The 111,725-nt window shown below is 68.6% G+C and carries 107 protein-coding genes, 1 other RNA gene and 3 pseudogenes (2 of these 111 only partly in view); 56 read left to right on the plus strand and 55 right to left on the minus strand.

Going from position 1 to position 111,725, the window contains the following annotated elements; translation table 11 throughout:
- The 5 genes from ASC70_RS18600 to ASC70_RS18620 all read right to left on the minus strand — a co-directional run.
- Window positions 1-93, minus strand: the beginning of a protein-coding gene (locus ASC70_RS18600) for a TonB-dependent receptor (protein WP_056053049.1). Its footprint begins 2,151 nt before the window's first position; the window shows 93 of its 2,244 coding nt (coding positions 1-93); the start codon lies at window positions 91-93; its stop codon lies beyond the left edge, outside the window.
- Window positions 94-380: 287 nt separating this feature from the next.
- Window positions 381-1,085, minus strand: a complete 705-nt coding sequence (locus ASC70_RS18605; protein WP_162247243.1) for a TetR/AcrR family transcriptional regulator — start codon at window positions 1,083-1,085, stop codon at window positions 381-383.
- 77 nt (window positions 1,086-1,162) lie between these two features.
- A complete protein-coding gene (locus ASC70_RS18610; RefSeq protein ID WP_056053054.1) occupies window positions 1,163-2,614 on the minus strand; it encodes a carotenoid oxygenase family protein in 1,452 nt (483 codons plus the stop codon).
- A gap of 12 nt (window positions 2,615-2,626) precedes the next feature.
- Complete coding sequence (locus ASC70_RS18615; protein ID WP_056053057.1) at window positions 2,627-3,064, minus strand: DUF2141 domain-containing protein; 438 nt, start codon at window positions 3,062-3,064, stop codon at window positions 2,627-2,629.
- 34 nt (window positions 3,065-3,098) lie between these two features.
- The gene (locus ASC70_RS18620) at window positions 3,099-3,644 is read right to left on the minus strand and encodes a DUF2306 domain-containing protein (RefSeq protein WP_056053059.1); all 546 of its coding nucleotides are present in this window, start codon (window positions 3,642-3,644) and stop codon (window positions 3,099-3,101) included.
- Window positions 3,645-3,705: 61 nt separating this feature from the next.
- On the opposite strand from ASC70_RS18620, the gene ASC70_RS18625 reads away from it, so the two are divergent.
- A complete protein-coding gene (locus ASC70_RS18625) occupies window positions 3,706-4,533 on the plus strand; it encodes a LytTR family DNA-binding domain-containing protein (RefSeq protein WP_082539549.1) in 828 nt (275 codons plus the stop codon).
- Here the strand turns inward: ASC70_RS18625 and ASC70_RS18630 are convergent.
- From ASC70_RS18630 to ASC70_RS18640, 3 genes are all read right to left on the minus strand, one after another.
- Entirely contained in the window at window positions 4,530-5,939 is a 1,410-nt protein-coding gene (locus ASC70_RS18630) for an efflux transporter outer membrane subunit (RefSeq protein WP_056053062.1), read from the minus strand. The two genes, ASC70_RS18625 and ASC70_RS18630, sit on opposite strands and share 4 nt — an antisense overlap.
- Window positions 5,939-9,115 (minus strand): efflux RND transporter permease subunit, encoded by a 3,177-nt coding sequence (locus ASC70_RS18635; RefSeq protein ID WP_056053066.1) that lies wholly within the window; start codon window positions 9,113-9,115, stop codon window positions 5,939-5,941. The genes ASC70_RS18630 and ASC70_RS18635 overlap by 1 nt, the downstream gene beginning before the upstream one ends.
- Before the next feature lie 145 nt (window positions 9,116-9,260).
- Complete coding sequence (locus ASC70_RS18640; RefSeq protein ID WP_056053069.1) at window positions 9,261-10,442, minus strand: efflux RND transporter periplasmic adaptor subunit; 1,182 nt, start codon at window positions 10,440-10,442, stop codon at window positions 9,261-9,263.
- Between the two features lie 410 nt (window positions 10,443-10,852).
- Between ASC70_RS18640 and ASC70_RS18645 the strand changes: the two genes are divergently transcribed.
- Complete coding sequence (locus ASC70_RS18645; protein WP_056053073.1) at window positions 10,853-11,488, plus strand: TetR/AcrR family transcriptional regulator; 636 nt, start codon at window positions 10,853-10,855, stop codon at window positions 11,486-11,488.
- 147 nt (window positions 11,489-11,635) lie between these two features.
- On the opposite strand, the gene modB is transcribed toward ASC70_RS18645, so the two are convergent.
- Together modB and modA are read right to left on the minus strand one after the other, a co-directional pair.
- Window positions 11,636-12,307, minus strand: a complete 672-nt coding sequence (gene modB, locus ASC70_RS18650; RefSeq protein ID WP_056053076.1) for a molybdate ABC transporter permease subunit — start codon at window positions 12,305-12,307, stop codon at window positions 11,636-11,638.
- A 2-nt stretch (window positions 12,308-12,309) separates the two neighbouring features.
- Window positions 12,310-13,068, minus strand: a complete 759-nt coding sequence (modA, locus tag ASC70_RS18655; RefSeq protein ID WP_056053079.1) for a molybdate ABC transporter substrate-binding protein — start codon at window positions 13,066-13,068, stop codon at window positions 12,310-12,312.
- 69 nt (window positions 13,069-13,137) lie between these two features.
- Here modA and ASC70_RS18660 point away from each other — a divergent pair, with 69 nt between their 5' ends.
- The gene (locus tag ASC70_RS18660; RefSeq protein ID WP_056053082.1) at window positions 13,138-13,914 is read left to right on the plus strand and encodes a TOBE domain-containing protein; all 777 of its coding nucleotides are present in this window, start codon (window positions 13,138-13,140) and stop codon (window positions 13,912-13,914) included.
- Here ASC70_RS18660 and ASC70_RS18665 read toward each other — a convergent pair.
- A complete protein-coding gene (locus ASC70_RS18665) occupies window positions 13,895-14,356 on the minus strand; it encodes a MarR family winged helix-turn-helix transcriptional regulator (protein ID WP_052196711.1) in 462 nt (153 codons plus the stop codon). The genes ASC70_RS18660 and ASC70_RS18665 overlap by 20 nt on opposite strands.
- 99 nt (window positions 14,357-14,455) lie before the next feature.
- On the opposite strand from ASC70_RS18665, the gene ASC70_RS18670 reads away from it, so the two are divergent.
- Window positions 14,456-15,913 (plus strand): FAD-dependent oxidoreductase, encoded by a 1,458-nt coding sequence (locus ASC70_RS18670; RefSeq protein ID WP_056053085.1) that lies wholly within the window; start codon window positions 14,456-14,458, stop codon window positions 15,911-15,913.
- Window positions 15,914-15,967: 54 nt separating this feature from the next.
- On the opposite strand, the gene ASC70_RS18675 is transcribed toward ASC70_RS18670, so the two are convergent.
- Complete coding sequence (locus ASC70_RS18675) at window positions 15,968-16,411, minus strand: MarR family winged helix-turn-helix transcriptional regulator (RefSeq protein ID WP_056053088.1); 444 nt, start codon at window positions 16,409-16,411, stop codon at window positions 15,968-15,970.
- Between the two features lie 65 nt (window positions 16,412-16,476).
- Between ASC70_RS18675 and ASC70_RS18680 the strand changes: the two genes are divergently transcribed.
- A complete protein-coding gene (locus ASC70_RS18680) occupies window positions 16,477-17,214 on the plus strand; it encodes a thioredoxin family protein (protein WP_056053091.1) in 738 nt (245 codons plus the stop codon).
- Window positions 17,215-17,332: 118 nt separating this feature from the next.
- Window positions 17,333-18,094 (plus strand): VOC family protein, encoded by a 762-nt coding sequence (locus ASC70_RS18685; protein ID WP_056053095.1) that lies wholly within the window; start codon window positions 17,333-17,335, stop codon window positions 18,092-18,094.
- Here the strand turns inward: ASC70_RS18685 and ASC70_RS18690 are convergent.
- The 3 genes from ASC70_RS18690 to mtgA form a co-directional block, all read right to left on the minus strand.
- Window positions 18,091-18,513 (minus strand): MucR family transcriptional regulator, encoded by a 423-nt coding sequence (locus ASC70_RS18690; RefSeq protein ID WP_056053097.1) that lies wholly within the window; start codon window positions 18,511-18,513, stop codon window positions 18,091-18,093. The genes ASC70_RS18685 and ASC70_RS18690 overlap by 4 nt on opposite strands.
- A gap of 103 nt (window positions 18,514-18,616) precedes the next feature.
- Window positions 18,617-19,159 carry a GNAT family N-acetyltransferase gene (locus ASC70_RS18695; RefSeq protein WP_056053100.1) on the minus strand — a complete coding sequence of 181 codons (543 nt, stop codon included), beginning with the start codon at window positions 19,157-19,159 and terminating at the stop codon, window positions 18,617-18,619.
- A gap of 18 nt (window positions 19,160-19,177) precedes the next feature.
- Window positions 19,178-19,873, minus strand: coding sequence for a monofunctional biosynthetic peptidoglycan transglycosylase (mtgA, locus tag ASC70_RS18700; RefSeq protein ID WP_056053103.1), 696 nt, complete (start codon window positions 19,871-19,873; stop codon window positions 19,178-19,180).
- A 99-nt stretch (window positions 19,874-19,972) separates the two neighbouring features.
- On the opposite strand from mtgA, the gene ASC70_RS18705 reads away from it, so the two are divergent.
- Complete coding sequence (locus tag ASC70_RS18705) at window positions 19,973-20,635, plus strand: nitroreductase (protein WP_056053106.1); 663 nt, start codon at window positions 19,973-19,975, stop codon at window positions 20,633-20,635.
- Here the strand turns inward: ASC70_RS18705 and ASC70_RS18710 are convergent.
- The gene (locus ASC70_RS18710) at window positions 20,632-21,663 is read right to left on the minus strand and encodes a WD40 repeat domain-containing protein (RefSeq protein WP_056053108.1); all 1,032 of its coding nucleotides are present in this window, start codon (window positions 21,661-21,663) and stop codon (window positions 20,632-20,634) included. The two genes, ASC70_RS18705 and ASC70_RS18710, sit on opposite strands and share 4 nt — an antisense overlap.
- Before the next feature lie 262 nt (window positions 21,664-21,925).
- On the opposite strand from ASC70_RS18710, the gene ASC70_RS18715 reads away from it, so the two are divergent.
- Both ASC70_RS18715 and ASC70_RS26030 read left to right on the plus strand, forming a co-directional pair.
- Window positions 21,926-22,372, plus strand: a complete 447-nt coding sequence (locus ASC70_RS18715) for a biopolymer transporter ExbD (protein WP_047406490.1) — start codon at window positions 21,926-21,928, stop codon at window positions 22,370-22,372.
- A gap of 103 nt (window positions 22,373-22,475) precedes the next feature.
- Window positions 22,476-22,638, plus strand: a pseudogene (locus tag ASC70_RS26030) (hypothetical protein).
- Here the strand turns inward: ASC70_RS26030 and ASC70_RS18720 are convergent.
- Both ASC70_RS18720 and ASC70_RS18725 read right to left on the minus strand, forming a co-directional pair.
- Window positions 22,635-23,768, minus strand: a complete 1,134-nt coding sequence (locus tag ASC70_RS18720; protein ID WP_056053112.1) for a GTP-binding protein — start codon at window positions 23,766-23,768, stop codon at window positions 22,635-22,637. The pseudogene ASC70_RS26030 and the gene ASC70_RS18720 sit on opposite strands and share 4 nt — an antisense overlap.
- Window positions 23,769-23,808: 40 nt before the next feature.
- Window positions 23,809-24,438 (minus strand): hypothetical protein, encoded by a 630-nt coding sequence (locus ASC70_RS18725; RefSeq protein ID WP_056053115.1) that lies wholly within the window; start codon window positions 24,436-24,438, stop codon window positions 23,809-23,811.
- A 203-nt stretch (window positions 24,439-24,641) separates the two neighbouring features.
- On the opposite strand from ASC70_RS18725, the gene rplU reads away from it, so the two are divergent.
- From rplU to ASC70_RS18740, 3 genes are all read left to right on the plus strand, one after another.
- On the plus strand, window positions 24,642-25,196 hold the full coding sequence (rplU, locus tag ASC70_RS18730; protein WP_056053117.1) for a 50S ribosomal protein L21: 555 nt from the start codon (window positions 24,642-24,644) through the stop codon (window positions 25,194-25,196).
- Between the two features lie 31 nt (window positions 25,197-25,227).
- Window positions 25,228-25,497, plus strand: a complete 270-nt coding sequence (gene rpmA, locus ASC70_RS18735; RefSeq protein WP_047406501.1) for a 50S ribosomal protein L27 — start codon at window positions 25,228-25,230, stop codon at window positions 25,495-25,497.
- 191 nt (window positions 25,498-25,688) lie between these two features.
- Complete coding sequence (locus tag ASC70_RS18740; RefSeq protein WP_056053119.1) at window positions 25,689-26,222, plus strand: GNAT family N-acetyltransferase; 534 nt, start codon at window positions 25,689-25,691, stop codon at window positions 26,220-26,222.
- Window positions 26,223-26,338: 116 nt separating this feature from the next.
- Here ASC70_RS18740 and ASC70_RS18745 read toward each other — a convergent pair whose 3' ends face one another.
- On the minus strand, window positions 26,339-27,292 hold the full coding sequence (locus ASC70_RS18745) for a hypothetical protein (protein WP_162247247.1): 954 nt from the start codon (window positions 27,290-27,292) through the stop codon (window positions 26,339-26,341).
- Window positions 27,293-27,492: 200 nt separating this feature from the next.
- On the opposite strand from ASC70_RS18745, the gene obgE reads away from it, so the two are divergent.
- The 9 genes from obgE to ASC70_RS18790 all read left to right on the plus strand — a co-directional run bounded on the left by obgE (window position 27,493) and on the right by ASC70_RS18790 (window position 36,912).
- Window positions 27,493-28,557, plus strand: a complete 1,065-nt coding sequence (gene obgE / locus ASC70_RS18750; RefSeq protein ID WP_047406508.1) for a GTPase ObgE — start codon at window positions 27,493-27,495, stop codon at window positions 28,555-28,557.
- Complete coding sequence (gene proB, locus ASC70_RS18755) at window positions 28,554-29,687, plus strand: glutamate 5-kinase (protein ID WP_056053122.1); 1,134 nt, start codon at window positions 28,554-28,556, stop codon at window positions 29,685-29,687. Before obgE ends, proB begins: the two co-directional genes overlap by 4 nt.
- A 162-nt stretch (window positions 29,688-29,849) precedes the next feature.
- Window positions 29,850-31,379: a UbiD family decarboxylase gene (locus ASC70_RS18760; RefSeq protein WP_056053123.1), complete on the plus strand. Its 1,530-nt coding sequence runs from the start codon at window positions 29,850-29,852 to the stop codon at window positions 31,377-31,379.
- 26 nt (window positions 31,380-31,405) lie between these two features.
- Window positions 31,406-31,972, plus strand: a complete 567-nt coding sequence (locus tag ASC70_RS18765; RefSeq protein ID WP_056053127.1) for a hypothetical protein — start codon at window positions 31,406-31,408, stop codon at window positions 31,970-31,972.
- 45 nt (window positions 31,973-32,017) lie between these two features.
- Complete coding sequence (locus tag ASC70_RS18770) at window positions 32,018-33,862, plus strand: M14 family metallopeptidase (protein ID WP_056053130.1); 1,845 nt, start codon at window positions 32,018-32,020, stop codon at window positions 33,860-33,862.
- A 90-nt stretch (window positions 33,863-33,952) separates the two neighbouring features.
- The gene (locus ASC70_RS18775) at window positions 33,953-34,354 is read left to right on the plus strand and encodes an MAPEG family protein (RefSeq protein WP_056053133.1); all 402 of its coding nucleotides are present in this window, start codon (window positions 33,953-33,955) and stop codon (window positions 34,352-34,354) included.
- A gap of 196 nt (window positions 34,355-34,550) precedes the next feature.
- Window positions 34,551-35,882, plus strand: a complete 1,332-nt coding sequence (locus tag ASC70_RS18780; RefSeq protein WP_056053138.1) for a TldD/PmbA family protein — start codon at window positions 34,551-34,553, stop codon at window positions 35,880-35,882.
- A complete protein-coding gene (locus ASC70_RS18785) occupies window positions 35,879-36,658 on the plus strand; it encodes a 3'(2'),5'-bisphosphate nucleotidase CysQ (protein WP_056053141.1) in 780 nt (259 codons plus the stop codon). The genes ASC70_RS18780 and ASC70_RS18785 overlap by 4 nt, the downstream gene beginning before the upstream one ends.
- Before the next feature lie 20 nt (window positions 36,659-36,678).
- On the plus strand, window positions 36,679-36,912 hold the full coding sequence (locus tag ASC70_RS18790) for a DUF4170 domain-containing protein (protein ID WP_162247244.1): 234 nt from the start codon (window positions 36,679-36,681) through the stop codon (window positions 36,910-36,912).
- Window positions 36,913-37,043: 131 nt separating this feature from the next.
- Here the strand turns inward: ASC70_RS18790 and ASC70_RS18795 are convergent, their stop codons facing one another.
- Window positions 37,044-37,709, minus strand: coding sequence for a tyrosine-protein phosphatase (locus ASC70_RS18795; RefSeq protein ID WP_056053144.1), 666 nt, complete (start codon window positions 37,707-37,709; stop codon window positions 37,044-37,046).
- 166 nt (window positions 37,710-37,875) lie between these two features.
- Between ASC70_RS18795 and ASC70_RS18800 the strand changes: the two are divergent.
- The 5 genes and pseudogenes from ASC70_RS18800 to lpxK all read left to right on the plus strand — a co-directional run bounded on the left by ASC70_RS18800 (window position 37,876) and on the right by lpxK (window position 43,661).
- Window positions 37,876-39,664, plus strand: a pseudogene (locus ASC70_RS18800) (ABC transporter ATP-binding protein).
- Entirely contained in the window at window positions 39,661-40,374 is a 714-nt protein-coding gene (locus tag ASC70_RS18805; RefSeq protein WP_056748797.1) for a lysophospholipid acyltransferase family protein, read from the plus strand. The pseudogene ASC70_RS18800 and the gene ASC70_RS18805 overlap by 4 nt, the downstream one beginning before the upstream one ends.
- A 31-nt stretch (window positions 40,375-40,405) precedes the next feature.
- Entirely contained in the window at window positions 40,406-41,410 is a 1,005-nt protein-coding gene (locus ASC70_RS18810) for a cation diffusion facilitator family transporter (protein ID WP_056053150.1), read from the plus strand.
- Complete coding sequence (locus ASC70_RS18815; RefSeq protein ID WP_162247248.1) at window positions 41,380-42,657, plus strand: 3-deoxy-D-manno-octulosonic acid transferase; 1,278 nt, start codon at window positions 41,380-41,382, stop codon at window positions 42,655-42,657. Before ASC70_RS18810 ends, ASC70_RS18815 begins: the two co-directional genes overlap by 31 nt.
- Complete coding sequence (gene lpxK / locus ASC70_RS18820; protein WP_056053157.1) at window positions 42,654-43,661, plus strand: tetraacyldisaccharide 4'-kinase; 1,008 nt, start codon at window positions 42,654-42,656, stop codon at window positions 43,659-43,661. The genes ASC70_RS18815 and lpxK overlap by 4 nt, the downstream gene beginning before the upstream one ends.
- Window positions 43,662-43,787: 126 nt before the next feature.
- Here lpxK and ASC70_RS18825 read toward each other — a convergent pair whose 3' ends face one another.
- Window positions 43,788-45,074, minus strand: coding sequence for an amidohydrolase family protein (locus tag ASC70_RS18825; protein ID WP_056053159.1), 1,287 nt, complete (start codon window positions 45,072-45,074; stop codon window positions 43,788-43,790).
- An 8-nt stretch (window positions 45,075-45,082) separates the two neighbouring features.
- Window positions 45,083-46,165, minus strand: a complete 1,083-nt coding sequence (locus tag ASC70_RS18830; protein ID WP_056053162.1) for a phosphotransferase family protein — start codon at window positions 46,163-46,165, stop codon at window positions 45,083-45,085.
- 257 nt (window positions 46,166-46,422) lie between these two features.
- On the opposite strand from ASC70_RS18830, the pseudogene ASC70_RS24585 reads away from it, so the two are divergent.
- Window positions 46,423-46,832 (plus strand): annotated as a pseudogene (locus ASC70_RS24585) (VOC family protein).
- 15 nt (window positions 46,833-46,847) lie between these two features.
- On the opposite strand, the gene purD reads toward ASC70_RS24585, so the two are convergent.
- A complete protein-coding gene (gene purD / locus ASC70_RS18840; protein WP_056053165.1) occupies window positions 46,848-48,134 on the minus strand; it encodes a phosphoribosylamine--glycine ligase in 1,287 nt (428 codons plus the stop codon).
- Between the two features lie 200 nt (window positions 48,135-48,334).
- Between purD and ASC70_RS18845 the strand changes: the two genes are divergently transcribed.
- Complete coding sequence (locus ASC70_RS18845) at window positions 48,335-50,002, plus strand: ATP-binding protein (RefSeq protein WP_056053168.1); 1,668 nt, start codon at window positions 48,335-48,337, stop codon at window positions 50,000-50,002.
- Here the strand turns inward: ASC70_RS18845 and phoB are convergent.
- The 5 genes from phoB to pstC are packed head-to-tail and all read right to left on the minus strand — an operon-like array spanning window position 49,975 to window position 55,030.
- Complete coding sequence (gene phoB, locus ASC70_RS18850; protein WP_056053172.1) at window positions 49,975-50,667, minus strand: phosphate regulon transcriptional regulator PhoB; 693 nt, start codon at window positions 50,665-50,667, stop codon at window positions 49,975-49,977. The genes ASC70_RS18845 and phoB overlap by 28 nt on opposite strands.
- 18 nt (window positions 50,668-50,685) lie before the next feature.
- The gene (gene phoU, locus ASC70_RS18855) at window positions 50,686-51,378 is read right to left on the minus strand and encodes a phosphate signaling complex protein PhoU (RefSeq protein ID WP_047406559.1); all 693 of its coding nucleotides are present in this window, start codon (window positions 51,376-51,378) and stop codon (window positions 50,686-50,688) included.
- A gap of 19 nt (window positions 51,379-51,397) precedes the next feature.
- The gene (pstB, locus tag ASC70_RS18860; protein ID WP_082539573.1) at window positions 51,398-52,240 is read right to left on the minus strand and encodes a phosphate ABC transporter ATP-binding protein PstB; all 843 of its coding nucleotides are present in this window, start codon (window positions 52,238-52,240) and stop codon (window positions 51,398-51,400) included.
- 59 nt (window positions 52,241-52,299) lie between these two features.
- Window positions 52,300-53,598 (minus strand): phosphate ABC transporter permease PstA, encoded by a 1,299-nt coding sequence (pstA, locus tag ASC70_RS18865; RefSeq protein WP_056053177.1) that lies wholly within the window; start codon window positions 53,596-53,598, stop codon window positions 52,300-52,302.
- Entirely contained in the window at window positions 53,591-55,030 is a 1,440-nt protein-coding gene (gene pstC, locus ASC70_RS18870) for a phosphate ABC transporter permease subunit PstC (RefSeq protein WP_056053180.1), read from the minus strand. The genes pstA and pstC overlap by 8 nt, the downstream gene beginning before the upstream one ends.
- A gap of 404 nt (window positions 55,031-55,434) precedes the next feature.
- Between pstC and ASC70_RS18875 the strand changes: the two genes are divergently transcribed.
- Complete coding sequence (locus ASC70_RS18875; protein WP_082539547.1) at window positions 55,435-57,207, plus strand: PAS domain-containing methyl-accepting chemotaxis protein; 1,773 nt, start codon at window positions 55,435-55,437, stop codon at window positions 57,205-57,207.
- A gap of 3 nt (window positions 57,208-57,210) precedes the next feature.
- Here the strand turns inward: ASC70_RS18875 and ASC70_RS18880 are convergent, their stop codons facing one another.
- A complete protein-coding gene (locus ASC70_RS18880; protein ID WP_056053184.1) occupies window positions 57,211-58,629 on the minus strand; it encodes a cell wall metabolism sensor histidine kinase WalK in 1,419 nt (472 codons plus the stop codon).
- Window positions 58,630-58,793: 164 nt separating this feature from the next.
- Here ASC70_RS18880 and ASC70_RS18885 point away from each other — a divergent pair, with 164 nt between their 5' ends.
- The 9 genes from ASC70_RS18885 (at window position 58,794) to dapD (ending at window position 69,523) form a co-directional block, all read left to right on the plus strand.
- The gene (locus ASC70_RS18885; protein ID WP_082539546.1) at window positions 58,794-62,051 is read left to right on the plus strand and encodes an autotransporter outer membrane beta-barrel domain-containing protein; all 3,258 of its coding nucleotides are present in this window, start codon (window positions 58,794-58,796) and stop codon (window positions 62,049-62,051) included.
- Window positions 62,052-62,311: 260 nt separating this feature from the next.
- Window positions 62,312-63,772 carry an OprO/OprP family phosphate-selective porin gene (locus tag ASC70_RS18890; RefSeq protein ID WP_056053191.1) on the plus strand — a complete coding sequence of 487 codons (1,461 nt, stop codon included), beginning with the start codon at window positions 62,312-62,314 and terminating at the stop codon, window positions 63,770-63,772.
- Window positions 63,773-63,887: 115 nt separating this feature from the next.
- Window positions 63,888-64,937 (plus strand): sulfate ABC transporter substrate-binding protein, encoded by a 1,050-nt coding sequence (locus tag ASC70_RS18895; protein WP_056053194.1) that lies wholly within the window; start codon window positions 63,888-63,890, stop codon window positions 64,935-64,937.
- Window positions 64,938-65,122: 185 nt separating this feature from the next.
- Window positions 65,123-66,229: a PAS domain-containing protein gene (locus ASC70_RS18900; protein ID WP_056053197.1), complete on the plus strand. Its 1,107-nt coding sequence runs from the start codon at window positions 65,123-65,125 to the stop codon at window positions 66,227-66,229.
- A gap of 18 nt (window positions 66,230-66,247) precedes the next feature.
- Entirely contained in the window at window positions 66,248-66,715 is a 468-nt protein-coding gene (locus tag ASC70_RS18905) for a response regulator (RefSeq protein ID WP_056053199.1), read from the plus strand.
- A 13-nt stretch (window positions 66,716-66,728) separates the two neighbouring features.
- Window positions 66,729-67,001: a SemiSWEET family sugar transporter gene (locus ASC70_RS18910; protein WP_056053200.1), complete on the plus strand. Its 273-nt coding sequence runs from the start codon at window positions 66,729-66,731 to the stop codon at window positions 66,999-67,001.
- A gap of 100 nt (window positions 67,002-67,101) precedes the next feature.
- On the plus strand, window positions 67,102-68,016 hold the full coding sequence (gene argB, locus ASC70_RS18915; RefSeq protein ID WP_056053203.1) for an acetylglutamate kinase: 915 nt from the start codon (window positions 67,102-67,104) through the stop codon (window positions 68,014-68,016).
- Entirely contained in the window at window positions 68,013-68,678 is a 666-nt protein-coding gene (locus ASC70_RS18920) for a pyrimidine 5'-nucleotidase (protein WP_056053206.1), read from the plus strand. Before argB ends, ASC70_RS18920 begins: the two co-directional genes overlap by 4 nt.
- Window positions 68,675-69,523: a 2,3,4,5-tetrahydropyridine-2,6-dicarboxylate N-succinyltransferase gene (gene dapD, locus ASC70_RS18925; RefSeq protein WP_056053209.1), complete on the plus strand. Its 849-nt coding sequence runs from the start codon at window positions 68,675-68,677 to the stop codon at window positions 69,521-69,523. Before ASC70_RS18920 ends, dapD begins: the two co-directional genes overlap by 4 nt.
- Window positions 69,524-69,656: 133 nt before the next feature.
- On the opposite strand, the gene ASC70_RS18930 is transcribed toward dapD, so the two are convergent.
- Complete coding sequence (locus ASC70_RS18930; protein ID WP_082539545.1) at window positions 69,657-70,055, minus strand: cell surface protein; 399 nt, start codon at window positions 70,053-70,055, stop codon at window positions 69,657-69,659.
- 55 nt (window positions 70,056-70,110) lie between these two features.
- Between ASC70_RS18930 and fmt the strand changes: the two genes are divergently transcribed.
- Window positions 70,111-71,037, plus strand: a complete 927-nt coding sequence (gene fmt, locus ASC70_RS18935; protein WP_056053213.1) for a methionyl-tRNA formyltransferase — start codon at window positions 70,111-70,113, stop codon at window positions 71,035-71,037.
- A complete protein-coding gene (gene truA, locus ASC70_RS18940) occupies window positions 71,037-71,795 on the plus strand; it encodes a tRNA pseudouridine(38-40) synthase TruA (RefSeq protein WP_056053216.1) in 759 nt (252 codons plus the stop codon). Before fmt ends, truA begins: the two co-directional genes overlap by 1 nt.
- 103 nt (window positions 71,796-71,898) lie before the next feature.
- Here truA and ASC70_RS18945 read toward each other — a convergent pair whose 3' ends face one another.
- The gene (locus tag ASC70_RS18945) at window positions 71,899-72,819 is read right to left on the minus strand and encodes a glutaminase (RefSeq protein WP_056053219.1); all 921 of its coding nucleotides are present in this window, start codon (window positions 72,817-72,819) and stop codon (window positions 71,899-71,901) included.
- A gap of 15 nt (window positions 72,820-72,834) precedes the next feature.
- On the minus strand, window positions 72,835-73,980 hold the full coding sequence (gene dapE / locus ASC70_RS18950) for a succinyl-diaminopimelate desuccinylase (RefSeq protein ID WP_056053222.1): 1,146 nt from the start codon (window positions 73,978-73,980) through the stop codon (window positions 72,835-72,837).
- A gap of 108 nt (window positions 73,981-74,088) precedes the next feature.
- On the opposite strand from dapE, the gene ASC70_RS18955 reads away from it, so the two are divergent.
- The 3 genes from ASC70_RS18955 to ASC70_RS18965 all read left to right on the plus strand — a co-directional run bounded on the left by ASC70_RS18955 (window position 74,089) and on the right by ASC70_RS18965 (window position 76,862).
- A complete protein-coding gene (locus tag ASC70_RS18955; protein WP_056053225.1) occupies window positions 74,089-75,669 on the plus strand; it encodes a peroxidase family protein in 1,581 nt (526 codons plus the stop codon).
- Window positions 75,670-75,730: 61 nt separating this feature from the next.
- Window positions 75,731-76,210 carry a cupin domain-containing protein gene (locus ASC70_RS18960; protein WP_056053228.1) on the plus strand — a complete coding sequence of 160 codons (480 nt, stop codon included), beginning with the start codon at window positions 75,731-75,733 and terminating at the stop codon, window positions 76,208-76,210.
- A 40-nt stretch (window positions 76,211-76,250) separates the two neighbouring features.
- Window positions 76,251-76,862: a hypothetical protein gene (locus ASC70_RS18965; RefSeq protein ID WP_156400862.1), complete on the plus strand. Its 612-nt coding sequence runs from the start codon at window positions 76,251-76,253 to the stop codon at window positions 76,860-76,862.
- On the opposite strand, the gene ASC70_RS18970 is transcribed toward ASC70_RS18965, so the two are convergent.
- Window positions 76,856-77,755 carry a LysR substrate-binding domain-containing protein gene (locus ASC70_RS18970; protein WP_056053234.1) on the minus strand — a complete coding sequence of 300 codons (900 nt, stop codon included), beginning with the start codon at window positions 77,753-77,755 and terminating at the stop codon, window positions 76,856-76,858. The genes ASC70_RS18965 and ASC70_RS18970 overlap by 7 nt on opposite strands.
- 86 nt (window positions 77,756-77,841) lie before the next feature.
- On the opposite strand from ASC70_RS18970, the gene ASC70_RS18975 reads away from it, so the two are divergent.
- Entirely contained in the window at window positions 77,842-78,540 is a 699-nt protein-coding gene (locus tag ASC70_RS18975; RefSeq protein WP_056053702.1) for an FMN-dependent NADH-azoreductase, read from the plus strand.
- A 22-nt stretch (window positions 78,541-78,562) separates the two neighbouring features.
- Here ASC70_RS18975 and def read toward each other — a convergent pair whose 3' ends face one another.
- The 8 genes from def to ffs form a co-directional block, all read right to left on the minus strand.
- Window positions 78,563-79,084 (minus strand): peptide deformylase, encoded by a 522-nt coding sequence (def, locus tag ASC70_RS18980; RefSeq protein WP_047406625.1) that lies wholly within the window; start codon window positions 79,082-79,084, stop codon window positions 78,563-78,565.
- Window positions 79,085-79,092: 8 nt separating this feature from the next.
- Window positions 79,093-80,391, minus strand: a complete 1,299-nt coding sequence (rmuC, locus tag ASC70_RS18985) for a DNA recombination protein RmuC (protein WP_056053237.1) — start codon at window positions 80,389-80,391, stop codon at window positions 79,093-79,095.
- A gap of 67 nt (window positions 80,392-80,458) precedes the next feature.
- Window positions 80,459-80,611, minus strand: coding sequence for a hypothetical protein (locus tag ASC70_RS24590; RefSeq protein WP_082009170.1), 153 nt, complete (start codon window positions 80,609-80,611; stop codon window positions 80,459-80,461).
- A 111-nt stretch (window positions 80,612-80,722) separates the two neighbouring features.
- The gene (recR, locus tag ASC70_RS18990) at window positions 80,723-81,325 is read right to left on the minus strand and encodes a recombination mediator RecR (RefSeq protein ID WP_047406632.1); all 603 of its coding nucleotides are present in this window, start codon (window positions 81,323-81,325) and stop codon (window positions 80,723-80,725) included.
- Entirely contained in the window at window positions 81,325-81,762 is a 438-nt protein-coding gene (locus ASC70_RS18995) for a nuclear transport factor 2 family protein (RefSeq protein WP_056053239.1), read from the minus strand. Before ASC70_RS18995 ends, recR begins: the two co-directional genes overlap by 1 nt.
- A 24-nt stretch (window positions 81,763-81,786) precedes the next feature.
- Entirely contained in the window at window positions 81,787-82,116 is a 330-nt protein-coding gene (locus ASC70_RS19000; RefSeq protein ID WP_047406638.1) for a YbaB/EbfC family nucleoid-associated protein, read from the minus strand.
- A gap of 116 nt (window positions 82,117-82,232) precedes the next feature.
- Window positions 82,233-84,068 (minus strand): DNA polymerase III subunit gamma/tau, encoded by a 1,836-nt coding sequence (locus tag ASC70_RS19005; protein ID WP_056053242.1) that lies wholly within the window; start codon window positions 84,066-84,068, stop codon window positions 82,233-82,235.
- An 89-nt stretch (window positions 84,069-84,157) separates the two neighbouring features.
- Window positions 84,158-84,255, minus strand: an RNA gene (gene ffs / locus ASC70_RS24595) — signal recognition particle sRNA small type.
- 93 nt (window positions 84,256-84,348) lie between these two features.
- Between ffs and nudC the strand changes: the two genes are divergently transcribed.
- Window positions 84,349-85,287: an NAD(+) diphosphatase gene (gene nudC, locus ASC70_RS19010; RefSeq protein ID WP_056053247.1), complete on the plus strand. Its 939-nt coding sequence runs from the start codon at window positions 84,349-84,351 to the stop codon at window positions 85,285-85,287.
- Between the two features lie 129 nt (window positions 85,288-85,416).
- Here the strand turns inward: nudC and ASC70_RS19015 are convergent, their stop codons facing one another.
- Window positions 85,417-86,871: an AMP nucleosidase gene (locus ASC70_RS19015; RefSeq protein ID WP_056053249.1), complete on the minus strand. Its 1,455-nt coding sequence runs from the start codon at window positions 86,869-86,871 to the stop codon at window positions 85,417-85,419.
- 323 nt (window positions 86,872-87,194) lie between these two features.
- Here ASC70_RS19015 and ASC70_RS19020 point away from each other — a divergent pair, with 323 nt between their 5' ends.
- Both ASC70_RS19020 and ASC70_RS19025 read left to right on the plus strand, forming a co-directional pair.
- Window positions 87,195-88,445, plus strand: a complete 1,251-nt coding sequence (locus ASC70_RS19020) for a dicarboxylate/amino acid:cation symporter (RefSeq protein ID WP_056053252.1) — start codon at window positions 87,195-87,197, stop codon at window positions 88,443-88,445.
- A 152-nt stretch (window positions 88,446-88,597) separates the two neighbouring features.
- Complete coding sequence (locus tag ASC70_RS19025; RefSeq protein ID WP_056053255.1) at window positions 88,598-89,032, plus strand: DUF6491 family protein; 435 nt, start codon at window positions 88,598-88,600, stop codon at window positions 89,030-89,032.
- A 1-nt stretch (window position 89,033) separates the two neighbouring features.
- Here the strand turns inward: ASC70_RS19025 and ASC70_RS19030 are convergent, their stop codons facing one another.
- Both ASC70_RS19030 and ASC70_RS19035 read right to left on the minus strand, forming a co-directional pair.
- A complete protein-coding gene (locus tag ASC70_RS19030) occupies window positions 89,034-89,906 on the minus strand; it encodes a 2-dehydropantoate 2-reductase (protein ID WP_056053257.1) in 873 nt (290 codons plus the stop codon).
- 53 nt (window positions 89,907-89,959) lie between these two features.
- A complete protein-coding gene (locus ASC70_RS19035; RefSeq protein ID WP_056053259.1) occupies window positions 89,960-90,688 on the minus strand; it encodes a hypothetical protein in 729 nt (242 codons plus the stop codon).
- 147 nt (window positions 90,689-90,835) lie between these two features.
- On the opposite strand from ASC70_RS19035, the gene ASC70_RS19040 reads away from it, so the two are divergent.
- Entirely contained in the window at window positions 90,836-91,540 is a 705-nt protein-coding gene (locus ASC70_RS19040) for a hypothetical protein (RefSeq protein WP_156396264.1), read from the plus strand.
- Between the two features lie 74 nt (window positions 91,541-91,614).
- Here the strand turns inward: ASC70_RS19040 and ASC70_RS19045 are convergent, their stop codons facing one another.
- A complete protein-coding gene (locus ASC70_RS19045; RefSeq protein ID WP_056053263.1) occupies window positions 91,615-92,652 on the minus strand; it encodes a ribonucleotide-diphosphate reductase subunit beta in 1,038 nt (345 codons plus the stop codon).
- A gap of 142 nt (window positions 92,653-92,794) precedes the next feature.
- Between ASC70_RS19045 and ASC70_RS19050 the strand changes: the two genes are divergently transcribed.
- Window positions 92,795-93,463 (plus strand): glutathione S-transferase family protein, encoded by a 669-nt coding sequence (locus ASC70_RS19050; protein ID WP_056053266.1) that lies wholly within the window; start codon window positions 92,795-92,797, stop codon window positions 93,461-93,463.
- A 451-nt stretch (window positions 93,464-93,914) separates the two neighbouring features.
- Entirely contained in the window at window positions 93,915-94,961 is a 1,047-nt protein-coding gene (locus ASC70_RS19055) for an aspartate-semialdehyde dehydrogenase (RefSeq protein ID WP_056053269.1), read from the plus strand.
- 116 nt (window positions 94,962-95,077) lie between these two features.
- Here ASC70_RS19055 and ASC70_RS19060 read toward each other — a convergent pair whose 3' ends face one another.
- A complete protein-coding gene (locus tag ASC70_RS19060) occupies window positions 95,078-96,004 on the minus strand; it encodes a LysR family transcriptional regulator (protein WP_056053273.1) in 927 nt (308 codons plus the stop codon).
- A 97-nt stretch (window positions 96,005-96,101) separates the two neighbouring features.
- Here ASC70_RS19060 and ASC70_RS19065 point away from each other — a divergent pair, with 97 nt between their 5' ends.
- The 6 genes from ASC70_RS19065 (at window position 96,102) to ASC70_RS19090 (ending at window position 102,085) form a co-directional block, all read left to right on the plus strand.
- On the plus strand, window positions 96,102-97,268 hold the full coding sequence (locus tag ASC70_RS19065; RefSeq protein ID WP_056053276.1) for an MFS transporter: 1,167 nt from the start codon (window positions 96,102-96,104) through the stop codon (window positions 97,266-97,268).
- A gap of 23 nt (window positions 97,269-97,291) precedes the next feature.
- The gene (locus ASC70_RS19070) at window positions 97,292-98,326 is read left to right on the plus strand and encodes an aldo/keto reductase (protein ID WP_056053279.1); all 1,035 of its coding nucleotides are present in this window, start codon (window positions 97,292-97,294) and stop codon (window positions 98,324-98,326) included.
- 45 nt (window positions 98,327-98,371) lie between these two features.
- Entirely contained in the window at window positions 98,372-99,142 is a 771-nt protein-coding gene (locus ASC70_RS19075) for a sulfite exporter TauE/SafE family protein (RefSeq protein WP_047406669.1), read from the plus strand.
- Between the two features lie 135 nt (window positions 99,143-99,277).
- The gene (locus ASC70_RS19080; protein ID WP_056053281.1) at window positions 99,278-99,988 is read left to right on the plus strand and encodes a hemolysin III family protein; all 711 of its coding nucleotides are present in this window, start codon (window positions 99,278-99,280) and stop codon (window positions 99,986-99,988) included.
- 22 nt (window positions 99,989-100,010) lie between these two features.
- Entirely contained in the window at window positions 100,011-101,273 is a 1,263-nt protein-coding gene (locus ASC70_RS19085) for a patatin-like phospholipase family protein (RefSeq protein WP_056053283.1), read from the plus strand.
- Between the two features lie 134 nt (window positions 101,274-101,407).
- Entirely contained in the window at window positions 101,408-102,085 is a 678-nt protein-coding gene (locus tag ASC70_RS19090; RefSeq protein WP_056053286.1) for a hypothetical protein, read from the plus strand.
- 20 nt (window positions 102,086-102,105) lie between these two features.
- Here the strand turns inward: ASC70_RS19090 and ASC70_RS19095 are convergent, their stop codons facing one another.
- The 9 genes from ASC70_RS19095 to ASC70_RS19135 form a co-directional block, all read right to left on the minus strand.
- Window positions 102,106-102,444, minus strand: coding sequence for a hypothetical protein (locus tag ASC70_RS19095; protein WP_047406680.1), 339 nt, complete (start codon window positions 102,442-102,444; stop codon window positions 102,106-102,108).
- Window positions 102,445-102,526: 82 nt separating this feature from the next.
- The gene (locus ASC70_RS19100; RefSeq protein WP_082539544.1) at window positions 102,527-103,528 is read right to left on the minus strand and encodes a lipid A-modifier LpxR family protein; all 1,002 of its coding nucleotides are present in this window, start codon (window positions 103,526-103,528) and stop codon (window positions 102,527-102,529) included.
- Window positions 103,529-103,715: 187 nt separating this feature from the next.
- Window positions 103,716-105,596: a ribonucleoside-diphosphate reductase subunit alpha gene (locus ASC70_RS19105; RefSeq protein ID WP_056053289.1), complete on the minus strand. Its 1,881-nt coding sequence runs from the start codon at window positions 105,594-105,596 to the stop codon at window positions 103,716-103,718.
- A 494-nt stretch (window positions 105,597-106,090) separates the two neighbouring features.
- Window positions 106,091-107,296 carry an OmpA family protein gene (locus ASC70_RS19110; protein WP_056053292.1) on the minus strand — a complete coding sequence of 402 codons (1,206 nt, stop codon included), beginning with the start codon at window positions 107,294-107,296 and terminating at the stop codon, window positions 106,091-106,093.
- Between the two features lie 346 nt (window positions 107,297-107,642).
- Complete coding sequence (locus ASC70_RS19115) at window positions 107,643-108,782, minus strand: ABC transporter permease (protein ID WP_056053295.1); 1,140 nt, start codon at window positions 108,780-108,782, stop codon at window positions 107,643-107,645.
- Window positions 108,779-109,699, minus strand: coding sequence for an ABC transporter ATP-binding protein (locus ASC70_RS19120; RefSeq protein ID WP_056053299.1), 921 nt, complete (start codon window positions 109,697-109,699; stop codon window positions 108,779-108,781). The genes ASC70_RS19115 and ASC70_RS19120 overlap by 4 nt, the downstream gene beginning before the upstream one ends.
- Window positions 109,696-110,679: an HlyD family secretion protein gene (locus ASC70_RS19125; RefSeq protein ID WP_056053302.1), complete on the minus strand. Its 984-nt coding sequence runs from the start codon at window positions 110,677-110,679 to the stop codon at window positions 109,696-109,698. Before ASC70_RS19125 ends, ASC70_RS19120 begins: the two co-directional genes overlap by 4 nt.
- Window positions 110,676-111,317: a TetR/AcrR family transcriptional regulator gene (locus tag ASC70_RS19130; RefSeq protein ID WP_056053304.1), complete on the minus strand. Its 642-nt coding sequence runs from the start codon at window positions 111,315-111,317 to the stop codon at window positions 110,676-110,678. The genes ASC70_RS19125 and ASC70_RS19130 overlap by 4 nt, the downstream gene beginning before the upstream one ends.
- Window positions 111,318-111,403: 86 nt before the next feature.
- Window positions 111,404-111,725 carry the final stretch of a class I SAM-dependent methyltransferase gene (locus ASC70_RS19135; RefSeq protein ID WP_056053306.1) on the minus strand. The gene runs 512 nt beyond the window's last position, so 322 of the gene's 834 nt are visible here — the last part of the coding sequence; its start codon lies off the right edge, out of view; the stop codon is at window positions 111,404-111,406.

Genomic DNA, 111,725 nt, shown 5'->3' on the forward strand with positions numbered 1-111,725 from the left:
GTCGGCCACCGGAGCTTGCTGCGCCGAAGCCACGCCCGCGATCGAGCTCCACGCCGCGCCAGCCAATAGCGCGGCCTTCCACATCGAAGTCATGGGGTTTCCCCTCCCTTGCGTTCCGCCCTCCCCAGCCAAATCCGTCTTGCGCGGACGCGTGCTCGGGGCTCGCCAATTCATCGAACAGCGAATTGCGAGCACAATCACCCGAACCGGCGCCGGACGCCAGTCTTTTTTCATCAGGTGATGAAAATGGGTGTGTGCGGATGATGCTCCCCCGCTCGCGGGGGAGCTGTCGCGGAGCGACTGAGGGGGCTAATGCTGCACAAGCCCAGCTTGCCCCCTCCGGCCCTCTGGGCCACCTCCCCCGCAAGCGGGGGAGGAGCTTACCCAGCCCTGGCGATCACCGCCTCGAAACCCGCCGCGCAGTAGGCGAACAGCCGGGCCCGCACCGCCTCCAGATCGCTGGAATGGCACTCGCCCTCGGACAGCGAGTCGATCCGTCCGGTCTCGGACAGGGCCAGCATCATCGATCCGGTCAGGAACTGATAGCACCAGTAGAGGTCGCGATACTCGGCTTGGGGACGGACGGTCTTCAGGGTCTCGACCAGGCGATGAACCACCGGGTCGAAGAACCGGGTCATCGTCTCGCCGCCCCAGGCCGGGGTGTTGTTCACCTGGGCCACCAGGGCGAAATAGCTCTTCCAGCCGGCGCCGCCGTCCTGGGAGATGCGCAGCAGCGGATCGATGAAGGCCTCGATCACGCCCTCGACCGTCATGGCGCCGGCGTGGGCTCTCAGATAGGCGTCCATCGACGCCTCGCGGGCCTGGTTCAGGATCTCGGCCCGGCGCAGGAACACCGCGTCGAACAGCTCGCGCTTGGCGCCGAAATAGTAGTGGATCAGGGCGGTGTCGACGCCGGCCTCGGCCGCCACCTGGCGCGTCGTCACGCCGTAGAAGCCGTGGCGCGCGAACAGGCCCTCGGCCGCGTCGAGGATGGTTTCCTTCAGGTCCAGGCCCTTGGCCTTGGACGGACGGCCCCGCCCGCCGGAACGGGGTCCGGAGCGGGATGGGGGCTTGGCTGCGGTCATGAGGACGGGCCCGCCGTGGTTGCGCTCCGTCCTCGGATAGGCGCAACCACGACGTACTGGCAAGGATGACCGTTACGTCAGGCTTGCACGAACACCCCGTGGAAGGTCACCGGCAGGGCCACCGGGGCCCGCCACGCGGCGATCGGGCCTTGCTGGACATGGCGCGCGTCGAACACGTGCAGCTCGGTCGCCTTGGCGTCGAGATTGACCGTCGTGCCGACCAGCCAGCCGTCCAGCTCCTCGCTGGAGCCGGGACGCGGGACGAACACCGTCTCCTCGACCAGGTGGCGCGGACCGAAGTCGAACACCTGGTCCGTCTCGCGCTTCCAGTCGCGGACCGCCACGCCCTGGAACAGCGGCCGGTCGGGCCGTTCGTTGGTCACGTGGACTGAGTAGCGGCGGACCTGGCCGGCGAAGCGCGGGTCGGAACGCGGAAACTCGGCGGTGATCGCCTCCTCGGCGAACACGCCCTTGCCGTCAGCGCCCAGGGTGATCAGCGCCCGGCGCGGGGGAGCGGCGCGCAGCCGTTCGCCGCGCAGGATGGCCCCGCCGTTGGCGGCCGTGCCCGATGCGTCCTTGTCGACACAGGCGTCGAAGCGGATGGTTCCGTCCGCCTCCTCCCAGGCGTCGCCCAGGTGGAAGAAGAAGAACGGCGGCAGTTCGAAGATCCGCTGCTTGCTGAGGTCGTCCTTGTCCAGCACCAGCACCTGGGTTCCCAGCTCCGGCTTCCATTGCATCGAGGTCGCGAACGGCATGACGAACCGCTCCTGGATCCAGGGCTGGAGCACCAGCACCAGATGGCGCGCGGTGGCGGTGAAGTCGTGCATGTAGCTGCCGCGCGGCAGCTTGATCATCTCGACCTTCAGCAGGGCGCCGTCTGGCGCCAGCTTCCAGACCACCGCCTGCTTGCCGCCCAGGCCGATGTTCCAGATCGTCCCGTCCGGCTGGACGCGAGGATGGGCCAGGAACGGCATGCCCTTCAGGTCTGGGCGCAGGGTTTTGACGCCCCGCGTCTCCAGGGTGGCCGGATCCAGGGCGGTTGGCGAGCCGCCTTCCCACAGCGCCCACAGCTCGCCGCCGGCCATCAGCACCGAGGTGTTGGCGGCGTTGGCGTCGTCGGGGCCGGTGATCACCGCGCCCGGACCGGCGGCGGTGCCGAAGCCGGGGGTGATCACGGCGTTGGCGGCCGTGTCGTGGCGGCGCTTCACGGTGTCGACGAAGCGGGCGCTCATCCGCGCCTGGCCGTCAGCGATCTGGAACTTGCGGACCATGCCGTCGCCGTCGAACCAGTGGCCGACCGAACCACCCGGGCGGCGGAACTTGGCCGGACCATTGCGGAACAGCGTGCCAGTCAGCTCGGCCGGCGCACGGCCGTGCAGCCGGGTCAGGCTAGTCGGCGCGATGTCGGCCTCGACGTCGGCCAGGCCCAGGGTCCAGTCGGCCGTGGCGGCGGCCCAGACGGTTTCGGGAGTCAGCAGGGAGGCTCCGCCCAGCAGGGCCGCCCCGCGCAGGATGTCGCGCCGGTTCATGGGTGCTCTCGCCTATTTCAGGTGGATGGCTTGGGTGTTGGCGCCGGCCTTCACCTCGAAGGCGGCGGCGTCGAAGGTCGGCGGCCCCATGTTCGGCTGAGCGTCGCGCGAGAAGCCGTAGGGCTCGACCGGCAGGCCGAAGGGATTGGTCCCCATCTTGCCGTCGCCATCCACGTCCTGGAAGGCGCGGACCGCGTAGGTTCCCGGCGGCAGGCTGACGACCTTGGCGGCGGCCGGCGTGTCGGCGGCCGAGGCGATGGCGACACGGGCCGGCTTGCCCGAGCTCCAGCCCTGGGCGCTGTCATAGACCGCGATCATCACCTTGCCCTGGTTCGAGGCCAGCGCGGGAAAGGTCAGGGTCAGGTCGCCGAGCGCGTCCTGGGCGTGGGCCGTCGAGGCGATGGCGGCGGTGGCGATCAGGGCCAGGCCGAAGGCGCGGATTGAGGTCATGGCGAAATCCTTTGTCGAAGAGGTTTGAGACGGGTCAGCCCAGGAACACGGTCCAGAGCAGGCGGCCGGGGATGAAGGCGAACAGGCCGGCCAGCAGCAGGCCGCCGACGAACATGCCGGTCATGGCCCGACGGTGGATGGCGACCTTGCCGCGCTTGATCGCGTAGACCGCGCCCGGCAGGCCGACGATCGTCCAGCCCGACAGCAGGTGGATGAAGCTGAAGGCGCCGTTGTTGATCTCGCGGATGAACAGCGAGCTGACCGCCGTCGAACCCATGGCCAGCACCCAGGTCCAGCCCAGCAGCTTGTGCAGGCTCGTGCCCTTCACCCGCATCATCAGCACGACGCCGATGGACAGAGCGGTCAGGGCCGAGGCCAGGTGCAGCTGGATGACCGGCGCGGCCTCGGCGATCTTGGCGAGGTCCGGCGCGTGCGGCTGGAAATGGACCTGCGCGGCATAGCCCCCGAACTTCGGCGCGACCACCGCGGTGATCACCGCCGCGACGCCGGCGGCGATCAGGCCGGTGCGCAGGGCGCTCCAGGGGATAGCTTGCGAGATTGACTTGCCTTGCACGGCCATCTTCCTTCACTCCGGTTCGGGCGGGGCGGTGGATCGCCTCGCCGTCGAGAGCCTTGGTGGAGTGGTCGGGTCCGTGTCTCAATCGTCGTTGCGCCAGTCGCCGGCTCCGTTTCGCGAATGGCTGGCCGACGCCGTTCACGCTTCGCGAACGGCGATGACCGCCAAGGAAAGCCTGCGCGGGTTCGCGGTGTCGGCGGGGGCCGGAGTGTTCCTGGCCCTGATGGGCGCGTTCGGAACCGACGAGGTCCCGGTGGCGACCCGGCTCGTCTACTGGATCGGACTGTGCCTAGCCGGCGCCATCGTGGGCACGGCGGTCAGCCACCTCATCGGCCGCGAGGGCCGACTGGACGCACGGCCCTGGCTGTACGGCGCCGTGACCGTCGTGGGCGTCACCCTGCCGTTCACGGGCGTGGTGTGGCTGGTCAGCGAACTGACCTTCCATGGCGACCTGCGCCTGGCGGCCATGCCGTTGTATCTGGGCCCAGTGTTCATCGTCACGGTGGCGATGACGGCGCTGAACTTCCTGGTCCAGCGCCAGCCGGTCGAGACCCACGCCGCTCCGGCCGGCGCGCCGGCGCCGCGTTTCCTCGACCGCCTGCCGCCCAAGCTACGCGACGCCGAGCTCCACGCGGTGGAGGCCGAGGATCACTATCTGCGCCTGCACACCTCGCGCGGCCAGGACCTGATCCTGATGCGGCTGTCCGACGCGGTGGCCGAACTGGAGGGCATCGAGGGCGCCCAGACCCACCGCTCGTGGTGGGTGGCCAAGGCGGCCGTCGAGGCCGCCCGGCGCGGTGATGGCCGGGCGACCCTTCAGGTCAAGGGCGGTGTCGAGGCGCCCGTCAGCCGCGCCTATGCCAGGGCGCTGCGCGAGGCGGGCTGGTTCTAGGCTTTCCAGCCGCCGCCTAGCGCCTTGTAGATCGCCACGACGTCGGTGTTCACGCCCGTCTCGGCGACGCTGAGGGCGTCCTCGGCGGCCAGCAGGGTGCGTTCGGCGTCGAGCAGCACCAGGAAGTCGATGCCGCCTTCCTTGTACTGGATCCGGGCCAACTCGGCCGCGCGCCGCGAGGCGGCGGCCTGGTCGGTCAGGCTGTTCAGCTGTGCCTGCTGCTGGCGGTAGGAGACCAGGGCGTTCTCCAGGTCCTCCAGGGCGCGCAGCACCGTCTGGTCGTAGTTGGCGAGCGCCGCGTCGTCCCGCGCCTTGGCCGCCCGCAGGCGGGCGTGAGCGCTGCCCAGGTCCAGGGCCGGCCAGCTGACGCTGGGCGCCACCGACCAGGCCTTGCTGGCGCTGTTGCCGAAGCCGGCCGAGGTCCCCGACAGGAAGCCGACGAAGCCGGTCACCGAGACGCGCGGGAACAGGTCGGCCGTGGCCACCCCGACCTGCGCGGTTGACGAGGCCAGGCGACGCTCCGCCGCCTGCACGTCGGGACGACGGCGCAGCAGGTCACTGGCCTCGCCGATCGGCAGGGCGGTGACCAACGGCCGGACGTCCGTCACGCGCGGGACCAGCAAGGCGTCGAGGGCGCCGGGCCGCTGGCCGGTCAGGACGGCCAGACGGTAGTTGGCGCGCTTCTCGGCGGTGATCAGAACCGGGATCGCCGCCTCGGTCGCGTTCAGGCGAGCTTGCGCGCTGGCGACGTCGATCGGACTGCCGGCCCCGGCGTCGAACCGCACCTTGGTCAGGCGCAGGGTCTCGCGCTGGGTCTCGAGGTTGCGGTTGGCGACCTTTAGCCGGGCCTGGGCGCCGCGCAGCTCGAGATAGTTTCGAGCCACCTCGGCCGCGACCGTGACCTGGGCGTCGCGCAGCTCGGCCTGGGCCGCGCCAGCTTCCGCCCCCGCCGCCTCGACGCCGCGGCGCACGCGGCCGAACAGGTCGATCTCCCAGCCGGCGTCGAAGCCGGCCTGGTAGGTCTGGCTCTCGACCCGCTGACCGTTCGAGCCGGGCTGCTGCTGGTTGCTCTTCACATAGGCGCCGTCGGCGGTGACGTGCGGCAGCAGGTCCAGTTTCTGCTCGGAGAACAGAGCCCGGGCCTCGGCGACGCGGGCGACGGCGATCTTCAGGTCCAGATTGGCCGACAGGGCCTGTCCGACCAACTGGTCGAGCACCGGGTCGCCGAACGCCGTCCACCACTCCGCCTCGGGATTGGCGGCGGTGAAGACGGCCGGGTCGGCGTTCTGGAAGGCCGCCGGCGGGGTCGCCGGCGCCTTGTAGTTCGGCCCCACCGCGCAGGCGGCGGCGGCCAGAGAAACGCCGGCGATCAGCGCGGCGCGCAGGGTGTTAGCGAAACGAGACATCAGTGCGCCTCCACGGGCGAGGTCAGCGCCGCCTTGGCCACAGCCTTGCGGGCCGTGAAGCGGCGGATGACGTAGTAGAAGACGGGCGTCAGGATCAGGCCGAAGACGGTGACCCCCAGCATCCCCGAGAACACCGCCACGCCCATGGCGCGGCGCATCTCGGCCCCGGCCCCGTGCGACACCACCAGGGGGTAGACCCCCATGATGAAGGCGATCGAGGTCATCAGGATCGGACGCAGGCGCAGGCGGCAGGCTTCCAGGACCGCCTGGAGCGGACTGTCGCCGTGCTCCTCGCGTTCCTTGGCGAACTCCACGATCAGGATGGCGTTCTTACACGCCAGCCCCACCAGCACGATCAGCCCGATCTGGGTGAAGATGTTGTTGTCGCCCTTGGTCAGCATCACTCCGGCCAGGGCCGACAGCAGGGTCATCGGCACGATCAGGATGACGACCAGCGGCAGGCTCCAGCTTTCGTACTGAGCGACCAGCACCAGGAAGGCCAGCAGCACACAAAGCGGGAAGATGTAGATCGCCGTGTTGCCCGCCAAGATCTGCTGATAGGTCAGCTCGGTCCACTCGTAGCCCATGCCGTTGGGCAGCTCGGACTTGACGATGTCCTCCAGCGCCTTCTGGGCCTGGCCGGTCGAGAAGCCCGGCGCCGGGCCGCCGTTGATCTCGGCGGTCAGCAGGCCGTTGTAGTGGCTCTCGCGGTCGGGGCCGGTGGCCTCCTTGAAGCTGACGAAGGCGCCCAGCGGGATCATCTGGCCCTGACCGTTGCGGGTCTGCAGACGCAGCATCTGCTCGGGCTGCAGACGGAAGCTCTGATCGGCCTGGACGTTGACCTGGTAGGTATGGCCGAAGCGGTTGAAGTCGTTGACGTACAGCGAGCCCAGATAGACCTGCATCGTCTCGAACAGGTCGGTCAGGGACACGCCCTGGGCCCGGGCCTTTTCACGGTCGATGTCGGCCTGGATCTTCGGCACGCTGACTTGGTAGCTGGAGAAGATCCCCGCCAGGGCCGGGTCCTTCTGAGCCTTGGCGATGACGTTCTGGGTGGCCTTGTAGAGCTCGTCCGAACCCATGCCGGCCTTGTCGACGATCTGCATCCGGAAGCCGCCGATGGTGCCCAGCCCCTGCACGGACGGCGGCGGGAAGACCGCGATCTGGGCGTCGGGAATGGCGGCGAACTTCTGGTTCAGGGTTCCGACGATGGCCCCGGCCGACAGGGTCTCGCCACGACGGTTCTTGAAGTCGTCGAGCGGGAAGAACACGGCGCCGGCGTTGGGGGCGTTGATGAAGCCGTTGGCCGACAGGCCGGGGAAGGCCACCGAGTGCTTGATGCCCGGCACCTTCATGGCGATGTCGCCCATCTGACGGATCACCGCCTCGGTGCGGTCGAGCGAGGCCGCGTCGGGCAGCTGCACGACGGCGACCACATAGGCCTTGTCCTGCTGGGGCACGAAGCCGCCCGGCGTGCGGGCGAAGGCGAACACCGTCAGGATCAGCAGGCCGCCATAGAGGGCCAGAGCGGCGGTGGAGCGGCCCAGGGTCTTGGCGACGCCGCTGACGTAACCGTTCGAGGCCTTGGCGAAGAAGCGGTTGAACGGGTTGAACAGCCAGCTCAGCGACAGGTCGATCAGCTTCTGGAAGCGGTCCTTGGGCGCGTCATGCGACCGGAGCAGCACCGCGGCCAGGGCCGGCGACAGGGTCAGGGAGTTGATGGCCGAGATCACCGTCGAGATGGCGATGGTCAGGGCGAACTGACGGTAGAACTGGCCCGACAGGCCGCTGATGAAGGCGGTCGGGATGAACACCGCGCACAGCACCAGGGCCGTGGAGATGATCGGTCCGGTCACTTCGGTCATGGCCTTGCGGGTGGCCGCGGCGGGTTCGAGACCCAGCGATATGTTCCGCTCGACGTTCTCGACCACGACGATGGCGTCGTCGACGACGATGCCGATGGCCAGCACCAGGCCGAACAAGGTCAGGGCGTTGAGGCCGAAGCCCAGCATCAGCAGGATCGCGAAGGTGCCGACCAGCGACACCGGCACGGCGATCAGTGGAATGATCGAGGCGCGCCAGCCCTGCAGGAACAGCACCACCACCAGCACGACCAGGATGATCGCCTCGATCAGGGTGTGGACCACCGAGTCGATGCTTTCCTGCACGAAAGCCGTGGTGTCGTAGATGATCTCGTAGTCGACGCCTTCGGGGAACTCCTTCTTGAGCTCCTTCATGGTCTTCTTGACGTTGGCGGCCATCTCCAGCGCGTTCGAACCGGGACGCTGGAAGACCGGCACGGCGACCGCCGACTTGTTGTCGAGCAAGCTGCGCAGGGCGTAGTTGTCGGCGCCCAGCTCCACGCGGGCCACGTCGCCCAGGCGGGTGATCTGGCCGTCCTCGCCCGAGCGGACGATCACGTCGCGGAACTGCTCCTCGTCGGTCAGGCGGCCGGGCGCGTTGACCGACAGCTGGAATTCGGCGCCGGAGCCCGCATTGGGCGGCGCGCCCAGCTGGCCCGCGGCGACCTGGACGTTCTGCTCGCGCAAGGCCCGCACGACGTCGCCGGCGGTCATCGACAGGGCGGCCAGCTTTTCCGGATCCAGCCACACGCGCATCGAATAGGCGCCCGCGCCGAAGATCTGCACGTCGCCGACGCCGTCGATCCGCTTCAGGCGGTCGCGGACGTTCAGCTGCGCGTAGTTGCTCAGATAGAGCATGTCGTAGCGGTTGTTCGGCGAGATCATGTGCACGACCAGGGTCAGGTCGGGCGAGGCCTTGTTGGTCGTCACGCCGATGCGCTGGACCTCCTGCGGCAGCTTGGGCAGGGCCTGGGCCACGCGATTCTGCACCTGCACCTGGGCCTTATCCAGGTCGGTGCCGAGCGCGAAGGTGACGGTCAGGATCATCGCCCCGTCGGACGCCGACTGGGACGACTGGTAGATCATCCCCTCGACGCCGTTGATGGCCTGTTCCAGCGGCGCGGCCACCGTCTCGCCGATGACGGACGGGTTGGCGCCGGGATAGGCCGCGCGCACCACCACGGTGGGCGGCACGACCTCGGGATATTCGCTGATCGGCAGGCGCGGCAGCGACACGATGCCGGCGATGAAGATGATGATGGAGAGCACGGCCGCGAAACGCGGTCGGTTCACGAAGAACTTCGAGAAATTCATGACAGGCATCCGGGGAGGAGCTGGAAGGGGTACGCGTTGGGCGCAGGGGTCCCTCCCGCCATCCGGCGAGCGAAGAGAACCACCGCGAACCTTCGAAAAAGACGCCCGGCTCAGAACACGAGCCGGGCGTACGCTTCAGTTACGCTTAGTTCTGGCCGGCGGCCCGGCCGGCCTCGGCGATCTGGCGGCCGCCGGCCTCCAGCTGCGAGAGATCGGCCAGGTCGGTCTTGACCTTGACCGGGGCCACGGTATCGCCCGGCTTGACCTTCTGCAGGCCGCCGACGATCACCCGGTCGCCGGGCTTCAGGCCCTGGCGGATGATGCGCAGGTTGCCGGCCAACGGGCCGATCTCGACCGGACGGTACTCGGCCTTGTTGGCGCTGTTGACGACCACGACGTAGCGCTTGCCGAGGTCGGTCGCGATGGCGCGGTCGGGAGCCAAGGCCACCTCTTTGGTCTCGGCGCTGACCATGCGGATCCGCGCGAACAGGCCGGGCGTGAAGCGACCGTCGGCGTTGGCGAAGATCGCCCGGCCGTTGATCGTGCCGCTCTTGGCGTCGAGGGCGTTGTCGATGAAGGCCAGCTTGCCCTCGTGCGGATAACCGTCCTCGGTCATCAGGCCCATATAGACCGGACTGCCCTTGCCGCGTTCGGCCGAGGCGTACTTCAGGAAGGTCTGCTCGTCGGCGTTGAACTCGGCGTAGATCGGGGTGTCGGACACTACGGTCGTCAGCAGGCTGGATTGGGTGACCAGGTTGCCGCGGGTGATGATGGCCTTGGAGATCCGGCCGTCGATCGGCGAGGTCACCCGGGTCCATTCCAGGTTCAGACGCGCCGTCTGGAACGCGGCCTGGGCGGCGGACAGATTGGCCTGGGCGGCCTTCTCCTCGGCGGAGAGGCGATCGAACTCGCTCTGGGCCAGAGCGTTCTGCTCGATCAGGCGGCGGCCGCGCTCACGGTTGACCACGGCCAGGTCCAGTTGGGCCTTGGCGCGGGCCACCTCGGCCTGGGCGCGATTGGCCTCGGCCTGGTACGGGCGCGGGTCGATCTGGAAGAGCACCTGGCCCTTGGAGACGCGAGCGCCCTCGGCGAAGCGAGCGCCGTCGATGTAGCCCGACACGCGCGGACGGATCTCGACGGTGTCGATAGGCTCGAGGCGGCCGGTGAAGTCGTCCCACTGGCGGAGCGACTTGAAGGCGACTTCGGCGACGGTGACCTGGGCTGGCGGCGGAGCGGCGGCTTCCTGCTTGGCTTGGGCCGAGCAGGCAGCCAGCACGGCGACGGCGGCGAGGCCGGCGAAGGACGTGATGACGGATTGAATACGCATGGGGGGAGGACCCTGCAGGATGGTGAAGCGGAAGGGGGAAGGAGACGTTTCTTGTTATTCCCAGACGGGCCGTCGGGCGGACCGCTGGGTGGACCAGGTTTGGCCCAAGGCGCGGACAGTGGCCCCACTCGAGGTTTGTCCGATCCCGCGCCGGCTCGAACCGGCCCGAAATTTTATGAAGCCCAGCAAACCCTTACTGGCCTTGGCCTGGGGCGCGGCGGCGATGTCGTTTGCTTGGGGGGGCATTGGCGCGCGCTCCTTTTTTCGGGTTAATGGGTTAAATGTCGCAGGGGCTGTTACTTGACCCGGGCGACTGGAAGAACGATTTAGGATGTGAGAGACCGTTCGGTATCATCCACGGCGGAGAGATACTGACCGGTAACTCCCACGTCAAGGAGAGCACTGCCAAAATGGCGACAAGAAATTCTGGGGACGCTGTCGGGGGCGATACGGAAGCGGCGGTGTGCGCACCCGCGTCCAAGCGCCCCGCGCGGGACCGGATCTTCGAGACCGCCCGTGAGCTGTTCTATCAGCACGGCATCCGCGCGGTCGGCGTCGACACCATCGCGTCCGAGGCCGACGCCACCAAGATGACGCTCTATCGGAACTTCCCGTCCAAGGACGAGCTGGTCGCCGAGGTCCTGCGCGAACAGGAGCGAGAGTACTGGGCTTGGTGGGAAGAGGTGACGGCCTGCTGCTGCACCGATCCGCGCGCTCAGTTGGAGGCGATCTTCGACGCCTTCGAGACCAAGGCCTGCAACAAGGACGTCCACGGCTGCCCGCTGTCGAACGCCGCCATCGAGCTGCACGAAGAGAGCCACCCGGCCCAGGTGGTGTCGGTCAACTACAAGAAGGAGCTGTACCGACGGCTCAAGGATCTGACCCGCCACGCCGGCGCCAAGGACGAAGACCTGGCCGACGCTCTGATGCTGCTGATGGAAGGCGCCTCGGGAGCTCGGGTCACCTTGGGCGCCGAAGGTCCTATCCGCGCCGTGGCCCGCTCGGCCCGGGCGCTGATCCGGTTCCACCTGGACGGCGGTTGCTGACGTTCACATCCGATTTCCCCGGCGAAAGCCGGGGCCCAGATCGAACCCGCTGACCCCGCGGGTTTGAGCGGGTCGAGGCGCAACACCCTGATCGCTCAGGCTGAATCTGGATCCTGGCTTTCGCCGGGAAGGTCGGAGATGGGGCGTTTACCCCCGCCGCTCCAGCACCCCCGCGCGGCGCTCGATCCCCAGCAGGACCAGCAGCACCGCGAAGGCGAAAGCCAGCAGGAGCAGCGACAGGCGGTGCGCCTGCCCCCACTCCAGCCCCTCGACCAGGCGGTAGATCTCGGTCGACAGCACGGTGGTTTCGCCCGGGATATTGCCGCCCAGCATCATCACCACCCCGAACTCGCCGACCGTATGGGCGAAGGTCAGGATGGCGGCGGCGACATAGCCTGGCAGGGACAGCGGCAGGGCCACGCGCCAGAACGAGGCCCACCACGAGGCCCCAAGCGTCGAGGCCGCCTCCAGCGGCTCGTCGCCGATGGCCAGGAAGGCGTTGCGCAACGGTTGCACGGCGAACGGCAGCGAATAGATCAGCGAACCGATAACCAGGCCCTCGAAGGTGAAGGCCAGGGTCCGCACCCCGAACGGATGCAGCAGGATCATCAGCGGGCTCTTGGGTCCGAGCGCGATCAGCAGGTAGAAGCCCAACACCGTCGGCGGCAGCACGATCGGCAGGGCCACAAGCGCGGTGACCGGCGTGCGCAAGCGTGAACGCCCTCGCGCCAGCCACCAGGACAGCGGCGTGGCCAGGACGAGCAGCAGGACCGTGGTGATACCCGCCAGCTTGGCCGTCAGCCACAGCACCTCGGCCATGCTCAGCGGACCTCGTAGCCGTAGCGCTTGATGATCGCCTTGGCCTCGCCGCTCTTCAGAAATTTCAGGAAGGCCTTGGCCGCCGCGCTGTTCGCGCCGGTCTTCAGCAGCACCGCCTGCTGCTCGATCGGGCTGTGGTCGCTGGCTGGCGCGAGCCATCGCGAGCCGCCCTTCTCATCGACGACCTGCGACAGGGCCACGAAGCCCAGCTCGGCCGCGCCCGTCTGGACGTACTGATAGGCCTGGGAGATGGAAGCGCCGGTGACGATCTTCGGTTTCAGGGCGTCGTACAACTTCAACTTGGTCAGGGTCTCGACCGCCGCCTGGCCGTAGGGCGCGGCCTTGGGATCGGCGATCGCCAGCTTCTCGAACTTGCCCTTGGCCAGAACCGCGCCCTTTCCGTCGACCAAGCCCGGCGTCCTGCTCCACAGCACCAGGCGGCCGGTGGCGTAGGTGAAGCGCGAACCGGGAACGGCCAAGCCCTCGGCCTCGGCCCGCTGGGGCCGCTCGACATCGGCCGACAGGAACACCTCGTACGGCGCGCCATTGGCGATCTGAGTGTAGAATTGGCCCGACGAGCCGAAGCTCAGGGTCGCATCATGGCCCGTCTTGGCCTTGAACTTCGTCGCGATCTCCCTGGCCGCCTCCGTGAAGTTGGCGGCGACGGCGACCTTGGTCTCGCCGGCCTGGGCGCCGCCGCCCAGCGTCAGCAACAGAGCGCCCGACAGGGCGGCGATCAGGATCGGACGGCGAGCGATCATCTGGTACTTCTAGCCTTGCCCTGCGGTTATGTAGTTAGACTACATAACGATGAAATCGAGGCCCGACCAGTGAGTGAAGACGCCGACTTCAGCGCCTCCCTGATCCTCAAGCGCGGCGCCCTGGCCCGCGTCGGGCTGGAGCGCATCGCCCTGTTGGAAGCCGTCGCGCGCCAGGGCTCGATCAGCGCCGCCGCCAAGGATGTCGGGCTCTCGTACAAGGGCGCCTGGGACGGCGTGCAGGCGCTGAACAACCTGTTCGACACGCCCCTGGTCATCGCCGCGCCCGGCGGCAAGAGCGGCGGGGCCGCCCAGGTGACCCCGCGCGGCCAGGCCGTCATCCGCGCCTTCCGCGCCGCCGAGCGCGAGGTCGGGGCGGCCTTCGCGCGGCTGGAGGCCGACCTCTCCGGCGACGCCGACCTGCTCTGGAGCCTGGGCCTGCGCACCAGCGTCCGCAACGCCTTGCGCGGTGTGGTCTCGAACCTCGACGGGGATGGCGTCACCGCGACCGTCACCTTGTCATTGGGCGAGGGCCTGTCGCTCCGCGCCTCGATCACCCGCCGCAGCGTCGAGGACCTGGGCTTGGCGCCCGGCCGTCCCGTCATCGCCCTGGTCAAGTCCAGCTTCGTCCGGCTCGGCGCTCACGGGGATGAAGGCGACAACCGCCTGGCCGGCGAGATTGTCGACCGCGAGGCCAGCGACACCTCGGCCGAGGTCACGATCGCCCTGCCGGCCGGCAAGAGCCTCGTGGCCACGCTGAAGCCGGAGGACGCGGGGTGGAGGCTGACCATCGGCGCGAAGATCGAGGCGCGGATCGCGCCGGCGGACATCATTCTGGCGGTCGACTAACCTTCAGCGTCGCATTGGCGTCGTCGACGAACTTCCGCAGTAGACGCGCCAGTTCCTGGAGATCCCGGGCGCTCCATCGCCCCAACAGCGGCCCTGCCAGACGCCGACGCGCGGCGTCCAGAGCGTCGGTCAGTTCGCGCCCCCTCTCCGTCACCACCGCCTCGCGCACGCGCTTGTCCTTTCCCGGCCGCCGTTCGACCAGGCCCAGGCTCTCCAACTTGGCGACCTGGCGACTGACCACCGAATGATCACGCCCGGCCGCGTCGGCCAAGTCGACCACCCCGATCGGACCTTTGCGCTCGATGCGCACCAGCAGCGGGAACAGCGCTCGATCCAGCGAGACGCCCGCCTCGCGCAGCAACATGTCGTCGGCCTGAGGTCGATTCAGGAACTCGGCGAGATCCATCATCGCCAAGTGAATGTCACGTAGCTCTCGGTCCATGCGTGCACTTTGCACGTTTTTTGTTGACGCCGTCCAGCCCTGCAATTATGTGCTTTATGCACGTAAATGCGTGCACTTTGCACCCGATAGGAGGCACGGATGACCCACTCCCCGACGACGGACGTCCTGATCTGCGGCGCCGGCGCGGCCGGCCTGACCCTGGCGATCGACCTGGCCAGGCGAGGCGTAGACTTCGTGCTGATCGACAAGGCCGAGGGCCCTTTCCAGGGCTCACGCGGCAAAGGGCTCCAGCCTCGCAGCCTGGAGGTGTTCGAGGACCTGGGCGTGCTGGACAGCCTGCTCGCCGCCGGCGCCGCGCCCTATCCCACGATCCGCGCCTATGCGGGCGAGACCTTCACCGACACCCTGCTCGGCGAAGATGCTCAACCAACCCCGGCCGAACCCTGGGCCATGCCGCTGATGGCGCCGCAGTTCCTGACCGAGCGCGTCCTGCGCGACCGGCTCAAGGCCTTGGGCCATGCTCCGCGCTTCGGGATCGCCCTGACGGGCTTCGCGCAGGACGCCGACGGTGTCACCGCGACCCTGGAAACCGGCGAGACGATCCGCGCCAAGTGGATGGTCGGGGCCGATGGCGGCCGCAGCTTCGTCCGCCCGGCGCTAGGCGTCGAGTTCCCCGGCGAGACCCGCCCGGGCCGCGGCATGGTCGCCGACATCAGGTTGGATGGCCTGTCGCGCGAAGTCTGGCACAATTTCACCGGGCCGAATGGTCAGCGGATTTCGTTCTGCCCACTGGCCGGGACCGACCTCTTCCAGCTGCAGGGCCACGCACCGGACGAGGAAGACTTCTCGGTCGCGGCGGTGAACGCCTTGATCCGCCAGAGGACTGGCCGCGACGACATCTTCGTACGGGAAGCGCCGTGGGCCTCGACCTTCGGGATCAACGCTCGCTTGGCCGAACGCTACCGGGTCGGCCGCGTGCTGCTGGCCGGCGACGCCGCCCACGTGCATCCGCCCACCGGCGGCCAGGGCCTGAACACTAGCCTGCAGGACGCCTATAATCTGGGCTGGAAGCTCGCCGCCGTCCTGGCCGGCGCGCCCGAGAGCCTGATCGACACCTATGAGGCCGAGCGCCGCCCGATCGCCGCCGCGGTGCTGGGCTTGTCGACCCGCCTGCTGAGCCAGACCGAGGTCAAGCGCGGCCGCGAGGCCCGTCAGCTGGACCTCGCCTATCCGGAGTCGCCGCTGTCGCTGGACCTGGGCGTAGCGGCCAAGATCGCGCCAGGCGACCGCGCGCCGGACGCGCCGTGCCGAGGGCGCGACGGCGCGCCCGTGCGCGTGTTCGAGATTCTGGCTGGGGCCAACTGGACGCTGCTGGCTTCCGGCGCGAGCCTCGCCATCGCGCCACGCCAAGGCCTGGCGATCGTCGCGGTCGGACCAGACGGCGATCTGATCGACGCCGAAGGCTGGTTCGCCGACGCTTACGGCCTGCCGACGGATGGGTTCGTCCTGGTGCGCCCGGACGGCTATGTCGCGGCGGTGGGACGAGCGGGAGATGAGGAGAGGCTGGAAGCCCATTTCGCCCAGTTCGGGCTTTGATCGAGCCTGTCATCTCCGCCGTAGCGCAGCGGAGAGCCGGGATGACATGTCGGGTTAGGCGATCGCCTTCAATCCCGCCCGCAGCGCTTCACTTCCACCGCCCAGCTCCTCGTCCAGCTCGCCATGCTCCCGCGTCCAGATCGGCAGGGCTTGGGCCAGAACGGCGCGGCCGTCCGGGGTCAAGCTCAGCACCCGGGCGCGGCCGTCCTTAGGGGCAGGCGCGATGGTCAGCAGGCCGCGCCGCTCCAGCGGTTTTAGGGCCGCGGTCAGGGTGGTGCGGTCCATGGCCAGCAGATTGGCGACGCCGCCCAGACCCGCGGGTTGTGGCCGGTTCAGCGACATCAGCAGCGAGAACTGGCCGTTGGTCAGGCCCACCGGCCGCAGGGCCTCGTCGAAGCGGCGCGCCAGGGCCCGGGCGGCCCGCTGGACGTGCAGGCACAGGCACGTGTCGCGAACATGCAGCGTCGTCTCGAAGGGAATCACGACCGGCTTTGACATGGATGATTTATGTTGATATCAACGTAAAAAGTCAAGGCGAACTTGCTCAGCTTACGGAGGACGTGATGTCGCACGCCGTGGTTTCCCGCGAGGACTGGCTGGAGGCGCGCCGGGCGCTGCTGGTCAAGGAAAAGGCCCACACCCGCGCCCGCGACGCCCTCAACGCCGAGCGCATGGCCCTGCCCTGGGTGAAGCTGGACAAGGACTATGTCTTCGAGACCCCGGCGGGGAAGAAGACCCTGACCGCGCTGTTCGACGGCCGCAGCCAGCTGATGGTCTATCACTTCATGCTGGGACCGGACTGGGAGGCGGGCTGTCCGGGCTGTTCGTTCATGGCCGACCACCTGGACGGAACCCTGCCGCACCTGAACCATCATGACGTCACCCTGGTCGCCGTCTCGCGCGCGCCGCTGGCGAAGATCGAAGCCTACAAGCGGCGCATGGGCTGGCGCTTTCCGTGGGTGTCGGCATTCGAGAGCGACTTCAACCGCGACTTCCACGTCTCGTTCTCGCCCGAGGACCTGGCCGGCGAGACGATCGCCTACAACTTCACCGACCTGCCCGCCGCCCAGGGCAATGACGAACTGCCGGGGCTGTCGGTTTTCTATCGCGACGCGGATGGCCAGGTGTTTCACACCTATTCCACCTACGCCCGAGGGGCCGAGGAATTGCTCGGCACGCTGATGATCCTCGACCGCGCGCCGCTGGGCCGCAACGAGCAGGTCGGCATGGGCTTCGTGCGCCGCCACGACGAATACGAGGACGCCGCCAAGCCCGCCTGCTGCGGCGGAGCCGCCGCCTGAACCTGTCAGCATGATCAGATCCTGGAGCGCTTTCATCGAGACGCTGCCCGCGCCCGGGCTCAACCTCGCGCAGGGCCGTCTCGCGCCCGAAACCCTATCCCGTCTCGAGGAGACCCCCATGGCCAATGACTTCGTCTGGTTCGAGCTCGTCACCACCGACACCAAGGCGGCTGGCGACTTCTACAAGGCCGTGATCGGCTGGAGTTCGGAGATGTCGTCCGGGCCCGCCGGCCCGTACACGATCTTCAAGGCCCCCGACGGGACTTCAGGTGAGATCCCGGTCGGCGGCATGCTGGAGATGCAGGGGGCGCCGCCGGGTTGGCTGGGCTATGTCGGGGTCGATGACGTCGACGCCTTCGCCAAGAAGGTCGAGGCCGCCGGCGGCGCGATCCACAAGCCCCCGCAGGACATCCCGGACGTCGGTCGCTTCGCCGTGGTCGCCGACCCGCAGGGCGCGATGTTCGTCCTGTTCAAGGGCTCGCTGGATCAGGCCCCGCCGCGCCCCGCGCCGATGTCGCCGGGCTCGCTGGGCTGGTCGGAGTTGCACGCGGCCGACTGGGAGAAGGCTTTCGACTTCTATTCGACGCTGTTCGGCTGGGTGAAGCACGACACCGTGCCGATGGGCGAGATGGGCGTCTACCAGACCTTCGGCTCGTCGGAGGGCGCGTTCGGCGGCATGTTCAGCAATCACCAGCCGGCGCCGGGGCCTTACTGGCTCTACTATTTCGGCGTCGATGGCGTCGACTCGGCGATCGAGCGCGTGAAGGCCAATGGCGGCGAGATCCTGATGGGTCCGGCCGAGGTGCCCGGCGGCGCCTTCGTGGTCAACGCCAAGGACCCGCAGGGCGGCGTCTTCGCCTTCCTCGGCATGCGAGGCTAGGACGGAGTTCGCCGCGCGTGGCCTAGGCCCGAGGCCTTGGCCATGGCGCTGCGGCGGGCGCGATAGTCCGGCGCGGTCATCGGATAGTCGTCGGGCAATCCGAAGCGGGCGCGGTAGTCCGTTTCGGTCAGGCCGTGACGATGCAGGTGGCGCTTGAGGGTCTTGTAGGCTCGCCCGTCCAGGAAGCTGACCAGCGAATCCGGCCGAACGCTGCGGCGGATCTGCGCCGGCGTCGGCTTGGACGGTTCGTTGGCGGGGACGTCAGCTTCGTGCGCGGCGCTGTCCAGCACCTGCCCTACCGCCCGGATCAACTCCGGCAGATCGGCGCGCTCCATGGGATTGGCGACGACGTAGGCGCTGACGATTCGAGCGGTCAGGCCGAGATTCGACTCGAGGCGCGGGCGCGCGGACGGCTCCATGACGGCTTCCTTTCTCGGCGAGGCGGCCAAGGCTTAGCCACGTCCGAGATCAGAACCCGGGGAATATTGCGCCGACGCGCGGATTTCGACGAAGGCGGACGGCCTAGCGACGGGCCCGCCACTGCGCCGCCGTCTGTCCCCAAATCTCGATCTTGCTAGCTTCATGCGGCGGCGGCAGGTTGCCCGGCCCGCGATTGGTCGAGCCCAGGCGCTGGGCGACCTTCTGCGACGGCGTATTTTCGGGATCGATGCAGTGGATGATGTCGGTCCAGCCTAGGACGCCGAACGCCCAGTCCATCGTCGCCTCCGCCGCCTCGACGGCATAGCCCTGCCCCCAGGCCGAGGGCAGCAGCCCCCAGCCGACCTCGTCGCCCGGCCAGTCTTCCGGCCGCCACGGACCGATGCGCCCGATCCATTCTCCGGTCGCCTTCTCGATCACCGAGAACATGCCGAAACCGTTCAGCGCCCAGGATCCAGCCATCGAGGCCATGCCCCGCCAAGCCACCGAGCGCGGTTGCAGGCCGCCGATGAAGCGAGCCCCCTCGGAATCGGCCATCAACGTGGCCCAGCCGTCCAGATCGACGTCGGCGGGCGGACGCAGGATCAGGCGTTCGGTCTCGAGCGTGGGTCCCGGCGCGACGCGCATGATGTCTCTCCCTCCGGTCTAGCTGACGCACTCGGCCAGGCCGCCGCGACGCACCGCGCCCGAGGCCTTGCCGATCTTCTTGCTGCGCTTGGCCACGTAGCGGCCCGGCTTGACCACCTTCCACTTCAGCGGACTGGGCAGGATGGCCGCCAGGCGCGCGGCCTGGGCCTGGGTCAGCTGGTCGGCCCCGACCCCGAAATACCGCTGGGCGGCCGCCTCGGCGCCGTAGATGCCCGAGCCGTATTCGATGGAGTTCAGATAGACCTCCATGATCCGCTTCTTGCCCCAGAAGGTCTCGATCAGGACGGTGAACCAGGCCTCCAGCCCTTTGCGGACGTACGAGCGGCCGGGCCACAGGAAGACGTTCTTGGCCGTCTGCTGGCTGATGGTGGAGCCGCCGCGGATCTTCCGGCCTGATTCGTTGTTCTCGTAGGCCTTCTGCAGGGCGTCGAAGTCGAAGCCGCGATGGTCGCAGAACTTGGCGTCCTCGGCCGCGATCAGCGCGCGCGGCAGGGCCGGGGCGACCTTGTCGATCGGCTTCCAGCGATGGTCGAGACCCCTGCCCTCCACCGCGCGAATGACCATCAGCGGCGTCACGGGCGGCGGGATGAAACGGTAGAGAAGGACGGTGACCACCGGCCCCGCCACCAGGACGATGAACAGAGCCAGCGCGATGTTACGCAGAAGCCGCCGCACGAAGCCTTCCCCCCGAATAGTGTCTAGACGCCTTGTCTTGACGCAGCGGACGGATGCTAACCAGACGCGTCGCCGCTGTCGCGTGGGATAGAGGACGGCGGGTTAAGGGAGCCTTCGATGGACGTGATCGACGCCGTCAACCGCCGCATGTCGGTGCGCGCCTTCAAGCCCGATCCGGTCGACGGCGCTCTGGTGCGGGAACTTCTGGAGACCGCCGCCCGCGCGCCCTCCGGCGGCAATCTCCAGCCCTGGCGGGTCCAGGCCGTGGCCGGAGAGCCGCTCAAGGCGCTGAAGGCGGCCATGCTGCAGCGGGTCGCCTCGCCCGACCCAGCCGAATACGCGGTCTACCCGCCCAACCTGTGGGAGCCGCTGCGCAGCCGCCGGTTCCAGGTCGGCGAGGACATGTACGCCTCGCTCGGCATCCCGCGCGAGGACAAGCTGGCCCGGCTGCAATGGTTCGCGACCAACGGCCAGGGCTTTGGCGCGCCGGCGCAGCTGTTCTTCTCGATCGACCGTCGCTGCGGCCCGCCGCAATGGAGCGACGTCGGCATGTTCATGCAGACCTTCATGCTGCTGGCCGTCGAGCGCGGCCTGGACACCTGTCCGCAGGAGTTCTGGTCGCACTACAACCAGGTGGTCCACGACCATGTCGGCCTGCCCGAGGGCCACATGCTGTTCTCGGGCATGGCCCTCGGCTACCGCGATGACGCTGCCCCGGTGAACAGCTGGCGCTCGCGACGGGATCCGTTCGAGGCGTGGGCGGAGTTGAAGGGGTTCTAGCCCACGAACTCCCGAGGCCCGCTGAGGTCCAGAACCTCCAGGACGCCCGCCTCGCCGCTCTCGTCGCCCCAGGCCAGCCGCTTGCCGTCGGCGCTGGTGGTCAGGGCGCTGATCGGGGCGCCCTTCTCGGCCTTCAGGGTCTCGATGCGGCCGTTGCGCATGTGGGCGGCCCAGATCTTGCCGTTGTCCTGACCGGCGATGCAGACCGGTTGGGCGTCGACGCCCGCCACCCGCACGACCATCGAATCACGGGAGAAGCCGATCTCGGCGGCTTCCTTGCCCATCGGACCGTTGGCGCCGGCGAACGGCCAGACGACCGCGCCGTTGGCGCCGGCGGTGACCAGCAGGTTGCCCTTGTCGAAGAAGGCCACGCTCTTGATCTTGGACGGGTAGCCGCCCATCCGCATGTCCTTGCTGTCCGACAGGCGCCAGCCGTGCAGCTGGTTTTCCTGCATCGACGAGATCAGGAACTTGCCGTCGGGGCTGAAGGCCACGGCGATGTGGCTGCCGGCCCATTTCAGCGGGGTCGGCTTCTGGTCGGCGATCCGCGCGTACCACAGCTGGGCGCCGCCATAGGTGGCCGAGGCCAGGCGCCGGCCCTTGGGCTCGAAGGCCAGGCCCGACACCGTCTTCTCGTGGGTGAAGGTCCGGGCGAAAGCCGGATCGGCGGCGTCGCGGACATGAACCTCCTTGCCGGCCGTGAAGGCGATCAGGCCCGAGGCGGCGCTGGCGGCCACGTGCTCGATCCACTTGCCCTTCAGCTCGGCGATCAGGGTGGCGACGACTTCACCGCCCTCGATTCGGCTCCAGACCACGCGGCCGTCGTCGCCGCCGGTGACGATCCCGACGCCGCTGGGATGCACGGCCGCCGCCAGGACAGCGCCGCCCATCGGTCCGCCATGGGCCTCGACGGTGACGAATCCATCCTCGGTCTGCAGGCGGACGGTGCCGTCTCCCAGGGCGAAGGCGGCGCGGCCGGAGCGGTCGAACAGGGCGTCGGTGACGAAGGCGTCGAACGAAAAGATCATGCGCGCGAGATAAGCCAGGAGAGCGTGGACGACCAGACTCTTTCAGAAAGCCCGCTTCCTTCGCCAACTTCGCGTCGTGAGCGAAGCCTTGCGTCGCAAGCTGCCTGTTCGAACGGCGTTCGGCAAAAAAGACTCGAAAAGGGGTTGCCATCGCGATGCGTCGTCGGGCTTTACTTCCACGCCCGTCTGCGCCAGACGTGGCTAGGTAACGACATTTCAGGCGCGCCCCGAGCGGCGCGACCTTCTGGGAGACAGTCAGGCTATGGCGGCTAAACTTGCTGGCGGCGGCGGTGGCCGTTATTCGCTGGGCCAGAATTCCGAAATCAACGTCACGCCCTTCGTGGACATTCTGTTGGTGCTGCTGATCATCTTCATGGTCGCCGTGCCGATGGCCGTGACCTCGATCAAGATCGACCTGCCCCCGGCGGTGCCGAATCTGACGAACGAGAAGCCGAAGGAACCGGTCTTCATCTCGATCCAAAAGTCGGGCGCGATCTTCATCGCCGACAAGCAGAGCAGCCTGGACAACCTGGAAGGCGATCTGAACGCCAAGTTCGCCGCCACCGGCCAGGCCGGCCCGAAGGACGATCAGCGCGTCATGATCCGCGCCGACGCCGACGTGCTGTACGCCGACTTCATGGGCGTGCTGAACCAGCTGCAGACCGCGGGCTGGTACAAGGTCGGCCTGATCAACGAAGACATCCACTAGGGCTTCGGCACTAAGGATCGTCCTCGGCGGCAGCCAAGAACACGAAAGCCCCGGAGCCCAGGCTCCGGGGCTTTTTGTTTGATTAGACCCGCCCCTTCTCCCCTTGCGGGAGAAGGTGTCGGCGGAGCCGACGGATGAGGGGTCGCACAAACGAAAGCCGCCGCGACGGCGGTTAGGCTGTCGCGGCGGCTATGTCTTTCAACCCCTCACCCGACCCGCTGCGCGGGCCACCCTCTCCCTCATGGGGAGAGGGAAAATCGACCTAAGCCGCCGTCGCTTCGAAGCCCTTGCGCAATTCAGCCTCGTCGAGGTCGCGGCCGATGAAGACCATGCGGCTGTAGCGCTTGTCCTTGTCGGTCCATTCGCGCTGGAAGTCGCCTTCCAAGATCATGTGCACGGCCTGGAAGACGAGACGCTTGTTCTCGCCCTTCACGTCGATGATGCCCTTGGCGCGCAGGATGTCCGGGCCGCGCTTGGCCAGCAGGTCGTTGAGCCAGGCGGTGATCTTCTGGCCGTCGACGGGCTTGTCCAGGGTCAGGGAGACGCCCTTCACGCCATCGTCGTGGATGGCGCTGGCGTGGCCATGGTCGTGCCCATGGTCGTGCCCATGGTCGTGATGGTCGTGACCGCAGTGCTCGTCATGGACGTGCCCGTGGTCATGGCCGTGGTGGTGATGGTCATGGCCGCAGTGTTCGTCGTGGACATGGCCCGGCTCGCCGTGGGCGGGGTTGAGGAAGTCCGGCTCCAGGTCGGTGATCCGCTCCAGGTCGAAGCTGTGCTTGCCCAGGATGGCGTCCAGCGGGACGTTCGAGCGCTGGGCGCGGTGGATCGGGGCCAGCGGATTGATGCGGCGGATGCGGGCCTCGACGTGGCGCAGGTCGTCTTCCGAGACCAGGTCGGTCTTGTTCAGCACGATCTGGTCGGCGAAGGCGATCTGCTCGACCGCTTCCTTGCTGTCGCCCAGCCGCAGCATGATGTGCTTGGCGTCGACCACGGCGGTGACCGAATCGAGGGCCGTGCGGGCCTTGACGTCGTCGTCGACGAAGAAGGTCTGGGCCACCGGACCGGGATCGGCCAGGCCCGTGGTCTCGACGATGATGGCGTCGAAGCCACCCTTGCGCTTCATCAGACCCTGGAGAACCCGGATCAGGTCGCCGCGCACCGTGCAGCAGACGCAGCCGTTGTTCATCTCGAACACTTCCTCGTCGGCCCCGACCACCAGGTCGTTGTCGATGCCGACCTCGCCGAACTCGTTGACGATCACGGCGTAGCGCTTGCCGTGCTCCTCGGTGAGAATGCGGTTCAGCAGCGTGGTCTTGCCGGCGCCGAGATAGCCGGTCAGCACGGTGACGGGGATCTTGCCGGCGGGGGCGGCGGCGGGAGCGTTCTGGGTCATGGGCGCTATTTAGGCGCTCGGAACCCGAAGCGGAACTCCCCTAGAGCTCCAGAAACGCCACGCCCACGCCCATGGCGATCAAGGCGACGCCCAGGATGGTCGATTCGTAGCGAGCGATCCTCTCTAGACCCAGCCGCTTGACGCCGGCCAGGCTCAGGGTGGTGAAGAGGAGCATGCCGCCCGCCGTGGCGGCCATCAGCACGGCGCTCAAGGCCGCGAAGCCGGTCCAGCCGTGCTTCACCCCGGCCAGATAGATCGGCAGGAAGGCCTCGCAGGGCGACAGGGTCAGCAGCACGACGAGGGCGATGATCGCCGCCCGGTCCGACGTGTAGCGGCGAGTCGAAACCTCAGCCTCGCCGTGGTCGTGACGGCCGCGCCATAGATAGAAGAGTCCGAGGCTCATCATCAGGGCGCCGACCACCCAGCCGAAGACATCGCCCATCTTGGGCTGCACGGCCAGGCCCGCGCCGACCAGAACCAGGCCCAGCAGGATGGTGAACGCCACGTGGCCCAGGCCGGCCAGGAAGGTGACGCCGAGGGTCTTGCCCGCCGACCAATGCTGCCCCCGCCCGACCAGCACGAAGGGCAGCCAGTGCGTTGGCAGGGCCGCGTGCAGGAAGGCGACGGTAAAGCCTGTGACGGCGATGGGGGCGAGAAGCGACGGGTTCACCCGATGGCCTATAGCGTGTTATAAAGTAACACACCAGAGGCTTATTGCGCGCCCGCCACATTGGCCCGAGATCGGCGCCGGAATCCGCCGCGACGCCGTTGACTCTCAGCCTTTGCGCTGTATAAGTCGCGCCCTCTTCGCCCGCCGGGTTTCCGAGCGGGCGTTCCCTATTTTGCGAACGCACGTTTTTAAGGCGCTAACCTATGTACGCGGTGATCAAAACCGGCGGCAAGCAGTACCGGGTTCAAGCCGGCGACCTGCTGGTGGTCGAAAAGCTCGAAGGTGAACCCGGCGCTGCCGTGGCCTTCGGTGAAGTCCTGATGCTTGGCGAAGGCGAGGCCGTGACGGTCGGCGCCCCCACCGTGGACGGCGCTGTCGTCTCCGGGACCCTGCTCGAAACCCGCAAGGGTGAGAAGGTGAAGATCTTCAAGAAGATCCGTCGCCAGGGCTATCGCCGCACCCGCGGCCATCGTCAGTTCGAGTCCGTCGTGCGCGTCACGTCGGTCGTCGGCGCTGGCCTGGAAGCCAAGTGGGACGGCGCGATCGACCTGACCCCGAAGGTCATCCTGAACGCTCGCGCTCGTGGCCTCGGCGACGCCGCCGTTCCGGCGACGATCCCGACCGCTTCGGAAGCTGCTCCGGCTGCTCCGAAGAAGGCCGCCAAGGCTCCGAAGGCCGAAGCGACCGCCGAAGCCGCCCCGAAGAAGAAGGCCGCCCCTAAGAAGGCCGCCGCCACCACGGAGGAAGGCGAAGCCTAAGGGCGACGCCTTCTAAAGGTAGGAGAGCAAGATGGCTCACAAGAAATCAGGCGGCTCGTCCAGCAACGGTCGCGACTCAGAATCGAAGCGCCTTGGCGTGAAGAAGTTCGGCGGCGAGAAGGTTCTCGCCGGCAACATCCTCGTGCGTCAACGCGGCACCAAGTTCTATCCGGGCGCCAATGTCGGCATCGGCAAGGACCACACCCTCTTCGCGCTCGTCCAAGGCGCGGTGGGCTTCGTGACCAAGAAGCAGAACCGCACCTACGTGACGGTGACGCCGGCCGCTCAACCGGCCGAGTAAGCACGAACCAGAGTTTCTTCGGGTCGTGCTTCTCAAGAAGAAGACGATCCGGACAGACGATCTCTAGCGGGGAGTCCGGAACGCCGGGCTCCCCGCTTTTGTTTTGTCCCGCCGCCTTCTGAAATAAACTTCGCCATGGCGGCGTCACGGTCCCAAAGCAAAGAGGACCGGAGGAACTCTGGGAGGCGCCGATGTGCGTCATCGAACAAAGACCGGTCATCGAGACCCAGCGGCTGACGCTGCGCGTTCCGGCCCTGGCCGACGCCGAGCGCGTGGCGGCCTTCTGCGCCGACCATGACGTCGCGCGCATGACCACGCGCATGCCCTCGCCCTATACCCGCGGCCATGCCGAGGATTTCCTGGCGCGCTGCGAAACCCAGGACCGCTCGCGCGACAACGCCTTCGCCATCGAACTGGCGGGCGAAGGGCTGATCGGCGTCGTCGGCCTGTTCACCACCACGGCCGGCGAAATCGAGATGGGCTACTGGATCGGCCGCCCCTATTGGGGCCGGGGCTACGCCACCGAGGCGACCAAGGGCGCGCTGGACTGGACCCGAAGCGCCTGGAAGAAGCGCTACGTCGTGGCCGGGCACTTCGACGACAACGACGTCTCGGGCCGGGTGCTGGTCAAGGCCGGCTTCCTCTACACCGGCGTCGTCGAGCACAAGCCCTCGATCGCTCGCGGAACACTGGCGGCCACGCGGATGATGGTGTGGCTGGCTTGATAAGCTGTCATCCCGGCCGTAGCGAAGCGGAGAGCCGGGACCGCCAGAGGCTCTGAGCTTCCGGCGATCCCGGATCGGCGCGCTACGCGCTTGTCCGGGATGACAGTTTTAAAGGTCTATGCCGCGCGGTGGGTGTGGATCACCTTCTGCGGGCCTTCGCGGAAGCGCTTCTCGGCCGTGGTGATCCGCTCGCACAGGGCGTCCAGATCGCTGAGCAGCGAGTAGGTGGCGTAGATGGGGATCTCCATCAGCGCCACCTGGGCGCGCGGCATGAATTCCGTGTACTTCTTCCACGAGACGTGACCGTCACGGGCGGCCATGGCCCGCTGGCCCAGCGGGTTCCACAGATCCAGGTCCATCAGGTCGTCGCGACACTGCTTCATGACCGGCAGGGCGATGTAGAGGAACAGGAACGTCGGGGTGGCGGCGCGGGCGAACTGCGGCTGCACCTGCAGGTGCCAGATGCGGTAAGCCTCGAAGAAGCCCTTCTTGCGCACCGGGTCCGGCGGCAGCCAGGTGGCGTTCTCGTTGATCAGTTCGTTGGCCGTGCCCGAACGCTTGACCAGTTCGTCGGCGCTGGTCCCGGCCGGCATGGTCTTGGACAGGGCCGCGACCGGAATGGCCAGCTTCTTGGCGACGTCGGTATAGGCGACCTGCCGGCCGGCCATCGGCGTCCACTGGCCGAACGACGGCGCGCCCTGCGCACCCGCGCGCTTGGTGGCCGCCGTCTTGTGCATCATCAGCTGCTCTTCGCGCTGTTTCTCGGCGCGCAGGCGGTCGAATTCGGCTTCGTGGGCGGCCTGTTCGTCGGGCGTCATCCACCGGGCGCGGCCGGGGCCATAGGTGCGCTCGAAGCGGTTCACCAGCACCAGGCTGTGCTCGGCCGACGGCTTGACGCCGATCTCGGCCAGAAAGGTCTTGAACTCGCGCCACTGCGGCGCGACGCCCGTGCCCCGGCTGATCAGGATGTTGCGGTGAGCGGACGCCTCGGCGCTATACTTGCGGTGTAGGTCCTGCGTCGACAGCTCGCGCAGATCCTGCGCCAGATTCCCGTTGCCTTCTTCTGCCATAGCCAAGGTCAGCCTCCCGCTCCGCCATAGAAGAAATGGCGGTTTTGCTGCCAAGACACTTTGTCGCACTATGTGTTTTAACACTTCGTCACGATCGCGGGCTTCCGTCACGCTTTTTCGCGGCGTCCCCAGTGACCAAGCGTCACAGTCCAGAAGCCTTTGGGCTCGACGCGCGGGACGCCTTGGGACTAAAGAGCGCCATGAAATTCTTGGACCAATGCAAGATCTACATCCGCTCCGGTAACGGCGGCGGCGGATCGGTGTCGTTCCGCCGCGAGAAGTACATCGAGTACGGCGGCCCGGACGGCGGCGACGGCGGTCGCGGCGGCGACGTGTGGATCGAGGCCGTGGAAGGCCTCAACACCCTGATCGACTACCGCTACCAGCAGCACTTCAAGGCCGGCACGGGCGTGCACGGCATGGGCCGCGCGCGTCACGGCGCCGCCGGCGACGACGTGTTGCTGAAGGTTCCGGTCGGCACCGAAATCCTCGAGGAGGACAAGGAAACCCTGATCGCCGACCTCGACCACGCCGGCGCGCGCCTGCTGCTGGCCAAGGGCGGCAACGGCGGCTGGGGCAATCTGCACTTCAAGGGCCCGGTCAACCAGGCCCCGAAATACGCCAATCCCGGCCAGGAGGGCGAGGAGCGCTGGATCTGGCTGCGGCTGAAGCTGATTGCCGACGTCGGCCTGGTGGGCCTGCCCAACGCGGGCAAGTCGACCTTCCTGGCCGCCGCCAGCGCCGCCAAGCCCAAGATCGCCGACTATCCGTTCACGACCCTGACCCCGAACCTGGGCGTGGTGGACCTCTCCTCCGACGAGCGCTTCGTCCTGGCCGACATCCCCGGCCTGATCGAAGGTGCGTCGGAGGGCGCGGGCCTGGGCACCCGCTTCCTCGGCCACGTCGAACGCTCGGCCACCCTGATCCACCTGATCGACGCCACGCAAGAGGACGTCGCCGGGGCCTACGAGACGATCCGGGGCGAGCTGGAGGCCTATGGCGAGGACCTGGCCGACAAGGCCGAGATCCTGGCCCTCAACAAGATCGACGCCCTCGACGAGGAGACCCTCGCCGAGAAGATCGCCGAGCTGGAAGCGGTCTCGGGGATCAAGCCGCGCCTGGTCTCCGGCGTCTCCGGTCAGGGCGTCACCGAGCTGCTGCGCGCCGCCTATCGGCAGGTTCGCATACGCCGTGGCGATCTCGAGGAAGAAATCGCCGAGGACGAGGACCACGTCGACGAGACCCCCGGGGGCTGGACGCCGTGAACCTGGCCTCCCAGGCGGCTTTCGAAGGCGCCCGTCGCATCGTCTTCAAGGTCGGCTCGGCCCTGCTGGTCGACATCGAGACGGGGGCGGCTGACCGCGCCTGGCTGGAAGCGTTCTGCGCAGACGCCGCCGCCCTGCGCGCGGCGGGCAAGCAGGTGTTGGTGGTCTCGTCGGGCGCGGTCGCCCTGGGAAGGCGTCGTCTGGGCCTGGTCGGCCGCAAGACCACCCTCCCGGAGAAGCAGGCCGCCGCCGCCGCCGGCCAGAGCCTGCTGATGCACGCCTGGGAGGAGGCCTTCGAGCCGCACGGGATCGGCGTCGCCCAGATCCTGCTGACTCGCGACGACACCGAGACCCGCCGCCGCTGGCTGAACGCCCGCGCCACCACCGAGACCCTGATGGGCCTGGGCGTGGTCCCCGTGGTCAACGAGAACGACACGGTGGTCACCGAGGAGATCCGCTACGGCGACAACGACCGCCTGGCCGCCCGCGTGGCCCAGATGGCCGGCGCCGACTTGCTGGTGCTGCTCTCCGACATCGACGGCCTCTACACGGCCGACCCGCGCAAGACCTCCAAGGCTCAGCACATCCCGCTGGTCAGCGAGATCACGCCCGAGATCGCGGCCATGGCCGAGGGCGCCAACGCCGTGGCCGGGGTCGGCACCGGCGGCATGGCCACCAAGATCGCCGCCGCTCGCATCGCCCGCGCCGCCGGCTGCGCCACCCTGATCACCCTGGGCTCGCGCCCCCACCCGCTGGCCGCCATCGCCGCCGGCGAGAAGGCGACCCTGATCGAGGCCGGCGGCTCGCCCGCCGCCGCCTATAAGGCCTGGATCGCCGGGTCGCTGGCCCCGCAAGGCTGGGTGACGATCGACGCCGGCGCCGCCAAGGCCCTGGTCTCCGGCAAGAGCCTGCTGGCCGCCGGGGTGCGCGCCATCGAGGGGCCGTTCGACAAGGGCGACGCCGTCCGCGTCCGCGACGAGACCGGACGCGAGGTGGCGCGCGGCCTCGTTCGTTACGACAGCGCCGACGCCCACCGCATCGCCGGCCTGCGCTCCGACGCCATCGAGGCCGAGCTGGGCTTCACCGAAGGCCCGATGATCCACGCGGATGACCTGGCGGTGAGCTCCTAAAATCTGTCATCCCGGACAAGCGCGCAGCGCGCCGATCCGGGACCGCCGTAAGCGCTGAGTTCGTAGCGGTCCCAGCTCCCCGCTTCGCTGCGGCCGGATGACAGTTTCCGATTCAGTTCTCCCATCGGCCGGTCTAGGTTCCGCGCGTTCCCAGGAGTCCCCATGGCTTACCGATCCCTCCGCGAGTTCATCGACGTCCTGGAGGCCAAGGGCGAGCTGGTCCGGGTCAGGGAACCGGTCTCCAGCGTGCTGGAGATGACCGAGATCCAGACCAGGCTGCTGGCGACCGGCGGGCCGGCGGTGCTGTTCGAGCACGTGCTGCTGCCCGACGGCTCGCGGTCCTCGATGCCCGCGCTGGCCAATCTGTTCGGCACCGTCAAGCGGGTGGCCATGGGCGTCACCCTGGGCGGTGAGCCGCGCGAGACGGCGGGCGAGCTGCGCGAGGTCGGCGAACTGTTGGCCTTCCTGCGCCAGCCCCAGCCGCCCAAGGGCCTGAAGGACGCGCTCGACATGCTGCCCTTAGCCAAGACCGTCATGGCCATGCGGCCAGGGACGGTGAAGAAGGCGCCGGTGCAGGAGGTCGTCCTGACCGGCGACCAGATCGACCTGACCAGGCTACCGGTCCAGACCTGCTGGCCGGGTGAGCCGGCGCCGCTGATCACCTGGCCACTGGTCGTCACCAAGGGACCGGGCAAGGACCGCGAGGACGACTTCAACCTCGGCATCTACCGGATGCAGGTCCTGTCCAAGGACAAGTGCATCATGCGCTGGCTGGCCCATCGCGGCGGCGCCCAGCACTACGCTCGCCACAAGAAGGCGGGCAACCGCGAGCCCCTGCCCGCCTGCGCCGTGCTGGGCGCGGACCCTGGCACCATCCTGGCCGCCGTGACGCCGGTGCCCGACACCCTGTCCGAATATCAGTTCGCCGGCTTGCTGCGCGGCGCCAAGGTCGACCTCGTGCCGGCCAAGACCGTGCCGCTGATGGTGCCCGCCCACGCCGAGATCGTCATCGAGGGCCACGTCCTGCTCGACGAATACGCCGACGAGGGTCCGTACGGCGACCACACCGGCTACTACAACAGCGTCGAGAAGTTCCCGGTCTTCCAGGTGACGGCGATCACCATGCGCAAGGACCCGATCTATCTGACCACCTTCACCGGCCGTCCGCCGGACGAGCCCTCGGTGCTGGGCGAGGCGCTGAACGAGGTGTTCATTCCCCTGATCCGCCAGCAGTTCCCCGAGATCGTCGACTTCTGGCTGCCGCCCGAGGGCTGCAGCTACCGCATCGCCGTGGTCTCGATGAAGAAGGCCTATCCCGGCCACGCCAAGCGGGTGATGCTGGGCGTGTGGAGCTACCTGCGCCAGTTCATGTACACCAAGTGGGTGATCGTCGTGGACCACGACATCAACGCCCGCGACTGGAAGGACGTGATGTGGGCGGTCAGCACCAAGATGGACCCGGCGCGGGACATCACGGTGATCGAACACACGCCGATCGACTATCTCGACTTCGCAAGCCCCGAGAGCGGGCTGGGCTCCAAGATCGGCCTCGACGCCACCGACAAGTGGCCGCCCGAGACCAAGCGCGAATGGGGCCAGGAGATCCGCATGGATCAGGCCGTCGTCGACGCGGTCAGCGAGAAGTGGGCGCGTCTCGGCCTGCCGGGTGACGGCAAGCCGATCTGGAAGTAGCGTCCCTTGAGGCGCTCGAGGGACTGATGGACGCGATCGAGATCTTCTATGCCTGCTACGGCGTCGCGCTCGCCCTGGCCTTCGCCAAGGTCCTGGCCGGGGCCGCGCGGTTGATCAGCCACCGCAAGACGATCCGCATCGGTTGGGCCACGCCCCTGCTGATGCTGCTCCTGCTGTGCGACGTCGCCAGCGCGGTGACCAGCGCCTGGCGCAATCTGGGCGTGGCCGACGTCGGCGTTCGCCTGGTCCTGGCCTCCCTGCTGGCGGCGGGCGCCTATTACGTGACGGCGTCGCTGGTCGTGCCGGAAGACCTGGCGGAGGGGGCCGACCTCGACGCCTGGTTCCACGACAACAAGCGCTTCATGGCCGGCGGCCTGCTGGCCGCCAACCTCCTGGGCTTCGAGGTCGTCCAGTCCCTGATCAAGGGCCCGGGTGAAATGCTGGCCGGGCGCTGGACCGGCTTTTCCGGTGTCATGAACCTGGTGTTCTACGCCCTGGTGCTGGTGCTGATGGTCGTCCGCAATCGGGTGACCGAGTTGGTCATGCTGGCGACCTTGAACGCTATCTACGTGCTGGTCCTCCTGGTCTTCTAGAACAGCCCCTTGCCAGGCCCGCGTGGAGAGGCGACGACAGCGGCCATGCGCCGCTCACTGCTGATCGCCTCCGCCCTGTTCGCTTTCGGAGCCCCTGTCATGGCCCAGACCCCGCCGACTTCCGCGCCGTCCGGCAAAGCCCCCTGGGATCAGCCCTTCCTGCCGCCCGCCCCGCATTGGCAGGGCGCCAGCCAGGCCCTGATCCGCGACAAGTCCGATCCGTGGGTGACGCCGTTCGAGGCGGACGCCGACCACGACTTCTCGCCCACCTACGCCGACACCCGCGCCTGGTTCGACAAGCTCGACAAGGCCAGCAAGCTGATCCGCGTCGAGGACTTCGGCGTCTCGCCCCAGGGCCGCGCGATCTTCGCGGTGATCGCCAGCAAGGATGGCCCCACCCTCGATCCGAAGAAGCCGCTGCTGCTGGTCCAGTGCGGCATCCACCCGGGCGAGATCGACGGCAAGGACGCCGGCATGATGCTGCTGCGCGACATGGCGTTTCACGGCAAGGACGGCTTGCTGGACAAGGTCAATCTGGTCCTGATCCCGATCCTGTCGGTCGACGGCCACGAGCGGGCCAGCGCCTATTCGCGCCCCAACCAGCGCGGGCCGCGCATCCAGGGCTGGCGCAATACGGCGACCAACCAGAACCTCAACCGCGACTTCATGAAGCTGGATCAGCCGGAGATGCAGGCGCTGAAGCGCCTGCAGGCCAAGTACCGCGCCGACCTCTATGTCGACGTCCATGTGACCGACGGCATGGATTACCAATACGACGTCACCTACGGGTTCAACGGCGAGAACGGCGTCTGGAGCCGGTCACCGGCCATCGCCCAGTGGCTGGACGGCGTGCTCAAGCCTGTCATCAACAAGGGCCTGGAGGCCGAGGGCCACATCCCGGGCGAACTCGTCTTTGGCATCGACGAGCACGATCCCAAGGCCGGCTTCAACGATGGCGGACTGGGCGAGCGCTTCTCGAACGGCTGGGGCGCGGCGGCCCACGTGCCGACCATCCTGATTGAGAACCATAGCCTTAAGCCCCACGCCCAGCGGGTGCTCGGGACCTATGTCTTCATCGAAACGGCGCTGAAGCTGCTGGCCGACAAGGGCGGTGACCTGCGCGCGGCGATCGCCGCCGACAGCGCCCTGCGCCCGGCCGAGATCCCGGCCAACTTCATGTCGGACGACAAGCCGAGCTACACCCGCGAATTCAAGGGCATCAAGTACGAGTATTACGACAGCCCCGCCTCGGGCCGGAAGGAGGTGCGCTGGCTGGGCGAGCCCGATCCGGAGATCTGGAAAACGCCCTTCTACGGCTCGAATCCGACCCTGACCCTGAAGCGCCCGGCCGCCTACTATGTGCCCAGCTATCGCGCCGACCTGATCGAGCGCCTGAAGCTGCACGGCATGGCTCTGGAGACCCTGACCGCCGACAAGACCATCGCCGTCGAGATGATCCGGCTGGTCGAGCCGAAGATCGCGCCGCGCGCCAACGAGGGCCACGTCCAGATCAGCGTCGACAAGGTCGCGACCGAGGCGCGCGACTGGGTCTTCCCGAAGGGCTCGGTGCGCGTGCCGACCGACCAGCCGCTGGGCGATCTGATCGTGCTGCTGCTGGAGCCGCAGTCCAGCGAGAGCTTCTTCGCGTGGGGCATGGTTCCCGAGGTGCTGAGCCGCGTCGAATATATCGAGCCCTACGCCATCGCGCCGCTGGCCGAGAAGATGCTGGCCGCCGATCCGAAGCTGAAGGCCGAGTTCGAGGCCAAGCTGGCGGCCGAGCCCAAGTTCGCCGCCGACCCCGACGCGCGCCTGGCCTGGTTCTACCGGCGGACCCCGTTCTACGACGACCATCACCTGCTCTACCCGATCGCCCGCGAAGTCGCGCGATAGGCGGGTCGGGTTGCCGACCGAGGGTGGAAGGCCTCATATGGCGGATCGCTCGGGGGCGGGCGTGGTAAGTCAGTACTAGGGTTCGACCTCATGGATACGATCGCTTCCGGCCACGCCGCCGCGCTGTGGGCCGGCCTTCACCTGTTCCTGCTGCTGATCCTGTCGCTGCTGGTCGTGCGCCTGCGTCAGAAGCACAAGGTGGCCCTGGGCGACGAAGGCATCCCGGAACTGGCCCGCGCCATCCGCGCGTTCGGCAACGCCACGGAATACGTCCCGACCGGTATCGCCGCCCTGGCGGTCCTGGCCGTCGCCGGCGCCTCGCCGCTGGCCATCCACGTCGTGGGCCTGGTCCTGTTCGTCGGCCGGGTGATCCACGGCGTCGGCCTCTCCAACAGCGGCGGCGCCTCGATCCCGCGCGCCATCGGCATGGTCTGCACGTGGTTGGCCTATGTCTTCGCCGGCGTGGCCCTGCTGGTGTCGGCGATCGGCTGATCTCTTCCTCCCCATTAGGGGGAGGTGGATCGATGCGAATACGCATCGAGACGGAGGGGGTCCGCTAAGCGATACGGCGGCTGAACAGTCCAGGGCCCCTCCACCGCCGTTCGGCGGTCCCCTCCCCCAATGGGGAGGAAGACTAAACTGCCCGCCGCCGCTTGCCCCGGCCCGCGCGCCTCGTCCATAAGACCGCATGGACGAAAATCTGTTGCATGACGTGGTCGCCGCCGCGCGCAAGGCCGGGGCCGACGCGGCCGAAGCTGTCTTCGCCGAGCGCCAATCCCTCTCCGTCTCGGTCCGCCTGGGCGCGCTGGAAGAGGTCGAGCGCGAGGAAGCCCGCGACCTGGGCCTGCGCGTCTTCATCGGCAAGCGCAGCGCCACCGTGTCCGGTTCGGACGTCTCGGCCGACGCGCGCGCCAAGCTGGTCGAGCGCGCCATCGCCATGGCCCGCCTGGCGCCGGAGGATCCTTATGCCAGCCTCGCGCCGCAAGACCGCCTGGCCAAGGGCCCGTTCCCCGAGCTCGACCTGATCGACGTCTACGAGCCCACGGCCGAGGCCCTGGAGACCCAGGGCCGCATGGCCGAAGAGCACGCGCGCGCCGTCAAGGGCGTGACCAATTCCGACGGCGGCTCGGCCAGCTGGTCGTCGTCGAAATGGTCGCTGGTCACCACCGCCGGCTTCCACGGAACCCACGCGGCCACCGGCCACTCGATCTCGGCCTCGGCCATCGCCGGCGAGGGCGCGGGCATGGAGCGCGGCGGCGAGGGCCGTACAGCCAGGCACTTCGGCGATCTGCCGGCCGCCGGCGACATCGGCATGGAGGCCGGCTGCCACGCCGTGGCGCGCCTGAACCCGCGCAAGATCGCCTCGACCACCGCCCCGGTGATCTTCGAGAACCGCCTGGCCATGTCGCTGATCGGCCCGCTGCTGGGCGCGATCTCGGGCCCGTCGATCGCCCGCGGCACCTCATTCCTGAAGGACAAGCTGGGCGAACAGATCTTCGCGCGCGGCGTACGCCTGGTGGAAGACCCGCACCGCGTGCGCGGCCTGGGCTCGGCCCCGTTCGACGACGAGGGCGTGGCCACCGAAGCCCGCGCCCTGATCGACGACGGCGTCCTGACCACCTGGCTGCTCAACACCAGCTCGGCCAGGCAGCTGGGCCTGACCACCACCGGCCACGCCTCGCGCGGCCTGGCGGGCCCATCGGGCGTCTCGACCCACAACCTGACGCTCCAGCCGGGCGACAAGGACCTGCGCGGCCTGATGCAGGACGCCGGGACCGGCCTGGTCGTCACCTCGATGTTCGGCCCGTCGCTAAACGGCAACACCGGCGACTGGTCGGTGGGCTGCGCCGGCTATTGGTTCGAGAACGGCGAGAGCACCGGTCCGGTCACCGAGATCACCGTGGCCGGCAATCTGATCGACATCTACGCGCGGCTGGTTCCCGGCTCCGATCTCGAGTTCCGGGGCGCCAGCAACAGCCCGTCGATCCTGGTCGACGGCCTGGCGATCGCGGGCAAATGAACGATCTGGACCTGATCCTTCAGGCCGCCCGGGAGGCCGGCGAGCTGGCGCTCGGGGCTCGCGAGAGCGGATTGAAGATCTGGTCCAAGGAGGGCGGCTCGCCGGTCACCGACGCGGACCTGGCCGTCGACACCCTGCTGAAGACCGAACTCGGCGCCGAACGTCCCGACTATGGCTGGCTGTCAGAGGAGACGGCCGATGATCCGGCTCGCCTGACCACGACCCGCCAGTTCGTCGTCGACCCGATCGACGGCACGGTCGCCTTCATGAAGGGCAAGCCGTGGTTCGCGGTGTCGATCGCCGTGGTCGAGAACGGCCGGCCGATCGCCGGCGTCGTCCACGCCCCCGCCCTGAACGAGACCTACGCCGCCACGGCCGACGGGCCGGCCACCCTGAATGGTCAGCCGATCGGCCCCAGCGCCACCGACCAGCTGCTCGGCGCGGCCATGCTGGGTGACGCCAAGATGTTCGCTCATCCGGCCTGGCGCGAGCCGTGGCCGGAGATGCGGATCGAGAGCCGCAATTCCATCGCCTACCGCATGTGCCTGGTGGCCGCGGGGACCTTCGACGCGGCCGTGGCCCTGTCGCCCAAGAGCGAGTGGGACGTCGCCGCCGCGGACCTGATCTGCCGCCGGGCCGGAGCGATGCTCAGCGACCACAGAGGCCGGCCATTCGCCTATAATCGCCCCGTTCCGTTGGTTCCGAGCCTGGTTTGCGCCAATCCGGCGCTTCACCCGTTGATCCTGTCACGCGTCGGGCATATCGAGCTGCCATAACCATAATTCCTCGCAGGAACATGCTTCATATGGCCGAAAAACAGCTTCTCCATATCGTCGTCGGCGGTGAGCTGAAGGACGTCGCCGGCACCGAATTCCGCGACCTCTCCAAGGTCGAGTTCGTCGGCGCCTTCCCGAACTACGAAGAGGCCCACAAGGCCTGGAAGGCCAAGGCCCAGGCCACGGTCGACAACGCCCACGCGCGGTACTTCATCATCCACGCCCACAAGCTGCTGGATCCGAGCACGGACTGAGCGGCCTACTCGGCAGGCCCCACCTGACCTGCTCCGCGGGTCGTCCACCCCCGAAGCGGACGGAAGGGCGCGTCCTTCTTCCCCCTCCGGGGGAGGAGGACCGCAGGTCCGGAGGGGGCAAGTAACCGCCCCTATTCCCGCCGCAGGATCCTGTCCGTCAGCACCTTCCCCAGCATTCCCGCGCGGAAGGTCTTCTTCATCGCGACCGGATCGTAGTCGTCGCTCTCGACCCATTCGCTGAAGGTCAGCCCCTTGGGCTCGCCGACTTCCAGGTACTGCTCGAAGACGTAGTCCAGCACCCCGGTGTTGCCGTGCTTGATGTGCAGATAGCGCGGGCCCAGCTGCTGCATGGCCTCGCGGATCGGCAGACCCAGGCGGTAGTGGGCGTAGAAGACGCTCATGATCCCCGCCCGATCCGCGCCCGACTTGCAGTGCATCAGGGCCGGATATTCGATCGTCTCGAACAGCGCCTTCGCGCCTCGCACCCGTTCGCGGATCGGGACCTCGCGCGAGGTGATGGTGAAGTCGACGAAGTTCAGGCCCAGGCGCTCGCAGGCGTCCTTCTCCAGCGCGTAGAAGCTGCCGTCGAAGCCGCCGCGCAGGTTCACGATCGTCTTGATTCCCTGCTTCTTCCACCAGGCCAGCTGGAACGGCCACGGCTGGTTGGCGCGAACCAGTTCGGGGCTGATCCAGTGGGCGTTGGAAAAACCCAGCCGCAGATAGGCGTGGTCGTTCCACAGATAGTGGAGATAGGTCTTGAACCGGCCCCAGGGCGTGGTGAGGTCGAACTTGGCCAAGGCGGGGCGATCCTTCGGAATTCCGGGCCTAAGTAGGGCCAAGCGCCCCGAAAGGCAAAATCCCCTAAGGCAAATCCCGTGGCGCGGCCTTCATGGCGTCGCTTTTCGTCGCCAGTGCGTCCCCCGTGTCCTTGACAGCCCCCTCCCGACGTCCGACCCCTCCCGCATGACCGAACAGGACAGTCCGCAGCCCTCGAACCGCGCCCTGATGGGCCGGATGTGGCGCGAATTCCTGCAGCCGCGCTGGAAGGGCTTCGTGGTCTCGATGATCAGCGCGGTGATCGTCGCCCGCCTGACCGTCATGCTGGGCGAGTACGTGCAGCCGGCCGTCGACCAGCTGATCGTCAAGCCGCAGCCCGGGGCGTTGATCTGGGTTCCCCTGACCATCGCCGCGATGGCGGTGGCGCGCGGCGTCTTTCAGGTCATCCAGGCCAGCCTGATCAACCGCATCGGCAACGGCGTCGTCGGCGACATGCAGACCCGCCTGTTCGGGCGTCTGGTCCGGGCGGACCTGGCCCGGCTGCGCGGCGCGCACTCGGGATCCTACGTCTCGTCGGTGCTCTATGACGCCGGCCTGATCCGCGAGGCGGCGACCACCGGCGTCGTCAACTATGTCCGCGAAGGCCTGACGGTGGTCATCACCCTGTGGGCCTTGCTGAAGGGCGACCCGTTCCTGGCGATCGCCGTGCTGGTCGTCGTCCCCGCCGTCAGCGCGATCATCCGCAACTTCTCCAAGCGGACCACCAAGGCCGCCAAGGGGGCGATGGGCGAGACCTCCAACCTCTCGACGGCGATCATGGAGAGCCTGGACGGCGTCAAGATCGTCAAGATGGAGAACCGGGAAGCCTACGAGGAAGGCCGCGTCGCCGCCGTGGTCGCCCGCCGCCAGCGCCATCTGATCAAGGGCAGCAACGCCCGCGCCATGGCCGCGCCGGCCACCGAGCTGTTCTCGCAGTTGGTCATCGCCGTGGTGTTCGCCTATGCCGGCTGGCGGGCGCTGACCGGCGCGCTGGTCGTCGGGCCGCTGACCCTGCCGCCGATCACCGCCGGCGGCTTCCTGAAGTTCGTGATCCTGCTGGGCATCGCCGCCCAGTCGCTGCGCCAGGTCGCCAACCTGCAGACCGTGTTCAGCGAAGGCTTCACCGCCGCCCGCCGCCTGTTCGAGGCGCTGGACGTCGCCCCGACCATCGTCGACCCCGCCGACGCCAAGGCCTTGCCGGTCGGCGAGGGCACGATCGCCCTCGACCACGTCACCTTCTCGTACGGCGCCGAGATCCCGGCCCTTTCGGACGTCTCGATCCAGGCCCGCAAGGGCGAGACCGTGGCCCTGGTCGGCCCCTCGGGCGGCGGCAAGAGCTCGATCCTCAACCTGATCCCGCGCTTCTACGACGTGACGGCCGGCGCGGTGACGATCGACGGCCACGACGTCCGCGCGGTGACCCTGTCCTCCTTGCGCGACCGCATCGCCCTGGTCACCCAGGAGCCGTTCCTGTTCGACGACAGCATCCGCGCCAACATCGCCTACGCCCGGCCCGGCGCCAGCCAGCTGCAGATCGAGGCCGCCGCCCGCCAGGCCGCCGCCCACGACTTCATCCTGGAGCTGCCCGAGGGCTACGACACCGCCGTCGGCGAGGCGGGCGCCCGCCTGTATCGCCATCGCCCGCGCCTTCCTGAAGGACGCCCCGATCCTGCTGCTGGACGAGGCCACCAGCGCCCTCGACACCGAGAGCGAGGCCCAGGTTCAGGCGGCGCTGGAACGGCTGATGGCCGGCCGCACCACCATCCTGATCGCCCACCGCCTGTCGACCGTGAAGAACGCCGACCGGATCTACGTGATCGAGCGGGGCCGGGTGGTCGAGACGGGGAGCCACGCCGAGCTGGTCCGCGCCGGTGGCCTCTATGCGCGCCTGGCCAAGGCCCAGGATCTCGACCACGCGCCGGAGGCCTCGATTTGAGGCCGCTGCGTTCGCCGTGGGTCATGGCCGCCACGACCTCGCTCCTGGCCGCCTATCTGCGCCTGACCTACGCCACCCTGCGCTGGACCCGCGAGGGCCAGACGGCCGCCGAGCAGGTCTGGGCCGAAAGCCTGAAGGACGGCGGCGGCGCGATCCTGTGCTTCTGGCACTCACGCGTACCGGTCGCCCCGACCTCGTGGCCGCAAGGGTCCGACAAGCCGAGGATCCACGCCCTGATCTCGCAGTCGACCGACGGCGAGTTCATCGCCCGGGTGATGGACAAGATCGGCTTCCCCGCCGTGCGCGGCTCATCGGCCAAGAAGACCGATCCGGCCAAGAACAAGGGCGGCGAGCAGGCCTTCCGCGACATGGTCAAATGGGTGCGCGACGGCAACGCCATGGCCGTCACCCCCGACGGCCCGCGCGGCCCCGCCGAGCATCTGGAGAAGGGCGTCGTGACCCTGGCCAGGATGACGGGCGCGCCGGTGCTGTTCGTCGGGATCGCCACCCAGCCCTGCATCCGGCTCAACAGCTGGGACCGCACCATCGTACCGCTGCCGTTCGCGCGCGCCGCTATGGTCTGGGACGCGCCGGGCCGCGTGCTGCGCACCGATGACGTCGACGCCCTGGCGCCGCTATGGGCCGCCCGCCTCAGCGCCGTTTCGCGCCGCGCCGAAGCCATTGTCGGCGAAACCTCTCCCGAAGATTGATCCGCCCCGCCCTTGGTGGGATGTAGGACCCATGCCGCACGATCATTCCGGACACGCGCACGATCACCATGACCATGATCATCACGATCATGACCATGCGCATGGTCATGGGCACGGCCATCATCACGGCCACGGCCACCACGGGCACAGCCACGCGCCCAAGGACTTCGGCCGCGCCTTCGCGATCGGGGTGGCGTTGAACCTGGGATTCGTGCTGATCGAGGCCGCCGCCGGCCTGATCACCCATTCCCTGGCCCTGCTGGCCGACGCCGGTCACAACCTGTCCGACGTGCTGGGCCTGCTGATGGCCTGGGGCGCGGTCGTGCTGGCCAAACGCGCGCCCAGCCCACGCCGCACCTACGGCCTGCGCAAGGGCACCATCCTGGCGTCGCTGGCCAACGCGGCCCTGCTGCTGATCGCCGTCGGCGCCATCGCCTGGGAGGCCGTTCGCCGCTTCGCCACGCCCGAGCCGATCCAGACCGGTCCGGTGATGGTGGTCGCCGCCATCGGCATCGCCATAAACACCGCCACGGCCCTGATGTTCATGAAGGGCAGCAAGGACGACCTGAACGTCCGGGGCGCCTTCCTGCACATGGCCGCCGACGCCGCCGTCTCGGCCGGCGTGGTGATCGCGGCCTTGGCCATGGCCCTGACCGGCTGGCTGTGGCTGGATCCCGTGGTCAGCCTGGCCATCGTCGCCGTCATCGTGCTGGGCACCTGGAGCTTGCTGCGCGACTCGCTGGACATGGCCCTGGACGCCGCTCCGCGCGGCATCGACACCGGCAAGGTTCGCGACTGGCTGGCTCACCGTCCGGGGGTCATCGAGGTCCACGACCTGCACATCTGGGCGATGAGCACGACCGAGACGGCTTTGACGGCTCACGTTGTCCGTCCGCTGGACGGCGACCACGACGCCTTCCTGCACGAGGCCTGCGAGCACTTGGCCAACAAGTTCAACATTGGCCACGTGACCATCCAGGTCGAAACCAGCGGCGGCGCGCACGGCTGCCGCCTGGCGCCGGCGGATGTGGTGTGATCCGGCCATCCGCCCTGAGCCTCTATCGGGCCGCCACGGGCCTGCTCGAACCGCTCGCCCCGACGCTTCTGGCGGGCCGCGCCCGCAAGGGTAAGGAAGATCCCGCGCGCTTGGCCGAACGCCTTGCCAAGGCCCCTACCGCGCGGCCGCACGGTCCGTTGGTCTGGCTGCACGGCGCCAGCGTCGGCGAGAGCCTGTCGATCCTGCCCCTGGTCGAGCGCCTGCGCGCCGAGCGGCCGGAGGTGGCGGTGCTGGTCACCTCAGGCACCACCACCTCGGCGGCCTTGCTGGCCAAGCGCCTGCCGGCCGGCGCGATCCACCAGTACGTCCCGATCGACGCCCCCGGCGCGGCGCGGCGCTTCATCGCCCGCTGGAAGCCCGACCTGGCCGTCTTCGTCGAAAGCGAGCTGTGGCCGAACCTGCTGCTGGAGGCCAAGGCCGCCGGTGCGCGCCTCGCTTTGGTCTCCGCCAAGCTGTCGGACCGCAGCTTCAAGCGTTGGACCCAGCGCCCGGACGCCGCGCGCCTGCTGCTGTCGAACTTCGACCTGATCCTGGCCCAGGACGCGAGGGCGCACGAGCGCTTCGAGGCCCTTGGCGGCAAGGTCGCCGGCGAGGCCGACTTGAAGTTCGGCGCCGCGCCGCTGCCGATCGACGACGCCGTCCTGACCGCCGAGCGCGCGCGTTTCCCGCGCCCACCCCTGCTGATCGCCAGCACCCATCCGGGCGAGGACGAGATCGTGCTGGACGCCGTCGCCGCTCTGCCCGACCGACCGTCGGTGGTGCTGGCCCCGCGCCATGTCGAACGCGGCCCCGCCATCACAGAGCTCGCCAAGGCGCGCGGCCTGACCGCGGCCTTGCGCAGCCGGACCTCGGACGCGGTCGCCGACGTGATCGTCGCCGACACGCTCGGCGAGATGGGTCTGTGGTTCCGGCTGGCGGGAACGTCTTTGATCGCGGGCAGCCTGGTTCCGGGCGTCGGCGGCCACAATCCGCTGGAGGCCGCGCGACTGGACTGCCCGGCGATCAGCGGTGCGTTCGTCGACAACTGGGCTTCGGCCTTCGCGGGTTTGGAAGCCGCCGACGGCGTGGTCATGACGGCGCCGAACGCCCTGCGCGACGTGCTTGCCGCCGACCTGGCCACCCCCGCCGCGGCCAAGGCGCGCGCCGTCCGCGCCCGCACGTTCGTCGACACCCGCGACGCCGAGGCCCGCGCCGGCCTGTCCCGTATTCTCGAGCTGGTTCCATGAAACTCGGCACGCCGCGCTGGTGGTACGTGAAGAAGGGCGGACCGGCCCCGCTGACCCGCGCCCTGCTGACCCCGCTGTCGTGGATCTGGTCCGACACCACTCGCCGCCGGATCGCGCGGACCACGCCCGCCATCGTCGGCGCGCCGGTGATCTGCGTCGGCAACGTCACCATGGGCGGGGCCGGCAAGACGCCGATCGTCCGCGAGCTGCTGCTGACTCTGACCAAGCGCGGCGTCGCGGCCCACGGCCTGTCGCGCGGCTATGGCGGCAAGCTGAAGGGCCCGGTCCAGGTCGACACGGCTCGCCACACCGCCGCCGACGTCGGCGACGAGCCGCTGATGCTGGCCCAGGACTTTCCGATGTGGGTCGCCGTCGATCGCGTCGCCGGTGCCAAGGCCGCCATTCGGAGGGGGGCCCAGGCCGTTGTCATGGACGACGGCCACCAGAACCCGACGGTCAAGAAGGCGCTGTCTCTGGTCGTGGTCGATGGCGAGACGCGCGGCGGCGAGTGGCCGTTCGGCGACGGCCGGGTCTTTCCCGCTGGCCCCATGCGCGAGCCGCTGAAGGTCGGGCTGTCTCGCGCCGACGCCGTGATCGTGCTGCTGCCGATCGACATGGAGCAACCCGACTTCGACCTGCTGGTCGAGTTCGGCGACATGCCCGTGCTGGTCGCCCGCCTGGAGGCCGCCGCCCCCGTGCCGAAGGGCCCGCAGGTCGGCTTCGCCGGCATCGGCAAGCCCTGGAAGGTCGAGAAGGCCCTGACCGCCGCCGGCTGCCAACTGGTCGACTTCGCGCCTTTCCCGGACCATGGCGCCTACGACGAAGCGACGCTGAAGATGCTGGCCGAACGAGCCAAGGTCTATGACGCTGGCCTGGTCACGACCGAGAAGGACTGGGTGCGCCTGCCGCCGCAATGGCGCGAGAAGGTGACGCCCTGGCCGGTACGGGCCCGTTTCGACGACGAGGCGGCGGTGGAGAAGCTGCTGGCGGGCGTGGGGCTGTAAGATCCCTTCTTCCCCCTCCGGGGGAGGAGGGCCGCAGGCCCGGAGGGGGCAATTCGAAACTTGCCCCCACCTGACCGCGCGGCGCGCGGTCGTCCGCCCCCGGAGGGGGCGGAAGGGCGAAACCCGCTACTTGTAAACCACCCCGCCCTTGATCACCGAGGTCACGTGCTGAAGCTCGGAGACGTCCTTCAGCGGATCGCCCTTCACCGCGATCAGGTCCGCCGCCTTGCCCGGCGCCAGGCTGCCGATCTCGCCGCTCAGCGAGAAGTGATCCGCCGCGTTGACCGTGGCCGCTTGGATCGCCTCCAGCGGCGTCAGGCCCGCCTTGACCAGCAGGGCGAACTCGCCGGCGTTGTCGCCGTGGGCCGAGACGCCGGTGTCGGTGCCGAACGCGATCTTGACCCCGCCGTCGTGGGCGCGGCGGGCCATGGCCAGCATCTTTGGACCCGCGTCCAGCGCCTTGGCGGTCTGGGCCGGGGTCAGGAAGTTGTTCGGGCCCGAGGCGATCCGATAGACGAAATCGCCGGCCATCAGGGTCGGGACCAGATAGGCGCCGTTCTTCTTGAACAGGGCGATGCTGTCGGCGTCCAGATAGGTGCCGTGCTCGATCGAGTCGCCGCCGGCCTTGAGGAAGCTGTTGATGCCGTCGACGCCGTGGGCGTGGGCGGTCACCTTGCGGCCCATGCGGTGGGCGGTCTCGACGATCGCCTGCAACTCGGCGTCCGAGAACTGCTGGTTCAGGCCCGCGGCGGTGTTGGACAGCACGCCGCCGGTGGCGGTGATCTTGATGATGTCGGCGCCCAGCCAGACCTGCTCGCGCACGGCGCGGCGGCAGTCGTCCGGCCCCGAGCAAACCGAGGTCGGTCGCAGCACGTGCATGACCTCCTCGCTGTAGCCGTTGACGTCGCCGTGGCCGCCGTGGACCGAGACGGCCGAGCCGGCGGCGATGATCCGCGGACCGGGCACGTCGCCGCGCTTGATCCCTTCGCGCAGGGCGAAGATCGCCTGGTTGTTGGCGCCGAGGTCCGCCACCGTCGTGAAGCCCGCCATCAAGGTCTTGCGGGCGTAACCGGCCCCGACCATGGCCTCGTCGGCCGGTGACTGGGTAACGTTGTCCAGCCGCGAGGTCGGCCCCTGCTGGCCCGTCAGGTGGACGTGGCTGTCGATCAGGCCCGGCAGGACGAAGCTGTCCTTCAAGTCCACGATCTTGCCGCCCGGCTCGGCGACATAGCCGTCGACGATGCGGGCGACCTTGCCGTTCTCCAGCACCACGGTCTTGGCGGTCTCGACCTTGCCGGTGGCCGGGTCAGCCAGCAGCTTGCCGGCCTGAACGAAGACGGTTTCGGCGCAGGCGGCGCTGGCCAGCGCCCCGAGCATCGCCAGGGCGCAGGCGCCTACGAACAGGTTCCGCATGGTGTGACTTAAGCCCCCGCCTTCCGCGCGAAGGTCCAGGCCCCCTTGGCCAGCACCGGCACGCGCGCCTCCATCAGCTGCGCATGGGCGCTGGCGGCGGTGCCGTCACGGACGCGGCCGACGATGCCCTGGCAGATGCCGGCCAGTCTGAAGAGGTTGTAGCTGAAATACCAGTCCAGCTCGGGCAGGCCGTCGCGGCCCGTGGCCTTGCAATAGCGCTCGACCGCCTGCGGAATGGTCGGCACGCCATAGGCCTCCAGATCCTGGATCTCGGCCAGGCCGCCGCGCTGGTCGGACGGCATCACCCAGTTCATCAGGAAGTAGCTGAAGTCGGCCAGCGGATTGCCCAGGGTCGACAGCTCCCAGTCCAGCACCGCCACCACGCGCGGCTCGGTCGCGTGCAGGATCATGTTGTCGAGCCGGTAGTCGCCATGGACGATCGAGGTCTGGTCGTCGGCCGGGCAGCTCTTGGCCAGCCAGTCGATCAGCAGGTCCATCTCGGCGATCGGCTTGGTCTCGGAGGCCTTGTACTGCTTGGTCCAGCGGTCGATCTGGCGGGCGAAATAGTTGCCGGGCTTGCCATAGTCGGCCAGGCCCACGGCCGCGTAGTCGACATTGTGCAGGGCCGCCAGGGTGTCGATCTCGGCCTCGTAGATCGCCCGCCGCTCGGCCGGCTGGTAGTCGGGCAGCGTCCCGTCCCACAGGATCCGGCCTTCGACATTGTCCATCACGTAGAAGATCGTGCCGATCACGTCCTCGTCCATGCATAGGGCATAGGCCTTGGCGACGGGGAAGTTGGCCTTGTTGAGCCCCGAGATCACCTTGAACTCGCGATCGACGGCGTGGGCGCTAGGCAGCAGCTTGCCCGGCGGCTTGCGGCGCAGGACGTATTTCCTGGCGGGCGTGACCAGCTGGTAGGTCGGGTTCGACTGGCCGCCCTTGAACTGGCGCACCTCTAGCGGGCCGGCATAGCCCTCGACATTCGCCGCGAGCCAAGCGGCCAGTTTCGCCTCGTCGATCGCATGGCGCGGGTCGACCGGCTTGGTGCCCGAGTTCAGGTCCTGGACGGACTGTTCGGCGGCTTCGGCCATGGCGCTTCTCCCCAACGCTTGTTTGAACCGGGAGTTTAGAGGGCGACGCGCGGGTGGCAAGCCGCTTGAGTGCTCGGGTCACGAAGGCTAGAAGAGCCTCGTCGAAAAAGGGCCAAGGACCGGACCCAGGTAAGCCCGGTCGCTCCGCTTGTCGGAGAACCTGTACCCCGCCTACGGGCGGGGACCCGCGACGAGACGGCGGCGCGATCCCCGCGCCGTTGGCTCGGCGTGTGCGGTCCCTGTCTATGTCGAACTCTCTGTCGTCGAAGCCCCCACGCGCCGCGCCCCTGACTCAAGGAGTGCGCCCATGCGCCTGAACCATCTCGACCTGCCCGTCCCCGACGTCGCCGCGACCCGGGACTTCTTCGAAACCTGGCTTGGCTTCACCCACGAGCGGACGCTGGGCCAGAACGGCCTGGCCATCCTGCGCGACAGCGCCGGCCTGGTGCTGATCCTCAGCCGCCTGCGCGACGACGGGGCCCAGACCTGGCCGGTTCCGTTCCACATCGGCTTTCACTTGGAGAGCGAAGCGGAAGTCAGCGACCTGCACCGGCGGATGACCGAGGGCGGGCTGAGCGTCGGCGAAGCTTCAGTCCAGCGCGGCGCGTTCGGCTTCTACTTCACCGCGCCGGGCGAGATCCTGGTGGAGGTGGCGCACCGGGCGTAGGCCGTTGGCGGGCGCTCAGCCTCGCGGCTGCAACGCCCGCCAACCGATGTCGGTGCGGTAGAAGCCGCCTTCCAGCGAGATCGTCCCCAGCGCCGCATAGGCCACGTCGCGAGCCTCGTGCAGGGTCGCGCCTAGGGCGCAGACGTTCAGCACCCGGCCGCCGGACGCCCGAAGGAGACCCTCGGCGTCGCGGGTCGTGCCGGCGTGGAAGACCACCGCCTCGCCGCCGAAATCGGCGTCGGCGTCCTGGATCAGGCCGCCGGTCTTGGGCGCGTCGGGATAGCCTTCGGCGGCCAGGACCACGCAGATCGCCGCCTCCTCGCGCCACGTCGGCGGCGCGACCGAGGCCAGCTCGCCCTTGGCCGCGGCCAGCAGGATCGGCACGAGGTCGCTCGAAAGGCGCAGCATCAGGGTCTGGCACTCGGGATCGCCGAAGCGGGCGTTGTACTCGACGAGCTTGGGGCCCGTCGGCGTCAGCATCAGGCCGGCATAAAGCACGCCGACATAAGGATTGCCCTCGGCGGCCATGCCCTCGACCGTCGGGACGATCAGCTCGCGCCAGGCCTGCTCGATCAGGGCCTCGGTCAGCACGGGCGGCGGCGAATAGGTGCCCATGCCGCCGGTATTGGGGCCCTCGTCGCCGTCATAGGCGCGCTTGTGGTCCTGGGCCGCGCCGAACAGCAGGGCGGTCTTGCCGTCGCAAAGGGCGAACAGCGAGGCCTCTTCGCCGTGCATGAACTCCTCGATCACCACACGCGCGCCGGCCGAGCCGAAGCGGCCGCCCAGCATGTCGACGACGGCGGCGTCGGCCTCGGCGCGGGTCGCGGCGATGACCACGCCCTTGCCCGCCGCCAAGCCGTCGGCCTTGATCACGAACGGCGCGTCCAGGCTGTCGAGGAAAGCCCCGGCCGAGGCCGCATCCTCGAACACGCCATAAGCCGCGGTTGGCAGGCCGTGACGCTGGCAGAAATCCTTGGTGAAGGCCTTCGAGGTCTCCAGCTGGGCGGCGCGCTGGCTGCCGCCGAAACAGGGGATGCCGACCTCGGCGAGCTTGTCGGCCAGGCCGACTTCCAGCGCCGATTCCGGGCCGACCACCACCAGGTCCGCGCCGATCTCCCGGGCCAGGGCCACCAGCGCGTCGGCGTCCGTGACCTTGACGTTCCGCAGCTCGGCGACCTCTTCGATGCCCGGATTGCCCGGGGCGGCGACGAGGCGGCCGCACAGCGGCGACTGGGCGATCTTCCAGGCCAGGGCGTGCTCGCGCCCGCCGGACCCGACGAGGAGGATGGTCAGCTTTTCCATGAGCGCGGGGTGTGACGCGCGGGCGCCCTCGGGTCAAGCCATGCTCTCGCCGCCGCGTCGAGGCGACGTCGCCCCCGGTGCGTCCTATCGTCCCGTCGAGCCTGGACTCGCTTGTCAAGCTCATGGTCCCGCGCCTCAATGCGGAATTGAGTTCGCGCATCCGATCGAAGCGTTAAAGCGCCAGGGACCCGACGCCACGCATGGCCGCAGACGAACACGACCGCTTGCTGGGCCCCGATCCAGCGGCCGCCGCCGACGCCTCGCATCCGGCCAAGGCGCTCCACTCGCGCGCCTTTCTCGACGCCGTCGTCGAGAGCATCCCCGCCATGCTGGTGGTCAAGAACGGCCGCGACGGACGCTTTGTCCTGGTCAACCGCACGGGCGAGGAACTGCTGGGCGTACCGCGCGAGGCGATGATCGGCCGCAACGACGCCGACTTCTTCCCCGCCGACCAGGCCGCCGCCTTCGCCGAGATGGACCGCAAGGTGCTGGAGAGCAACCGCCTCTGGGTGATTGACGAAGAGCCGCTGAAGACCCCGCACAACGGCGACCGCTGGCTGCAGACCAAGAAGATCGCCATTCCGGGCGAGAACGACGAGAAACTACTGCTGATCATCAGCGAGGACATCACCGAACGGAAAGCCTCGGCCGCCGCTCTGGAGGCCGCCTTGGAGAGCGCCCGGGCCGCCAGCATCGCCAAGTCCGAATTCCTCGCCAATATGAGCCACGAGATCCGCACGCCATTGAACGGCGTGCTGGGCATGGCCCAGGTGCTGGCCCAGACCGAGCTGACCGATCGTCAGCGCGAGATGATGGACGTGATCCTCAACTCCGGACGGGTGCTGAACGCCCTGCTCAGCGACATCCTGGATCTGGCCAAGGTCGAGGCCGGTGAGGTCGAACTGGAGATCGCGCCGTTCAACTTGCGCGCCGGCCTGACCGCGGCCGCGGCCATCTTCGAGGGCCTGGCCCACCAGAAGGGCCTGACCTTCTCGCTCGACATCGCTCCGGGCTTCCACGACCACGCCGTCGGCGACGCCCTGAAGATCGGCCAAATCGTCAACAACCTGGTCAGCAACGCGGTGAAATTCACCTGCGAGGGCTCGGTCGCCGTCCGCGCCGCCACGCGGGAGATCGGTGATGGCGCGATCACGTTGACGGTCGATGTCGAGGACACCGGCGAGGGCTTCTCGCCCGAGGTCCAGGCCAGCCTGTTCGAACGCTTCGTGCAGGGCGACGGCTCGATCACCCGTCGCTTCGGCGGTTCGGGCCTTGGGCTGTCGATCGCGCTGCGGTTCGCCAAGCTGATGGACGGCGACATCATCTGCGACTCGGCTCCGGGCGAGGGCGCGCGCTTCCGCTTCACCGCCCGGCTGACTCCCGCTCAGGCCGAGGTCCCCACGCCGACCCGCCGCGCGGCCCCGACGCCGTTGTCCCAGCGCCTGCGGGTCCTGTTGGCCGAAGACCATCCGACCAACCAGCGGGTCGTCGAGCTGATGCTGGGCGAGATCGCAGACCTTGTCGTGGTCGAGAACGGGGCCGCCGCCCTCGAGGCGTTCGACAGCCAGCCGTTCGACCTGGTGCTGATGGACACCCAGATGCCGGTGATGGACGGCCTGACCGCGATCCGGGAAATTCGGGCGCGCGAGCACGCCGGAACCCGCGACCGCATTCCGATCATCTCGCTGACCGCCAACGCCATGCCGCATCAGGTCGAGGCCTGCCTCGAAGCCGGTGCGGATCTGCACCTGGCCAAGCCGATCACCGTCACCGCCCTGTTCGAGAGCATCGCGGCGGCGGGCGATCTGGCGGCCGACGAGTCGGACCGCCGCGAAGGCCTTCAGGCCGCGTCGAGATCCAGCGAGTAGCCCGCCGAGCGCACCGTGCGGATCGGGTCGCCGTCCGAGGTGCCGTTCAGCGCCTTGCGCAGGCGGCCGATGTGGACGTCGACCGTGCGGGCCTCGACATAGACGTCCGAGCCCCAGACCGCGTCCAGCAGCTGTTCGCGGCTGAACACCCGGCCCGGATGCTGCATCAGATAGTCCAGCAGGCGGAACTCGGTCGGGCCGAGGTGGATCTCCTTGCCGTCCCGCTTCACGCGATGGGCGACCCGGTCGATGACGATGTCGCCGACCGTGATGCGGTCGTCGGCCAGGCCTGGACGGATGCGGCGCAGCACGGCGCGGACGCGGGCGGTCAGCTCGACCATCGAGAACGGCTTGACCACATAGTCGTCGGCGCCGGTGTCGAGGCCGCGGATCCGGTCTGTCTCCTCGCCGCGCGCCGTCAGCATGATGATCGGCACGTTGCGGGTCTCGGCCCGGCCGCGCAGCCGGCGGCAAACCTCGATGCCCGAGACCTTGGGCAGCATCCAGTCGAGGATGACCAGGTCCGGGGCCCGCTCGTTGGCCATGATCAGGGCTTCCTCGCCATCTCCGGCCACGCCGACGCGGTAGCCTTCCTTGTCGAGATTGTAGTGCAGCAGGGTGGCCAGGGCGTCTTCGTCTTCCACCACCAGAACGTAGGGAGTCACTTCAGGTCGCCTCTTGGATTACTGCGCCACGACGTCGAGCTTGGGGCGTTGCGAGATCAGCTCGTCGCCGGTCAGCTCGAAGTGGATGATCTCGGCGATGTTGGTGGCGTGGTCGCCGATCCGCTCGAGGTTCTTGGCCACGAACAGCAGATGGGCGCAGGCGTTGATCGTGCGCGGATCGCCCATCATGTAGGTCAAGAGCTCGCGGAAGATCGAATTGTAGTGCTCGTCGACCTCCTCGTCGCGGCTCCACACGCCGATGGCGCGCTGCAGGTCCGAGGTGGTGTAGGCGTCCAGCACGTCCTTCAGCCGGCTTTGCACCAGCTTGCCCATGCGCTCGATCGAGCGGGTCAGGGCGGTCATCGGATCGGCTTCGGTCAGGATCAGCGCGCGCTTGCCGATGTTCTTGGCCATGTCGCCGCAGCGTTCCAGGCTCATCGATATCTTCAGGGCGGCGACGGCGTGGCGCAGGTCCACGGCCATCGGCTGGCGCAGGGCGATCAGGCGGAAGGCCTTGCGCTCGATCTCGCCCTGCAGTGCGTCCAGGCGCTCGTCGCCGGCGACCACGGCCTGGGCCAGGGGCCCGTCGCGGCGGGCGATGGCGGCGATGCAGTCGGCGACCTGCGACTCGGCGATGCCGCCCATGCGGGTGACCTCGGCCGTGAGGTGGGCCAGTTCTTCGCCGTAGGATTTGACGGTGTGTTCGGTCATCTCGTTCTCTCCCGCCCGATCAGCCGAAGCGGCCGGTGATGTAGTCCTGGGTGCGGCTGTCGCGAGGATTGGTGAACATCTCCTCGGTCGGGCCGCTCTCGACCAGCTTGCCCAGATGGAAGAAGGCCGTGCGTTGCGAGACGCGGGCGGCCTGGGCCATCGAGTGGGTGACGATCACGATGCAGAACTGGCTGCGCAGCTCGTCGATCAGTTCTTCGATCCTGGCGGTGGCGATCGGGTCGAGGGCCGAGCAGGGCTCGTCCATCAGGATCACTTCCGGCGACACGGCGATCGCGCGGGCGATGACCAGGCGCTGCTGCTGGCCGCCCGACAAACCCGTGCCAGGTTGATGCAGGCGGTCGGCCACTTCGTTCCAGAGGCCGGCCTTCTTCAAGCTGCTCTCGACGATGGCTTCCAGCTCGACCTTGCCGGTGGCCAGGCCGTGGATGCGCGGGCCGTAGGCGACGTTCTCGAAGATCGTCTTCGGAAAGGGATTGGGCTTCTGGAACACCATGCCGACGCGCGAGCGCAGCACCACCGGGTCGACGCTCTTCAGGTTGACGTCGGCGCCGTCGATCTCGATCGAGCCCTCGACGCGGGCCGAGGGGATGGTGTCGTTCATGCGGTTGATGCTGCGCAGGAACGTCGACTTGCCGCAGCCCGACGGGCCGATGAAGGCGGTGACCGACTTGGCCGGGATGTCGATGTTGACGTCAAACAGCGCCTGCTTGTCGCCGTAGAACACCTTGACGTCGCGCGCCTTGATCTTGGGCTCGCCGACGGGAGCGGCGGCGTGGGCGTGCGGCACGGTGGTGTGGATCATCGGCGTGTGGGCGGTGTCGTCGGGGCTTTGGACGGGCATGGCGTGTCCCTTCACGAGGGGCGAAGCGAGAGGGTTCAGGATCTGGGTCATGGGGGGTCTCACCAGCGGCGCTCGAAGCGGCGGCGCATGATCACGGCCGCGGCGTTCATGACGATCATGAAGACGAGAAGGACGATGATGGCGGCGGCCGTGCGCTCGTGGAAGGCGCGTTCGGACGCGTTCTCCCAGATGAACACCTGGACCGGCAGCACGGTCGCGGCGCCGGTGAAGCCTTCCGGCACGCCGGGCACGAACGAGACCATGCCGATCATCAGCAGCGGGGCGGTTTCGCCCAGGGCGTGGGCCAGCGACAGGATGGCGCCGGTCATCACGCCGGGCATGGCCAGCGGCAGCACGTGGTGGAAGACCGTCTGGGTCTTCGACGCGCCGACGCCCAGCGCGGCCTCGCGGATCGAGGGCGGCACGGCTTTCAGGGCCGAGCGGGTGGCGATGATCACGGTCGGCAGAGCCATCAGGGCCAGCACCAAGCCGCCGACCAGCGGCGAGCTGCGCGGCACGTTCAACCAGTTGATGAACAGCGCCAGGCCCAGCAGGCCGTAGACGATCGACGGCACGGCCGCGAGGTTGTTGATGTTGACCTCGATGATGTCGGTCCAGCGGTTCTTCGGGGCGAACTCTTCCAGATAGGTCGCGGCCAGCACGCCCACCGGCACCGCGATCAGGGCGGTGATGATCAGCATCATGGCCGAGCCGACCACCGCGCCCAGCACGCCGGCCTGTTCGGGCTCGGTCGAGTCGGAGTTGGTGAAGAAGGCGAAGTTGAAGCCCGACTTGATCGCGCCGCTCTTCCTCAGCTGCTCCAGCCAGTCCAGTTGCTGGTTGTCCAGCTTGCGGTCGCCCTCGGCGGTCGAGCGTTTGATCTCGCCCTTGAAATACAGGTCGGCGTCGGCCTTCAGCGAGCCCGAGACGGTGATCGTCTTGCCGATCAGCGACGGGTCGGCCTTGATCTTGTTCAGCAACTGGAAGCCGAAGTCGCGCGACACCAGGTCCTGGACCTTGGTCGAGACCGTGCCCAGGTCGTCGTCCTGCACGCCCAGCTTCTTCATCATCGCTTCGGCGACGATGTAGTCGTAGTTGACGCCCGTGAGGTCCGACCGGTCGATGCGGTCCGGGTTCAGATAGACCGGCACGCTGAGCGTGTGGCTCTCGAAGGTCGTGTAGCCCTGGCTCACGATCCGGCCGACCAGCACGACCAGGAACACCAAGGCCACGATGATCGCGGCCAGGCCCTGGGCCTTGAAGATCCGCTCGCTGCGGTGGCGCTTCTTCAGCCGGGCTTCCATGGCTGTCGAGGCGGCGGAGCGCGGGGGAGCCGCGCCGAAGGTCGCGTCAGTCATATTGTTCCCGGTACTTCTGGACGATGCGCAGGGCGACGATGTTCAGGCACAGGGTCACCACGAACAGGGTGAGGCCCAGGCCGAAGGCCGACAGCGTCTTGGGGCTGTCGAACTCCTGGTCGCCCGTCAGCAGGGTGACGATCTGGACGGTCACGGTGGTGACGGTGTCGAGCGGGTTGACCGTCATCTTGGCCTGCAGGCCAGCGGCCATGGTCACGATCATGGTCTCGCCGACGGCGCGCGACACGGCCAGCAGCATGGCGGCCATGATGCCCGGCAGCGCGGCCGGCAGGATGACCTTCTTGACCGTCTCCGACTTGGTGGCGCCCATGGCGTAGCTGCCGTCGCGCAGGGTCTGCGGCACGGCGTTGATGATGTCGTCCGACAGCGAGGAGACGAACGGGATCAGCATGATCCCCATCACCACCCCGGCCACCAGGGCCATCTGGTTCTGGACTTCCATCAGGTACTGGCCGACGCCCGGCATCGTGCCGACCAGCATCGCGCCCAGGGCGTTGAAGCCGGCGCGGAAGATCGGGCCCACGGTCAGGGCGGCGAAGAAGCCGTAGACCACGGTCGGCACGCCGGCCAGGATCTCCAGCAGCGGCTTGACCACGCCGCGCACGCCGCGGCTGGCGTATTCCGAGAGATAGATCGCCGAGTAGAGGCCGACGGGCGCGGCCACCAGCATGGCGATGAACATGATCAGGAAGGTGCCGGCGAACAGCGGCACGGCCCCGAAGGCGCCCGCCGAGGCGACCTGGTCGGCGCGCATGGCGATCTGCGGGCTCCACTCGGTCCCGAACAGGAACGACAGCGGATTGACGCTCTGGAAAAAGCGCCAGCTTTCCCAGACCAGCGACAGCACGATGCCCAGGGTGGTCAGCACGGCCGCGACCGAGCAGCCGATCAGCAGCACGCCGATCCAGCCCTCGACCCGGTTGCGGGCGCGGAATTCGGTGGAGATGCGCGGGAAGGCCAGCAGAAAGCCGGCCAGGGCCAGCACGGCGGCGGCGGCCAGCATGCCGACATTGATCAAGGTCCCGACACGCTTGGCCTCGGCGACCTTGGCGTCCAGGGCGACCTTCAGGTCGCCTTCGTACGCCACTTCACTGGGCGATTGCTTGGCGGCGATCGCCTGGGCGTCGCTGTAGAAGACGGCCTGGCGGTCCGGCTCCAGAGCCTGGACGGCGGCCGGGCGGGTGGACTGCAGGACCGCGTCCTCGACGCGGCCGCCGAACATGGCGCCCGCCAGCAGCAGCAGCGCGGCCGGCGCGCCCGCCCACAGGGCCGCGTAGGTCCCGTAATAGTTCGGCAGGGAATGGAGGACGCGGGCGCGGCCTCCGGTGGCGGCCACGGCGCGGCGGCGACCGGCCACGAAGGCCGCGCCGGAAAACAGCGCCAGGACAATGAGCGAGAGCCAGGTCAGCATGCGTGAGGCTAATCTTGCGCGAAGGTTGTCGAGAGCGCCGCAGGATCGCGCGCCCTCCCCCGGCCCGATCTATGCCGGGCCGTCGCTGTGCTTATGCGACGGATTGATGACAGTTTGACGACAGCGTCCGTCCCAGGGTTGAACGGCCACGGAATACGCCTCGTCGCATAACGCCGTTGCGCGATATGTCGCACCTCCACCGTGCGGCCGGGCGCTGGCTCCACATCCGAAAATTCCTGAGTTTTTTCCGTGGGTTGTAGGCGAAACCCCCACGGCGCGCCGTCGCCTGGTCGATGAGCGAGGCGCTGCGACATCGCGTGCTGTGTCGTGTTCAGAACTTATTGACCCGCTCGGACGCCAGTGTTCGCCGGAGCAAGTAAGACGCCCCGAGGAGCGATGACGACATGATGTTCAAGCGTTCGCATGCCCACGCGGTGCAGACCCTGGCCGCGCTCGACCGGTCGTTGGCCACCATCGAATTCGACCCGAAGGGCAAGATCCTCGCGGCCAACGCCAACTTCTGCGCGGCCATGGGCTACCGGCTGGACGAGATCGTCGGCCAGCATCACAGCCTGTTCGTCGATCCGACCTATGCCGCCAGCCCCGACTACGTGGCCTTCTGGCAGAAGCTGGGCCGCGGTGAGTTCGACGCCCGGGAATATCTGCGGCTGGGCAAGGGCGGCGTCGAGGTCTGGATCCAGGCGTCCTACAACCCGGTCCGCGACGCGCACGGCCGCGTCTCGCGCATCGTCAAGGTCGCCTCGGTCATCACCGAAGAGAAGCGCCGCAGCACTGAGGAGCGCGGCAAGATGGAGGCCATCGGCCGCGCCCAGGCCGTGATCGAATTCACGCCGGACGGCGAGATCCTGACCGCCAACGAGAACTTCCTGGGCGCGCTCGGCTACTCGCTGGCCGAGATCCAGGGCAAGCACCACCGCATGTTCGTCGAGGAGCGCTACGCGGCCTCCGCCGACTATGCCGACTTCTGGCGCAAGCTGAATGCCGGCGAGTTCGTCGCCGCGGAGTTCAAGCGCGTGGGCAAGGGCGGGCGCGAGGTCTGGATCCAGGCTTCCTACAATCCGATCTTCGACCACAAGCGGCGCATCACCAAGGTCGTGAAGTTCGCTACCGAGGTCACCGGCCGCGTTCACGCGGTCAATGAGATCGCCCAGGGGCTCGAGCACTTGGCCGGCAACGACCTGACCTACCGCATCGCTGGCGCGATCGATCCGCAGTTCAGCAAGGTGCGCGACGACTTCAACACCGCCATGTCCGTGCTGGATGAGGCCATGGGCGTGGTCACCCAGGCGACCCACGGCGTCGGCGCGGGCGCTCGCGAGATCTCGACCGCCTCCGACGACCTGTCGCGCCGCACCGAACAGCAGGCGGCCAGCCTGGAAGAGACGGCGGCCGCGCTGGACGAGATCACCGCGACGGTGAAGCGTAGCGCCGAGGGTGCGCGCCAAGCCTCCACGGCCGCTTCCGGCGCGCGCGCCGACGCGGCGCGCTCCGGCGAGATCGTCGGCGACGCCGTGGCCGCCATGGGCGAGATCGAGAAGTCGTCGGGTCAGATCACCAACATCATCGGGGTGATCGACGAGATCGCCTTCCAGACCAACCTGCTGGCGCTGAACGCCGGGGTCGAGGCCGCCCGCGCCGGCGAGGCCGGCCGAGGCTTCGCCGTGGTGGCCCAGGAGGTCCGCGCCCTCGCCCAGCGCTCGGCCGAGGCGGCCAAGGAGATCAAGACCCTGATCGCCAGCAGCACCGCCCAGGTCGAGCGCGGCGTCCGCCTGGTCGGGGACACCGGGGGCGCGCTCTCGACGATCGCCGAGAAGGTCGGCCAGATCGACGGCCTGATCTCGGAGATCGCCCAGTCCTCGCGCGAACAGGCGACCGGCCTCAGCGAGGTGAACACCGCCGTCAATCGCATGGACCAGGTCACCCAGCAGAACGCCGCCATGGTGGAAGAGGCCAACGCGGCCGCCGCCAGCCTGCAGACGGAGTCCGCCGATCTTGCCCGCATGGTGGCGCGGTTCGCAACCAGCGCCGCCAAGGCCGGCGGAGCGCGGATCGAACAGCCTGGCCGAGCGCCCCAGCACAAGCCGGCGTCGCGAATGGCTCATCGCCCGGGCGGCGCGGCCCTGGCCGTCAAGGCGGAGGCCTGGGACGAGTTCTAGAATCTAGGCCTCTGCCGCCGCCGTCGGAGGGGGCGAAACGGGGTTCGCGCCGGCCTTGGCCATCGGCAAATAGACGCCGAAGGTGGCGCCCTCGCCCTGCACGCTCTCGACGGTCAGCCCGCCGCGGTGGCGGTTCATGATGTGCTTGACGATCGCCAGGCCCAGGCCGGTGCCCGAGCGCTCGCCGCTCTTCTGGCCCTCGACGCGATAGAAGCGTTCGGTCAGCCGCGGCAGGTGTTCGCGCGCCAGTCCGGGGCCTCGGTCGGTGACCCGCAGCACCGCATAGCGTTCGGCCAGGTCGTGGTCCGGCGTCAGCAGCGACATCCGCGCGGCGGTGGAATCACGCGGCGCGGCGGCGGCCTCGGCAGCCAGGCCCGGGAAGATCTCGACCCGCACCACCCCGCCCTTGGGCGTGTACTTGATGGCGTTGTCGATCAGGTTCTGGATCACCTGGATGATCTGGTCGCGATCGCCCTCGACCACGGCCCCGCCGCGCGGCGGCAGGACGGGGTCGAAGCTCACCGCTTTTTCGCGAGCCTGGGGCGCCAGGGCGTCGATCACGTCGACGGCGGCCATGGCCAGGTCCACGCGGCCCAGCGGCGCGATGTGCTCGTTCAGCTCGATCCGCGACAGGCTCATCAGGTCGTCGATCAGCCGCGACATCCGCTCGGCCTGGGCCAGCATGATCCCAAGGAACCGGTCGCGGGCCCCCGGGTCGTCCTTGGCGTGGCCGCGCAAAGTCTCGATGAAGCCCGACAGCGAGGCCAGGGGCGTGCGCAGCTCGTGGCTGGCGTTGGCCAGGAAATCGGCGCGGGTGCGCTCGCTGCGGCGCGCGTCGGTCTCGTCGCGCAAGGCCAGCAACGCCAGGCGCGAGCGGCCGACGCTTTCCTTCAGCGGCCGGGCATGGGCCAGCCAAGCCCGACCCTGCGTCCCGCCGGTTTCGAACTCGACCACGCCTTCGACGCCGCCGAACAGCGCCTCGTCCACGGCCTCCAGCACCCGCGGATTGCGCACGGCGGTGACCAACAGCGCGCCCTGGTGCTGGATCTTGAACAGCTCGCGCGCGGCGGCGTTGGCGAACAGGAAGCGGCGGCCTGTCAGATCGTCGGCCTCCTCGGCGGCGATCACCATCAAGGGATCGGGAAGGCGGTCCAGGATGGCGGCGAAGGGCGGGACCTCCTCGACGGCGGCGACTTGGGCCAGACCGATTCCGGGGATCGGACGTTCGGCCGGGCCGCTCACGCGCCGTGAAAGCCACCAGCCCGCGCCGCCAGCCGCCACGGCGGCGGCCACGGCCGGCCCCGGTTGGGCCAGCCCCGTGACCGCCAGTCCCAGAATGACACCGGGCCCGATCATCGATGACCAGAACAGGGTCGCGCGGCGGCTTTCTGATCCGTCCGGGGGCGTGTTCGCCAGCGGCATGGGGGAGGCTCACCGATTCAAGCGGGACGCGATTCGTCGATCCAGATATGGCGCCCTGCCAAGCCATGCGATAGACGGTTGGCGCCTTAGTACGTGTCGCGAGCGGGACTCACCGCATTTTCGCCGCATCGTGACCGGAATTAAGTGCGCGGGTTTCTATCGAGGTGTCGTTCGTAATGCAGCGCAAGGTCCTGGTCGCGACGGTCGCGGCCGCTCCTCTTCTGGCCATGGCTTTCGCCGCGTCGGCGGAAACCTCGGTCTCCACCGCGCGCACGACGCCCATCGCGACCAGCACCGCGACGGGCACGGCGGCGGATGACATCCGCATCACCGCCGACGGCTCGATCAAGCCGACGACGCCTGGCGCGCTCGTCACGATCGACAGCAACAACAAGGTCACGAATCTCGGGACCATCGGGACCACCGGGGTCAACGACGGCGTCGGCGTGCTGATCATCGGCGGCCGGACCGGTTCGCTGCTCAATTCCGCCACGATCTCGCTGCTCGAGGACTACACGCCCACCGACACCGACTCGGACGGCGACCTGGACGGCGTGTTCGCCCAGGGCAGCAACCGCGTCGGCATCCGACTGACCAATGCCGGCACCTTCACCGGCGACATCGTCAGCGACGCGACCGGCGTGATCAGCATCGAGGGCAACAACTCGGCCGGCATGCTGCTGGAAGGCCCGATCGTCGGCAACGTCACCAACCTGGGCAGCATCAGCGTCACCGGCGATAACGCCTATGGCGTGCGGATCGCCGCGCCGGTCACCGGCAAGGTGACCATGGGCGGCGCGATCAACGTCCAGGGCCTGGGCGCGGTCGCTCAAGCCATCGATTCGAACATCACCGGCCCTCTGGTCCTGCAAGGCTCGACCAGCGCGACCGGCTATCGCTACACCTCGCGGCCGACCACGGTCGACGCGCTGAACAAGCTGGACGCCGACGACCTGCTGCAAGGCGGCTCGGCCGTGCGCATCGCCGGCGACGTGACCGGCGGGGTGCTGCTGCAGGGCGTCAACTATTCGACGAAGGTCGGAACAGACGGCGTCACCACCACCACCACGATCACCTCCAGCACCACCGGCACGTCGAGCATCAGCGTCTACGGCTCGGCTCCCGCCCTGCAGATCGGCTCGGCCAACCAGAACGTTACGCTCGGCGCGGTCGGGACCGGCGACAACGCCTACGGCCTGGTCGCCAAGGGCTCGATCGGCGCGTCGGGGATCTATAACGGCGTCTCGGCCACCGGCCTGTCGGTCGGCGCCGGCGGCGGCCGCACGACGACGATCGCCGGCGGCGTGCGCAACGACGGCCAGATCTCGGCCACCACCTTCGAAGCCGACGCGACCGGCGTGATCCTGAACTCGGGCGCGACCGCCAACGAGATCCTGAACCGCGGCACGATCGTCACGACGTCGTCGTCCTATGCGGCGTCGGGCGTCACCGCCAATGCGCGCGGCATCGTGCTCGGCGCGGGCTCGACCAACACCAGCATCCGCAACACCGGCGGCATCAGCGCCTCGCGCACCGGCGAAACGGGCAATGCGGTGGCGATCCTCGACCAGGCCGGAACCCTGAAGACGATCACCAACACCGGCACGATCCGCGCCCTGCTGAGCGCCCCGACCTTCAAGCAGGACGGCACGGCCGCCACCGTCACGACCAGCGGTCAAGCGATCGCCCTGGACCTGCGGGCCAACAATTCCGGCGTGACCTATACCCAGTCAGGCCCGGTCGACTTCGCGTCGACCACCACCTTCCCCACGACCGACACCGTCACCAGCGCTGACGCCACCTCGACGACCGCGGCGCCCAGCACCATCGGCGACGTGCTGTTCGGCGGCGGCAACGACACCCTGAACCTGTGGAGCGGCAGCCTGCTGGGTGCGATGTCGTTCGGCGCGGGCCAGGACCGCCTGTCGATCGACGGCGGCGCGGTCGCGCTGGGCAAGCTGAGCGACAGCGACGGCAAGCTCGACATCGCCGTGGCCAACGGCAGCCTGGGCATCGTCAACACCGACGCCATCAACGTCTCCAGCCTGACCGTCGGCAGCAAGGCCAAGCTGCTGTTCTCGGCCGACCCGGCCGCCGGCGCGAACACCAAGCTGGTCGTCTCGGGCGCCACCAACATCGCCACCGGCGCCGAGCTGGGCATCCGCCTGGCCAACTTGGTCAAGCAGCCGACCACCTTCACGGTGATCCAGGGCTCGAACATCAGCGTCGGCACGATCGGCAACGGTCTGCTGGCCGAGTCGCCGTACCTGTACGTGGCCACCAGCCGCGCCGACGCCAACAACGTCTATATCGACGTCCGTCGCCGCTCGGCCGCCGAGATCGGCTTCAACAAGGCCGAAACCTCGGCCTACGACGCCGTGTTCGCCGCGCTGGGGACCGATTCGACCCTGGCCGCGAACTTCCTGAACCAGAGCACCCGCGACGGCTTCCGCGACGTCTACGACCAGATGCTGCCCGACCAGGGCGAGGGCCTGTTCGCGGCCCTGCAGTCGGTCAACCAGCAGGTCTCGGCCGCCACGATGTTCCGCCCCGATCCGGGCGACCGCTACGGGCCGGACAGCGTGTGGGTGCAGGAGATCAACTCGCTGACCCGCCGCGACACCGACCAGACCCTGGGGTCTGACACCCAGGCGTTCGGCTTCGTGGCCGGCTACGAGGCCATGGGCGACGCGGGCGGGGCCCTGGGCCTGACCCTGGCCTATGTCAGCGTCGAAGAGCACGACACCGTCGCCAAGGTCGGCGAGCAGACCACCGCCTCGTTCGTCCAGACCGGCGCCTACTGGCGTCGTTCGGTCGGCGGCTGGCGCTTCAACACCGGCGGCGGCGTGGGCTACGGCTTCTTCCAGGGCGACCGCCGCTTCATCGCCCCGGACACCAATGGCGACGGCGTGTCCGACCTCGTCCTGAAGAACAACGCCGACTGGAAGGGCCTCACCGCCAACGCCTATGCCGGCGTGGCCTACGAACAGAAGCTCGGCCGCTTCTTCGCCCGCCCCGAAGGCCGCCTGGACTATGTCTGGCTGCGTGAGGGCAAGCGCGCGGAAAAGGGCGGCGGCGACGGCTTCGACCTCACCGTCGACAAGCGCACCTCCAGCAACCTCAGCGGCGAGCTGGGCGTGGTGTTCGGCGCCGACTTCGGCAAGAACGTCTGGTGGCGCCCGGAAGTGCGGGTCGGCTATCGTCAGACCTTGGCCGGTTCGGTCGGCGACACGGTCGCCCGCTTCAAGAGCGGCAACCCGTTCACCCTGGCCGCCATGGACGACAAGGACGGCGCCCTGACCGCCGGCTTCGCGCTGCGGGCCGGCACCCCGATGTCCTACCTGGCCATCGAGGGCGGTGTCGAAGCCGCCAAGAAGCAGAAGCGCTACAACCTGCGCCTGGCTGGCCGGGCGATGTTCTAAGAGGCTGAAGCCTCTCACTTGAGCGCTGGAAATACGAAAGGCCGCCTCGGGAAACCGGGGCGGCCTTTTCCGTGCACGGATCTTTAACCGTTTAAGCGTCTGATTTGATGGAAGTTTCGCAGCGATTTTCGCGACATTTCGCCGCGCCTCCAGAAAAACTCAAGGCCGGTTTCCCTAATCTCTATTTCGGAGCTAGGAATAATCGTTTTCCCTAGCTCGGCAGGTCGGCCCCGCTCAGCGGCGCCGAGAGGGGACTACACATGATCAAGACCAAGACCGCCTTTCGCACCGCGCTGATCGCGGGCGTCTCCCTGCTGGCCACCGCCGGCGCCGCCGCGGCCCAGACCGCGCCCGCGTCGCCGCAAGACGCCGCCGCGCGTATCGCCGCCCTCGAAGCCCAGCTCTCGACCCTGCAGCAGCAGGTCGCCGACCTGAAGGCCGCCACGGCCGCCAGCTTCAAGGATGTCCGTACGGTCCAGAGCGCCACGACCGTCAGCATCGCCGGCGCCAAGCCGACGATCGCCTCGGGCGACGGGGCCTACAGCGCCACGCTGCATGGCGTGATGCAGCTGGACGCCGCCCAGTACTATCAGGACAAGGGCCTGCCGGCCGTGCTCGGCAACGCCCGGGACCTGAACAACGGCACCAACTTCCGCCGCGCCCGCCTGGGCGTCGACGGCAAGTTCGCCAAGAACTTCGACTACTCGATCCTGCTGGACTTCGGCGGCGCGGGCACCGACGGCGCCGGCCAGCTGCAGGAACTGTACGTCCAATACAACTACGCCCCGTTCAAGATCCGAGTCGGCGCCTATGCCCCGAACCTGGGATTGGAGGACGCGGCCTCGACCAACGGCTCGTTGTTCCCGGAACGGCCGTCCTCGGCCGAAGCCGCCCGCAGCCTGGCCGGCGCCGACCGCCGCATCGCCCTGCAAGGCCAGGTCGTCCGCGAGCGCTGGCTGCTGTCGGGCGCGGTCACCGGCGCCAAGGCCGGCGACGGCCAGACCTTCGACGAGCAGCTCGGCTATCTCGGCCGCTTCGCCTTTGTCCCGGCCAAGGGCCTTGATTGGCTGATCCATGTCGGCGCCAACGCCAGCGTCGTGGCGACGCCGGCCCAGAGCACCGCCCTGACCGGCGCCTACAACGTCACCCTGCAGGACCGTCCGGAACTGCGCGTCGACGGCCAGCAGTTGGTCACCACCGGCGCCATCGACGCCGAGGGCGCCCGCCATTACGGCCTGGAACTGGCCGCCCAGAAGAAAAACCTGCTGATCCAGGGCGAGTACTTCGACTACAAGATCGACCGCCGCAATCCGGCCGCCGGCGTCAGCGATCCCAAGTTCACCGGCTGGTACGTGGAAGGCGGCTGGGTGCTGACGGGCGAGGCCCGCAAGTACAACGCCAACAACTTCGCGTTCGACGCCCCGGCCATCGCCAATCCGTTCGATCCCAAGGCCCACAAGTGGGGCGCCTGGGAACTGGCCGGCCGCTACTCGGTTCTGGACCTGAATCACCACGAGAACGCGGCCCTGGCCGGCGATCGCGTGCGCGGCGGCGAACAGACCATCTGGACAGTGGGCCTGAACTGGTTCCCCAATTCGGTGACCAAGTTCTCGGTCGATTATCTGGACGTCGACGTCGACCGCAAGGACCCCGCCGGCGGCCTGCTGCCGCTCAGCCAGAGCTACCAGGCGGTCAACCTCCGCAGCCAGTTCGCGTTCTAGCTACCGGAGCCGCCCGCCGCCGAGGCGAAGTCCCGGAAGCGGGCGGCCCCTTCTCTTTTTCAAGACCGCCGCGCAGACCCGTCGCTGCGAAAGACCCTCCAGAAAGGATCGTCCCATGAGTGACATCATCAAGGCTCCGACCCGCCGTGGCCTGCTGGCCGGCGCCGGCGCGGGCGCCGCGGCCTTGGCGGCGGGCGCGGTCCCAGGCCTGGCGGCGGCCCAGGCGGGCAAGACCATCACCCTGCTCAACGTCAGCTACGATCCGACGCGCGAGCTCTACAAGGACATCAATGCCGCCTACGCCAAGTACTGGAAGGAAAAGGTCGGCCAGACCCTGGTGATCAACCAGAGTCACGGCGGCTCGGGCAAGCAGGCCCGCTCGGTGATCGACGGCCTGCAGGCCGACGTCGTCACCCTGGCCCTGGCCTACGACATCGACGAGATCGCCGCCAAGGCCAAGCTGCTGCCGGCCAACTGGCAGTCGCGCCTGCCGCAGAACTCCACGCCCTACACCTCAACGATCGTCTTCCTGGTCCGCAAGGGCAACCCTTGGAAGATCAAGGACTGGGGCGACCTGGTGAAGCCGGGGATCGACGTGATCACCCCCAACCCGAAGACCTCGGGCGGCGCGCGCTGGAACTACCTCGCCGCCTGGGCCTGGGCCCTGAAGCAGCCGGGCGGCAACCCCGCCAAGGCCGAGGCTTTCCTGAAGACCCTGTTCGACCACGTGCCCGTGCTGGACACCGGCGCCCGCGGCGCGACGACCAGCTTCACCCAACGCGGCCTGGGCGACGTGCTGCTGGCCTGGGAGAACGAGGCCTACCTCGCCCAGGAGGAGCTGCCGGGCAAGTTCGACATCGTCTATCCGTCGCTGTCGATCCTGGCCGAGCCGCCGGTGGCGCTGGTCGACAAGAACGTCGACCGCCACAAGACCCGCACCATCGCCGAGGGCTATCTGAACTTCCTGTACAGCCCGCTGGCCCAAGAGCTGATCGCCAAGAACTACTACCGCCCGCGCAACGCCGCGGTGGCGGCCAAGTACGCCAGCAAGTTCAAGCAGATCCCGTTGGTGACCATCGACGACACGTTCGGCGGCTGGAAGAAGGCCCAGGCCACGCACTTCGCCGACGGCGGCCTGTTCGACAAGATCTACCAGCCCAAGTGACGCTCCGCTGAGATCCGTCCGTTCCGGGAAGCACAGGCGGATCTTGGAGAGCGCGGCGGCGGCCCGCGGGCCGATTGTCGGCGGGGACTCCAGCGAGTTCCCGCCGTTTCCGTATCCTATGTTGGGAACTCGACATCATCGGGTACGTTGAGCGTCCACGGGGTGGTGGGAGCTTGACCGTACGCATGAACGACTATTCGGAAGCACGACGCGCCGGCGACCGTCTGGCCGCCGGTCATGGGGTCGACGACCCCTTCGCCGCCGCGATCCGCGCCACCCATGTGGCGATGTTGGTCACCGACGCCACCCAGGCCGACGACCCGATCATCTTCGCCAACGACGCCTTCCTGAAACTGACCGGCTATGACCGCGACGAGGTGATCGGCCGCAACTGCCGCTTCCTGCAAGGCCCTGGCGCCGACCCCCAAGCCGTTTCGGCCCTCCGCGAGGCCGTCGCCGCCGGCCAGGACCTTTCCGTCGAGCTGCTGAACTACCGCAAGGACGGCTCGAGCTTCTGGAACGCGCTCTCCCTTTCGCCGGTCCGCAACGGCGCCGGCGAGGTCGTCTATTTTTTCGCCTCGCTGCTGGACGTCACCGACAAGAAGGCCGCCGAGGTCCGTGTCCGCGACCGCCGTGACGACCTGGAACAGTTGGTCGAGGCGCGCACCCATGAGCTGACCCTGGCCCTGGAGCAGAAGACCGCCCTGCTCCACGAGGTGGACCATCGGGTGAAGAACAACCTGCAGCTCATCTCCAGCCTGCTGCTGTTGCAGAACCGGCGGGTGACCGACCCCACGCTGAAGGCCTCGCTGAAAGGCATGCTGGGCCGCGTCAACGCCATCGCCACCGTCCATCGCCGCCTGTTCCAGAGCGAGGACGTCGAGCGTTTCGACGTCTCGGCCTTCATCCGCGACATGGTCGCCGACCTGATGGGCTCGGCCATGCGCGACGACATCGCGGTGCAACTGGACCTGGAGCGGGTCGACATCGCCGCCTCCAAGGCCGCCCCGTTCGCCCTGGTGATCAACGAACTGCTGACCAACGCCCTGCGTCACGGCTTCCCGGAAGGTCATGGGGGGCGGATCCTGGTCGGCGTCGCTCGCCAGGACGGTGAATTTCGGATCGAAATCACCGACAACGGCGTTGGCATGGATAGGGACAACAGACCGTCCGGCTTCGGTCTCACCATCGTTCAGCTGCTCTGCCAGCAGTTGAAAGCGAAATGGGAGACCACCGATGCGGAACCTGGCACTCGCGTAATCGTTCTGCTGCCTGTGAACGGCGCGCATTGAGGTAAGGACAAGTTTCGTATGACCGGGCGTGCGCTCGATGTTCTGATCGTTGAGGACGAGATGCTCCTCGCGATCGAACTCGAACATTTGATCGAGGAAGTGGGTTGCCACTCGCTCGGCTGCGCCATGAGTTCCGACGAAGCCGTCGACCTCGCCGAAAAGCTGCATCCCGACCTCGCCCTCGTGGACGTCCACCTCAGCGACGGCCCGACCGGCGTCGAGGTGGCGCGCAAGATCTCCCGCGATTGCGGCGGCGTCGCCCTGTTCATGACCGCCAACGTCAAGCGCCTACCGGACGACTTCGCCGGCGCATGCGGGGTGATCGGCAAGCCCTATTCCGAGCACGGGGTGAAGACGGCGCTCTCATACCTGCGCTACTGCCTGCAGCAGGGACAGGCTCCCGGCCCGGTTCCGGTAGGCCTGACACTGGCGCCGGCCTATGCCGAGCTCTGGGGTTTGAGCGACGTGCTGCCCAAGATCGCCTGAGGGGGATCGCCCGATGGCCGTCCCGCCCGCGGCCGCGGTGGTCGGGACCGCCGCCGCCCTGCTCTCGATCACCAGCTTCGCCCCGCAGATCGTCAAGATCTGGACCGAGAAGGACGCCTCGTCCGTCTCGCTGCGGACCTATGTCGTCACCGTGGCCGGCTTCTCGTGCTGGATCGTCTACGGCCTGCTGATCCGCGCCTGGCCGGTGATCGCCTCCAACATCGCCTGCCTGCTGATGTCGGGCGCGGTGCTGGCCATGAAGTGGCGGTTCGACCGCCGAGGCTAAGGCGCTCTTCCGGGACCCTTTTGCGTGACAGGGGGGGCGGGGTCCGCTATCGAGGCGCCGCCTATTTCCCTTCCCAAATTTCGCCTGAGGGACAGCCGCCTTGAACGACGCCGCCGAGGAAGCCGGCTGGGCCACCGCCAAGACCCTGGCCGAGGCCCTGCCCTATATCCAGATCTACGACCGCGAGACGGTCGTGATCAAATACGGCGGCCACGCCATGGGCCAGGAAGAGGTGGCCAAGGTCTTCGCCGCCGACGCGGTGCTGCTGAAGCTCTTGGGCGTCCATCCGGTGGTCGTGCACGGCGGCGGTCCGCAGATCAGCCGCATGCTCGACAAGGCCGGCGTCAAGTCGACCTTCGTGGACGGCCTGCGCGTCACCGACGAAGCCACGATGGAAGTGGCCGAGATGGTCCTGTCGGGCGCGATCAACAAGGAAATCGCCAACTGGATCACCCAGGCCGGCGCCGAGGCCGACGTGCGCGGCGTGGGCCTGTCGGGCAAGGACGCGCGCCTGATCACCGCCGAAAGGGTGACCCGCACGCGCAAGGACCCCGACAGCAACATCGAGCAGGTCATCGACCTGGGCTTCGTGGGCGAACCGACCAAGATCGACCCGCACATCATCCAGGCCCTGCTGACCTCGGAAACCGACTACATCCCGGTGATCGCCCCGATCGGCGTCTCGACCGAGGGCGAGACCTTCAACATCAACGCCGACACCGTGGCCGGCGCCCTCGCGGGCGCCCTGAAGGCCAAGCGGATGCTGATGCTGACCGACATCAAGGGCGTGCTCGACGCCAATGGCGACCTGATCCGCCAGATGACGCTGGAGGAAGCCCGCGCGCTGATCGACACCGGCGTGGCCACCGGCGGCATGATCCCCAAGCTGGAGAACGCCATCCACGCCGTGGAATCGGGCGTCGAGGCCGTGGTCATCCTGGACGGCCGCCGGCCGCACGCCATGCTGGTCGAGCTGTTCAGCGAACACGGCGCGGGTACGCTCATCTCCCGATGAGCGCCGACCTTTCCCACGTCGACACCTGGCTGTTCGACCTCGACAACACCCTCTATCCGCTGGAAAGCGAGTTCATGGGGCTGATCGAGGCCAAGATGACCGATTTCGTGGCGCGCGAGACCGGCCTGCCCCGCGACGAGGCCCGGGTGCTGCAGCACAGCTATTTCCAGGAGCACGGCACCACCCTGGCGGGGCTGATGGCCAACCACGGCATCGAGCCCAAGGCGTTTCTGGACGAGGTGCACGACGTCTCGATGGACCGTCTGGCGCCAGACCCGGCCCTTCGTGACGCGATCGCCCGCTTGCCCGGCCGGCGGCTGATCTTCACCAACGGGTCGCTAGGTCACGCCGAGCGGGTGCTGAAGCACCTGAACCTGCGCGATCTGTTCTCCGAGGTGTTCGCGATCGAGACGGCGGACTACTTGCCCAAGCCGGCGCTGGCGACCTTCGACAGGATCACCAAGCTGCACGCCATCGACCCGCCGATGACCGCCTTCTTCGAGGACAGCGAGAAGAACCTCGTCCCCGCCGCGCGTCTGGGCATGACCACCATCCTGGTCGGGCCGCACGCCGCGGACTCGACCTCGGAACACGTCCATTTCCGCACCAACGACCTGCCTGAGTTCCTGAACTCGGCCCGCCTGCAAGGAAGCCCAGCATGACCGCCGCCGTGAGCCTTTCAGACCTGCAAACCGAGATCGAAGCCGCCTGGGAAGCCCGCGCCGACGTCTCGGCCGCCACGACCGGCCCCGTGCGCACCGCCGTCGACGAAGCCCTGCTGCTGCTCGACAGCGGCAAGGCCCGAGTCTCCGAGAAGATCGACGGCGAATGGACCACGCACCAGTGGCTGAAGAAAGCCGTGCTGCTGTCGTTCCGCCTGAACCCCAACACCGTCATGCGCGCCGGCTCGCTGGGCGGCGGCGTCGGTCCCTGGTGGGACAAGGTGGCCAACAAGTTCGATGGCTGGGACGCTCCGCAGTTCGAGGCCGGCGGCTTCCGCGCCGTGCCCGGCGCCATCGTCCGCCGCGGCGCTCACATCGGCAAGAACGTCATCCTGATGCCGTCGTTCGTGAACATCGGCGGCTTCGTCGACGAAGGCACGATGGTCGACACCTGGGTGACGGTCGGCTCGTGCGCCCAGATCGGCAAGAACGTCCACCTGTCGGGCGGTGTCGGCATCGGCGGCGTGCTGGAGCCCCTGCAGGCCAATCCGACCATCATCGAGGACAACTGCTTCGTCGGCGCCCGTTCGGAAGTGGTCGAGGGCGTGATCGTCGGCGAGGGCTCGGTGCTGTCGATGGGCGTGTTCATCAGCGCCTCGACCAAGATCGTCGACCGCAAGACGGGCGAGATCCACATCGGCAAGGTGCCGCCCTACAGCGTCGTGGTGCCGGGCAACCTGCCTGACAAGAACGGCGGCCCCGGCCTCTACTGCGCGGTGATCGTCAAGACCGTGGACGCGCAGACGCGGTCGAAGACCAGCATCAACGACCTGCTGCGGGACTGATTATTGATCCTCCCCGCGCCGCGGGGGAGGTGTCGGCGGAGCCGACGGAGGGGGTAAGCTGGACATCGGCCGAGCAGGCCCCCTCCGGCCCTCCGGGCCACCTCCCCCGTTACACGGGGGAGGATCTACGCGCCTACTTCGTCGCCTCGTGCACCTGCTTCTTGGTGTCGGCGGCGCCTTCCTTGACGTCCTTCTTCAGGTCCGAGCCGGCTTCCTTGGCCTTGTCGCCGGCCTTGTCGCCGAGCTCCTGAGCCTTGTCAGTCGCTTCGCCGGCGGCTTCCTTCAAGTCGGCGGCGGTTTCCTTGGTGCTTTCCTTGATCGCCGTACCCGCTTCCTTGACGTCGGGGTCGTTGGCGATGGCGTGGGCGGCGTCCTTGACGTCGGCGGCGGCGGCCTTGGCGCCTTCGCCCACTTCCTTGGCGTGCTCCTTCGAACAGGCGGCCAAGCCCAGTGTGGCGACGGCGGCGGCGATCAGCAGCTTGGAACGCATGGTCGTGCTCCTCAATAAGTCCGCTGAATAACGGCCCCCCATGGCCAAGGTTCCGACTCCGCTTTTCGGAAAGGCTCAGGCCGTCTAAACCCCCGCCATGCGCATCGCCTTTCTCGGCACCCCCGATTTCGCCGTCACCTGCCTCGCCGAACTCGTCGCCTCGGGCCACGAGATCGCCTGCGTCTATTCCCAGCCCCCGGCGCCACGTGGGCGCGGCCAGGAACTGAAGCCCTCGCCGGTCCACGCCTTCGCCGAGGGCCTGGGCCTTCCCGTCCGCACGCCGGCCTCGATGAAGACGCCCGAAGAGATCGAAGCCTTCCAGGCCCTGGACCTCGACGCCGCCGTCGTGGTCGCCTTTGGCCAGATCCTGGTCAAGGCGGTGCTGGACGCCCCTCGATACGGCTGCTTCAACCTGCACGCCTCGCTGCTGCCCCGGTGGAGGGGCGCCGCGCCGATCCAGCGAGCGATCATGGCCGGCGACCCGATTACGGGCGTCCAGGTCATGCGGATGAGCGAAGGCCTCGACGAAGGCCCGATCCTGATGTCCGAGCAGGTGCGGATCGACAGGTTGGAGACCGCCGGAAGCCTGCACGACAAGCTGGCCGCCGTCGGCGCGCGCCTGCTGCCCGTGGCCCTGGCCGCCGTCGAGCGCGGCGGAGTCCGCGAGACGCCCCAGGCCGAGGACGGCGTGACCTACGCCAAGAAGATCAAGTCCGCCGAAGCCCGCATCGACTGGACCCGTCCCGCCGCCGAGGTCGACGCCCACATCCGCGGCCTCTCGCCATTCCCCGGGGCCTGGTTCGAGGCGCCGTCCGAGAAGGGTCCCGTGCGGGTGAAAGCCCTGCTGTCGCGCCTGGAAGATCAGGACGGCGCGCCCGGCCAGTTGCTCGACGACGACCTGCTGATCGCCTGCGGTGAGGGCTCTATCCGCCTCCTGAAGGCCCAGCGCGAAGGCAAGGGTGTGCAGGACGCCGACGTGTTCACGCGCGGTTTCCCGATCGCCGCTGGAACCGTGCTCGGCTGATGCCCCGCTATCGCCTCCTCGTCGAGTATGACGGCCGGCCCTATTCGGGCTTCCAGGCCCAGGCCGTGCTGCCGTCGGTGCAGGGCGCGATCGAGGCTGCGGTCAAGGCCTTCACCGGTCAGGACGTGCGCATCGCCGCCGCTGGCCGCACCGACACCGGCGTCCACGCCACCGGCCAGGTGGTGCATGTCGACCTCGAGCGCGACTGGCCGGCTCAGACGGTGTTCAACGCCCTCAACGCCCACCTGACCCGCGAGGCGGTGTCGATCCTGTCGGCCGAAGTCGCCGAGGAGGGCTGGCACGCCCGTTTCTCGGCCAATGAGCGCCGCTATCTCTACCGGATTCTCAACCGCCGCGCCCCACCAGCCCTGGACAAGGGCAAGGTCTGGCACGTGAAGAAGGACTTGGACGCCGAGGCCATGCACGTCGCCGCCCGGCACCTGGTCGGCCTGCACGACTTCACCACCTTCCGCGACATGCATTGCCAGGCCAAGAGCCCGCTGAAGACCCTCGACGTCGCCCGGGTGCGACAGGTCGGTGAGGAGATCCACCTCGACTTCGAGGCGCGGTCCTTCCTGCATCGCCAGGTGCGGTCGATGACCGGGACATTGGTCGAGGTCGGCGCCGGGCGGTGGACGCCGGACGACGTGAAGGCCGCGCTGGAGGCGAAGGATCGCCGAGCCTGTGGGCCGGTGGCGCCGGCGGATGGACTGTATCTGGTCGGCGTGGGGTATGGCGAGATCACTCCCCCCACCTGACCCGCTTCGCGGGTCGTCCGCCCCCAAAGGCGGGCGGAAGGTGATCCTTCTTCCCCCTCCGGGGGAGGAGCGCCGAAGGCGCGGAGGGGGCAAGTGGCCGCCCCTACAGCACCGAACAGTTCGTGATCTGGCTGAACGCCTCCAGCGCCGCCGTGCCGACCACCGAGGTGCCGAACCGATCCAGCTCCGGCGACCACACCGCGATCGTCGCCTTGCCCGGCACGACCGCGACGATGCCGCCGCCCACGCCGCTCTTGGCCGGCAGGCCGACGCGATAGGCGAAGCTGCCGACGCTGTCATAGATGCCGCAGGTCAGCAGCAGGGCGTTCAGCCGCCGGGTCAGGCGCTCGGGAAACACCGTCTCCTGGGCCACGGGTGAAAAGCCGCCGGCCGCCAAGGGCAGGAAGGCGCGGGCCAGCTGGCGGCAGCTCATGGTCAGGGCGCATTGGCGGCAATAGGCGGCGACCACGGCCTCCGGATCGTGGGTGATCGTGCCCTTGGCGCGCATCAGGTTGGCGATGGCGCGGTTCTGCCAGGCGTGGGCCAGCTCCGAAGCCGCCACGGTCGGGTCGATCTCCAGCCGCTCGTCCGCCAGGAAGCCGGCGAAGTCGCGGACCAGGGCGGCCGGGTCGCGGGTGACATCCAGCAGCACGTCGGTGACCGCCAGGGCGCCGGCGTTGATGAACGGGTTGCGCGGCACGCCCTGCTCGGCCTCCAGCAGCGACAGGTGGTTGAACGGCGTGCCCGACGGCTCCTTGCCCACGCGGGTCCAGGTCTCGTCGCCCAGGCGGTTCAGGGCCAGGCCCAGGGCGAAGACCTTGGTGATGCTCTGGACCGAGAAGCCTTCGTCGGCGTCGCCGATCACGTGCTCGTCGCCGGTCACCGTCCGCACGGCCATGCCGAACTTCGTGCCCGGCACGCCCGCCAGTTGCGGGATGTAGTCGGCCGGGCGGCCCTTGCCGAAGTGCGGCTTAACCAGCACCGCCACCTCGGCCAGCACGTCGGGGATCGAGAGCGCCTTCATGCCGACGCCCCGCCCTTAAGCGAAGGCCGCGAAGTAGCGGTTGATCAGCGCCTCGTAGGCGCCAGCCAGCTGGCGGACCTCCTCGACCGGCACACGCTCGTCGACCTGGTGCATGGTCGAGCCGACCAGGCCGAACTCGACCACCGGGCACAGGCTGCGAATGAACCGCGCGTCGCTGGTGCCGCCGGTCGTCGACAGCTCCGGCACGCGGCCGGTGGCGTCGCCGACCGCGGCCACGATCACGTCGGTGAAAGCGCCCGGCGCGGTCAGGAAGGCCTCGCCGCTGATCTTGCAGAGCGCTTCGACCCGGCCCGAGAACCCCTCGGCGGCCTCGCGGCACTCCTGCTCGATCCAGGCCGCCAGGTCCCTGCCCTGGTGGGCCGGGTTGAAGCGGATGTTGATCCGGGCCTTGGCCGAGGCGGGAATGACGTTGGTGGCGGTGTTGCCGACGTCGACCGTGGTCACCTCCAGGTTCGACGGCTGGAAGCCGGTATAGCCTTCGTCCAGCACCCGGCTCTGCAGGCGCGAGAGGATGTCGACCATCACCGGGATCGGATTGGCCGCACGGTGCGGATAGGCCACGTGGCCCTGCTTCCCGTCGACGGCGATCCAGGCGTTGATGCTGCCGCGCCGGCCGATCTTGACCATGTCGCCCAGCAGGTTGGCGCTGGTCGGCTCGCCGACGATGCAATGGTCGATGATCTCGCCCTCGGCGGCCAGGGCCTGGACGACCTTGACGGTGCCGTCCTCGGCCACGCCCTCCTCGTCGCCGGTGATCAGGAAGCTGATCGAGCCGGCGTGCTCGGGGACCTTCGACACGGCGGCGACAAAGGCGGCGATGGCGCTCTTCATGTCGACCGCGCCGCGACCGTACAGGACCCCGTCCTTGATCTCGGCCTCGAACGGGCCGGCGGTCCAGGCCGCGTCGTCGCCCACCGGCACCACGTCGGTATGGCCGGCGAAGCAGAGGTTGGGCCGGGCCGTCCCGCGGCGGGCATAGAGGTTCTCGATCTCGCCGAACTTCATGCGCCGGCAGCTGAATCCGAGACCTTCCAGCCGCCGTTGCAGCACGTCCATCGCGCCCTCGTCGGCCGGCGTCACCGACGGGCGGCGGATCAGGGCCTGGGCGAGATCGATCGGATCGAGGGCGGGGCTGGTCATGGCCCAGCCTTTAGGCCGCTCATCGGAGGGACGCAAATCGATCGGCGACGAATTCCCGCCAGAGCTGTGCTATGGGTGAATTCAATCGAGACGGGGAGGGTCACGACAATGCTGGCTTGGATCATCGCGGCTCTGGAGCCGGTCATCGCCTGGCTAACCGAGCGCTGGCCCGCCTTTCACCGCTTCGTCAGCGGCCTGCTGATCAATGGCATCGTTAGCGAGACCCGGCCGCGCCCGCATCCCTGGAGCACCAAGACCGACTACATCAGCTGGGCGGCCCTGACCGACCGCACCTACAGCGCCCGCCAGCTGGCCGCGGTCGATCTCGGTCCGCTCCCGAGCGCCGAACTGACGACCGCCGTGTTCGCGCGGCCGGACGGCGCGCCGCAGACCCACTGCCCGAAGTCGACCATGCTGTTTCCGGCCTTCGCCCAGTACCTGACCGACGGCTTCATCCGCACCATGGTGTTCAACGACCGCGAGGACCGCCGCCGCACCACCTCCAACCACGAGATCGACCTCTGCACCCTCTACGGCCGCACCGAGGCGCAGACCAACGCCCTGCGCCTGAGGTCGAGCGCCCAGCGCGGCCGCCTGAAGTCGCAATGGGTCAATGGCGAGGAATATCCGCCGGCGCTCTACGACGTCCAAGGCGTGACCCTGGCCGAGTTCGTGGACCTGGATCCGCCGCTGGGGGTCGACGGCGACACGCCGCTGGCGATCAAGCGTCAGCTGTTCGCTCTGGGCGGCGACCGGGCCAATTCGTCGGTCGGCACGATGATGATGGGGACGCTGCTGCTGCGTGAGCACAACCGCCTGGCCGGCGTGATCGCCGCAGCCCATCCGGACTGGGACGACGACCGGATCTTCGAGACGGCCCGCAACGTGGTGATCGTGCTCTACATCAAGCTGGTGGTCGAGGAGTACATCAACCACATCTCGCCCTCGCGCATCCGCCTGCTGGCCGATCCCAGCGACGGCTGGAGGCGGCCGTGGAACAAGCCCAACTGGATCACCGCCGAGTTCAGCCTGCTCTATCGCTGGCACTCGCTGGTGTCGGAGGACATCGTCTGGGCCGGACAGCCGCTCAAGACCGCCAACCTGCGCTTCGCCGGCGAGCAGCTGACCGGCCACGGCCTGGCCAAGGCCTATGCCTGGATGAGCGCCCAGCCGGCGGCGCTGCTGGGGGCCGGCAACACCGCCGACTACCTGCAGAGCGTCGAGGCGCGAGCCATCGACCAGGCCCGCCTGAACCGGATCGCGCCCTACAACGCCTATCGCGCGGCCATGGGCATGAAGCCGGTGACCGCCTTCGAGCAGATCAGCACCCGCCCCGGCGTCGCCGACAAGCTCAAGTCGCTGTACGGCGATGTCGATAAGGTCGAGTTCTATGTCGGCCTGTTCGCCGAGGACACCGCCGCCAACGCGCCGCTGCCGCCGCTGATCCTGCGCATGGTGGCCATCGACGCCTTCTCCCAGGCCCTGACCAATCCGCTGCTGTCGCGGAACATCTGGGGCGACGAGAAGAACAAGCTCGCGGCCTTCACCGCCGAGGGTGTCGCCGCCATCGAGTCAGCCCGCACCCTGCGCGACCTGCTGGTCCGTAACGGCGCCGACCCTGGCCAGGCCTTCGTCGGCATGACCCGGCCCGACTGGAAGCGCGACGCCAAGGTGCAGCGAGTGGGCTGAGGCTCTTGCCCGGTTGAGACCGGCGGCGCGCGTGCTTAACTGCGGGGCGGAGGAGACGCCCTTGCCCAAGATCGACCTGACCACCGCCCCGACGCGCGTCGGCACGGCCTATCCGGCGCCGTTCGACACGCCATGCCTGCAACGCCACCGCACCAAGCTGGGCGACGCCGTCGGCCTCGACCAGTTCGGCGTCAACCTGCTGCGCCTGCCGCCCGGCGCCTGGTCCAGCCAGCGCCACTGGCACACGGCCGAGGACGAGTTCACCTGGGTGGTCGAGGGCGAGGTGGTGCTGGTCGACAACGACGGCGAGACCGTGATGCGGGCCGGCGACTGCGCGGGCTTCAAGGCCGGCGTCGCCAACGGCCACCACTTCCAGAACCGCTCGGACCGCGACGTACTGCTGCTGGAGATCGGCTCGCGCAAGCCGGACGAGGACGGCTGCGACTATCCCGACATCGACCTGGTGCTGCGCGACGGAGACGGGACCTACCGGCATCGGGACGGAACACCGTACGAGACCGATCAGGGGCGGAAACGCTAGCGCCCGTTGACGCGCCTTGGCCATCGCCTAGGTTGATCCCATGCGAAATCTGGTTGTGCTCGTTCTGCTCGCCGCACTTCCCGCTTCGGCGGCGCAAGCTCCCGCGAGGCAGATCGCGCCGTCGATCGCCTCTACTGAAGTCCCCTCCCTCAAGGTGTCGCAGCCCTACAGGGTCAAGCAGCAAGGCGGCGGCCTGGGAATCTTCGTCGACGAGGCCGTGGTCTTCCATCGGATCGGCGAGGGTCCCGAGCCCGTATGGGTGATGGAACGTCGGCGACGGGATCAGAACGTCGGCGTGGTGACCTTCCGACACGACTGGATCGACGGGCGCACCTGTCCGGCGCTGGAGAAAGCGATCGCCGAGATCGGCCGCCTTCCGCCGATCGCCATGGCCGGTCTCGACACCGAGCCGCGCGGCTGGGTCAGCGACGTCCCGGAAGTCACCCTGATCGGCCCGCCAGCAGGCGGACGCATGGGTGACCTGGTGCTCCGGCGCGACCTGATGGGGCCGGTGTCTCGCTGGTGGCGGGCCAGCTCGAAGGCGCTGGAAACCTGCTGGCGGGCCAAGCAGCCCTACATCGCCGGCGCCTACGACCTGCGATCGAAGCTCTCGACCGCCCAGGACGAGGTGGAGATCATGCGGCCCTATTGAGGGCTTCGCAGCTCGAGCAGCCAGTCGTGGACCGCGATCACGGCCGGCGAGGCGGTCGGCAGCCGCAGCAAGTGATAGGGCCGCCCCTGGATCACCGCCTCGAACGGCTGGACCAGCAGGCCCGAAGCCAGCTCGTCGCGCACCAAGCCCAGGCTGGCCATGGCCACGCCCAAGCCCGCCACCGCCGCCTGGATCGCCTGGCTGTCGTCGGTGAAGGTCAGGCGCGGGGTGGTGTCGAGATCCGCCAGGCCGCTCATCTGCGCCCAGCGCGCCCAGGTCGGGGTGTCGGCGGCGGGATGACGCCACTCGGCGTGCAGAAGGGTCTGGCCGCGCAGGTCGCCCAGCGAGGTCAGGCCTAGCTTGGGACTGCAAACCGGCGCGAAACTCTCGACATAAAGCGGCTCGGCGACCAAGCCCGGGAAGGGCCCGTAGCCGTAGCGGATCGCCAGGTCCGCCACGCCGGAGCGTAGGTCGACCGGATCGTCTGACGCATGCAGCCGCAGCTGAAGATCGGGATGCATCCGCCGGAAATCGGCCATGCGCGGCAGCAGAAGACGCGCCGCGAAAGCGACCAGGACCGAGAGCGTGACCGTCTTGTCGCCGTCGTCGGGCTTCAGGGCTCGCAGCGCCTCGGCGAAGCCGTCGAAGCCGTCGCGCAGCACGGGGAACAATCGCCGCCCCGGCGCGGTGAGGGCGACACGGCGGACGTGGCGCTCGAACAGCTTTAGGCCCAGCGTCCCTTCCAGATCGCGGATGCGGTGGCTGATCGCCGTCGGCGTCACGCCCAGTTCGTCGGCGGCCAGGCGAAAACTCTCCAGTCGCGCGGCGGCCTCGAAGGCGCGCAGGGCGCCCAGCGGCAGACGGCGGCGCGTGAATGAATTGATCTCATCCATGGCTTGACGATTACGCGTTCGTCAGTCCGACGTCACGCGTTCAGAACGCTTTCCGAGATGATTTCATGTCAGCCTTGGAGTTCGCCATGACCACGGTTCTTCAAATCGACGCCAGCGCCCGCTCGGGACGTTCCGGCGACAGCCGCCATGGCTCGCACACCCGCCGGCTCACCCACCGGTTCATGGAGGCGTGGCGCACCCTACGCCCCGAGGACGCGGTGCTCTATCGCGATATCGGGGCCCGGCCGCCGCGTCCGGTGAGCGGCGAATGGATCCAGGCCGCCTTCGCCCCGCCGGCGGCGCGCGAGCCGTGGATGCGCGAGGTCCTGGGCGAGAGCGACACCCTGGTCGCCGAGCTCAAGGCCGCGGACATCATCGTCATCGGGGCGCCGATGTACAATTTCGGCCCGCCGGCCCAGCTGAAGGCCTGGATCGACAACATCGTTCGCGTCGGCCTGACCTTCGGCTTCGATCGCGCGCGGGAAGGCGAGCCGTACTGGCCGATGCTGGCGGGACAGGGCAAGACCCTCGTCATCCTGACGGCGCGCGGCGACCACGGCTATGACGCCGGCGAACGGATCGCGGACTTGGAGCTTGTGATCCCCAGCCTGGCCAAGCCCCTGGCCTACCTCGGCGTCACGGACACGCGAACGGTAGCGGTCGAGTACGACGAGTTCGCCGACGACCGCCTCGCGGCCTCGCTCCGCGACGCCGAGGCGAGCGTCGATGCGCTGGCGAAGAGGATCGTGGCGGAAAGAGACGTGGACCGGGCGCGGGTCGCCTGACGGCCGGAGGCGCGTCGAGGCCTTAAGCCGCCCGGCGCGCCTTCTTCACCTTGGCCATGGCGCGGTCGCGGCGCAGGCGCGAAAGGTGGTCGATGAACAGGACGCCTTCCAGGTGGTCCATCTCGTGCTGGATGCAGACGGCGAACAGGCCCTCGGCCTCCTCGACGACCGTCTCGCCCTGGTAGGTCATGTAGCGGACGGTGACCTTCGACGGGCGCTCGACCTCGTCGAAATATTCCGGCACCGACAGGCAGCCTTCCTCGTAGCCGAGGACCTCTTCCGAGGTCGACAGGATCTCGGGATTGACGAAGTAGCGCGGCGCCGGCTCCTCGCCCTCGCGCGCCAGGTCCATGACGATGATCCGCACGGGCTCGCCCACCTGCACGGCGGCCAGGCCGATGCCCGGGGCGTCGTACATGGTCTCCAGCATGTCATCCATCAGGACGCGCAGCTCGTCGGTGACGACCTCCACCGGGGTGGAGATCTTCTTCAGCGTCGCCAGGTCGGCGGCGTTATCGACGGTGAGGATGCGACGGATAGCCATGATATTGGTCAGGTAAGCGTCTCATTTCCGAGCGTCAAGGTGGGGGATTGTCCCACCGCCAGCTTGGTGAGCGGCCGGACCCCCTGCTCCACCGGCGCCGGCTCGGCGATCTCCTTGCCCTCGTGGTCGACCGACAGCTCCTCGAAGCGGCGGGCCTGGGTCAGGACCTGGCTCTCCAGCGAACCGACAAACTGGTTGTACTTGCCCACGGCGCTTTCCAGCGCCTTGCCCATGGCCCCGGCGTGGGCGCCCATGACCGAGACGCGCTTGTAGAGCTCGCGGCCGACCTCGACGATGCGGGCGGCGTTCTTGGCCTGGTCCTCGGCCCGCCAGCCATAGGCGACGGCCTTGCAGAGCGCGAACAGGGTGGTCGGGGTGACCAGCACCACCCGGCGGTCCATGGCCTCGGCCATCAGCTCGGGCAGCCGGTCCAGGGCCGCGGCCAGGAAGCCGTCGCCGGGCACGAACATGGCCACGAAGTCCGGCGAACCCTCGCCCGCGAACTGGTCCCAATAGGCCTTGGACGACAGGCTCTGCATGTGGGCGCGGACGCTGGCGGCGTGGCGGACCATGGCGGCCTCGCGCAGGACCTCGTCGGTGGCCTCCTGTGACTCCAGGAAGGCGTTCAGCGAGCATTTGGCGTCGATCACGAACACGCCGCCCCCCGGCAAGGTGACCTTGACGTCGGGGCGGCGGCGGCCCTCGTCGGTGTCGACGCTGAACTGCTCCTGGAAGTCGAAGCGGCTGTTGAGGCCAGCGGCCTCCAGCACGTTGCGCAAGGTCTGTTCGCCCCAGCGGCCCTGGACGCCCGCCCCGCGACGCAGCGCGGCCGACAGCTTGCGGGCCTCGGCCTGGGTGGCGGTCGAGGCCTCGAGCAGGGCGGCGATCTGAGCCTTGAGCCCCCCGGACTCTTCGGCGCGCGCCTTCTCGACGGCGGTGACCTGGGCCTCGAACTTGGCCAGGGTCTCGGCGACCGGCTTCAGCTGGGCTTCGAGGCGGGCCTGGGTCAGTTGATCCCGGCTCTTGGCGTTCTCGTCGGCCCGCTTGATCAGCTGTTCGGCCACGGCGTTGGCGCTCTGGGCGGCCTGGGCGCGGATCAGCTCGATCTGGGTGGCGGTCTGATCTTCCAGGAGGCGGGCGCGCTCCTCGGCCTGGGCCACGCGCTCGTTCAGCATCCAGGCCTGCGCCTCGGCCTTGGCGGCGCGGCGCTGAGAGGCGAGCGCCCACAGGGCGCAGGCGACGGCGGCCAGGGCGAAGACGATGGCCAGGATTGGGGCCAGGATCAGGAACGGATCAGAAAAGTTCATGCTCCGTTCTTAGCCGGAGTCGGCTCGGAGCGGAAGGCGGCCGGACGGTCGTCCGGCCGCCACCGGATCAGGCGTCGCCGTCCGCGAGGTCGGCGATCAGGCCGTTGATCGGCTCGTCGTTGAAGCTGGTGACGTTGTGACCTTTGTCCACGACGCCGACCTTGGCGACGTGCGGGGCTTCGGTCTCGGCTTCGGGAGCCTTGTCTTCGGGCGTGCTCATGATTTTGTCCCTCCACTCACGCGCCGACAATCCGTCGAACGCGGCTGGGCGGACCTTGGCGCGGGAAAGCGAGACTGTCAGCCAGATTCCGGCGTCACCCCACGAATTCCCTCAGGCCGGACGCCGGGCGCGCAGGGCCTGGGCGATCGTGCCGTCGTCGAGCCAGTCAAGGTCGCCGCCGACCGGCACCCCGCGCGCCAGCATGGTCACCGGCACGGCGGTCGGCGCCAGGCGGTCGGCGAGATAGTGGGCGGTCGTCTGGCCGTCGACCGTGGCCGGCAGGGCCAGGATCACCTCGGACACCTGACCATCCCCGACCCGCGCGACCAGTTCCCCGACCCGCAGGGACTCCGGCCCCATCCCATCCAGCGCCGACAACAGCCCGCCCAGCACATGGTAGCGGCCCTTGAACGAGCCGCCGCGCTCCATGGCCCAGACCGAGCCGACCTCCTCGACCACGCAGATCAGCCGCGGGTCGCGGGTCATGTCCGAACAGATGGCGCAGGGGTCGGTGACGTCCAGCGAGCCGCAGACCCCGCAGGTGCGGACCTTGGCCTGGGCCTCGGCCATAGCCAGGGCCAGCGGCGCCAGCAGGGTGTCGCGCTTCTTCAGCAGCGCCAGGGCCGCGCGCCGGCCCGAGCGCGGTCCCAGCCCCGGCAGCTTGGACAGCAGGGCGATCAGGCGCTCGATCTCGGGTCCGGCGGAGGCGGCCATCAGGGTTTGGCGACCCGGGTGACCTGGCTGTAGATCACCCGCCACTGGCCGTCGCGCTTGGCCCAGGTGTCGACGAAGCGGACCATCAGCGCGAAGCGCTGGCCGCCGTCCGTTCCGGTCATGTTGACCCGCCCGCCGAGCAGGGCGACGTCGCCGTGGACCTTCTCGACCGGCTCCTCGATCGTGAACGGATCGAGCTTGAAGCCGGGCGTGACGTAATCGCGGATCAGGTCGGCCTTGGACTGGACGGCCCCCGCGCCATTGACCAGCACATAGTCGTCGGCGACCAGCCGCTCGAGCGCGGCGCGGTCCGAATGGACCTGGGCCTCGTCATAGGCATGGGCGGCGGCGGCCAGGTCGGGCGGCAAGGTTTCCGCCCAGGCGGCGACCGGCGCGCCGACCAGAACGAGGGCCGCCAGCAACGAACGGATCTTCATGCGCGAGCCCTCCCTGGCGTCGAGCTAGAACTTCATGCCCGGCATGCCGCCCATCAGGCCCGCCATCGGGCCGGCGGCTTCCTGCATCATCTGGGCCTGCTTGGCGTCGAGCTTCTTCTTGGCGTCGGCGTGGGCGGCGACGACCAGGTCGGCGATCACCTCGCCCTCGCCCGGCTCGATCAGGCTCTCGTCCAGCGTCACCTTGGCCAGCTCGCCCGTGCCCTTCAGCACCACCGTGACCATGCCGCCGCCCGAGGTCCCCTCGACCGTGCTCTCGGCCAGGCGCGCCTGGGCGTCGGCCAGTTTCTGCTGCATGGCCTGGGCCTGCTTCATCAGGCCGCCGAGGTCTTTCATGTCCAATCTCCAGTCAGTGTCATCCCGGCGAAAGCCGGGACCGCCGGATACGCCGGCGCTTGCCGCGGTCCCGGCTCGGCGCGCTGCGCGCTTGGCCGGGATGACAGCTTTTACGGTCAGCCCTCTTCCTCGTCCGGCTCCAGGGGCGGAGCCTCGGGGGTGAGGAGCTTGCGGATCTCGACGATCTCGGCGCCGGGGAAGGCCGACAGCACCGAGGCCACGAACGGATCCAGCTTGATCTCGGCCAGGGCCTCGCGCTCCTCGCGCTTCTGGCGCTCCATCATGCTCTCGGCCCCGCCGCCGCCCTCGGCGGCCACGAGCCAAGGCTGGCCCGTCCACTCCTTCAGGGCGCGGACCAGGCGACCGGCCAAGTTGCCGGGCGCGCCCGGGGCGGCCTCGAAGGTGATGGCGCCAGGCCGGAAGCTGATCGGCCGGACATATTGCTCGACGTCCAGCCGCAGGCCGATATCGCGCCGGGCGGCGATCAGGGCGAGCACGTCGTCGAACGAGGCCAGCACCGGCATGGCCTGGGCCGCCGGCGCGGCCATGCTCACCGCCTGGGCCGAGACCCCGCCGCCGGACGAGCCGCCGCCGACGGAGACGCCGCCGCCTCCCCCGCCGCCGACGGGCGTCCCGTCGCGCAGAGCCTTCAACGCCTCCTCGGGACCGGGCAGGTCGGCGGCGTAGCACAGGCGGATCAGGGCCATCTCGGCTGCGGCCATGGCGTCGGGCGCGCGGCGCACCTCGTCATGGGCCTTCAGCAGCATCTGCCACAGGCGCGACAGCGTGCCGGCCGAGGTGTGGGCCCCGATCGCGGCCAGGCGCGCGGCCTGTTCCTTGGGCATCGACAAAGCGTCCGGCCCCAAGGCCTTGGACACCGCCGAGGCGTGGCAGTGGTCGAGGACGTCGAGCATCACCACCGCCGGATCGGCCCCGAAGCCCCACAGGGCGCGGAAACCTTCGAGGGCGTCCTTGGTCTTGCCGCCCATCACGTGTTCGAACAGGGCGATGGTCTGGCCGCGATCGGCCAGGCCGAGCATGTCGCGGACGACGGTCGCCGTGACCGTGGCCCCGCGATCGCTCTGGACGATGGCCTGGTCCAGCAGCGACAGGCCGTCGCGCACCGAGCCCTCGGCCGCGCGGGCGATCAGGGCCAGGGCGTCCATCTCGATCCGCGCGCCTTCCTTGGCCGAGATGCGGTCGAAGTGCTTGACCAGCACGTCCGGCTCGACCCGGCGCAGGTCGAAGCGCTGGCAGCGGGACAGGATGGTCACCGGCACCTTGCGGATCTCGGTGGTGGCGAAGATGAACTTGGCGTGCGGCGGCGGCTCTTCCAGCGTCTTCAGCAGGGCGTTGAACGCCGCCGTCGACAGCATGTGCACTTCGTCGATGATGTAGACCTTGTAGCGCGCCTCGACCGGGGCATAGCGCACCCCGTCCAGCAGTTCGCGCATCTCGTCGACCTTGGTGCGGGACGCGGCGTCCAGCTCCAGCACGTCCATGTGCCGGCCTTCGATGATCGAGCGGCAGTGGTAGCCCTCGACGGTCAGGTCGACCGAGGGACCTTTGACGGTGTCGGTCTCGTAGTTCAGAGCCCGGGCCAACAGGCGCGCGGTCGTGGTCTTGCCGACCCCGCGGACGCCGGTGAGCATGAAGGCGTGAGCGATGCGGCCGGTGGAAAAGGCGTTGGCCAGCGTGCGGACCATGGCCTCCTGGCCGATCAGGTCCTCGAAGGTGCGCGGGCGGTATTTGCGCGCCAGCACCGTATAGGCGTCGCCCTTCTCGCCCTCGACCGGGGTCTCGACGACAGGACGCGCCGCCTCGACGGGCGCCGGCGCGGGCGCCTCGCCGAAGATGTCGGCGGTGTTCTCGTCGCGCTCGGGAAGCTCTTCCGCGGGCGGTTCGTCCCACGGCGGCGCGGAATCGGTCGAGAGGTCGTCGTGGTCGGCCATGGGACGAGTGTAGTGGCGCGGAGCGCGCGGCAAAAGGCCCGGCCCGATCAGACCGTACTTCTACTGACAGATTTTAGGGAAAGAGGGGAAGGTGGAGACCGGACAGCGACCCAGAGCTGATCTCGTTGTGGCTGCTGCCTCTCGGCCCTGACCAGGTTGGCGAGGACTCCGTCCGCGCCGGTCTCCGAGGCCTATATCGCGACTCATCGCGACGGATGCAAGGCGCATGACGCATCCGCGACGTCGTGACGAGCGATCACGCCCGCGCTAGAGAAACAAAATGCCTCTGTCGATCATCACCAACACCTTCGCCGGCAACCCGTTGAACCGCGCCAGCGAGCGACGCGGCGACGAGTCGTGGCTGGCGGAAAAACTGGCCGACCCCGAGTCGCTGGCCGTCGCTCTCTGGAACGGCAAGCCGCTGGTCGAGGACATCCTCGGCGAGGACGGCCAGCCCTCCGGCGTCCAGATCGCCTATCTGCGCGCCGACATGGCCCAGGACCTGGCGGGCGGCAGCGAGAAGCTGCTGTTCCTGGGCCTGTGGAAGGATATCGCGGTCTTCGCCGTCGATATCGAGGGCGCGGCCGACCCCGCCGAGGGGCCGCTGCAGGGCCTGGGCCGGTTCGAGGAGCTGCGTGGCGTGGCCGCGACCATGCCGCCGGCCGACGCGGGGATCCTGGCCACCGCCAAGTCGATGTTCGAATGGCGGCGCCGCCATCGCTGGTGCAGCACCTGCGGCCAGAAGAGCGAGGTCGCCGATGGCGGCTGGAAGCGCATCTGCCCGGCTTGCGAGGCCGAGCACTTCCCGCGCACCGACCCGGTGGTGATCATGCTGGCCGTCCACGACGACAAGTGCCTGCTGGGTCGCCAGGCCGCCTGGCCCAAGGGGATGTTCTCGGCCCTGGCCGGCTTCCTCGAGCCCGGCGAGACGATCGAGGAGGCCTGCGCCCGCGAGCTGAAGGAAGAGGCGGGCCTGAACGCCACCGCCGTCCGCTATCACTCCAGCCAGCCCTGGCCTTGGCCCTCGTCGCTGATGATGGGTCTGATGGCCGACGTCGACAGCGCCGACGCCGCGCCCGACCAGACCGAGCTGGAAGAGGTGCGCTGGTTCAGCAAGGAAGAAGCCGCCCTGCTGCTCAAGGGCGAGCTGGACGGCCTGTTCATGCCACCGCCTCTTGCCATCGCGCACCAGCTGATCAAGGCCTGGGCGGAGGGGTAGCGAATACAGGCCCCCTCCGGGCCTTCGGCCCTCCTCCCCCGCAGGGGGAAGAAGGGCGCACCCTTCCGCCCCCTGCGGGGGCGGACGACCTGCGCAGCAGGTCAGGTGGGGGCCTGCTGAGTCGGCCGCTTATCTGAACGGCGGCTCGTCGAACGCCCGCAGTTTCCGCGAGTGCAGGTTCGGCCCCTCGGCGTGCAGCAGCTTGCAGGCCATGATGCCGATCTGCAGGTGCTGACTGATCGCCCGCTCGTAGAAGGCGTTGGCCTGGCCGGGCAGCTTGATCTCGCCGTGCAGCGGCTTGTCGGACACGCACAGCAGCGTCCCGTACGGCACCCGGAAGCGATAGCCCTGGGCCGAGATGGTCGCCGACTCCATGTCGATGGCCACGGCCCGGCTCTGGTTGAAGCGCAGGGCCGAGAGGCTGTGGCGCAGTTCCCAGTTGCGGTCGTCGGTGGTGACCACGGTGCCGGTGCGCAGGCGGCGCTTCAGCTGGTCGCCGCTGTCGCCGCTGATCGCCTTGGCCGCGTCGTAGAGGGCGCGCTGCACCTCGGCGATCGAGGGCACCGGGATCTCGGGCGGCAGCACCGCGTCAAGCACGTGGTCGTCGCGCAGATAGGCGTGGGCCAGGACGTAGTCGCCGATGGTCTGGGTGTCGCGCAGCCCGCCGCAGTGACCGATCATCAACCAGGCCTGCGGACGCAGCACGGCCAGGTGGTCGCAGATCGTCTTGGCGTTGGACGGGCCGACGCCGATATTGACCAGGGTCACGCCCGAGCCGCCGGGAGCCATCAGGTGGTAGGCCGGCATCTGGTGCTTGCGCCAGGTCGACTCCGCCACCGCCAGCTCGGGATTGGCCGTGTTGGCGGTGATGCTCAGCCCGCCCGAGCACGACAAGGCCGTGTAGGGGCTGTCCGGAGCCTTCAGCTGCTCGATGCCCCAGCGGACGAACTCGTCGACATAGCGGTGATAGTTGGTGAACAGGATGAACTGCTGCACGTCCTCGGCCGGGGCGCCGGTGTAGTGCTTCAGGCGGGCCAGCGAGAAGTCGGTGCGCAGGCCGTCGAACAGCGACAGCGGGCGCTCCTCTTCCAGGGCCGGGTTCCAGACCCCGTCGGCAATCTCGTCGCCGATGAAGGCCAGGTCGGTGGTCGGGAAGAAGCGGGCGATGTCCTCGCTGCGGACGTCGGCCTGGTTCAGGTCGATCGTGGCGTCCAGCACATAGGGGTACGGGATCTCCTGGCGCGAGCGCTCGACCTCGACCTCGACGTCGAAGTCGTCCATCAGCAGGGTCAGCTGTTCGACCAGGTAGTCCTTGAACTGGGCAGGCTTGGTCACCGTGGTGGCGTAGACGCCTGGGCGGCTGACGCGGGCGTAGGAGCGGGCCAGCTTGGGCGGCAGGGCTTCCGGGTCATAGGTCAGGCGCAGCTCGGGATAGGCGAAGGTCCCGTCGAACCGCTGTTGCGGGTCGGGGCGGGTTCCGTGTTCCAGATAGGCCTTGAGGGCGGTCCGAAGAGCGCCGACGGCGCGTTCGTATTCGTCATTGAGCCGTTCGACGACGGCGATTGCTTTTTCTTGGTTTGACATGGCGCCTTATAGCGATGTTTCGCGACATTGGCGAGACATCGGCCCGCCCGTGAGAATGATTTATTACTTATCGAGGGAGAAAACCGGACGGCCTCCCGCCGCCGCAGGGTGAGCCTGTTTATCCGGCTTGGCGCGCGCCAAGCCGCGCCGGAGGCCTCAAGGGCATGGACGAACCCGCGTTCGTCGGCCACAAGGGCTGAAATGCTCAAGGAAGGAGCGAATGGCGGCGCGGGCGTTCTCGCGCGTCGTTTCTTCCGGAAACCAGAACAAGACCGTCGACGCCACCTTTCTCACGAACAGGGTGGGGCGCCAGGGGGACTCCAATGAACAAACGCTTCGCCTTTCTGATCGTCCTGGCCATGGTGCTGGGCGTCGCGGTGGGCTGGGGGTGCAACCAGTACCTCGACCCGGCCGGCGCCAAGAAGGCCGCCGAGCTGGCCTCGCTGCTGCCCTACATCTTCCTGCGCCTGATCAAGATGATCATCGCGCCGCTGGTTTTCACGACCCTGGTGGCCGGCATCGCCCACATGGAGGACGCCGCCGCCGTCGGGCGCGTGGGCGTCAAGGCGATCGGCTGGTTCCTGGTCGCCTCGATCCTGTCGCTGCTGATCGGCATCGGCATGTTCCACCTGCTGGACCCCGCCCACGGCGTGGTGCTGAAGGAGGTCGCCGAAGCCGGCGCACCGCCGTCGGCCGCGGGCGCCTTCACGGTCAAGAGCTTCATCGACCACCTGATCCCGGCCTCGCTGTTCGAAGCCATGTCGAAGAACGAGATCCTGCAGATCGTCGTCTTCTCGATCTTCGTCGGCACGGCCGTCGCCACCCTCGACAACAAGGCGCCGATGGTGCTGCAGGTCACCGAGCAGGCGGCCTCGATCATGCTGAAGGTGACCGGTTTCGTGATGGCCCTGGCCCCGCTGGCCATCTTCGGCGCCCTGGTCAACACCGTCGCCAAGGAAGGCCTGTCGATCCTGGGCGTCTACGCCCGCTTCATCGGCTCGTTCTACGCCGGCCTGGGCGTGCTGTGGCTGCTGCTGTTCCTGGCCGCCCTGGCGTTCCTGGGCAAGCGGGCCCTGAAGCTGTTCGCCTTCATCCGCACCCCGGTTCTGCTGGCCTTCTCGACCGCCAGCTCGGAAGCGGCCTATCCGCGCCTGCTGGATGGCCTGCCGACCGTGGGCGTGCGCCGCAAGATCGTCAGCTTCGTCTTGCCGCTGGGCTATTCGTTCAATCTCGACGGCTCGATGATGTACTGCACGTTCGCCACCCTGTTCATCACGGCGGTGCACGGCGTCCACCTGTCGTTCGAGCAGCAGGCCTCGATGCTGCTGCTGCTGATGGTCACCTCCAAGGGCATGGCCGGCGTGCCGCGCGCCTCGCTGGTGGTGATCATGGCCACCCTCACCTATTTCGGCCTGCCCGAGGCCTGGATCGCCCTGGTCCTGGGCGTCGATCACCTGCTGGACATGGGCCGCAGCGCCACCAACGTCGTCGGCAACAGCGTCGCCGCCGCCGTGGTCGCCAAGTGGGAGGGCGAGCTGGACCCGATCGAGACGGTCGAGCCCGCCAAGGCCTAGAAGCCTTACACGGCAACGCCTTCAAGACGGCCCGCCTCCCACCCGGAGGCGGGCCGTTTTCGTGTACAGTTTCAAATGTACAGTAAAAACTTGACAAGCTTCAGGAGAGGACCAATCTCTTGATCCGAGGGACTTTTTAGGACGATCACGCCATGAGCAAGCTCACCCGCGTCACGCGCGCCGCGCTGATCGGGCTCGCCATCGCCGGCCTGGGCGCCTCGGCCGCTTCGGCGGCCCAGGGCGACGCCTCCGCTCAAACGGCCGGCAAGGCCATCAAGCCGATCCGCCAGTGCTTCTACCTGTCGGACTGGCGCGGCTGGACCGCGCCGGACAAGAACACCCTGTACATGAAGGTGCGCGGTCGCGACGTCTATCGCGTCGACCTGGCCTATGGCTCCAACCAGCTGACCTGGCCCGGCACCCACCTGGTCTCGGTCGTCCGCGGCCCCGACAGCATCTGCCACCCGCTGGACCTGGACCTGCGGGTTTCGGACGGCATGGGCTTCGCGATCCCGATCCGCGCCAAGACCATCACCAAGCTGACGCCGGACGAGATCAAGGCTCTGCCGAAGAAGTACCAGCCGTAGGCTAGAGCGCCGCGGCGTTCAGCAGGGCGACGATCATCGCATTGGCCGGCGTGGCGATCCCGTGCGCCGCGCCCTTGCGGACGATGACGCCGTTGCGGGCGTCCAGCTCCATCGGCCGCCCGGCCGCGCGGTCGGCGTGCAGCGAGTTCATCGATTCCGGGACCTGGCGCCGATAGCCGGCGACCACCTGGTCGGCCAGGTCGTCGGACAGGTCCGCGCCCTCGGCCCGCCCCACCGCCACGCACTCGCGCACCAACGTCCGCATGACCTCAGCCGCGCCCTCGTCATGGGCGACGATGGCGGTCTTCAGCACCAGGGCGTTGACCGCTCCGGCGCAGTTGAGGGCCAGCTTCTTCCAGGCCTCGGTCGTGAAGTCCTCGACGACCAGCAGCTCGATCGGCGTCTGGGCGAACAGGGCCGCGAAGGCTTCGCCGGCCTCGCCCGCCGGGACCTTGATCCAGCCGTTGAGCCGCTGCAGCACCCGCCCGGGGGCCGAGCGCTCGGCCGGGATGTCGACCACCGCCGGGACCAGCGCCTCGGCCGCGATCTTGCCTTCGAACGGGACCGTGTGCTCGACGCCGTTGCGCAGGATCGCGACACGGGTCCGTGGCCCCACGAGCGCGTCCAACCAAGCCAGGGTCCCGTCCGTGTCGTAGGTCTTGGTCGCGACCAGCACCCAATCGACGGGCGAGAGGCCTTCGGGCGAAGTCGCCACGCGCGGGGTCGCCGTGATCGGCCCCTCGGGCGTCTCGACCGCCAGGGTCTCGAAGGGCGTGCGGACGCAGACGGTGACAGCGTGCTCGGAGTTCTGAGCCAGCCAGGCCGCCACGGTTCCGCCGACGGCGCCCGGGCCGATCACCGCTATGGTCGTCATGCTGAAGCTCCCGACTGTGTCCAGCCTGTCCTAGAGCGGCTTCGCGGCGGCTTCTAGCGCTTTCGAACGCTGGCTTCCGGCGCGAAGAAATTGCCCTGCAAGGGAATGGCGCACGGCGTGCGGCCCAGGCGCACCTCTCCCTGCCGGTCCTTCGACTTTCGCCCACCGCCGAACTTGATCGAGCAGTTCAGGACCCGGAAGTAGTCGCCATCCGGGGCCGCGCCCCCTGGCTTCGGATCGCCATAGCTCCGTCCCGCCGCTCCCGCCGCGGCGACGTCGTCGAAATAGGCCCGCTTGCCCGGATCCATCGGCGCGTCGTAGCGCGGCCCGGAGGGATCCAGCCGCCCCAGCTTTTCTTCGCAAGCCTCGCGCTCCTGGCGCGACCGGAAGGTCGTCCGCGTGCAGCCAGCGCCGGCGCGAAGCGCTGCGCCGAGGTTGGCCGGCGCGGCGGGACCTCCCGCCACCGGCGTCCCCGATCCGCCCGGGACGGCCTCGACCGCGCTCACGGGCGGGAATGGGGAAGGTTCGATCGCTTCCGACCCGCGCTCCGGCGCTCGGTCCACGGCCGGACGGGCGGCGGGCGTCGGCGAGGACCGCGTCACGCTGGGGTTCGGACGCGCGGGACTGACCAGCTCGACCGACATCAGGGGAAGATCGGGGCCGGGGGCCAGGAAGTCCGGCGCCGTCGGCCAGGCCAGCCAGGCGAGAACGATCGCGTGCAGGACCAGGGACAGGCCCCCGATCCAACCGAACCGGCTCTTCCGTCGTCGATACGCCCTCATCGCCCGCCCCACGGCCCCCAACCTGTGCTTGTGGAAGGTGAGGTTTCAGTTGTGTCGGAAGCGAGGCTCCATAAGGGCGGGCACGGCCAAGATTGGTGCCCGCCTCCGCCGCTTGATCACCCTGGCGATCTCGGCAAGATGCGCCGCGTGCAAGGACGCATCCGCTTTCCCGGCAACCCCTGGCCGCAGGGCCACGCGCTGGCCGCCTTTTCGCTGAGCGCGGCGCTGGACGCCCGCCATGGCGTCGGCCTGCTGCTGCACCTGAAGACCCGGGACTACGCCGCCGAAGGGCCGGGGACGGACACTGGCGACAACGCCGACTGGACCTCGCCCGACGTGTGGGAAAACTTCGGCGACTGCACGCTGTCGAACACCGCGTGGGGCTATCTGAACGACCAGTTGGTCCGGCTGGACCGTCCGCCGTTCCGGCGGTTCGACCCGCGCGACCTGATCGGCCAAGTCTTCGACCTGGATCCTGTCGCCGACCTGCCGCCCGGCTGGTCTCCCGGCGACCAGCCGTTCCAGGTCTATCTGCTTGGCCACGACGCGGTCGCCGAGCACCGGATCAGCTTCGCGCAGGGTTCTTCGCCCGGCCTGTTCGACATCCGCTGGCGCGGCCGGATCGCGCTGTTCTACGCCGGCGAGGAGGATTTCCGGCATCGCTTCGAGGCCGAGATCCACGACGCGCCGTTCGAGGGGTTCGAGCTGGATGCCGACCTCGACGTCCCCGTCCCGCGCCGCCAGGCCGCCGCCCAGGCGCTGCTCGAGCGGTTCGTCACCCGTCCCGGCGCTTGGCGCTTCGTCCCCGGCCAGGCGCGCGGCGACAAGGACCGCTTCGTTCCGGCCCCCTGAAACCCGCCCCTCCGAAACGACGAAGGGCGAAACCTCCCGGTCCCGCCCCTCACCTAACGCCCCTTTGGAGGGTTTTATTCCGCAGACACGGTCTCGCTGCGCTTGGTCATCATCTGGTCGAAGCTGGTCCACACGCCCTCGGCGCCGTGCCACTGACCCTTGGTCGCGGCCTTCGAATATTCGGTCGCCCGGGCCTCGAAGAAGTTGGCGTGCTCGACACCAGACAGCAGCGACTGCAGCCAGGGCAGCGGGTTTTCCTTGACGCCGTATACTTCCGGCAGGTGCAGCTGGCGCAGGCGCCAGTCGGCGATGAAGCGGATGTACTTCTTGATGTCGTCCGGGGTCATGCCCTGGATCTCGCCGGCCTCGAAGGCCAGGTCGATGAAGTTGTCCTCCATGCCGACCACGGTTTTGCAGCAGTCGACGATGTCGTCGGCCACGGCCTTGGTCACGCACTTCGTCTCGGCGTTGAAGGCATGGTACAGCTTGATGATGCCTTCGCAGTGCAGGCTCTCGTCGCGGATCGACCACGAGACGATCTGGCCCATGCCCTTCATCTTGTTGAAGCGCGGGAAGTTCATCAGCATCGCGAACGAGGCGAACAGCTGCAGGCCTTCGGTGAAGCCGCCGAACATGGCCAGGGTGCGGGCGATGTCGGCATTGGTCTCGACGCCGAACTTCTGCATGAAGTCGTGCTTGTCGCGCATGGCCTGGTATTCCATGAACGCGCCGAACTCGCTTTCCGGCATGCCGATGGTCTCGAGCAGCAGCGCGTAGGCCGCGATATGGATGGTCTCCATATTGGCGAACGACGACAGCATCATCTTCACTTCGGTCGGTTTGAACACCCGGCCGTAGCGCTCCATGTAGTTGTCGGCCACCTCGATGTCCGACTGCGTGAAGAAGCGGAAGATCTGCGTCAGCAGGTTCCGTTCCTTGTCGTTCAGCTTGACGGCCCAGTCCTTGAGGTCCTCGCCCAGCGGCACCTCTTCCGGCATCCAGTGGACCTGCTGCTGCTTCTTCCAGAAGTCGTAGGCCCACGGGTAGCGGAACGGCTTGTAGGCGCCAGAGGGGGTCAGGAGGCCGGGCGTGGTGATCAGCTTGGCGGACATGGCGAACCCTGGAGGCAAGAATCGTGGAGCGGCGATAAGATGGCTTTCACCCTACCAAAGCCTTCGGGTTCATCTAGTGGTCCCGGTGTCGCAGCCACACAAGATGTTGTGAGTGCGTGTGGATAAGTCAGGAAGCTTGACCATGAGTTCGTACCGGATTTTCAGCGCCCTGGGCTCCGGCGGCGTGCCCGTCGAGGCCGCTATGTCCTTGATCGGCCTGCCCTATGAGGTGGTCGAGGCGCCGACCTGGGAGGGCGAGGCCGAGCAGGCCAAGGTCGCCGTCGTCAACCCGCTGAAGCAGATCCCGGCCCTGGTCACCCCCGCCGGCGAGACCATCACCGAGAGCGCCGCCATCCTGATCTGGCTGGCCGACAAATTCCCCGAGGCGCGGCTGGGCCCGGCCGTGGACGCCCCCGAACGGGCCCAGTTCCTGCGCTGGATGACCTTCATCCCGGCCTCGATCTATTCGCTGTTCTGGGTGCGGGACCAGCCGTCGCGGCTGGGCGGGGATGACCCCGAGGTCCAGGCCCGGATCAAGGCGGCGACGGCCGAGCGGATCCTGGACTGCTGGGCGATGATGGAGAGCCAGGTAAGCCCGGGGCTGTACCTGCTGGGGGATCAGCTGACGGTGCTGGACCTCTACGTCACGGTGGTCAGCCGCTGGGGGCCGCGGCGGGTGCGGTTCTACGAGGTCGCGCCGCGGATGGCGGAGGTGGTGCGGCGGGTGGATGCGGATCCGCGGCTGGCGGGGTTTTGGGCGCAGAGGTTCCCGTTCTTTGACGGGTGGGAGCGGCTGGGGCAGCAGGGGTGAAGGCTTGCGGCGGGTCGCCGCCCGACCTCCCCGGCGAACGCCGGGGCCCAGATTCAGCCTAAGCGGTTGGAGTGTTCGCGATCGGGCGGCGGGGCCAAGCAAGGCTGCTCGTGGGTTCGATCTGGGCCCCGGCGTTCGCCGGGGAGGTCGGAAGTTGGGGGCGCTGCCCACGGCACATTCTTGCCCCGCCAGACGTCCCAGCCCGCCCCCGCCGCAACCCCATCCTCCAAACCACCCTTTACGCCGCCCAGCTTCGCCGCTAAGAACCCCGCCGATGCAGTTTCGCGCCACCACGATTATTACCCCGAAAACGACCCGCCTCGGCGGGGCGTGGTCGGGTGTGTGCGCGAACTAGCGAGCATCCCACCAGCCCCGCCGATGCGCGGGGCCGGCTCTCACTTCACGAGATCTGACACGCCCGCGCCTCCGCACTTTCAGGAGACGTAGACCCGTGAGCTTCAAGTTTTCCCGAGCCAACCCGCCCCGCGTCGGCGTCGTCGGCGCCACCGGCCTGGTCGGCGGCATGATGCGCGAGCTGCTGGCCGAGCGGGACTTCCCGCTGGCCGAGCTTCGCCTGTTCGCCTCGGCCCGTTCGGCCGGGACCAAGGTCGACTTCAAGGGAACGCAGGTCGTGGTCGAGGACGCCTCGACCGCCGACTTCGCCGGCCTGGACATCGTGTTCTTCTCGGCCGGCGGCGGCACGTCGCTGGAACTGGCCCCGCGCGCGGCGGCGGCCGGGGCGGTGGTGATCGACAACTCGTCGGCCTGGCGCTCGGACCCCGACGTGCCGCTGGTGGTGGCCGAGGTCAATCCGCACGCCCTGGCCAACATTCCCAAGGGCATCGTCGCCAACCCCAACTGCACCACCATGGCCGCCATGCCGGTGCTGAAGCCCCTGCACGATCGCGCCGGCCTGAAGCGCCTGACCGTCAGCACCTACCAGGCCGCGTCGGGCGCCGGGGTGGCGGGCATCGACGTGCTGGCCAGCCAGCTTCGCGCGGGCGGCGCCGGCGACCTGGACGGCCTGGCCCAGTCGCCCGACGCCGCGCCCCTGCCCGCCCCGGTCAAGTGGGCCGTGCCCTTGGCCTACAACGTCGTGCCGTTGAACTATGTCGTGGTCGAGGACGGCTACACCGAGGAAGAGGTCAAGCTGCGCGACGAGAGCCGCAAGATCCTCGAGATCCCCGGCCTGCCGGTCTCCGGCACCTGCGTCCGCGTGCCGGTGTTCACCGGTCACTCGCTGTCGATCAACGCCGAGTTCGAGCGCCCGATCTCGGTCGCCGAGGCTGCGGCCCTGCTGGCCGCCGCGCCGGGCGTGGTGCTGGAGGAGGTCCCCAACCCGCTAGCGGCGACCGGCCAGGATCCGGTGTTCGTCGGCCGGCTGCGGCCTGATCCGACGGTGGCGCATGGCCTGGCGCTGTTCGTCGTCGGCGACAACCTGCGCAAGGGCGCGGCGCTGAACGCGGTGCAGATCGCCGAGGTGATGCTGGGGGATTAGCGCTCAAAAATCCATGTCATCCCGGCCGCAGCGAAGCGGAGAGCCGGGACCGCCGGAAGCGCCAAGCTTGCCGCGGTCCCGGCTCGGCGCGCTACGCGCTTGGCCGGGATGACAGTTTATACGGACCGCCCCATCGGCCAGTCCACATCGACCTCCGCCGCCAGGAAGTCGATGAACGCCCGCACTCGGGCCGGCAGCGGCCCCGCATGTCCCACATAGACGGCGCTGATCGTTTCGACGTCGCCGGAATTGAACGCCTCCAGCACCGGGACCAGCCGACCGGCGGCGATGTCGCCCGCGATGTGGAACATCGACAGCCGGGTGATCCCCTGCCCCGCCATGGCCAGCCGAGCCGCGCTCTCGCCATCGCCGACCATGGCCCGGCCGTGGGCGGGGTAGAAGACGCGCTCGCCGCCCAGCTTGAACGGCCACTCGTCGCAATGGCGGGCGAAGTTGAACACCACCAGGTCGTGGGCCGCCAGATCGTCGGGATGCTCCGGCGTCCCGCGCCGCGCCAGATAGTCGGGCGAGGCGACCAGGGCCATGCGGCTGTCGCCCAGCTTTTTCGCCACCAGCTGCGAGGGCCGCAGCGGCCCGACCCGGATGGCCAGCTCTGCTCGCTCGTCCAGGAGGTCGATCACCTGATCGGTCAGGGTGACGTCGACCTGCACCTGCGGGTGCTGCTCCATGAACTTAGGGACCAGCGGCAGCAGATGGTGCAGGCCGAACGGCACATTGGAATTGATCCGCAACCGCCCGCGCGGCACGGCGCAGGCGCTGACCGCCCGCTCGGCCTCGTCCAGGTCGGCCAGCACCCGCAAGGCGCGCTCGTGGAAGGTCAGGCCCTCGGCGGTCAGCTGCAGCTTGCGGGTCGAGCGGTTGACCAGCCGCGAGCCCAGCCGGGCCTCCAGCCGCGCCACCAGCTTGCTGACCGCCGACGGGGTCATCGACAGGGCTCTGGCGGCGGCGGTGAAGCCGCCCTCCTCGACCACCCGGGCGAAGACCTCCATCTCGCCGGAGCGATTGATGTCCGCGCGCGCCATCGTGCCCCCAAGTCACAAGTGAAGTTCCTGAACGCAATCTAATTCATCGAAGGCCAAGGCGCCATCTGACGGCTCGAACAGAACCACGAGAGCCGCCATGCCCCTCGCCCTCTACGCCCTGACCGTCGGCGCCTTCGGGATCGGCGTCACCGAATTCGTGATCATGGGCCTGCTGATCCAGGTCGCCGCCGACCTCCGCGTCTCGATCCCCACCGCCGGCCTGCTGATGACCGGCTACGCCCTGGGCGTGTTCGTCGGCGCGCCGATCCTCACCATCCTGACCCGCCGCCTGCCGCGCAAGACCACCCTGCTGGTGCTGATGGCGATCTTCACCCTCGGCAATGTCCTGGCCGCCATCGCCCCGACCTACGGGATCCTGATGGGCGCGCGGCTGGTCACGGCCCTGGCCCACGGCACCTTCTTCGGGGTCGGCTCGCTGGTCGCCGTCTCGCTCGTGCCACCGGAACGCAAGGCCTCGGCGATCTCGATCATGTTCACCGGCCTGACCCTGGCCACTCTGCTGGGCGTGCCGTTCGGCGCGTGGCTAGGCCTGGCCTTCGGCTGGCGGGCGGCGTTCTGGGCCGTGGCCGGCGTCGGGGCGGTGGCTTTCGCGGTGCTGGCGGCGCTGGTCCCGCGCGACCGAGAAAAGGTCGAGCCCGCGCCGCTGCGTGAGGAGTTCGCCGTCCTGGCTCGCCCGCAGGTGCAGCTGGGCCTGGCCATGACCGTGCTCGGCTTTGGCGGGGTGTTCGCGGTCTTCACCTACATCCAGCCGATCCTCACCGAGCTGGCCGGCTTCTCGAAGGAAGCCGTCTCGCCGATCCTGCTGGTGTTCGGGGCGGGCCTCGTGGCCGGCAACCTGGCCGGCGGCCGCTGGGCCGACAAGGGGCTGAACGCGGCCCTGGTCGGGACCCTGGTGCTGCTGACCCTGGTCATGGGCGGCTCGGTCTTGGCCTTCCACAGCCAGGTCGGGGCCGTGGCCGCCGCCTTCCTGCTGGGCGCGGCCGCCTTCGCCACCGTCGCCCCGCTGCAGATGCGGGTGCTGAGCCAGGCCGGCGGCGCGGGCCAGGGCCTGGCCTCCAGCCTGAACATCGCCGCCTTCAACCTCGGCAACGCCTTCGGCGCCTGGCTGGGCGGAGCGGTGATCGCCCACGGCCCGGGCCTGTCGGCCGTGCCGCTGATCGCCGCCGCCGTGCCGCTGTCGGCCTTGGGGTTGGCCGTCCTCAGCCTGAGCCTCGAACGCCGCGCCAGCCTCTCGACCGCCTGATCCCTTTCTCCGGGAGATTTCCGATGGAATACCGCACCCTGGGCCGCTCCGGCCTGAAGGTTCCCGCCTTGAGCTTCGGCGCCGGCACGTTCGGCGGCCAGGGGCCGCTGTTCAGCGCCTGGGGCGACACCGACGTCGCCGGCGCCAAGCGCATGGTCGACATCAGCCTGGAAGCCGGCCTCACCCTGTTCGACACCGCCGACGTCTATTCGAACGGCGCGTCGGAGGAGATCCTCGGCGCCGCCCTCGAAGGCCGTCGCGACCAGGCGCTGATCTCGACCAAGCTGGGCCTGCCGATCGGCGATGGCCCGCTGGATGCGGGCTCTTCCCGCCTGCGGCTGACGCGCGGCGTCGAGGCGGCGTTGACGCGCCTGAAGACCGACCGCATCGACTTGCTGCAACTGCACGCCTTCGACGGGACGACGCCGGTCGAGGAGACGCTTGCCGCCCTCGATGATCTCGTGCGAGCCGGCAAGGTGCTGTACGTCGGGGCCTCCAACTTCGCCGGCTGGGAGCTGATGAAGTCGCTGGCCGCCGCCGACCGTCACGGCTGGCCGCGCTACGTCGCCCACCAGGCCTATTATTCGCTGGTCGGCCGCGACTACGAGTGGGAGCTGATGCCGCTGGCCGCCGACCAGGGCGTCGGGGCCATGATCTGGAGCCCGCTGGGCTGGGGCCGCTTGACCGGCAAGATCCGCCGCGGCCAGCCCCTGCCCGAAACGAGCCGCCTGCACGAGACCGCCGACATGGGGCCGCCCGTCGACGACGAGCGGCTCTACCGCGTGGTCGACGCCTTGGACGAGATCGCCGCCGAGACCGAGAAGACCGTCCCGCAGGTCGCCATCAACTGGCTGCTGCGCCGCCCGACCGTCTCCAGCGTCATCATCGGCGCGCGGACCGAGGAACAGCTGCGCCAGAACCTCGGCGCGGTCGGGTGGAGCCTCACCCCGGAACAGGTCGCGCGCCTGGACGCCGCCAGCGCGGTCACACCGGCCTATCCCTACTATCCGTACTGGCGCGAGGGCGGCTTCCGGCGGGTCAATCCGCCGCTGGTCTGACGTCGGGCATGGGCCGGCGCGAGCCTTGCTGCTAAGCACCGCCCCATGCTGACCGATCCGTTCTTCTACGCCGTGGCCATTCCGGCCGTGATCCTGCTGGGCCTGGCCAAGGGCGGGTTCGCCGGGATCGGGGTGGTGGCGGTGCCGTTGATGGCCCTGGCCGTGTCGCCGGTGATGGCGGCCTCGATCACCCTGCCGATCCTGCTGGTCCAGGACGTGGTCAGCGTCTGGTCGTTCCGGAAGAGCTGGGACAAGGGCCTGCTGATCCTGATGCTGCCGGCGGCGGCGGTGGGGATCTTCCTGGGCTGGGCCCTGGCGGCCTTCGTCAAGGAGGCGGCGGTCGAGCTGGCCGTGGGCGCGATCTCGGTGGTCTTCGCCCTGCAGCGCCTGTGGGCCGAGCGCGCGGTCAAGGCGGCCGCGCAGGTCGAAGCCACGCCGGGGCGACCCTGGCTGGGCGCCCTGTGCGGCGCGGCGGCCGGCTTCACCAGCCAGATCGCCCACGCCGGCGGCCCACCGTTCCAGATCTACGTCCTCCCCCGTCGCCTGGCGCGGGATACGTTCATCGGCACCAGCGCCATCTTCTTCGCGGTCGTGAACTGGATGAAGGTGCCGGCCTATGTCGCCCTGGGCCAGTTCACGCCCAAGGTGCTGGCCACCGCCGGCGTCCTGCTGCCCCTGGCGATCGCCTCGACCTGGGCCGGCGTCTGGCTGGTGCGCCGCGTACCGGCCGAGGGCTTCTACAAGGTCATCTACGTGCTGCTGGTCGCCGTCGGCGGCAAGCTGGTGTTCGACGGCGCGCGAGGTCTGTTCTTTTAGGCGGCGAGGCCTCCAGGAAGTCGTTTTCTGCCCCATCGTGTCGCCAACGCCCTTTCGCGGCCACGATGATCGCCGTTTATATGTCACGGAACCGTCCTACGGTTCGGACGTAGTTGCCATACGAATGGGCGGGCCATGACTGCGAGCTCCACCACCGACATCGTCGTCGCTCCGACCTCAGAGGACGCGACGCCAGAGGTCGCCACGCACTATCCCACGCCAGCCGCCAAGTGCGCCGATCTGGTGGTGCATCTGGCCGGCCTGGCCTGCGCCCTGCTGGGCGGCGGGATCCTGCTGGGCCTGGCCTTCGGCATGGGCGACCTCAAGCAGGTGGCGGCGGTCAGCGTCTATACCGTGGGCCTGATCCTGATGCTGTCGCTGTCGACGGCCTACAACTTCGCCAAGGCCCGCTGGCGGCCGCTGCTGCGCCGCTTCGACCACGCCGGCATCTTCGTGATGATCGCCGCGTCCTACACCCCCTTCACCACCCAGAACCTGCACGGCTGGTGGGCGATCGGCATGACCACGGCGGTCTGGACGGTGGCCGGGATCGGTGTGGCGGCCAAGCTGTTCCTGCCCGGCCTGGACAAGCGCTTCTGGGTCGGCCTGTACCTGGCACTCGGTTGGCTGGTGCTGGTCGCCATCAAGCCGATGATCGACGGCCTGTCCTGGGTGGCCCTGCTGCTCTTGGCCATCGGCGGCCTGGTCTATTCCACCGGAACCATCTTCTACCTGATGCGTCGCCTGAAGTTCCGCCGCGCCATCTGGCACGGCCATGTCATCGGCGGCGCCGGCCTGCACTACGCGGCCGTGCTGGTGGGCGTGGTGCTGGCCGGCGCCCGATAGTCAGTGGATTTGGAGACGGTCGTTGGACAGGGATCCCACCGGGAAGATCAACCTTCAGGGCTTCTTCAAGGACTGGAAAACCAATGATCCGCTGCGCGGCAAGCGATTGCCGACGCCGCCGTCCGATCGCCAGGTCCAGGCCTCGGGCTTTCCCGGCGTTCGACTGACCGTCGACCAGGCCGACGACGCCCTGCGCCAGGCCGCCGACCGCCTGGCGCCGCTGCGCTCGCTGATCGGCCGCGACGAGTTCAACATCCTGGCCCTCTCCGGCGGCGCGGCTGGCGGCGCCTATGGCGCGGGCGTGCTGGCGGGCCTGTCCAAGTCCGGACGCCGACCCGACTTCGCCATCGTCACCGGGGTCAGCACCGGGGCCCTGAGCGCGCCGATGGCCTTCCTAGGCTCGGCCTGGGACGACCGGCTGACCGACGCCTATGTCGGCGGCCACGCCACCGAGCTGCTCAGCCTGCGCCGCCTGGCGCCCGCCCTGGGCCCCAGCATCTTCAAGGGCGAGTCGCTGGACGCCCTGGTCGAGACCTTCGTCGACCAGGAGATGGTCGAGGCCGTCGCCGTCGAGCACGCCAAGGGCCGCCGCCTGCTGATCGCCACCACCAATCTCGACAGCCAGCGCGCCGTGGTCTGGGACCTGGGCGAGATCGCCACCCATGGCGGCGACGAAGCCTTGAAGCTGTTCCGCACCCTGCTGGTGGCCTCCGCCTCGGTGCCGGGCATCTTTCCGCCCAAGCTGATCGACGTCCAGGCCAACGACCAGGCCTATCAGGAGATGCACGTCGACGGCGGCGTGGCCGCGCCGCTGTTCCTGATGCCCGACGCCCTGCTGCACTGGCGCAACCTCGGGCCCCGCTTCCGGCGCGGCCGTGTGCACGTGATCGTCAACACGGTGCTGGATCCCTCGACCCAGTCGACGCCGCCGGGCGTGGCCTCGATCATGAGCCGCAGCTTCGACACCATGCTGCGGTTCTCCTATCGACAAGCCTTGAGCCTGGCCGCCGGCTTCTGCTCGCGCCACAACCTGCCGCTCAGCGTGGCCTCGATCCCCAACGCCTTCGAGGGCATGAACCTGCTGAAGTTCGAGACCGACCTGATGCGCCGGATCTACGACGCCGGCTTCGAGCAGGCGGTCGAGGGCTCGGTCTGGACCAGCGCGGTCGAGGAACAGAGCCTGTGGCGCGGCCTGTTCAAGAAGCCGCTATCGGCCTCGTCGACTGTGGGGACGGGCGTGATGATCCGCGAGGAACCGAACCTCGAGGCGCCGCTGGAGCCTTGAACCGGCCCGTCGGCGGGTCTTCGCCGTGGTGAACGCGCCGAGCCCGGAACAAGCTTAGCCGCCGATCGTTCTAGCCAAGATTCACACCGATCGCCTATGCGCCAAGCGCCTTGGGCGTTTTGAAAGCTTGGCTGATGGCCGACCTGTTTCGACGCCGTTTCCTCGACCTGCTTTGCTCCATTTACATCTACAACGAGCATCGCGGCTACACGGCCATCGATCGCATGCTGAAGGCGATCCGATCGAGCTGGCCGGACGATCACGCCCTGATCGCCCTGGTCGAGAAACACCGCGCGGACGAGCACAAGCACTACCTGATGTTTCGTCGCTGGTTCGAGCGACGCGGCGACATGCCGTTCGACCTCGATCGCGCCTGCGGTCATATCGACCGGTTCGTCGAGATCGCGTTCGGATCGCCGATCGACGACCTCGCCCCCTCGCTGATCGGTCGCGACGATCTCTTCGAGCGCCTATGCCGGGTCATTTCCCTGACCGAGAAACGGGGCTACCGGCAGGTCGAGGTCCTGCTGCGCAACCGGACCGTTCTCGCCGACAGCATGCTGACCAAGATCTTCCGCGTCATCGAGCAGGACGAACCCAGCCATTGGGCTCCCTATGACGGCTGGCTGATCGACCATGGGCGACGGCAAGCCAACTGGCGCGAGCGCGCTATCGACAGCTTCGTCCACGGCGAGTTGCTGGCCCTGAAGCTGCCGGTCCTGTTCCTGTCGCCGGCCCTTTCGCGTCGGACCACGTGGCCGGACGCGCACGACGAGGCGCAAGGGCCCGAACCCGCGCGGGCGGCCGCCTGAGCGCGGCGGCCTGGCGGGCGCTAGGCCTTCTTCAGATGCCGCGCGCGCAGCTTGTCGACGTTCGGCGGATCGGCGCGGAAATCCGAGGCCAGGCCCAGGCGGGCGTTGCACGACGGGCAGCGGACCGAGTCCTCGTCGGCCAGATCGGCCGGCGGGTCGAAGCGCGTGCCGCACGGCTTGCACTTCCAGTCGCCCACGGCCGGAGGCGGCGGCGGTGGAGGCGGGGGCGCGGCGTGAGGCGTGAACACGGTGCGCCCGGCGGGTTTGACCATGCGCTCGAGCGGCGGCGGGCCACCAGGGGCGGCGACGCCGCTCTTGAGGCTCAGGGTCTTGCGGCGCGGGGGCTCGCTCTCGCTCATGACATCGCTGGCGGCTGTGGATGGAAACCGGCTAGCTGCATGAAAGCGGCCGGAAACACAAGCTCAATAGGGTGAAATGGCCCTACCAGTGCGGCTTCAGGCTGAACGACAGGGCCACGACGTCGTCCTTCTGGGTGGCGAGGCCCATGATGCCCTCCTTGGCCCGGATCTCGCGGTGGATGTAGCCCAGCGAAGCCTGCATCGGGCCGCGCCGCCAGGCCACGCCGGCCTGGCTGTCGCCGATCAGACGGCTGGTGACGTCCTGCGAGAGGCCCGCGCGGGTCCAGTCGCCGTTCTGGCCACGCAGCATGTTCAGGCCCACGGCCCGGCCGCTGGCGGCGGCGAAGATGTACCAGCGCCCGCGGTCGCCGAAGGCCTCGTCGCCTTCGCGCACGCCCAGGGCGTCGTTCACCCGGTCGCCCATGTTCTTCTTCTTGCCCAGGCGCACGGTGGCGCCGGCCTCGGCCGAACCGCCGGCTCCGCCGAAACCCACGCCGGCGTGCGGCGTGACGTCGAGGGCGAAGGTGCGGCCCTTCAGCGACACGGCCGCGGGCCAGCCCCGGGTCACGGTGACGTCGACGTCCTGCAGCTCGTAGGCGTCGGCGTCCGGGCGGACCAGGGTCAGGGGCGCGACGGCGGCGGTCTTGGCGACCCCGGCCATGGTGACGCGGACGGAGTCGATCGGACCGCCGGCCTGCGCCTGGCGGGTGAAGGCGTTCGAGCGCCAGGTCACCGGCCCGGCCCCGTCGTAATAGCGGTCGGTGTCGAGGATGCGGACGTCGCCGCCCGCGGCGGCGGCGGATGATACGGCGAAGCCGCCCTGCAGCTCGCCCTCGGCTCCGTCGACATCGCGGGCCGTGAAGCCGGTGGCGCTGGACGAGAGGTCCAGCGGACGGGCTGTCTCGGACTTAACCTTGAAGGAAATCTGGGCCGGGGCCTTGTCGGCTGTCGGGGCGGCCCTATCTGTCGCCTTGACGCTCTTGCCGACCTTCTGGGCCGCGCAGGCCGAGGTCGCATGCCCGGCGACCACGGCCACCAGCACGGCCATAAGGCAGAAGACGGTTCGCTCCCCAGCGGTCCGCATCGCGGATTCCCCAATCCAATGGAGGTCCAGCCTACGCCCTTCGCGCCGACTGTCTACGGCGACGAATGCGCACATGGTGAACCGCCGGAAACCTTGACGGTTCCTCCGCGAACGCGAAACGGCGGCGTGATCGCTCACGCCGCCGTTCGTTTGTCACCGACTTGCCGGGATTATGGGCAGGCCAATCCTATTGACAGGCGAGGCACTCGTCGTAGTCGGTCTTGGCCGGGGCGTCGAAGCCGCCGACCAGCTCGGCCTTTTCGCCGGCGCCGGCATAGGCCGCGCGCTGAACCGACTTGGAGCGCAGGTAGTAGAGGCTCTTCACGCCGCGTTCCCAGGCCTGCCAGTGCAGCATGTGCAGGTCCCACTTGTCGACGTCGCCGGCCAGGAAGATGTTCACCGACTGGCTCTGGCAGATTTCCGGCGTGCGGTCGGCGGCCAGCTCGACCACCCAGCGCTGGTCCAGCTCGAAGGCGGTCTTGAAGACGTCCTTGTCGTCCTGGCTCAGGAAGTCCAGGTGCTGGACCGAGCCTTCGTGCTCCAGGATCGAGCCCCACACCGCGTCGGTGTTCTGGCCCTTCTCCTCGAGCAGCTTCTCCAGATAGGGGTTCTTCACCGCGAACGAGCCCGACAGGGTCTTGTGGGTGTAGATATTGGCCGGGATCGGCTCAATGCCCGCCGAGGTGCCGCCGCAGATGATCGAGATCGAGGCGGTCGGGGCGATGGCCAGCTTGTGCGAGAAGCGCTCCTTGGAGCCGCGGTCGGCGGCGTCCGGGCACGGGCCCTTCTCCTCGCCCAGGGCGATCGAGGCCTTGTCGGCTTCGCGGCGCAGGTGCTTGAACATCCGCATGTTCCAGCTCTTGGCCAGGGCGCTTTCGAACGGCACGTTCTGGCTCTGCAGGAAGCTGTGGAAGCCCATCAGGCCCAGGCCCACCGAGCGCTCGCGCATGGCGGCGTAGGCGGCCGTCGCGGCCGCGTCGGGCGCGCGGTCGATGAAGTCCTGCAGGACGTTGTCGAGGAAGCGCATGACGTCCTCGATGAACGTCGGATGGTCGCGCCATTCCAGGAAGGTCTCGGCATTGACCGACGACAGGCAGCAGACGGCCGTGCGGTCGTTGCCCAGGTGGTCGCGGCCGGTGTGCAGCATGATCTCGCTGCACAGGTTCGACTGGCGGACGCTGAGGCCCAGCTCGCGCTGGTGGCTCGGCATGGCGCGGTTCACGGTGTCGGAGAAGATCAGATAGGGCTCGCCGGTCTGCAGGCGCAGCTCCAGGATCTTCTGCCACAGGGCGCGGGCGTCGACCTCGCGCAGCACTTCCTGGGTCTTCGGCGAGCGCAGGCCGAACTTGGTGCCGTCGCGCACGGCGAACATGAACTCGTCGGTGATGTTCAGGCCGTGGTGGAGGTTCAGGGACTTGCGGTTGAAATCGCCCGACGGCTTGCGGATCTCGAGGAACTCCTCGATTTCCGGATGGTGCACGTCGAGATAGACGGCGGCCGAGCCGCGACGCAGCGAACCCTGCGAGATGGCCAGCGTCAGGCTGTCCATCACGCGAATGAAGGGGATGATGCCCGAGGTTTGGCCCTGGCCCTTGACCTTCTCGCCGATCGACCGGACGCCGCCCCAGTAGGTGCCGATGCCGCCGCCGTTGGCCGCCAACCAGACGTTCTCGTTCCAGACGTTGAGGATGCCGTCCAGGCTGTCGCTGACGGCGTTCAGGAAGCAGCTGATCGGCAGGCCGCGGTCGGCGCCGCCGTTCGACAGCACCGGAGTGGCCGGCATGAACCACAGGCGGCTCATATAGTCGTAGACGCGCTGGGCGTGCTCGGCGTCGTCGGCGAAGGCCGTCGACACGCGGGCGAACATGTCCTGGTATGACTCGCCCGGCAGCAGGTAGCGGTCTTCCAGGGTGGTCTTGCCGAAATCGGTCAGCAGGGCGTCGCGCGAGCGGTCCACCTGGACCTTCTGCACCAGCGCCAGCTGCGGGCGCTTGGCGGGCTTGATCGCCGCGAGCCGAGCCTCGCTCCGGGTGTTCGTCTTCGCCGCTTCACTGCCGTTCATGACCAAAATCCATGCTCAATCAGCGTGTTCCGGTGAAGGGGATAGTCCCAACCAGCCGCTATATCTTGTGGCTGAGGAGCCCCCTCAACCCACATATGGGGCCACAGTGGCTAATGACTCGTCAACGCCCCCGCCTTGAGTTTTTCGTTAACAAGCTGTGAACGCACCGAACTTGTGAGGCAGGATCAAGGGGTTGCCTCACCGAACTTTTTTCACCCGCGACAGACCGCCGCAAGGCGCCCCGAGACATCCGCCCCCGGACAACGTCGTTCGTTAACAGGCTGGTCACAAGGGATGGTGGCCGGCTGTAGATAGGACCGCCAGGGCGGGTCCCAGCGCCGCCGTGAGGGAACGCCCGGAAACCGGGGCTTCCGGCCACCATACCCTGTCGGCGTGACGTTTTCGAACGACGCGATGGCGCCCGACAAAGGAAACGCGCGGACAAAAAGAAAGGGCCCGGCGTTTCCGCCGGGCCCTCCCGATAGGCAGTCGATTCGATCTTAGAAGTTGATCGAGATCGTCGAACGACGGTTCAGCGGTTCCTTGACGCCATCGCCAGTAGCGACGGCCGGAGCGCTTTCACCCTTCCAGTCGACGCCGAGGACGGCGGCCGGGACACCTTGCGAGACCAGGGCGTCAGCCACGGCCTTGGCGCGGCGTTCCGAGAGCTTGGCGTTGTACTTCGGCGAACCCGACGTATCGGTGTGGCCGACCACGACGATCTTGGTCGCGTGACCGTCGCTGGAGTACTTCGCGGCTTCCGTGACCACCGATTGGGCTTCCGGCGTCAGGACCGATTGGTCGAACGGGAAGTACACGATGAACTCGCGGGCCTCGTACTGCGGCGGCGGCGGAGGCGGCGGCGGCGGGGGAGGCGGCGGAGGCGGAGGCGGCGGGGGAGGCGGCGGCGGCGGGGGCGGCGGCGGCGGAGGCGGCGACGCGAACGAGTAGCGCAGACCCACGGTCAGCGACTGATCGCGATACTGGCCTTCGAAGCTGCCGGGTTGCAGCAGGCCCGAGCCGGTCGACTGGAACGCATGTTCCGCGCCGGTGATGTAGCGGTAGGTGAAATCGATCTTCAGCTTGTCGGTCGCCTTGATCGACGCGCCGGCGATAGCTTGCCAAGCGACGGCGAGATCGTCGTCGTCGACGGTCAGGTTCTGAATAGCCGTGTTGGCCGTGGTGACCGCGCCGACGCCGCTGAACTGACCCAGGGTCTTGACGTCCAGACGGTTGATGCCGACACCGGCGCCGAGGAACGGGTTCAGCCAGGAATCCGGAGCGAAGTCATAGATGACGTTCGCCATCAGGCTCCACGAGTCGATCGAACCATCCGGCGAACCGCAGGTCTGGGCCGACGACGTACGGGTCACGCCCGGGGTGCAGAGGCCGATCGGCTGAGCGCGAACGGCGCTGCCGTGGACGCTGTCGAGATCGCCGGGGCGATAGCCGCCTTCGACTTCAGCGCGCCAATGCGGGTTGAACTGGTAGCCGAGACGGACAAAGCCGGTCCAGTCGTTCTGCGACTTCCAGGCCCAGTGATAGTGGGCGCCGTCCGGAGCGTTCGCGTCCGATTCCGTCTTGAGGCTTTGCGGCCAGTGATAGCCGAGGTCGACCGCGCCGTACCAGCCGGTCTCTTGGGCCGAAACGCCCGACGCGGCGAACACCGCGACCAGAGCAGCTCCCGCCAGGAGGTTGAGTTTCATCGTTGAAGAGCCCTCTATTGCCCTGCCCAGGCCGGAGTCCGACCGAGCGCTGTTATACCAAGGCGAACGCCACGGGAAAGTGTCAGCAAAGACACACTCGTCAGGTTTCGCCCCCTGCCCATTGCTCAGGAAAGCTAAACAAGACCGCCCCTCAGAATCAACTGCCGAGCGCGCCCGCCAACTTCCACGGAAGATGAGCGTCAGCGTTGCTGGGTTCGCACGTGAACCGTTTGCACGCAAGGGCTTGCGGCCAGGAAATGGTCAAGCATTCGCAGATCGTCGCCGAAAATCCGCACCTTTTGACATGATCCGTCAGGTCATCGACCAACCTGGTCCAGCTTTGCCCCTAATCCAGGGTGGTTCGATAGCGCGCCATCGCCAGGCCCGAGATCGCGACGACGAACAGTCCGAGCGCGGATAGACTTGACCATAGGGCCGTCACGTCCAGTCCTTTCAGCAGGGCGCCGCGGACGATGCGGAGGAAGTGCGTCACCGGGATCACCGTGCCCAGGGCCTGGGCCCAGGCCGGCATGCCGCGGAACGGGAACATGAAGCCAGACAGCAGGATCGAAGGCATGATGTAGAAGAACGACATCTGCATCGCCTGCAGCTGGGTCCGGGCCACCGTCGAGATCAGGAAGCCCAGGGCCAGCGACCCGATGATGAACAGCAGCACGCCCAGGCAGAGCGCGATCCAGCCGCCGGCCATCGGCACCGTGAACAGGGCCCGGGCCAGCACCAGGATCACGACCGTCTGGATCACGCCCACCGCCACATAGGGCGTCAGCTTGCCGATCATCACCTCGATCGGGCGAGCGGGCGTGGCCAGCAGACTCTCCATGGTGCCGCGCTCGTACTCGCGGGTGACGCCCAACGACGTCATCATCACCAAGGTCATCGACAGGATCACGCCCAGCAGGCCCGGCACGATATTGTACGAGGTGATGGCCTCGGGATTGTAGCGGCGGTGGATCACCACCTCGAACGGATCGCCGTTTGGCTTCGCAACGGCCCCCACGAGATCCCGCGTCAGCGCCGTGCGCGGCAGGCTGGCCAGGGCCGCGATCGCGCCGCCGGTCGCGGCGGGGTCGGAGGCGTCGGCCTCGACCAGGATCTGGGCCTGGTCGCCGCGCACCACCCGGCGGGTGAAGTCGGCGGGGATGGTCAGGGCGAACTGCACCTCGCCCCGGGCCACGGCTTCGTCCAGCTCGGCCGGCGAGGCCGCCGTACGGACGATCTCGAAATAGCCGCTGTTGACCAGGGCCGACAGGGTCGAGCGCGCCATCGGCCCTTGATCCTGCACCAGCACCGCCGTCGGCAGGTCGCGCGGGTCGTTGTTGATCGCGTAGCCGAACAGCATCAGCTGCACGATCGGCATGACCAGGATCATGGCGTAGGTCAACCGGTCGCGGGTGAGCTGGATGAACTCCTTGATCAGCACCGCCAGGATGCGCGCGCCGGACAGGCCCTTGGCGGATCCGCTCATTGGAAGTTGTCCGACGACTGGCCCATCAGCCGGATGAACACGTCCTCCAGCGTCGGCTTGACCTCTGTCCATTCCAGCGGCGGATGGCGGTAAGGCGTGATGGCGGCTTCCAGCGCGGCGCGGTCGGTCCCGCTGACGTGCAGGGCGGCGCCGAACGGGGCGGCCATGATCACGCCGGGCGCCTTGGCGAGGTCGCGGGCCAGGCGGTCGGCCCCTTGGCCCTCCGCACGGAAGGTCACGAGGCCCGACTGTTCGATCACCTCGTCGGCGGTCCCGCGCGCCATCAGCTTGCCATAGGCGATGTAGGCGATGTCGTGGCAGCGCTCGGCCTCGTCCATGTAGTGGGTCGAGACCATGACGGTCAGGCCCTCGGCCGACAGGGCGTGGATCTCGTCCCAGAACTCGCGTCGGGCCTTCGGATCGACGCCGGCCGTGGGTTCGTCCAGCAGCAGCAGCTTCGGCTCGTGCATGATGCTGGCGGCCAGGGCCAGGCGCTGCTTCCAGCCGCCCGACAGGCTGCCGGCCAGCTGCTTCTTGCGCGCGGTCAGGCCCAGGCGGTCCAGGCTGCCCTTCACCCGCTCGCGGCGGCCCGGCAGCTCGTGGACCCGGGCCACGAAGTCGAGGTTCTCCTCGATCGACAGATCCTCGTAGAGCGAGAACTTCTGGGTCATGTAGCCGGTCTGGCGCTTCACCGCCTCGGCATCCTTGCGGAAGTCCAGCCCCAGCACCGCGCCCTCGCCGCTGTCGGGGGTCAGCAGGCCGCACAGCATCCGCAAGGTGGTGGTCTTGCCCGAACCGTTGGGGCCGAGGAAGCCGGTGATCTTGCCCTTCTCGACCTGGATCGACACGTCCTGCACCACGTGGCGTGGGCCGAACGACTTGTTCAGCCCACGGACGTCGACGGCGAGCTCGCTCACCGATCCGCCCCCAGCGGCGTGATGTCGACCGGCTGGCCGGGGGCGAGCGGCGCGCCGCCTTCTGGCCGGGCTTCCACCAGGAACACCAGCCGCTGGCGGGCCTCGCGGCTGTAGATCACCGGCGGGGTGAACTCCGAGCGCGGCGAGACATAGTTGATCCGCGCCGTCCGCTCGGCCCCGCAGCCGTCGCACGCGAAGCGGACCGTCGCGCCGGCGCGATAGCGGGGGACCTCGCCCTCCGGCACGAAGAAGCGCAGGCGAACGCGGTCGTCCGACAGCAGGGCCACCACGGGCTGGTTGGCGGCGGCCCATTCGCCGGGCTGGTAGAAGACGTCCTGCACCCGCGCCGCCGTGGGTGCGCGCGGGCTGATCTGGTCCAGGCGGCTCTGCGCCGCCGCCAGGGTCTCGCGGGCCGAGGCCACGGCGGACTGGGCGGCGTTCACCGCGTCGGGCCGCGCGCCCAAGGTTCCCACGTCCTTGCGGCGGGCGACGGTGGCGGCGTTGGCGCGGGCGGTGTCCAGGGCGGCCTTGACCTGGTCAAGCTTGGCGGGCGCGTAGATGCCCTTGCGCACCAGCGGCGCGACGCGATCGAAGTCGGCCTGGGCCTGCCGGACCTGGGCCTGGGCGGCGGCGCGCTCGGCGTCGTAGACCGCCAGCTCCTGCGGGCGCTGCCCCTTCTCGGCGTCGCGCAGCTGGGCTTCCGCGATCGCCACCTGGGCGGCGGCCTGATCGCGGGCGGCGGTCAGCTGGGCGGCGTCGAGCGCGAACAGCGGCTGCCCCGCCCTCACCCGGTCGCCGCGCTGGACGGCCACGGTGCTGACCAGGCCTGAATTGGAGGCCCCGACATAGAGCGTCTCGCCCTCGACATAGCCCGACAGGCGGTGCGGCCGGTGGGCGTCGGGTCCCAGCAGGCGCCAGCCCAGGAACCCCGCGAGGCCGAGCCCGGCGACCACGGCGACGATGCGGACGGCGGGCTTCATGCGGTCACGTCCTCGCGCGGCGCCAAGCCCGCGAGCACCGCCTCGCCGTGCTGAGCGATCAGATCCCGCAGGTTCAGGGCCGGCGCGCCGACGGGCGTAAAGGTCTCCTGCCAGATCACGCCCATCAGGATCGGTCCCATGATGCTGAACGCTTGCAGGCGCGGGTTGCCCGGGCGGATCTCGCCTCGCCCTTGAGCTCTGTCCAGCGCTCCGCTCAGCGCTGCCAGGGCGCGACTGACCACCTCGTCATGCCAGACGCGCGCCAGTTCCGGGAAGTTTCGCGACTCGCCGATGACCAGCTTGGCCACCGCGCCCAGGCGCGTGGTTTCGATCATCAGGCTGATGCGAACGAACACCATCCTCAGCAGATCGGGGAATGGCGTGGTCGTCTGATCCAGCACCGCTTCGACCACGTCGAGATTGGGCGCCACCGCCTCGCGGACAACGGCGCGGAAGATGTCCTCCTTGGTCTCGAAGTAGAGATAGAGCGCGCCCTTCGAGATCCCGGCCTTGGCGGCGATCTCGTCCAGCTTGGCCGCGGCGAAGCCCCGTTCCGCGAACACCTCGAGCGCCGCCTGGACGATCTCGCCCGGCCGCGCCTCGCTGCGTCGTCGCCACTTGGGGGAACCGGCCTGCATTTTCTGGACTTCCGAAGTAAATGACTTTCGAGTCATATACCGGAGTTATTGCGAACTCAAGCCATCCCAAGCGTCGAGAAAACGCCCTATCCCTCCGCCGTGACCAGCCAGCAGGCCGAGGTCATCGTCGCCAGGCCGTCCTTCGCATAGGGCTCCAGCGCCGCCGCCACCGCTTCGCGGACCTGGCCGCGCACCGTGTCGTCCTCCTGCGCCAGGATCGGGTTCAGCGGCCCGACGCGCAGGCTCATGGTCATCAGCTCGTCGAAGCTCAGCGGACTGGCGACATCCAGCGGCGCGATCTCGATCCCGCGCCAGCCGCTCTCCTCCAGAATCCGGCGCACGCGGTCCGGATCGGCGAAGGCGAAGCGGCCGGGCGCGTCCTTCTCGAACGCCGGCAGGGCCGGCAGG

Source organism: Caulobacter sp. Root343, from assembly GCF_001425745.1.
Lineage (GTDB): Bacteria > Pseudomonadota > Alphaproteobacteria > Caulobacterales > Caulobacteraceae > Caulobacter.

Coding starts and splice junctions, on each gene's coding strand:
- ASC70_RS18620 (WP_056053059.1), bottom strand. CDS start 3,644: ATGGCCGTGCAAGGCAAGTCAATCTCGCAAGCTATCCCCTGGAGCGCC.
- ASC70_RS18830 (WP_056053162.1), bottom strand. CDS start 46,165: ATGGCCGAAGCCGCCGAACAGTCCGTCCAGGACCTGAACTCGGGCACC.
- fmt (WP_056053213.1), top strand. CDS start 70,111: ATGCGCATCGCCTTTCTCGGCACCCCCGATTTCGCCGTCACCTGCCTC.
- ASC70_RS18790 (WP_162247244.1), top strand. CDS start 36,679: ATGCTTCATATGGCCGAAAAACAGCTTCTCCATATCGTCGTCGGCGGT.
- ASC70_RS18760 (WP_056053123.1), top strand. CDS start 29,850: ATGGCTTACCGATCCCTCCGCGAGTTCATCGACGTCCTGGAGGCCAAG.
- ASC70_RS19030 (WP_056053257.1), bottom strand. CDS start 89,906: ATGACGACCATAGCGGTGATCGGCCCGGGCGCCGTCGGCGGAACCGTG.
- ASC70_RS18685 (WP_056053095.1), top strand. CDS start 17,333: ATGGCCAATGACTTCGTCTGGTTCGAGCTCGTCACCACCGACACCAAG.
- ASC70_RS19115 (WP_056053295.1), bottom strand. CDS start 108,782: ATGAGCGGATCCGCCAAGGGCCTGTCCGGCGCGCGCATCCTGGCGGTG.
- dapD (WP_056053209.1), top strand. CDS start 68,675: ATGACCGCCGCCGTGAGCCTTTCAGACCTGCAAACCGAGATCGAAGCC.
- ASC70_RS18770 (WP_056053130.1), top strand. CDS start 32,018: ATGCGCCGCTCACTGCTGATCGCCTCCGCCCTGTTCGCTTTCGGAGCC.
- ASC70_RS19080 (WP_056053281.1), top strand. CDS start 99,278: ATGACTGCGAGCTCCACCACCGACATCGTCGTCGCTCCGACCTCAGAG.
- ASC70_RS18875 (WP_082539547.1), top strand. CDS start 55,435: ATGATGTTCAAGCGTTCGCATGCCCACGCGGTGCAGACCCTGGCCGCG.
- ASC70_RS18630 (WP_056053062.1), bottom strand. CDS start 5,939: ATGTCTCGTTTCGCTAACACCCTGCGCGCCGCGCTGATCGCCGGCGTT.
- pstA (WP_056053177.1), bottom strand. CDS start 53,598: ATGACTGACGCGACCTTCGGCGCGGCTCCCCCGCGCTCCGCCGCCTCG.
- ASC70_RS18610 (WP_056053054.1), bottom strand. CDS start 2,614: ATGAACCGGCGCGACATCCTGCGCGGGGCGGCCCTGCTGGGCGGAGCC.
- nudC (WP_056053247.1), top strand. CDS start 84,349: ATGCCTCTGTCGATCATCACCAACACCTTCGCCGGCAACCCGTTGAAC.
- ASC70_RS18910 (WP_056053200.1), top strand. CDS start 66,729: ATGGCCGTCCCGCCCGCGGCCGCGGTGGTCGGGACCGCCGCCGCCCTG.
- ASC70_RS18930 (WP_082539545.1), bottom strand. CDS start 70,055: ATGGGGGGCCGTTATTCAGCGGACTTATTGAGGAGCACGACCATGCGT.
- pstB (WP_082539573.1), bottom strand. CDS start 52,240: ATGCCCGTCCAAAGCCCCGACGACACCGCCCACACGCCGATGATCCAC.
- ASC70_RS19090 (WP_056053286.1), top strand. CDS start 101,408: ATGGCCGACCTGTTTCGACGCCGTTTCCTCGACCTGCTTTGCTCCATT.
- ASC70_RS19065 (WP_056053276.1), top strand. CDS start 96,102: ATGCCCCTCGCCCTCTACGCCCTGACCGTCGGCGCCTTCGGGATCGGC.
- ASC70_RS18995 (WP_056053239.1), bottom strand. CDS start 81,762: ATGAAGATCCGTTCGTTGCTGGCGGCCCTCGTTCTGGTCGGCGCGCCG.
- modA (WP_056053079.1), bottom strand. CDS start 13,068: ATGATCGCTCGCCGTCCGATCCTGATCGCCGCCCTGTCGGGCGCTCTG.
- ASC70_RS18890 (WP_056053191.1), top strand. CDS start 62,312: ATGATCAAGACCAAGACCGCCTTTCGCACCGCGCTGATCGCGGGCGTC.
- ASC70_RS19100 (WP_082539544.1), bottom strand. CDS start 103,528: ATGCGGACCGCTGGGGAGCGAACCGTCTTCTGCCTTATGGCCGTGCTG.
- ASC70_RS18645 (WP_056053073.1), top strand. CDS start 10,853: ATGGCGACAAGAAATTCTGGGGACGCTGTCGGGGGCGATACGGAAGCG.
- ASC70_RS18635 (WP_056053066.1), bottom strand. CDS start 9,115: ATGAATTTCTCGAAGTTCTTCGTGAACCGACCGCGTTTCGCGGCCGTG.
- ASC70_RS18740 (WP_056053119.1), top strand. CDS start 25,689: ATGTGCGTCATCGAACAAAGACCGGTCATCGAGACCCAGCGGCTGACG.
- ASC70_RS18690 (WP_056053097.1), bottom strand. CDS start 18,513: ATGGAGCCGTCCGCGCGCCCGCGCCTCGAGTCGAATCTCGGCCTGACC.
- recR (WP_047406632.1), bottom strand. CDS start 81,325: ATGGCCGCCTCCGCCGGACCCGAGATCGAGCGCCTGATCGCCCTGCTG.
- ASC70_RS18955 (WP_056053225.1), top strand. CDS start 74,089: ATGCTGGCTTGGATCATCGCGGCTCTGGAGCCGGTCATCGCCTGGCTA.
- ASC70_RS19095 (WP_047406680.1), bottom strand. CDS start 102,444: ATGAGCGAGAGCGAGCCCCCGCGCCGCAAGACCCTGAGCCTCAAGAGC.
- ASC70_RS19125 (WP_056053302.1), bottom strand. CDS start 110,679: ATGAAGCCCGCCGTCCGCATCGTCGCCGTGGTCGCCGGGCTCGGCCTC.
- ASC70_RS18715 (WP_047406490.1), top strand. CDS start 21,926: ATGGCGGCTAAACTTGCTGGCGGCGGCGGTGGCCGTTATTCGCTGGGC.
- truA (WP_056053216.1), top strand. CDS start 71,037: ATGCCCCGCTATCGCCTCCTCGTCGAGTATGACGGCCGGCCCTATTCG.
- ASC70_RS19050 (WP_056053266.1), top strand. CDS start 92,795: ATGAGTTCGTACCGGATTTTCAGCGCCCTGGGCTCCGGCGGCGTGCCC.
- ASC70_RS18905 (WP_056053199.1), top strand. CDS start 66,248: ATGACCGGGCGTGCGCTCGATGTTCTGATCGTTGAGGACGAGATGCTC.
- ASC70_RS18825 (WP_056053159.1), bottom strand. CDS start 45,074: ATGCGGAACCTGTTCGTAGGCGCCTGCGCCCTGGCGATGCTCGGGGCG.
- ASC70_RS18845 (WP_056053168.1), top strand. CDS start 48,335: ATGGCCGCAGACGAACACGACCGCTTGCTGGGCCCCGATCCAGCGGCC.
- lpxK (WP_056053157.1), top strand. CDS start 42,654: ATGAAACTCGGCACGCCGCGCTGGTGGTACGTGAAGAAGGGCGGACCG.
- pstC (WP_056053180.1), bottom strand. CDS start 55,030: ATGCTGACCTGGCTCTCGCTCATTGTCCTGGCGCTGTTTTCCGGCGCG.
- ASC70_RS18720 (WP_056053112.1), bottom strand. CDS start 23,768: ATGACCCAGAACGCTCCCGCCGCCGCCCCCGCCGGCAAGATCCCCGTC.
- ASC70_RS19070 (WP_056053279.1), top strand. CDS start 97,292: ATGGAATACCGCACCCTGGGCCGCTCCGGCCTGAAGGTTCCCGCCTTG.
- phoU (WP_047406559.1), bottom strand. CDS start 51,378: ATGACCGAACACACCGTCAAATCCTACGGCGAAGAACTGGCCCACCTC.
- ASC70_RS18775 (WP_056053133.1), top strand. CDS start 33,953: ATGGATACGATCGCTTCCGGCCACGCCGCCGCGCTGTGGGCCGGCCTT.
- ASC70_RS18670 (WP_056053085.1), top strand. CDS start 14,456: ATGACCCACTCCCCGACGACGGACGTCCTGATCTGCGGCGCCGGCGCG.
- ASC70_RS19000 (WP_047406638.1), bottom strand. CDS start 82,116: ATGAAAGACCTCGGCGGCCTGATGAAGCAGGCCCAGGCCATGCAGCAG.
- ASC70_RS19060 (WP_056053273.1), bottom strand. CDS start 96,004: ATGGCGCGCGCGGACATCAATCGCTCCGGCGAGATGGAGGTCTTCGCC.
- purD (WP_056053165.1), bottom strand. CDS start 48,134: ATGGAAAAGCTGACCATCCTCCTCGTCGGGTCCGGCGGGCGCGAGCAC.
- ASC70_RS18710 (WP_056053108.1), bottom strand. CDS start 21,663: ATGATCTTTTCGTTCGACGCCTTCGTCACCGACGCCCTGTTCGACCGC.
- ASC70_RS19110 (WP_056053292.1), bottom strand. CDS start 107,296: ATGAAACTCAACCTCCTGGCGGGAGCTGCTCTGGTCGCGGTGTTCGCC.
- ASC70_RS18745 (WP_162247247.1), bottom strand. CDS start 27,292: ATGGCAGAAGAAGGCAACGGGAATCTGGCGCAGGATCTGCGCGAGCTG.
- ASC70_RS18780 (WP_056053138.1), top strand. CDS start 34,551: ATGGACGAAAATCTGTTGCATGACGTGGTCGCCGCCGCGCGCAAGGCC.
- ASC70_RS19035 (WP_056053259.1), bottom strand. CDS start 90,688: ATGAGGGCGTATCGACGACGGAAGAGCCGGTTCGGTTGGATCGGGGGC.
- ASC70_RS18965 (WP_156400862.1), top strand. CDS start 76,251: ATGCGAAATCTGGTTGTGCTCGTTCTGCTCGCCGCACTTCCCGCTTCG.
- ASC70_RS19025 (WP_056053255.1), top strand. CDS start 88,598: ATGAGCAAGCTCACCCGCGTCACGCGCGCCGCGCTGATCGGGCTCGCC.
- ASC70_RS18605 (WP_162247243.1), bottom strand. CDS start 1,085: ATGACCGCAGCCAAGCCCCCATCCCGCTCCGGACCCCGTTCCGGCGGG.
- ASC70_RS19075 (WP_047406669.1), top strand. CDS start 98,372: ATGCTGACCGATCCGTTCTTCTACGCCGTGGCCATTCCGGCCGTGATC.
- modB (WP_056053076.1), bottom strand. CDS start 12,307: ATGGCCGAGGTGCTGTGGCTGACGGCCAAGCTGGCGGGTATCACCACG.
- ASC70_RS18975 (WP_056053702.1), top strand. CDS start 77,842: ATGACCACGGTTCTTCAAATCGACGCCAGCGCCCGCTCGGGACGTTCC.
- ASC70_RS19020 (WP_056053252.1), top strand. CDS start 87,195: ATGAACAAACGCTTCGCCTTTCTGATCGTCCTGGCCATGGTGCTGGGC.
- ASC70_RS18675 (WP_056053088.1), bottom strand. CDS start 16,411: ATGTCAAAGCCGGTCGTGATTCCCTTCGAGACGACGCTGCATGTTCGC.
- ASC70_RS18705 (WP_056053106.1), top strand. CDS start 19,973: ATGGACGTGATCGACGCCGTCAACCGCCGCATGTCGGTGCGCGCCTTC.
- ASC70_RS18640 (WP_056053069.1), bottom strand. CDS start 10,442: ATGCGTATTCAATCCGTCATCACGTCCTTCGCCGGCCTCGCCGCCGTC.
- ASC70_RS18900 (WP_056053197.1), top strand. CDS start 65,123: ATGAACGACTATTCGGAAGCACGACGCGCCGGCGACCGTCTGGCCGCC.
- ASC70_RS18680 (WP_056053091.1), top strand. CDS start 16,477: ATGTCGCACGCCGTGGTTTCCCGCGAGGACTGGCTGGAGGCGCGCCGG.
- ASC70_RS18785 (WP_056053141.1), top strand. CDS start 35,879: ATGAACGATCTGGACCTGATCCTTCAGGCCGCCCGGGAGGCCGGCGAG.
- ASC70_RS18880 (WP_056053184.1), bottom strand. CDS start 58,629: ATGCCGCTGGCGAACACGCCCCCGGACGGATCAGAAAGCCGCCGCGCG.
- ASC70_RS18920 (WP_056053206.1), top strand. CDS start 68,013: ATGAGCGCCGACCTTTCCCACGTCGACACCTGGCTGTTCGACCTCGAC.
- rpmA (WP_047406501.1), top strand. CDS start 25,228: ATGGCTCACAAGAAATCAGGCGGCTCGTCCAGCAACGGTCGCGACTCA.
- ASC70_RS18970 (WP_056053234.1), bottom strand. CDS start 77,755: ATGGATGAGATCAATTCATTCACGCGCCGCCGTCTGCCGCTGGGCGCC.
- ASC70_RS18695 (WP_056053100.1), bottom strand. CDS start 19,159: ATGCGCGTCGCGCCGGGACCCACGCTCGAGACCGAACGCCTGATCCTG.
- ASC70_RS24590 (WP_082009170.1), bottom strand. CDS start 80,611: ATGAGCACGCCCGAAGACAAGGCTCCCGAAGCCGAGACCGAAGCCCCG.
- ASC70_RS19130 (WP_056053304.1), bottom strand. CDS start 111,317: ATGCAGGCCGGTTCCCCCAAGTGGCGACGACGCAGCGAGGCGCGGCCG.
- def (WP_047406625.1), bottom strand. CDS start 79,084: ATGGCTATCCGTCGCATCCTCACCGTCGATAACGCCGCCGACCTGGCG.
- obgE (WP_047406508.1), top strand. CDS start 27,493: ATGAAATTCTTGGACCAATGCAAGATCTACATCCGCTCCGGTAACGGC.
- ASC70_RS19005 (WP_056053242.1), bottom strand. CDS start 84,068: ATGGCCGACCACGACGACCTCTCGACCGATTCCGCGCCGCCGTGGGAC.
- ASC70_RS18945 (WP_056053219.1), bottom strand. CDS start 72,819: ATGAAGGCGCTCTCGATCCCCGACGTGCTGGCCGAGGTGGCGGTGCTG.
- dapE (WP_056053222.1), bottom strand. CDS start 73,980: ATGACCAGCCCCGCCCTCGATCCGATCGATCTCGCCCAGGCCCTGATC.
- ASC70_RS19015 (WP_056053249.1), bottom strand. CDS start 86,871: ATGTCAAACCAAGAAAAAGCAATCGCCGTCGTCGAACGGCTCAATGAC.
- ASC70_RS18615 (WP_056053057.1), bottom strand. CDS start 3,064: ATGACCTCAATCCGCGCCTTCGGCCTGGCCCTGATCGCCACCGCCGCC.
- ASC70_RS18665 (WP_052196711.1), bottom strand. CDS start 14,356: ATGGACCGAGAGCTACGTGACATTCACTTGGCGATGATGGATCTCGCC.
- rplU (WP_056053117.1), top strand. CDS start 24,642: ATGTACGCGGTGATCAAAACCGGCGGCAAGCAGTACCGGGTTCAAGCC.
- ASC70_RS18765 (WP_056053127.1), top strand. CDS start 31,406: ATGGACGCGATCGAGATCTTCTATGCCTGCTACGGCGTCGCGCTCGCC.
- ASC70_RS18810 (WP_056053150.1), top strand. CDS start 40,406: ATGCCGCACGATCATTCCGGACACGCGCACGATCACCATGACCATGAT.
- rmuC (WP_056053237.1), bottom strand. CDS start 80,391: ATGAACTTTTCTGATCCGTTCCTGATCCTGGCCCCAATCCTGGCCATC.
- ASC70_RS19045 (WP_056053263.1), bottom strand. CDS start 92,652: ATGTCCGCCAAGCTGATCACCACGCCCGGCCTCCTGACCCCCTCTGGC.
- ASC70_RS18895 (WP_056053194.1), top strand. CDS start 63,888: ATGAGTGACATCATCAAGGCTCCGACCCGCCGTGGCCTGCTGGCCGGC.